The sequence below is a fragment of the Enteractinococcus fodinae genome, from assembly GCF_031458395.1.
GTDB classification, from domain to species: Bacteria; Actinomycetota; Actinomycetes; order Actinomycetales; family Micrococcaceae; genus Yaniella; species Yaniella fodinae.
The window spans coordinates 1,148,954-1,264,296 of record NZ_JAVDYJ010000001.1 but is presented as its reverse complement, the minus strand read 5'-3'; the positions used below and the strand labels follow the sequence as shown (position 1 = coordinate 1,264,296).

Annotated in this window: 99 protein-coding genes, 4 tRNA genes and 1 pseudogene (2 of these 104 running past the window's edge); 30 read left to right on the top strand and 74 right to left on the bottom strand. The window is 55.6% G+C overall.

The window, feature by feature from the left end:
- Positions 1-48 (bottom strand): annotated as a pseudogene (locus J2S62_RS05955) (acyltransferase family protein); its annotated part reaches 720 nt to the left of the window's first position; the annotation flags it as partial.
- A 992-nt stretch (positions 49-1,040) separates the two neighbouring features.
- Here J2S62_RS05955 and J2S62_RS05950 point away from each other — a divergent pair.
- The gene (locus J2S62_RS05950) at positions 1,041-1,283 is read left to right on the top strand and encodes a hypothetical protein (RefSeq protein WP_310172529.1); all 243 of its coding nucleotides are present in this window, start codon (positions 1,041-1,043) and stop codon (positions 1,281-1,283) included.
- Between the two features lie 356 nt (positions 1,284-1,639).
- Here the strand turns inward: J2S62_RS05950 and J2S62_RS05945 are convergent.
- The 3 genes from J2S62_RS05945 to J2S62_RS05935 form a co-directional block, all read right to left on the bottom strand.
- Positions 1,640-1,715 (bottom strand) — tRNA-Val (locus tag J2S62_RS05945).
- A 45-nt stretch (positions 1,716-1,760) separates the two neighbouring features.
- Positions 1,761-2,210: a redoxin domain-containing protein gene (locus J2S62_RS05940; protein WP_310172527.1), complete on the bottom strand. Its 450-nt coding sequence runs from the start codon at positions 2,208-2,210 to the stop codon at positions 1,761-1,763.
- A complete protein-coding gene (locus J2S62_RS05935) occupies positions 2,210-2,647 on the bottom strand; it encodes a DUF3052 domain-containing protein (protein WP_310172524.1) in 438 nt (145 codons plus the stop codon). The genes J2S62_RS05940 and J2S62_RS05935 overlap by 1 nt, the downstream gene beginning before the upstream one ends.
- 266 nt (positions 2,648-2,913) lie before the next feature.
- Here J2S62_RS05935 and aceE point away from each other — a divergent pair, with 266 nt between their 5' ends.
- The 6 genes from aceE (at position 2,914) to fabF (ending at position 10,867) form a co-directional block, all read left to right on the top strand.
- Positions 2,914-5,664 (top strand): pyruvate dehydrogenase (acetyl-transferring), homodimeric type, encoded by a 2,751-nt coding sequence (gene aceE / locus J2S62_RS05930; protein ID WP_310172522.1) that lies wholly within the window; start codon positions 2,914-2,916, stop codon positions 5,662-5,664.
- A gap of 160 nt (positions 5,665-5,824) precedes the next feature.
- On the top strand, positions 5,825-7,036 hold the full coding sequence (locus J2S62_RS05925) for a PucR family transcriptional regulator (protein WP_310172520.1): 1,212 nt from the start codon (positions 5,825-5,827) through the stop codon (positions 7,034-7,036).
- Between the two features lie 123 nt (positions 7,037-7,159).
- Positions 7,160-8,095 carry an ACP S-malonyltransferase gene (locus J2S62_RS05920; RefSeq protein ID WP_310172518.1) on the top strand — a complete coding sequence of 312 codons (936 nt, stop codon included), beginning with the start codon at positions 7,160-7,162 and terminating at the stop codon, positions 8,093-8,095.
- 8 nt (positions 8,096-8,103) lie between these two features.
- Positions 8,104-9,162, top strand: a complete 1,059-nt coding sequence (locus J2S62_RS05915) for a beta-ketoacyl-ACP synthase III (protein WP_310172517.1) — start codon at positions 8,104-8,106, stop codon at positions 9,160-9,162.
- 78 nt (positions 9,163-9,240) lie between these two features.
- Complete coding sequence (locus J2S62_RS05910; RefSeq protein ID WP_310172514.1) at positions 9,241-9,483, top strand: acyl carrier protein; 243 nt, start codon at positions 9,241-9,243, stop codon at positions 9,481-9,483.
- Between the two features lie 139 nt (positions 9,484-9,622).
- Entirely contained in the window at positions 9,623-10,867 is a 1,245-nt protein-coding gene (gene fabF / locus J2S62_RS05905) for a beta-ketoacyl-ACP synthase II (protein WP_310175744.1), read from the top strand.
- An 80-nt stretch (positions 10,868-10,947) separates the two neighbouring features.
- Here the strand turns inward: fabF and J2S62_RS05900 are convergent, their stop codons facing one another.
- From J2S62_RS05900 to ftsY, 22 genes are all read right to left on the bottom strand, one after another.
- Entirely contained in the window at positions 10,948-11,451 is a 504-nt protein-coding gene (locus tag J2S62_RS05900; protein WP_310172512.1) for a DUF3145 domain-containing protein, read from the bottom strand.
- A gap of 200 nt (positions 11,452-11,651) precedes the next feature.
- Positions 11,652-12,611 carry a tyrosine recombinase XerC gene (locus J2S62_RS05895; RefSeq protein WP_310172508.1) on the bottom strand — a complete coding sequence of 320 codons (960 nt, stop codon included), beginning with the start codon at positions 12,609-12,611 and terminating at the stop codon, positions 11,652-11,654.
- A gap of 38 nt (positions 12,612-12,649) precedes the next feature.
- Positions 12,650-13,846 carry a DNA-processing protein DprA gene (gene dprA / locus J2S62_RS05890; protein WP_310172506.1) on the bottom strand — a complete coding sequence of 399 codons (1,197 nt, stop codon included), beginning with the start codon at positions 13,844-13,846 and terminating at the stop codon, positions 12,650-12,652.
- Entirely contained in the window at positions 13,839-15,434 is a 1,596-nt protein-coding gene (locus J2S62_RS05885; RefSeq protein ID WP_310172503.1) for a YifB family Mg chelatase-like AAA ATPase, read from the bottom strand. Before J2S62_RS05885 ends, dprA begins: the two co-directional genes overlap by 8 nt.
- On the bottom strand, positions 15,434-15,814 hold the full coding sequence (locus J2S62_RS05880; RefSeq protein ID WP_310172502.1) for a YraN family protein: 381 nt from the start codon (positions 15,812-15,814) through the stop codon (positions 15,434-15,436). Before J2S62_RS05880 ends, J2S62_RS05885 begins: the two co-directional genes overlap by 1 nt.
- Positions 15,815-15,923: 109 nt before the next feature.
- Positions 15,924-16,268, bottom strand: a complete 345-nt coding sequence (locus J2S62_RS05875) for a DUF2469 family protein (RefSeq protein ID WP_310172499.1) — start codon at positions 16,266-16,268, stop codon at positions 15,924-15,926.
- Positions 16,269-16,310: 42 nt separating this feature from the next.
- A complete protein-coding gene (locus J2S62_RS05870; RefSeq protein ID WP_310172497.1) occupies positions 16,311-16,988 on the bottom strand; it encodes a ribonuclease HII in 678 nt (225 codons plus the stop codon).
- Positions 16,988-17,683 carry a signal peptidase I gene (lepB, locus tag J2S62_RS05865; RefSeq protein ID WP_310172493.1) on the bottom strand — a complete coding sequence of 232 codons (696 nt, stop codon included), beginning with the start codon at positions 17,681-17,683 and terminating at the stop codon, positions 16,988-16,990. The genes J2S62_RS05870 and lepB (J2S62_RS05865) overlap by 1 nt, the downstream gene beginning before the upstream one ends.
- Positions 17,680-18,330: a signal peptidase I gene (lepB, locus tag J2S62_RS05860; protein ID WP_310172490.1), complete on the bottom strand. Its 651-nt coding sequence runs from the start codon at positions 18,328-18,330 to the stop codon at positions 17,680-17,682. Before lepB (J2S62_RS05860) ends, lepB (J2S62_RS05865) begins: the two co-directional genes overlap by 4 nt.
- Positions 18,331-18,345: 15 nt before the next feature.
- Positions 18,346-18,690 carry a 50S ribosomal protein L19 gene (gene rplS / locus J2S62_RS05855; RefSeq protein ID WP_310172488.1) on the bottom strand — a complete coding sequence of 115 codons (345 nt, stop codon included), beginning with the start codon at positions 18,688-18,690 and terminating at the stop codon, positions 18,346-18,348.
- Between the two features lie 168 nt (positions 18,691-18,858).
- Positions 18,859-19,569, bottom strand: a complete 711-nt coding sequence (trmD, locus tag J2S62_RS05850; RefSeq protein WP_310172484.1) for a tRNA (guanosine(37)-N1)-methyltransferase TrmD — start codon at positions 19,567-19,569, stop codon at positions 18,859-18,861.
- The gene (gene rimM, locus J2S62_RS05845) at positions 19,569-20,087 is read right to left on the bottom strand and encodes a ribosome maturation factor RimM (protein ID WP_310175742.1); all 519 of its coding nucleotides are present in this window, start codon (positions 20,085-20,087) and stop codon (positions 19,569-19,571) included. Before rimM ends, trmD begins: the two co-directional genes overlap by 1 nt.
- A gap of 693 nt (positions 20,088-20,780) precedes the next feature.
- Positions 20,781-23,138, bottom strand: coding sequence for a glycosyltransferase family 2 protein (locus tag J2S62_RS05840; RefSeq protein ID WP_310172481.1), 2,358 nt, complete (start codon positions 23,136-23,138; stop codon positions 20,781-20,783).
- Positions 23,139-23,456: 318 nt separating this feature from the next.
- Entirely contained in the window at positions 23,457-24,347 is an 891-nt protein-coding gene (locus tag J2S62_RS05835; protein WP_310172478.1) for an ATP-grasp fold amidoligase family protein, read from the bottom strand.
- A 392-nt stretch (positions 24,348-24,739) separates the two neighbouring features.
- Positions 24,740-25,423 carry a hypothetical protein gene (locus J2S62_RS05830; RefSeq protein ID WP_310172477.1) on the bottom strand — a complete coding sequence of 228 codons (684 nt, stop codon included), beginning with the start codon at positions 25,421-25,423 and terminating at the stop codon, positions 24,740-24,742.
- A 176-nt stretch (positions 25,424-25,599) separates the two neighbouring features.
- Positions 25,600-27,906: a glycosyltransferase family 2 protein gene (locus J2S62_RS05825; RefSeq protein ID WP_310172475.1), complete on the bottom strand. Its 2,307-nt coding sequence runs from the start codon at positions 27,904-27,906 to the stop codon at positions 25,600-25,602.
- A 474-nt stretch (positions 27,907-28,380) separates the two neighbouring features.
- The gene (locus J2S62_RS05820; protein ID WP_310172473.1) at positions 28,381-30,948 is read right to left on the bottom strand and encodes a glycosyltransferase family 2 protein; all 2,568 of its coding nucleotides are present in this window, start codon (positions 30,946-30,948) and stop codon (positions 28,381-28,383) included.
- A 107-nt stretch (positions 30,949-31,055) separates the two neighbouring features.
- On the bottom strand, positions 31,056-31,295 hold the full coding sequence (locus J2S62_RS05815; protein ID WP_310175740.1) for an RNA-binding protein: 240 nt from the start codon (positions 31,293-31,295) through the stop codon (positions 31,056-31,058).
- A gap of 5 nt (positions 31,296-31,300) precedes the next feature.
- A complete protein-coding gene (gene rpsP / locus J2S62_RS05810; RefSeq protein WP_310172470.1) occupies positions 31,301-31,705 on the bottom strand; it encodes a 30S ribosomal protein S16 in 405 nt (134 codons plus the stop codon).
- 181 nt (positions 31,706-31,886) lie between these two features.
- Entirely contained in the window at positions 31,887-33,143 is a 1,257-nt protein-coding gene (locus J2S62_RS05805) for a nucleotide sugar dehydrogenase (RefSeq protein ID WP_310172467.1), read from the bottom strand.
- Positions 33,144-33,282: 139 nt separating this feature from the next.
- Positions 33,283-34,875: a signal recognition particle protein gene (gene ffh / locus J2S62_RS05800; RefSeq protein WP_310172464.1), complete on the bottom strand. Its 1,593-nt coding sequence runs from the start codon at positions 34,873-34,875 to the stop codon at positions 33,283-33,285.
- A 138-nt stretch (positions 34,876-35,013) separates the two neighbouring features.
- Entirely contained in the window at positions 35,014-36,216 is a 1,203-nt protein-coding gene (gene ftsY, locus J2S62_RS05795) for a signal recognition particle-docking protein FtsY (RefSeq protein WP_310172462.1), read from the bottom strand.
- Positions 36,217-36,312: 96 nt separating this feature from the next.
- Here ftsY and J2S62_RS05790 point away from each other — a divergent pair, with 96 nt between their 5' ends.
- Entirely contained in the window at positions 36,313-37,614 is a 1,302-nt protein-coding gene (locus tag J2S62_RS05790) for an MFS transporter (protein WP_407649908.1), read from the top strand.
- Here the strand turns inward: J2S62_RS05790 and smc are convergent.
- On the bottom strand, positions 37,605-41,165 hold the full coding sequence (gene smc, locus J2S62_RS05785; RefSeq protein WP_310172457.1) for a chromosome segregation protein SMC: 3,561 nt from the start codon (positions 41,163-41,165) through the stop codon (positions 37,605-37,607). The genes J2S62_RS05790 and smc overlap by 10 nt on opposite strands.
- A gap of 21 nt (positions 41,166-41,186) precedes the next feature.
- Entirely contained in the window at positions 41,187-42,350 is a 1,164-nt protein-coding gene (gene wecB, locus J2S62_RS05780; protein ID WP_310172453.1) for a non-hydrolyzing UDP-N-acetylglucosamine 2-epimerase, read from the bottom strand.
- 292 nt (positions 42,351-42,642) lie between these two features.
- On the opposite strand from wecB, the gene J2S62_RS05775 reads away from it, so the two are divergent.
- From J2S62_RS05775 to J2S62_RS05765, 3 genes are all read left to right on the top strand, one after another.
- On the top strand, positions 42,643-43,536 hold the full coding sequence (locus J2S62_RS05775; protein WP_310172450.1) for an ABC transporter permease: 894 nt from the start codon (positions 42,643-42,645) through the stop codon (positions 43,534-43,536).
- Positions 43,536-44,396, top strand: a complete 861-nt coding sequence (locus J2S62_RS05770; protein ID WP_310172448.1) for an ABC transporter ATP-binding protein — start codon at positions 43,536-43,538, stop codon at positions 44,394-44,396. Before J2S62_RS05775 ends, J2S62_RS05770 begins: the two co-directional genes overlap by 1 nt.
- Positions 44,397-44,493: 97 nt before the next feature.
- A complete protein-coding gene (locus J2S62_RS05765) occupies positions 44,494-46,323 on the top strand; it encodes a heparinase II/III domain-containing protein (protein WP_310172446.1) in 1,830 nt (609 codons plus the stop codon).
- Between the two features lie 67 nt (positions 46,324-46,390).
- Here the strand turns inward: J2S62_RS05765 and J2S62_RS05760 are convergent, their stop codons facing one another.
- The 14 genes from J2S62_RS05760 to J2S62_RS05695 all read right to left on the bottom strand — a co-directional run bounded on the left by J2S62_RS05760 (position 46,391) and on the right by J2S62_RS05695 (position 63,196).
- Positions 46,391-47,497 carry a class I SAM-dependent methyltransferase gene (locus J2S62_RS05760; protein ID WP_310172443.1) on the bottom strand — a complete coding sequence of 369 codons (1,107 nt, stop codon included), beginning with the start codon at positions 47,495-47,497 and terminating at the stop codon, positions 46,391-46,393.
- Positions 47,498-47,617: 120 nt separating this feature from the next.
- Entirely contained in the window at positions 47,618-50,068 is a 2,451-nt protein-coding gene (locus tag J2S62_RS05755) for a glycosyltransferase (RefSeq protein WP_310172441.1), read from the bottom strand.
- A gap of 277 nt (positions 50,069-50,345) precedes the next feature.
- The gene (locus tag J2S62_RS05750; protein WP_310172440.1) at positions 50,346-50,708 is read right to left on the bottom strand and encodes a hypothetical protein; all 363 of its coding nucleotides are present in this window, start codon (positions 50,706-50,708) and stop codon (positions 50,346-50,348) included.
- A gap of 11 nt (positions 50,709-50,719) precedes the next feature.
- Positions 50,720-51,973, bottom strand: coding sequence for a UDP-N-acetyl-D-mannosamine dehydrogenase (gene wecC, locus J2S62_RS05745; RefSeq protein ID WP_310172438.1), 1,254 nt, complete (start codon positions 51,971-51,973; stop codon positions 50,720-50,722).
- A 131-nt stretch (positions 51,974-52,104) separates the two neighbouring features.
- The gene (locus J2S62_RS05740) at positions 52,105-55,029 is read right to left on the bottom strand and encodes a glycosyltransferase (protein ID WP_310172436.1); all 2,925 of its coding nucleotides are present in this window, start codon (positions 55,027-55,029) and stop codon (positions 52,105-52,107) included.
- Positions 55,029-56,129, bottom strand: a complete 1,101-nt coding sequence (locus J2S62_RS05735) for an LCP family protein (RefSeq protein ID WP_310172434.1) — start codon at positions 56,127-56,129, stop codon at positions 55,029-55,031. Before J2S62_RS05735 ends, J2S62_RS05740 begins: the two co-directional genes overlap by 1 nt.
- 57 nt (positions 56,130-56,186) lie before the next feature.
- The gene (gene mutM / locus J2S62_RS05730; RefSeq protein ID WP_310172432.1) at positions 56,187-57,086 is read right to left on the bottom strand and encodes a bifunctional DNA-formamidopyrimidine glycosylase/DNA-(apurinic or apyrimidinic site) lyase; all 900 of its coding nucleotides are present in this window, start codon (positions 57,084-57,086) and stop codon (positions 56,187-56,189) included.
- On the bottom strand, positions 57,087-57,812 hold the full coding sequence (gene rnc / locus J2S62_RS05725; RefSeq protein WP_310172430.1) for a ribonuclease III: 726 nt from the start codon (positions 57,810-57,812) through the stop codon (positions 57,087-57,089). It abuts the gene before it with no gap.
- Position 57,813: 1 nt separating this feature from the next.
- Positions 57,814-58,017, bottom strand: coding sequence for a 50S ribosomal protein L32 (gene rpmF, locus J2S62_RS05720; RefSeq protein WP_310172428.1), 204 nt, complete (start codon positions 58,015-58,017; stop codon positions 57,814-57,816).
- 21 nt (positions 58,018-58,038) lie between these two features.
- The gene (locus J2S62_RS05715; RefSeq protein ID WP_310172425.1) at positions 58,039-58,632 is read right to left on the bottom strand and encodes a YceD family protein; all 594 of its coding nucleotides are present in this window, start codon (positions 58,630-58,632) and stop codon (positions 58,039-58,041) included.
- A gap of 186 nt (positions 58,633-58,818) precedes the next feature.
- Positions 58,819-59,289: a pantetheine-phosphate adenylyltransferase gene (gene coaD / locus J2S62_RS05710; RefSeq protein ID WP_310172424.1), complete on the bottom strand. Its 471-nt coding sequence runs from the start codon at positions 59,287-59,289 to the stop codon at positions 58,819-58,821.
- Positions 59,290-59,354: 65 nt separating this feature from the next.
- Positions 59,355-59,924, bottom strand: a complete 570-nt coding sequence (locus tag J2S62_RS05705) for an RsmD family RNA methyltransferase (protein WP_310172422.1) — start codon at positions 59,922-59,924, stop codon at positions 59,355-59,357.
- A 3-nt stretch (positions 59,925-59,927) separates the two neighbouring features.
- On the bottom strand, positions 59,928-62,120 hold the full coding sequence (locus J2S62_RS05700) for an ATP-dependent DNA helicase RecG (RefSeq protein WP_310172420.1): 2,193 nt from the start codon (positions 62,118-62,120) through the stop codon (positions 59,928-59,930).
- Positions 62,120-63,196, bottom strand: a complete 1,077-nt coding sequence (locus tag J2S62_RS05695; RefSeq protein WP_310172417.1) for a DAK2 domain-containing protein — start codon at positions 63,194-63,196, stop codon at positions 62,120-62,122. The genes J2S62_RS05700 and J2S62_RS05695 overlap by 1 nt, the downstream gene beginning before the upstream one ends.
- A gap of 171 nt (positions 63,197-63,367) precedes the next feature.
- On the opposite strand from J2S62_RS05695, the gene J2S62_RS05690 reads away from it, so the two are divergent.
- On the top strand, positions 63,368-63,907 hold the full coding sequence (locus J2S62_RS05690; RefSeq protein ID WP_310172415.1) for a DUF3515 family protein: 540 nt from the start codon (positions 63,368-63,370) through the stop codon (positions 63,905-63,907).
- An 11-nt stretch (positions 63,908-63,918) separates the two neighbouring features.
- Here J2S62_RS05690 and J2S62_RS05685 read toward each other — a convergent pair whose 3' ends face one another.
- From J2S62_RS05685 to leuC, 6 genes are all read right to left on the bottom strand, one after another.
- Positions 63,919-65,067, bottom strand: coding sequence for a D-alanine--D-alanine ligase family protein (locus tag J2S62_RS05685; RefSeq protein WP_310172413.1), 1,149 nt, complete (start codon positions 65,065-65,067; stop codon positions 63,919-63,921).
- Positions 65,064-66,098, bottom strand: coding sequence for an NAD(P)H-dependent glycerol-3-phosphate dehydrogenase (locus tag J2S62_RS05680; RefSeq protein WP_310172411.1), 1,035 nt, complete (start codon positions 66,096-66,098; stop codon positions 65,064-65,066). Before J2S62_RS05680 ends, J2S62_RS05685 begins: the two co-directional genes overlap by 4 nt.
- Before the next feature lie 8 nt (positions 66,099-66,106).
- Positions 66,107-66,814, bottom strand: coding sequence for a lysophospholipid acyltransferase family protein (locus tag J2S62_RS05675; protein ID WP_310172409.1), 708 nt, complete (start codon positions 66,812-66,814; stop codon positions 66,107-66,109).
- A 25-nt stretch (positions 66,815-66,839) separates the two neighbouring features.
- Complete coding sequence (gene murA, locus J2S62_RS05670; protein WP_310172403.1) at positions 66,840-68,180, bottom strand: UDP-N-acetylglucosamine 1-carboxyvinyltransferase; 1,341 nt, start codon at positions 68,178-68,180, stop codon at positions 66,840-66,842.
- A 98-nt stretch (positions 68,181-68,278) separates the two neighbouring features.
- Positions 68,279-68,887 carry a 3-isopropylmalate dehydratase small subunit gene (gene leuD / locus J2S62_RS05665; RefSeq protein WP_310175738.1) on the bottom strand — a complete coding sequence of 203 codons (609 nt, stop codon included), beginning with the start codon at positions 68,885-68,887 and terminating at the stop codon, positions 68,279-68,281.
- Between the two features lie 42 nt (positions 68,888-68,929).
- The gene (gene leuC / locus J2S62_RS05660) at positions 68,930-70,378 is read right to left on the bottom strand and encodes a 3-isopropylmalate dehydratase large subunit (RefSeq protein ID WP_310172401.1); all 1,449 of its coding nucleotides are present in this window, start codon (positions 70,376-70,378) and stop codon (positions 68,930-68,932) included.
- A gap of 154 nt (positions 70,379-70,532) precedes the next feature.
- Between leuC and J2S62_RS05655 the strand changes: the two genes are divergently transcribed.
- Positions 70,533-71,249, top strand: coding sequence for an IclR family transcriptional regulator (locus J2S62_RS05655; RefSeq protein WP_310172397.1), 717 nt, complete (start codon positions 70,533-70,535; stop codon positions 71,247-71,249).
- On the opposite strand, the gene J2S62_RS05650 is transcribed toward J2S62_RS05655, so the two are convergent.
- Positions 71,246-72,238 (bottom strand): thiamine-phosphate kinase, encoded by a 993-nt coding sequence (locus tag J2S62_RS05650; RefSeq protein WP_310172395.1) that lies wholly within the window; start codon positions 72,236-72,238, stop codon positions 71,246-71,248. The two genes, J2S62_RS05655 and J2S62_RS05650, sit on opposite strands and share 4 nt — an antisense overlap.
- A gap of 239 nt (positions 72,239-72,477) precedes the next feature.
- Entirely contained in the window at positions 72,478-74,355 is a 1,878-nt protein-coding gene (locus J2S62_RS05645; protein ID WP_310172394.1) for an FAD-dependent monooxygenase, read from the bottom strand.
- A 396-nt stretch (positions 74,356-74,751) separates the two neighbouring features.
- Between J2S62_RS05645 and J2S62_RS05640 the strand changes: the two genes are divergently transcribed.
- Positions 74,752-75,720, top strand: a complete 969-nt coding sequence (locus J2S62_RS05640; RefSeq protein WP_310172391.1) for an AraC family transcriptional regulator — start codon at positions 74,752-74,754, stop codon at positions 75,718-75,720.
- A gap of 1 nt (position 75,721) precedes the next feature.
- On the opposite strand, the gene J2S62_RS05635 is transcribed toward J2S62_RS05640, so the two are convergent.
- The 11 genes from J2S62_RS05635 to serA form a co-directional block, all read right to left on the bottom strand.
- Positions 75,722-76,243 (bottom strand): DUF421 domain-containing protein, encoded by a 522-nt coding sequence (locus tag J2S62_RS05635; protein WP_310172389.1) that lies wholly within the window; start codon positions 76,241-76,243, stop codon positions 75,722-75,724.
- 70 nt (positions 76,244-76,313) lie between these two features.
- Positions 76,314-78,047 carry a hypothetical protein gene (locus J2S62_RS05630; RefSeq protein ID WP_310172387.1) on the bottom strand — a complete coding sequence of 578 codons (1,734 nt, stop codon included), beginning with the start codon at positions 78,045-78,047 and terminating at the stop codon, positions 76,314-76,316.
- A gap of 279 nt (positions 78,048-78,326) precedes the next feature.
- A tRNA-Glu gene (locus tag J2S62_RS05625) sits at positions 78,327-78,399 on the bottom strand.
- A gap of 47 nt (positions 78,400-78,446) precedes the next feature.
- Positions 78,447-78,518, bottom strand: a tRNA-Gln gene (locus J2S62_RS05620).
- A 41-nt stretch (positions 78,519-78,559) separates the two neighbouring features.
- Entirely contained in the window at positions 78,560-79,279 is a 720-nt protein-coding gene (locus tag J2S62_RS05615; protein WP_310175736.1) for an HAD family hydrolase, read from the bottom strand.
- On the bottom strand, positions 79,273-80,784 hold the full coding sequence (gene gltX / locus J2S62_RS05610; protein ID WP_310172383.1) for a glutamate--tRNA ligase: 1,512 nt from the start codon (positions 80,782-80,784) through the stop codon (positions 79,273-79,275). Before gltX ends, J2S62_RS05615 begins: the two co-directional genes overlap by 7 nt.
- 60 nt (positions 80,785-80,844) lie before the next feature.
- On the bottom strand, positions 80,845-81,618 hold the full coding sequence (locus J2S62_RS05605; protein ID WP_310172381.1) for a fumarylacetoacetate hydrolase family protein: 774 nt from the start codon (positions 81,616-81,618) through the stop codon (positions 80,845-80,847).
- A gap of 27 nt (positions 81,619-81,645) precedes the next feature.
- Complete coding sequence (locus J2S62_RS05600) at positions 81,646-82,773, bottom strand: branched-chain amino acid aminotransferase (RefSeq protein ID WP_310172379.1); 1,128 nt, start codon at positions 82,771-82,773, stop codon at positions 81,646-81,648.
- Positions 82,774-82,832: 59 nt separating this feature from the next.
- Positions 82,833-83,879: a 3-isopropylmalate dehydrogenase gene (locus J2S62_RS05595; RefSeq protein WP_310172378.1), complete on the bottom strand. Its 1,047-nt coding sequence runs from the start codon at positions 83,877-83,879 to the stop codon at positions 82,833-82,835.
- Positions 83,880-83,892: 13 nt separating this feature from the next.
- A complete protein-coding gene (gene metG / locus J2S62_RS05590) occupies positions 83,893-85,488 on the bottom strand; it encodes a methionine--tRNA ligase (protein WP_310172375.1) in 1,596 nt (531 codons plus the stop codon).
- Entirely contained in the window at positions 85,485-87,086 is a 1,602-nt protein-coding gene (gene serA / locus J2S62_RS05585) for a phosphoglycerate dehydrogenase (RefSeq protein ID WP_310172372.1), read from the bottom strand. Before serA ends, metG begins: the two co-directional genes overlap by 4 nt.
- 181 nt (positions 87,087-87,267) lie before the next feature.
- Here serA and J2S62_RS05580 point away from each other — a divergent pair, with 181 nt between their 5' ends.
- The gene (locus tag J2S62_RS05580; RefSeq protein WP_310172371.1) at positions 87,268-87,735 is read left to right on the top strand and encodes an SRPBCC family protein; all 468 of its coding nucleotides are present in this window, start codon (positions 87,268-87,270) and stop codon (positions 87,733-87,735) included.
- A gap of 38 nt (positions 87,736-87,773) precedes the next feature.
- Positions 87,774-88,145: a carboxymuconolactone decarboxylase family protein gene (locus J2S62_RS05575; protein ID WP_310172370.1), complete on the top strand. Its 372-nt coding sequence runs from the start codon at positions 87,774-87,776 to the stop codon at positions 88,143-88,145.
- A 69-nt stretch (positions 88,146-88,214) separates the two neighbouring features.
- Here the strand turns inward: J2S62_RS05575 and J2S62_RS05570 are convergent, their stop codons facing one another.
- Positions 88,215-88,811 (bottom strand): DUF4870 domain-containing protein, encoded by a 597-nt coding sequence (locus J2S62_RS05570; protein ID WP_310172368.1) that lies wholly within the window; start codon positions 88,809-88,811, stop codon positions 88,215-88,217.
- A gap of 253 nt (positions 88,812-89,064) precedes the next feature.
- Between J2S62_RS05570 and J2S62_RS05565 the strand changes: the two genes are divergently transcribed.
- Entirely contained in the window at positions 89,065-89,538 is a 474-nt protein-coding gene (locus J2S62_RS05565) for an SRPBCC family protein (RefSeq protein WP_310172366.1), read from the top strand.
- A gap of 11 nt (positions 89,539-89,549) precedes the next feature.
- Here the strand turns inward: J2S62_RS05565 and J2S62_RS05560 are convergent, their stop codons facing one another.
- A complete protein-coding gene (locus J2S62_RS05560; RefSeq protein ID WP_310172365.1) occupies positions 89,550-90,863 on the bottom strand; it encodes a CapA family protein in 1,314 nt (437 codons plus the stop codon).
- Positions 90,864-90,931: 68 nt separating this feature from the next.
- Between J2S62_RS05560 and J2S62_RS05555 the strand changes: the two genes are divergently transcribed.
- Positions 90,932-91,741 carry a M15 family metallopeptidase gene (locus J2S62_RS05555; RefSeq protein WP_310172363.1) on the top strand — a complete coding sequence of 270 codons (810 nt, stop codon included), beginning with the start codon at positions 90,932-90,934 and terminating at the stop codon, positions 91,739-91,741.
- A 159-nt stretch (positions 91,742-91,900) separates the two neighbouring features.
- Here J2S62_RS05555 and J2S62_RS05550 read toward each other — a convergent pair whose 3' ends face one another.
- The 5 genes from J2S62_RS05550 to ilvD form a co-directional block, all read right to left on the bottom strand.
- Positions 91,901-92,515 (bottom strand): hypothetical protein, encoded by a 615-nt coding sequence (locus J2S62_RS05550; RefSeq protein WP_310172361.1) that lies wholly within the window; start codon positions 92,513-92,515, stop codon positions 91,901-91,903.
- Between the two features lie 111 nt (positions 92,516-92,626).
- Positions 92,627-93,655, bottom strand: coding sequence for a ketol-acid reductoisomerase (ilvC, locus tag J2S62_RS05545; protein ID WP_310172359.1), 1,029 nt, complete (start codon positions 93,653-93,655; stop codon positions 92,627-92,629).
- A gap of 36 nt (positions 93,656-93,691) precedes the next feature.
- Positions 93,692-94,201 carry an acetolactate synthase small subunit gene (ilvN, locus tag J2S62_RS05540; RefSeq protein WP_310172357.1) on the bottom strand — a complete coding sequence of 170 codons (510 nt, stop codon included), beginning with the start codon at positions 94,199-94,201 and terminating at the stop codon, positions 93,692-93,694.
- Between the two features lies 1 nt (position 94,202).
- On the bottom strand, positions 94,203-96,038 hold the full coding sequence (locus J2S62_RS05535) for an acetolactate synthase large subunit (protein WP_407650006.1): 1,836 nt from the start codon (positions 96,036-96,038) through the stop codon (positions 94,203-94,205).
- A gap of 310 nt (positions 96,039-96,348) precedes the next feature.
- Positions 96,349-98,070 (bottom strand): dihydroxy-acid dehydratase, encoded by a 1,722-nt coding sequence (gene ilvD, locus J2S62_RS05530; RefSeq protein ID WP_310172349.1) that lies wholly within the window; start codon positions 98,068-98,070, stop codon positions 96,349-96,351.
- Between the two features lie 189 nt (positions 98,071-98,259).
- Here ilvD and J2S62_RS05525 point away from each other — a divergent pair.
- The 6 genes from J2S62_RS05525 to J2S62_RS05500 all read left to right on the top strand — a co-directional run bounded on the left by J2S62_RS05525 (position 98,260) and on the right by J2S62_RS05500 (position 102,739).
- Positions 98,260-98,331 (top strand) — tRNA-Lys (locus J2S62_RS05525).
- 319 nt (positions 98,332-98,650) lie between these two features.
- Positions 98,651-99,169: a hypothetical protein gene (locus tag J2S62_RS05520; RefSeq protein WP_310172347.1), complete on the top strand. Its 519-nt coding sequence runs from the start codon at positions 98,651-98,653 to the stop codon at positions 99,167-99,169.
- Positions 99,170-99,382: 213 nt separating this feature from the next.
- Positions 99,383-99,814, top strand: coding sequence for an SPW repeat domain-containing protein (locus J2S62_RS05515; RefSeq protein WP_310172346.1), 432 nt, complete (start codon positions 99,383-99,385; stop codon positions 99,812-99,814).
- Between the two features lie 315 nt (positions 99,815-100,129).
- Positions 100,130-100,579, top strand: coding sequence for an SPW repeat protein (locus tag J2S62_RS05510; RefSeq protein WP_310172343.1), 450 nt, complete (start codon positions 100,130-100,132; stop codon positions 100,577-100,579).
- A gap of 121 nt (positions 100,580-100,700) precedes the next feature.
- Positions 100,701-101,294 (top strand): TetR/AcrR family transcriptional regulator, encoded by a 594-nt coding sequence (locus J2S62_RS05505; protein ID WP_310172340.1) that lies wholly within the window; start codon positions 100,701-100,703, stop codon positions 101,292-101,294.
- A gap of 101 nt (positions 101,295-101,395) precedes the next feature.
- Positions 101,396-102,739: an MFS transporter gene (locus tag J2S62_RS05500; protein ID WP_310172338.1), complete on the top strand. Its 1,344-nt coding sequence runs from the start codon at positions 101,396-101,398 to the stop codon at positions 102,737-102,739.
- Positions 102,740-102,805: 66 nt separating this feature from the next.
- On the opposite strand, the gene J2S62_RS05495 is transcribed toward J2S62_RS05500, so the two are convergent.
- Positions 102,806-103,198: a cupin domain-containing protein gene (locus tag J2S62_RS05495; RefSeq protein ID WP_310172335.1), complete on the bottom strand. Its 393-nt coding sequence runs from the start codon at positions 103,196-103,198 to the stop codon at positions 102,806-102,808.
- 268 nt (positions 103,199-103,466) lie between these two features.
- Here J2S62_RS05495 and J2S62_RS05490 point away from each other — a divergent pair, with 268 nt between their 5' ends.
- Positions 103,467-106,616 carry a glycerophosphodiester phosphodiesterase gene (locus J2S62_RS05490; RefSeq protein WP_310172333.1) on the top strand — a complete coding sequence of 1,050 codons (3,150 nt, stop codon included), beginning with the start codon at positions 103,467-103,469 and terminating at the stop codon, positions 106,614-106,616.
- Positions 106,617-106,702: 86 nt separating this feature from the next.
- Here the strand turns inward: J2S62_RS05490 and J2S62_RS05485 are convergent, their stop codons facing one another.
- A complete protein-coding gene (locus tag J2S62_RS05485; protein WP_310172331.1) occupies positions 106,703-107,434 on the bottom strand; it encodes a GAF and ANTAR domain-containing protein in 732 nt (243 codons plus the stop codon).
- A 337-nt stretch (positions 107,435-107,771) separates the two neighbouring features.
- Between J2S62_RS05485 and J2S62_RS05480 the strand changes: the two genes are divergently transcribed.
- Both J2S62_RS05480 and J2S62_RS05475 read left to right on the top strand, forming a co-directional pair.
- Positions 107,772-109,232 carry a class I SAM-dependent RNA methyltransferase gene (locus J2S62_RS05480; protein WP_310172329.1) on the top strand — a complete coding sequence of 487 codons (1,461 nt, stop codon included), beginning with the start codon at positions 107,772-107,774 and terminating at the stop codon, positions 109,230-109,232.
- Between the two features lie 91 nt (positions 109,233-109,323).
- Complete coding sequence (locus J2S62_RS05475) at positions 109,324-110,640, top strand: Nramp family divalent metal transporter (protein WP_407649907.1); 1,317 nt, start codon at positions 109,324-109,326, stop codon at positions 110,638-110,640.
- 33 nt (positions 110,641-110,673) lie between these two features.
- On the opposite strand, the gene J2S62_RS05470 is transcribed toward J2S62_RS05475, so the two are convergent.
- Genes J2S62_RS05470 through J2S62_RS05460 form a run of 3 tightly spaced genes read right to left on the bottom strand, consistent with a single transcriptional unit; the run spans position 110,674 to position 112,603 of the window.
- The gene (locus tag J2S62_RS05470) at positions 110,674-111,669 is read right to left on the bottom strand and encodes a M56 family metallopeptidase (RefSeq protein WP_310172327.1); all 996 of its coding nucleotides are present in this window, start codon (positions 111,667-111,669) and stop codon (positions 110,674-110,676) included.
- The gene (locus tag J2S62_RS05465; protein WP_310172325.1) at positions 111,666-112,031 is read right to left on the bottom strand and encodes a BlaI/MecI/CopY family transcriptional regulator; all 366 of its coding nucleotides are present in this window, start codon (positions 112,029-112,031) and stop codon (positions 111,666-111,668) included. Before J2S62_RS05465 ends, J2S62_RS05470 begins: the two co-directional genes overlap by 4 nt.
- Before the next feature lie 32 nt (positions 112,032-112,063).
- On the bottom strand, positions 112,064-112,603 hold the full coding sequence (locus J2S62_RS05460) for a hypothetical protein (RefSeq protein WP_310172323.1): 540 nt from the start codon (positions 112,601-112,603) through the stop codon (positions 112,064-112,066).
- 112 nt (positions 112,604-112,715) lie between these two features.
- Here J2S62_RS05460 and J2S62_RS05455 point away from each other — a divergent pair, with 112 nt between their 5' ends.
- From J2S62_RS05455 to J2S62_RS05445, 3 genes are all read left to right on the top strand, one after another.
- Positions 112,716-113,468, top strand: a complete 753-nt coding sequence (locus tag J2S62_RS05455) for a DsbA family protein (RefSeq protein ID WP_310172320.1) — start codon at positions 112,716-112,718, stop codon at positions 113,466-113,468.
- 56 nt (positions 113,469-113,524) lie between these two features.
- Positions 113,525-114,778: a hypothetical protein gene (locus J2S62_RS05450; protein WP_310172318.1), complete on the top strand. Its 1,254-nt coding sequence runs from the start codon at positions 113,525-113,527 to the stop codon at positions 114,776-114,778.
- 100 nt (positions 114,779-114,878) lie between these two features.
- Positions 114,879-115,301, top strand: coding sequence for a VOC family protein (locus J2S62_RS05445; RefSeq protein ID WP_310172316.1), 423 nt, complete (start codon positions 114,879-114,881; stop codon positions 115,299-115,301).
- 1 nt (position 115,302) lies between these two features.
- On the opposite strand, the gene J2S62_RS05440 is transcribed toward J2S62_RS05445, so the two are convergent.
- Positions 115,303-115,343: the 3' end of an AI-2E family transporter gene (locus J2S62_RS05440; RefSeq protein WP_310172314.1), read on the bottom strand. The gene runs 1,225 nt beyond the window's last position; only the last 41 of its 1,266 coding nucleotides appear in the window; its start codon lies beyond the right edge, outside the window; it ends in the stop codon at positions 115,303-115,305.

Below are 115,343 nucleotides of genomic sequence, written 5' to 3'. Positions count from 1 at the left end.
CATTCCCGTGATCAGAAAACCCGAAATCACGAAGAAGACGTCAACGCCAACGTAGCCCCCGGAAAGAGTGCGAGCCCCGCGTGGTAGAGCAGCACAAGACCTACCGCGACTGCCCGCAGACCTTGAATATCTGGTCTAAATCTCGAACCGGCTTTGACTGCAGGCTCGTTAGGGGGTTTCGTAGTCGCCGATGTCATACTCTGACTCCATTTTGATGCATAAGTGTGAGAAGCACTGAGTCATCTTAATGACTAGTTTCTGAGAGTTAGCGACATAGGGTTTAGTGTCCCAAAATTCAAAACTATAACTGCTCAACGCTAATACGAGCACGCGGATGCTATCGCGATGGCTTTAACAATTAGCAGTCAAAAAGGTAAGACCAGTCAATTCAGTACTGAAGCCAAGTCATGGCAGGTGAGTTAAGCGCAATCGCACCACGAACTATACCTCGAGAATAGCGTCAAGCCTCTAGGAAAAGCAGCTCAATCCTGTCACCTTGCCAGGATGGCCATGATGTATCGCTCTATGCTCTCACACGTTTACTCACTGAAAACTATGGCTGTTACCCGGCAACGGCATGCCAGTGTGGTCGTTCTGGCCGTAACCGCCGTATTAGACGTGCGCCCCTATCGGTTCGTAGATTTACCTCTCAAGGACCGGCATAGCGCACAAGGAGCAATCAAAGTCGTAGTGATCGTAGCATCTGACACACTTGCGTGGGCTGGAATAGGCGCTAACCAAATTCTGAAACAGCCACCACACCTAGCAATTAACATAATTCATAAACGGGATAGGGAGACCTATCCTTACCATGATGGCAACCGATCATACGAGACGCCATCATCACCCAAATATTTACACTATGTCTATCGTTTAGCTAATGACAACGCAGTCCTCTATCACTGGAATGAACGGTGCACTCAAACCGGTGGCAACGGACCGGAGAAGACATAGATACTGGCTGCGAAAACATCGTCCAACTGGACAATCCCAAGACGAGCGGAGTCCCGCTCCGCCGAACCTACTCCAACGCAACTTCTATGCCGATCCCATGTCAGTTGGGGCTAACCGATATCACCGGTTTCTCGGCTGGCGATGGCAAAGTCCTTGCATCGCGAGGATCAACTACTTTTGAGAGCAAAGTCGCCGGCACAAAGACCTGGCACAACCCGGTGATGGAGCTGGCCGACGATGCTGTTGTCGAAGCTCTGGCTGGTTATCCTGGAGCCGCACAAACACCGTCGGTGCTTCATTTCGACAGTGGTGGCCACTACCTCTATTAGGGCCGGAGCCGACGCACTCATAGCGTCGTGGGTCACCCGCTCGAGAGCTTTACAATTCAGACAACGCCGCCTGCGGTGGCTTTGTCGGACAGGGAAAGCGAAACACACTACAGTTCCCCGTGGACAAGCAGTGACGACCTCGAAGCCGCCATTTCCGCCTATATCACGACCCGCATCAAAATCTCTCTGGGTGACTATGGCGTGCAAGCTTACCGAATGCTCACACTGATAGAACCTGAACTGCCCTAACACAGTCTGCCCTGGCTTCAGTCCGTTAACCCTAGTATGGGTCGCATATCTCACGAATGCGACAAAACCCCGAGCCGCCTAGGAAGTCGAGTCGGGGTTTCGTCTTATGGTGGGTCCTACCGGGATCGAACCGATGACCTACTCGGTGTAAACGAGTTGCTCTACCAGCTGAGCTAAAGACCCTCTGCACTGCGTTCTCGCTGTGCAACAAGATTTAATAGTAGCCGATTATTTTTCGTTTTGCAAAACGGCCAGATGCTCACCCATATCGCGTCCCCCTGGGGTCGAATTTATGGAGTCCAAGACATCTCCGGAACGATCCACGAGGAGGCTCACGCGTCGGGGCCGCCCCGTAGTTTCATCGAAGATTCCATAATGCTGAGCTGCAGCTCCGTGGGGCCAGAAGTCGGATAAAAAGGGTACTTCGATTCCTAGTTGCTCTGACACTAGCCTGAGCACCGGCGCAGAATCTGGCGCGATGAGGCGCAACCCAACTCTCAGCTCAGCAAGCTTGGCAGACATTTCACCCACGTGGTCAAGCTCCGACATACACACCGGCGTGTACGCGCCAGGAATGAAGATCAGCCACGTTTTGTCGTGGGCTGGATTACCAGGACCTTCAATCGGAGGAAATGGCCACTCCTGGCCGTACTGATCGCGTAGGGCCGGCGCTAACATTAGTGTGCAACCGCTGGCTCTAAACGGGTGGCCAGCCAGTGCTCTGATACGCCTGCTGTAGTGGTAGCGCGGAAGCCAGCCACAGTGGCGGCTTCAGAAATATCTGTCGGAGATACATGTCCGGGCTGCGAAGCACGCGGTACTAGCAACCAGATCGGCGCGTTTTGGTCAAGATTTTTATCAGCGTCCGCGAGCGCGTCAGTGAGATCTGAGACATCGCCATCATCGCTGCGCCACCACAGGAGCACTGCATCAACGGGCTCTTGGTCTTCTTCTGTGAGGAACTCTTCGCCCAGGGCGTCCTCTAAACCATTCCGAAACTCGAAGTCGATATCTTCATCCCAACCAAGCTCTTGGATCAAATTCCCAACAGCTAGTTCGAGTTCAGCAATATAATGATTGTTATCTGGGTTTTTACCAGACGCCGAGTTGCTCACAACACTCCTTTTACAATTTGTGGATACTCTATTTTTCAAAATTCTTGAGCTATTAGCAACATCATCTCATCATATCGTGCCCCAAGTTTCGAAAGCGGGGGTTTCAGTGAAAGTACTAGCGCGACTGATTGGGTGTATTGCACTACGGACAAGGGTAGAATCCCCATGAGATCCCTTTGACGTAACGCAGCTGATCACAACAGCGATCACCTGCGCGCCTACTAACGACACAACACACCGTCGTTACTGAAAAGAAAGAGGTCACTGTGAGTACAGCTGAAGAAAGCTCCGACATTCTAAGTGGTTTGACCGACCACGCACCAGACAAAGATCCTGAGGAAACATCGGAATGGATTGAGTCCTTCGACGCGCTTGTAGACGCGGCAGGCACCGAACGCGCTGAGTACATCATGCGCCATCTACTACAGCGTGCCGGTACCAAATCAGTCGCCGTCCCGATGGTCACCACCACCGACTATGTCAACACGATTCCGGCTGACCAAGAACCGGAATACCCGGGCGATGAAGAGCTAGAACGCCGCTATCGCAACTATCTACGCTGGAACGCTGCTGCCATCGTCCAGCGTGCACAGCGTGACGGCGTGGGCGTTGGGGGCCATATCTCCTCCTATGCGGGACAAGCAACGCTTTACGAAGTCGGCCTCAACCACTTCTTCCGCGGCCAAGACCATCCTGGCGGCGGGGACCAGATCTTCTTCCAGGGACACTCCTCACCTGGTAACTATGCTCGCGCTTACCTGGAAGGCCGCTTGAGCGAAAAAGAGCTCGACGGTTTTCGCCAGGAAAAATCACAGGCACCAAATGGACTCCCGTCCTACCCTCACCCGAAAATGCTGGACGAGTTCTGGCAGTTCCCCACAGTCTCCATGGGTATTGGGCCTATCAACGCGATCCATCAAGCACAGTTCAATCGCTACATCCACGATCGCGGCATCAAAGACACCTCTGATCAACACGTGTGGGCGTTCCTGGGCGACGGTGAGATGGACGAACCCGAATCGCGCGGTGCTCTCCACGTTGCAGCGAATAGCAAACTGGACAACCTCACGTTCGTGATCAACTGTAACCTCCAGCGCCTCGACGGCCCGGTTCGTGGCAACGGCAAGATCGTCCAAGAACTGGAAGCTTCTTTCCGCGGTGCTGGCTGGAACGTCATCAAAGTTCTCTGGGGCCGTGAATGGGACCCACTTCTGGAAGCAGATGACACCGGAGAACTCGTTCGCATTATGAATGAAACTCCGGATGGTGATTATCAGACATACAAAGCTGAGTCCGGTGGCTTCGTACGTGAGCACTTCTTCGGCCGGTCTTCGACGACTAAAGAGCTCGTTGCCGACATGACCGATGATGAAATCTGGGGCCTGAAACGCGGTGGCCATGACTACAAGAAGGTCTACGCCGCCTACAAGGCAGCTGTCGAATACAAAGGCCGCCCCACTGTCATTCTGGCCCACACGATTAAGGGTTACGGACTGGGGACCGGCTTTGAAGGACGCAACTCGACCCACCAGATGAAAGAACTGTCGATCGACGAAATCAAGGTCTTCCGCGATCGCCACCGCATCCCGATTTCCGATGAAGAAATCGAAAAAGATCAGTACGCCATGCCGTACTACCATCCGGGCCCGGATGCACCGGAAATCAAATACCTCCAAGAACGCCGCAAGAAGCTTGGCGGTTATGTCCCAGAGCGCCGCAAGAAATACGCCCCACTTCCGATGCCCCCGGAATCTACATATAAGCACGCCCGTAAGGGTTCGGGTAAGCAGCAGATCGCTACCACGATGGCCTTTGTTCGACTGCTTCGCGACTTGATGCGGGATAAGAATATCGGCAAGCGTATCGTGCCGATTATTCCGGATGAGGCACGCACCTTCGGGATGGACTCGTTCTTCCCCACCGCCAAGATTTACAACCCGCGCGGTCAGAACTACATGTCTGTGGACCGTGACCTGTTCCTGTCCTATAAGGAATCAACAGAAGGCCAGCTGTGGCACGTTGGCATTAACGAAGCAGGTGCCACCGCCGCACTCACCGCTGCCGGCACGTCCTACTCAACGCACGGCGAGATCATGATTCCGATCTACATCTTCTACTCGATGTTCGGATTCCAGCGCACCGGCGACAGCTTCTGGGCTGCCGCCGACCAGCTGACCCGTGGCTTCGTGATCGGTGCTACAGCAGGTCGCACAACCCTTGCCGGTGAAGGTACCCAGCACATGGACGGTCACTCACCGATCCTGGCTGGCACCAACCCTGGTGTGAAACACTACGATCCGGCCTTCTCATACGAAATCGCGCACATCGTGCGCAATGGCCTTTACGAGATGTACGGCGACCACGACATGGGCGACAAGGTCCGCAACGTCATGTACTACTTGACCGTGTACAACGAGCCCATCACCCACCAGGAAGAGCCAGAAGATCTAGATGTTGATGGTTTGATTCGTGGTATCTATCGCTTCTCAAGCTCTGACATCGGTGGTCCGAAGGTCAACCTCTTCGGTTCCGGCGTGTCTCTGCCATGGGTCATCGAGGCCGCACAGGTCTTAGCTGATGACTGGGGCGTCTCAGCGGATGTATGGTCAGTCACCAGCTGGAATGAACTGCGCCGTGACGCCGTCGCCGCGGAACGCGATCAGTTACTCAAACCAGATCAAGAGCCACGGGTGCCCTACATTACCCAGGTCATGCAAGACACCGAGGGGCCGGTCGTAGCTACGACCGATTTCGCAACACTCTTGCCCGACCAACTCCGCCAATACGTTCCGAATAAATTCGCCACCCTAGGTGCCGATGATTTCGGATTCTCTGACACTCGCGCGGCAGCACGTCGCTACTTCGGAATCGACACCCACTCCGTAGTGGTACGCGCGTTGCAGTTGCTGGAAGAAGATGGCGAAGTCGATAAAGGCACCGCTTCCTCGGCGTTCTCGAAATACCGCCTTGACGATGTGAATGCCGGTACCACTGGAACTGCTGGTGGCGACGCCTAACAACCGCCCCACTTTATGCTCAGGCCGTCGGGACACCCCGGCGGCCTGAGTGTTTTCCAGCACATAAACCAACGGCTGGGATACGATAGGTGCCGTGCCACCTCTCTTCTCCGCAGCAATATCAATCCCTTCCATCAGCCTGTTAAAGAGCGCTGCCTAAATGAAAAATAGCTGGTCAGCTAAAATCCCGAGGCCAGTTTCGGCTGAAGCCAAAGCTGCAGTCCGAGCCCACCTTGGTGAGCTCAAAACCGCAGTATTGCACCAGCTGAACACCTCGCTACCTTGGTTCCGAGAATTACCAGCAAATCAGCGGTCAAGTCTGGGCGAGATCGCACAGCAAGGGCTCACGACGTTTGCGGACTGGTTTGAGCACAGCGAAAGTACGGTCAAAGCCTCCGCGTCCGGTGTGCTGCATTCTGTCTTTGGCAACGCACCCTCAGAGCTGTCACGTACTGTCTCCCTTCAACAAGCTGTGCAACTACTCAGAACCGTCCTGCAAGTTGTTGAAACTCAGGTTCCAGCAATCGTGGCGGAACCAGATAAAGCCGCCGCCCGTTACGCAGTGGTCTTCTACTCGCGAGAAATCGCGTTCGCCTTGGCTGAGGTGTACGCGCGAGCAGCCGAAACCCGAGGCTCTTGGGACACCAGGCTTGAGGCGCTCCTGCTTGATTCCATTCTGGCTGGAGATCGGGCTGATGAAATTCGGTCGCGCGCTGCTGCCACCGGGTGGAAAGCAACGCACGGTATTACCGTCATGGTCGGCCAACCAGACCAACTCGAAGAACCTCAATTGGTAGCGAAGCTGCGCGAGATCGCGACCCGAGCGAACCTGGAAATCTTGATCGGAGTGCTCTCCGATCGCCTGGTCATTGTTTTGGGCGCTGTACGGGATGTCGAAAGTGATACGAAAACCATCCAACGCGGATTCGGCGATGGCCCGATTGTTTACGGCAGAATCGTCGACACCCTTGTCGATGCCACGATCTCGGCTCAAGAAGCGCTCGAGGGCTTTTCTGCCGCACCAGCCTGGCCCAATGCTCCACGACCTGTATCCGCATCAGACTTACTTCCAGAACGCGCCCTCAACGGCGATCAGGTAGCGCGCAGCGCGCTCACCCGTCAGATATATCGACCACTATCTCGGGCGGGCAACTCACTGTTAGAAACAGTGGATGTATATACGACGACCGGAGGCTCACTGGAAGCCACGGCCCGTCAATTGTTCATTCACGCCAACACAGTTCGATATCGCCTCAAGCGCGTCGCAGAACTAACCGGCTGGGACCCAACGACGCCCAGAGATGCATATGTCCTACAAGTTGCACTGATGACAGGTAGACTCGATACGGTCTTAAACCCGCCAGAACCATGACCACTCACAAAACCGTCCCTCAGTGAACGCGAACTGTACTTGTAGGAAACCTACAAAAACTTTGCGTATACTCGTGGGCTAGCTTGATAAGTTTTGTCAAAAGAATTTGGAAGAGTTAAACCTATGCTCGCAATCGTGTGCCCAGGACAGGGCTCTCAGACCCCAGGGTTCTTGGAACCGTGGCTCGAACTCCCCGGAATCTCCGAAAACCTCAGCAAATGGTCAGATGAGACCGGCGTCGATCTAGTCACTCATGGCACCGTTTCTGATGAAGAGACCATCAAAGACACCGCAGTAGCCCAGCCGCTAATCGTGGCCGCCGGCCTACTCGCAGCACAGGCTCTGAAAATCTCTGACCTCGATGCTAGCTCGTGGATGACTGCTGGCCACTCCGTGGGTGAGATTACGGCAGCGGGCTTATCGGGAGTACTCTCCCCTGTTGATGCGCTCGGTTTCGTACGGGTCCGCGCCCAGGGTATGGCTGCCGCCGCGGCTGCTGAACCGACCGGTATGGCAGCTGTTCTGGGAGGCGACCAAGACGAGGTCATCGCCTATCTGAAGGATAAAGATATCGTCCCGGCAAACGTCAATGGGGGCGGTCAGGTCGTTGCCGCAGGTTCTAAAGATGCGCTTGCAGCACTGGCTGAAAATCCGCTGGACAAAACCCGGGTTATCGAGTTAAAAGTCGCCGGGGCCTTCCACACCCAGTACATGAGTTCAGCTGTGGCTGATCTCGAGCGTTTCTCGCAGGAGCTAACTGTCGCTGACCCAGCGGTTCCACTGCTCACAAATAGCGACGGTACTGCAATAGCTTCCGGCCAGGACTTCGTGCAGCGTTTGGTGAACCAGGTCACTTCACCAGTCCGTTGGGATTTGTGCCAAGCAACCATGCTGGAACAAGGAGTCACGGGTGTTCTTGAATTGCTGCCAGGTGGTACGCTCACCGGTATTGCCCGTCGAGCAATGAAGGGCGTCAAGACGTTGGCTATTAAGACGCCAGCCGACCTTGAAAAAGCCCAAGGTTTCATTGCTGACCACACCCAGAACACCACAGCGTAAGGTAGCCCGTGTCCACACCAACTTTGACCCCATACAGTCCGCATACTGCCAGTCGCATCATGTCAATTGGTGCCTACCGTCCCTCCAGCCGCGTCACCAACGACGAGCTGGCCGGTCCGATCGATTCCTCTGATGAATGGATTCGTCAGCGTACCGGGATTGTGACTCGTCAACGAGCGGATGCAGAAACCGGCCTGGCCGACATGGCTCTGGCAGCTGGCAAACAGGCGATTGAACGGGCAGGTCTTGAAGCGACAGATATCGGCGCTGTGGTCGTCGCTACTGTCACGTTTCCCTACCCCACCGGTTCGGCTGCAGCAGTTATTGCTGGTGCGCTCGGTATTCAAGTTCCGGCTTACGATATTTCTGCTGCGTGCGCTGGCTATTGCTATGGAGTGGCGCAGGCCGATGCGCTCGTGCGTTCCGGTATGGCTGAGCATGTCCTCGTGATCGGGGCAGAGAAGCTTTCTGATTTTGTTGATCCCACGGATCGTTCGATTTCGTTCCTTTTGGGCGATGGTGCCGGTGCGGTGGTTGTTGGCGCCTCCGAAGAAGTAGGAATTTCGAAGTCGAACTGGGGCTCTAAAGGCGAGGACTGGGACATGATCCGCATGACTCGCTCCAATATCGAAATGCGTGACATTATCCAGGAAGTTGAAAGAACCGGGGATGCCACCGCCATCACCGAGCCCGGCAGTAAAGGGAGCGTGTGGCCCACCTTGCGCCAAGAAGGGCCTTCTGTCTTCCGCTGGGCTGTATGGGAAATGGCCAAGGTCGCCAAGCAGACCCTGGCCGATGCCGGTGTCGGCCCAGAAGACCTGGTGGCGTTTTTGCCGCACCAGGCAAATATGCGGATTATTGATGAGTTCGCCAAACAACTCAAACTGCCAGACACCGTGGCAATCGGACGAGACATTGCAGATGCGGGGAACACTTCGGCGGCTTCGATTCCGCTGGCAATGCACCGCCTGCTTGAAGAACAGCCGGAACTTTCTGGTGGTCTCGCCCTACAAATTGGTTTCGGTGCCGGGTTGGTCTACGGCGCCCAGGTTGTTCGGCTTCCCTAGCCAGCAATCTGCATTGACCACGAACTAAGTACACACCAGTGCAAGGTACTACTTGCACGCCGATATAAGGAGCTGCTCATGGCTAACAAAGACGAAATCCTCTCCGGCCTAGCCGAAATCGTCAACGAAGAGACCGGTCTGGAGACTGAAGAAGTCCAGCTGGATAAAAACTTCACCGAAGATCTGGACATCGACTCGATCTCGATGATGACGATCGTCGTCAACGCGGAAGAAAAATTCGACGTCAAGATTCCTGATGAGGAAGTCAAAAACCTCAAGACCGTTCAGGATGCCGTCGATTTCATCGCAAACGCTTCCTAACGAAGCCGGCAGGACCGAAGGGTCCGCCATGAGCGGTGGGCCGGGAGTTCTCCCGGCCCCCTAGGCCGCCTACCACCCAAATACGAAGATGAATGACCCTGGCCGCGTGTGCGGTCAACAACTAATTGAGGCAATGGATATGACCCGTAAAGCCGTTATTACCGGTCTTGGCGCTACATCCCCGATCGGTGGCGACGTAGACACCATGTGGGCAAACGTCCTGGCAGGTACCTCTGGTGCGCGGCCAATCGAAAAAGACTGGGTACAACAATACGAACTGCCTGTGACCTTTGCAGCGCAGCTGACTAATGACCCCTCTGAGGTCTTGTCACGCGTTGAAGCACGTCGCATGGATCCGACCACCCAAATGGGGTTGGTCGCTGCCCGAGAAGCTTGGAAGAACTCGGGACTAGCCGATCAGGAACTCGATCCTGAACGCATTGCAGTCGCCTTCGGAACCGGCATCGGTGGCGTATGGACCATGCTAGATTCCTGGGACAACCTACGCGAACGTGGCCCACGCCGTGTACTGCCGATGACCGTTCCAATGCTGATGCCCAACGGCGCTGCCGCAGCAATCTCGATGGACCTCGAGGCACGGGGCGGGGCTATTACCGCGATTTCGGCTTGTGCCTCAGGCACCGAAGCCATGGATAGCGCGCGCCGACTCATCGAATCAGGGCAAGCAGATGTCGTTATCACCGGCGGCGCTGAAGCAGCTATCCACCCGCTGCCGATCGCAGGCTTCGCCGCGATGCAAGCACTCTCCAGACGCAACGACGACCCGCAAGCCGCCTCTCGCCCCTACGATACCGACCGCGATGGTTTCGTACTCGGTGAAGGTGCCGGCGCATTGGTTGTCGAATCGGAAGAACATGCCCGTGCCCGCGGTGCTGAAGTTTATGCCGTATTAGCCGGTTCTGGTGTGACTTCAGATGCCCATCACATCACAGCACCTGAGCCAGAGGGGCTCGGTGCCTCCCGTGCCGTCAATGCAGCGCTACAGAGTGCCGGAATTGAACTCAACGAGGTCGTACATGTTAACGCGCATGCTACCTCTACTCCAGTCGGGGACCGTCCCGAATACGTCGCGATGAAATCCGTTTTCGGCGACCACTTGGATAATGTCCATGTCTCTGCAACGAAGTCACAGACTGGTCACCTACTTGGAGCCTCAGGCGCTCTTGAAGCAATCTTCACGGTTCTGGCTCTCCATCATCGCAAGGCCCCGGTAACAATCAACCTTGACAACCAGGACCCAGATATCCCACTGAACGTGGTGCATGGCCAACCTGTAGAGCTCCCCTCAGGCGATATCGCCGCTCTGAGCAACTCATTTGGATTCGGTGGTCACAACGCCGTCGTAGCATTCCGCAGCTACTAATTCGATGTTAAACGCTTCAACGGAGGCCGGTTCATAGCGAACCGGCCTCCGTTGTCGTTTTGAAGGATCGTGTTGAGCGTTCAGCCTACGCGGTGAAGCCAACGCACGTTAGCACCGTCTGCTGCCTGACGGAAGGGCTCAAGTTCCTCATCCCAGGCCTCGCCCAAAGCCAGCGACAGCTCATGATAGACCGCCGAAGGGTCTCCATTTGCTTGCTCATAGGCATAGCGGATCCGGTCTTCGGACACCATGATGTTGCCCGTAACGTCGGTGGTTGCGTGGAAAATTCCTAGTTCTGGGGTGTGCGACCAACGGGAACCGTCTGAACCTTCAGACGCTTCTTCAGTGATCTCATAACGTAGGTGTGCCCACCCACGCAATGACGAAGCAAGCTTTGCGCCGCTACCTTGCGGAGCACTCCAATTGATTTCGGCTCGATAGGTTCCAGGGGCCGCCGGCTGGGGCTCCCATTCAAGCTTTTCTTGGGCACCCAAAGCAGCCCCGACTGCCCACTCAATATGAGGGCAGAGGGCTGCTGGGGCCGAGTGCACGTAAAGTACACCTCTTGCATCAATGCCAGACATTCCGATCCTCCATAACTTGCGGTACGTCTTCCCCTACGACCACTTGTCATTGATTACGGAAAATCCAACAGACACCATTATGCCTGATGATCTGGTTGATAGCTACTGGCCACAGCACACTAGTCGTAATCTTTCGAAAACGCACTGGCCAGGGACAGCCTGCCAAAAAGGTAGTTGTGGAACCACCTAGCCGAGGCTTCTTAAGCGCGCGGGTGCGCCTGCTGATACCCCTGGCGCAATCGATCGATCGAGACATGAGTATAGAGCTGGGTGGTCTGTAACGATTCGTGGCCTAAAAGCTCCTGTACCGACCGGAGATCCGCTCCCCCGTCCAGGAGATGCGTCGCTGCGGTATGTCGCAGTACATGAACCCCAGAAGCAGAAGTGTCGCCGAGCCTTCGTAGCACCTCGTTGACCACTTCTCGGATTTGCCTTGCTCCGATACGGCGCCCACGGGCCCCCAGAAACACCGCGGGCGTCTGAGGCTTATCACCCAGTACCTTCGCTCGCCCTGCGGAAAGCCACTGTTCTAAGGCTCGCACTGCTGGGGCCGTTAAAGGGACTATCCGTTGTTTATCGCCCTTTCCAGTCACTTTGACGACGGATCGGGAGAAATCGATATCTTCAATGTCGAGTCCTTCGATTTCGGCCACTCGGATGCCAGTTGAGTAGAGGACTTCAAACATCGCCACATCGCGAAGTGCCAGCGGGTCACTAGGGTCTCCAGACTCACCGCGTACCGCTTCGTACAGTGCATCTAAGGCTTGCCGCACTTGCTTCTGAGATAACGTATCGGGCAGATGCGAAGTTTGTTTTGACGTAATGAGCCGTGCCGCTGGATTGTCCTCGCGAATACCTTGACGCACGAGCCACCCCATGAACTGCCGGATAGCCGTCGTTTTACGAGCCATGGTGGTGCGGCTCATGCCGTGCTGGGTCAGTTGCGCTAACCAGGCCCGGAAATCTTCCAACGTGGCAACCCGAAAAACTGGCAGTAGTTCATCTTGCTCGGCAGCGCGTTTCTGGAGGTCTGAGGCCAAGCCTGTCAGATCTGAGCGATACGATCGGATGGTATGGGCCGATCGGTTCATCTCGTACTGCAAATAGTGACAGTACTCCTCGATGAGCTCGCGATCTTGAGGGGAAATTTCAGCGGACATGTTCTTACTGTGACATGAAGACAGCGCGTCTCAAAGGATTAGCTCAAGGTGTCTCTGCGTTTCTTCCATCCCGAGGTGGTTTGAGCTGCAAGGCCATAGCGTTCCAGCCTGGTGAGGATACCGGTAATTTGAGGCACCGGCAGTCCTGTAAGTCCCGTCAAGTGACTAATGTTCGTCGTGGTGCTGACCGGTAGAGCATCGAACACGAGCATTTCTTCTAAATCCAAGATGTCATAGTTGCGCTGATTTGCTGCAGCGGTAGACGCAGGGGGTGCTTCGGTAGTTGAGCCGTAAAAGGCGTCTAGATCGGTTGCATCATCTACGAGCTGTGTGGGTGATTCTTTGATGAGACGATGACATCCCGCTGAGGTGGGTACGTTGATAGGCCCCGGCACGGCCCCGACTGTCCGGTCCAGATCGTGGGCATGGTTTGCTGTGCTGAGAGCGCCAGACCGATACCGGGCTTCTACCACAATGGTGGCTGCCGACAGGGCGGCTATGAGACGATTTCGGTTGAGGAATCGATAGCGATTCGGCCGCATCCCAGGGGGCATCTCAGTGATGAGGAGACCTCTCTTGGCGATCTGTTGTAGTAACTGGGTGTTACCGGCCGGATACAGTCGGTCAAGTCCTCCGGCTAATACCGCAACCGTAGGGGTCCCCTGACCGGACCGCTCTAGCGCTGCGCGATGTGCTGTGGCATCGATGCCATAAGCACCGCCAGAAACCACCGTCAGGCCCATCCCTCGTGCATGTGCTACCAGGTTGGTAGTCGCTCTGTCCCCATAGGAGGTGGACTCACGTGACCCCACGATGGCCAGCGATGCTTCTACCTGTGGAATTGGCGCCTCTCCGAGAGTCCATAAGCCTAGCGGCGCAGAGCCTTCGAGGTCTGCGAGCGCTGGGGGCCAGTGTGGGTCTTCTGGAACGAGAAATTTCCCGCCGAGTTTGGTGATGTAGTGTAGTGCTGTTTCGGGTTGGAGGTACTTCCCACGTCTGCGCCATCGGTCAATGGCTTCTCCAAGTTTGTGGCGGAGCATTTTGGTGTATTGTCCGTCGCCGGGATCGAGTGCTGCAAGTGCTATCCAGTCTTGTTGGCTGGGTATACTACCTTGAATGATCTCTAGAAGGCGTATCGGTCCCCAGGCTTGTGCTGCATGTGTCCCGAGATTGTCTGCGGGCTCTATTACCTGTGTGAGGCCAGCGCGAGCATGCCGTAGTTCTGAGTCAGCCATGGCGGTATCCCTTCTCGTTTAGGCGTAGGTATAGGGCCATATCGACATGGTCGGAGTCAGGTCGATCCGCTTGCATGAGGTCGGCGATCGTCCAGGCGACCCGCATAACTCGGCCGTAGCCTCTGGCACTGATTTGGTGGCTATCAAGGGCCCGGTCCAGTATGCGCTTGCCCGCCTTACTTACCATTAGAGATGGATCGTGCAGCAGCTGAATGGGGACTTGATGGTTGCGATACAGTCCGTGGAGGCTGAGCCGGGTTTTGGCTCGCTCGATTGCCGCATTGACACGTTGGGCGACTTGCGTTGAGGTTTCAGTGGGCTGCTGGTTCGTGAAATGCCGGGAAGTTACCGGTTCAACGGAGACCTGAAGATCAACCCGATCGAGTAGCGGGCCTGAAAGTTTGGCGGCATATCTGCGTCGCTGAAGCGAGCTGCAACGACAGTGACGGCCTGTACCGTGCCCGTGGCCGCACGGACATGGATTGGTCGCCAGCACCAGCTGAAATCGGGCCGGGAACTCTACGGTGTGGCGCGCCCGGTGGAGGGTGACGCTGCCTGTTTCCAGCGGCTGCCGGAGTGTGTCTAACACGGATCTTTTGAACTCGGCGGCTTCGTCCAAGAATAAGACTCCCCCGTGAGCTTGGGACACTGCACCGGGACGAACGAAGCCGGAGCCGCCGCCAAGTAGCGCAGTGGCAGTTGCTGAGTGGTGTGGGGCTTGAAAGGGCGGTTGGCTCGATAATGTCGCCATGGGTTCGGCCCCGTCGAGCAGGGATCGAATCGCGGCGTTTTCTAATGCAGTCTTGGGATCCATGGCGGCCATGATGGAGGGTAAACGCTGGGCCAGCATCGTTTTGCCGGCACCGGGTGGCCCCTCCAGCAGCAGGTGATGGCCACCCGCTGCCGCTATTTCAAGAGCCCACCGCGCTTCTTGCTGGCCTTGGACATCGGCCAGGTCATGCACCTGTTGCACAGCCAGCGGTACCGTTGGCTGAGTCACTACAGCCGGCGCTGAGACGTCTCTGGGCTCCACCGGAGCGCCAAAGTCTGCCGCGATCTGTGACAGGTGGCGATACCCACGAACCCGCGCTTCAGGGACAATCTGGGCTTGGGCTCGAGCTTCTTCAGCTACGACGATGTCTTTGTGCCCGGCTTCTACTGCGGCCATCACGGCGGGCAGGATGCCCGGGGCGGTCTGGAGAGAACCATCGAGACCCAGGGCGGCCAGAAAAACCGGTCCTGTCTCATGCTGTACGGAGTAGTCCGCTCCCCACGCGGCCATAATGATTGCGAGGTCAAATACGGAGCCTCTTTTGTGGAGGGATGCTGGGGTTAAGTTGACCGTGAGGTGTCTGCGAGTGAGTGGCAACCCGCTGTTGCGCGCCGCGGCACGTATGCGGTCCTTGGCCTCTTGAAGCGACTGGTCAGGTAACCCAAGCAAAGTGAAGCCTGGCAAGGTATTACCAATATCTGCTTCTATTGAGACGATCTGCCCCTTCATACCGGCTAACGCCACGCTGTATGTTCTGCCTATTCGGGTCGGAGAACTGAGGTTCATGACCACCGGTGGACGTTGTGAAGCGTCCATTAGGCGACATCCTGTAATAGCTCGGCAGTTGCTTCACCATTTTGGTCAATCACGACGCCAACAATATCGATACGCAGTGGCGTGTGAGCATATTTGGGATACACCGTTTGTTTGAACTGCAGCAGCCCTCGCTGTATGCGGCGCATTTGGTGGCGAGTTACGGAAACTAACGGATCGCCATAACCCGTTCCGGCGCGAGTCTTTACTTCTACTGCTACGAGTTGTTGGCGATGGTAGGCGATGATGTCGACTTCGCCAGCTGCTGCTAGCCAGTTACGTTCTAGTATGTGATAGCCAGCGGTTGCTAATGCTTCGCAGGCTAGTTCTTCGCCGTAGGTACCCAACCCGGTCGGGTGCTGTTGTGAGGAATTGGTTGTCATGGTGCCTCACCTCCACCGCCAGTCTCGTCGCTGAAACACGGTCTTAGGTGGCACCTAGCCCAGAATGTGGATAACTCTCGCTGAGCCTACTACCAGAGGGTTTTAGTGACTACTCAGTTAGCGGTGGTACGTGCGGACCATCAGCGGGCATATCTGAATCGTCCCGGTTGGGAAGCTCTTCGATGTTGATATCCCGGAAGCTCAGGATGCGAGCTCGTTGAATGAATCGAGATGTGCGAAAGACATCCCAGACCCAGGCATCTTCCAGCAGGAGTTCGAAGTAGGTGTCACCGGTTTCATGGTGGGTGACCATCTCGACTGAGTTGGCGAGGTAGAAGCGACGGTCGGTTTCAACGATGTAGCGGAAGAGGCGGATAACATCTCGATACTCTTTATAGAGATTTAGCTCTTGATCGGCTGCATATTGAGCCAATTCGTCATCGCGATCCGTCATGCCTCACATCGTAGTTGGTTCAGCTGCGAATCGGGACCAGGATTACAATAACTTCGGCTGTATCTCTTCTGGCACAAGATTCCATGATTTACGGTGATAGTCGGTCACACCTAGCGTGTTGAGTGCTGAACGATGTGCGACGGAGCCGTAGCCTTTGTTGCTAGCCCACCCATAATCTGGAAACCGTTCAGCCAGTTCAATCATCAGAGCATCCCGCGCCACTTTGGCGGTAATCGCCGCAGCGGAGACCGTGCAGCACGTCACATCTGCTTTAGTTTGCAACATCACACGTGTATCGACCGGTTCAAGCGCCCGAACCAAATCATGTGGAGCGGCATTGAGCCACATCGTGTTCCCGTCCAGAACGAGACCCTGGGGCATGCCGATGGTCGAGACGAGTTGGTGCCACGCGCGTCTCCCAGCCAGGCCGAGTGCTGCTGAGAGGCCGTATGTATCAATCTCATCGGCTGAAGCCAGTCCGACTGCCGTGGCCGCCCAATCGGGGATCGCTATAGCCATGCGCTCGCGTTGCAGTACGGTAAGTTTTTTGGAATCTCGCAATCCCTCGAGCGGCTGGGCGACAGCGGTATCCACCGCGGCCACACCCACTGCCACTGGACCTGCGAGTGCCCCTCGCCCCACTTCATCCATGCCGGCGATCAGCGTGCCGCCGCATTGTTGGGCCAGTGCAGTTTCGATGCTGAGATCAGGGAATTGCATTAGGGCTCCGGTACCTGATCGAAGGGCTCATTATTTGAACCAGCCGAACCCCAGCGGTTTAGTGGCCAGGCGACGATTTCGGCTCGACCGACAACTTGATCTACATTTACGAAACCTCCGTTGGGGCCGTCCATATGTGAGCGTGAGTCGCCGGATGCGCTGCGGTTGTCTCCCATCATCCACAGTTTGCCTTCGGGGACTGTGACATCGAAATTGATGTCAGATCCTTCCACTCCAGGATACAAATATGGTTCATCAATCTCTGTCCCATTGACGACAAGATTGCCTGAGTCGTCATTGACCGTGATGTGATCACCAGACATACCAATAATGCGTTTCACTAGGTGCTGCTCTGAAGTAGAGGGGTACAGGCCGATAAATTCCATGGCTTGATAGAACGCGTTTGGGTCGGACTCTACCGGCGGAAGCCACCCGTGTTGATCTTCGAAGACCACCACGTCACCGCGCTCAAGCTGTTCCTCAGAATCGACCAGGAGGTTCACAAAGATTCGGTCGTTGACCTGCAGGGTGTCTTCCATGGATCCCGATGGGATCAGGAAGGCGCGAAAGAAGAAGGTCCGTATTACAAACGCTACGACAATCGCAATAACGATGATGATCAGTATCTCGCGGAAACCGCGGAAGAGCCCACCGGTGCGTTTCTCTGCTCCGTCGCTTGGAGTTGAAGCTGTCATCGGGTACTGATCACCGGTCCATAGATTTTTTCATTTTGTATCATGCCCCCGCCCGGAGCTCCGAGCAGAGCACGGGAGTCAATCGAATCATACCGATTGTCTCCCAGAAGGAACACTCTATTATCTGGTACTTCAACTTCAAACGAGCTAGATGAAGCTGGCCTATCGGGTTCTGCCAAGTAAGGCTCATTGAGTACCTGACCGTTGAGCAGCAGTTGGCCACTGGTATCACAGCATTCCACGGTGTCACCATCGGTAGCGATGACACGTTTTACAACCGCATGATCCTTCGGCGCCATGCCCACAAGCCCTAACACGTTATCGCGGAATCGCTTCATCGGTGTTTCTGAATCGTAAGCGTAGAAGCTGCCTGACCCGTCAAAGACGACCACGTCGCCGCGTTGTGGTTCAGTAGTTTGGTAAGCGTCAGGATCGATTTCCACCCGATCCCCCACTTGTAAGGTGGGCTCCATTGATGCCGAGGGGATGGTGTACGTATTGAGATGGTAAGCCCGCAAAGCAAAGACTGCCATAACGGTTATCAACGTCACCGCTAAGAGGATCATGATGGGCCTGTTAATGCCCACAGCGGGCCGGTTCTTCTTCTTGGAAGATCCAGCCCGCTGTGGGGTTGACGAATTCGCCACGGACGCTGCGTTGAGCTAGTTCCGCTTTTCCGGAATACGTGCAGCTTTACCGCTACGTTCGCGCATGTAGTACAGCTTGGCGCGACGTACCTGACCGCGTTTCTTGACCTCGATTTTGTCAATCACCGGTGAGTGCACTGGGAACTGACGCTCAATACCAACGCCGAAAGATGATTTGCGAACGGTGAAGGTTTCGGAAACGCCGCTGCCCTGACGAGCCATGACGAAGCCTTCGAAAACCTGAATACGCTGGGTTTTCCCTTCAACAATGTTCACGTGAACTGCAACGGTGTCACCTGGACGAAAGTCTGGGACGTCGTCGCGAAGATTCTTCTGATTCAACTGATCAATAATGTTCATGGAGTCTACTCCTAGTGGACCGCCGCAGGTCGTCCACATTCCTCAGCAAGCTCTAAAGTCTCGCGGTGGAAGATTTCGAGGTACAACATGAAGTTGCCTCCCCGGCGCCCAACGTTGATGACTCAATCCCCCACGGCAGATCAACCACCCATTAGGCACAACTAGTCATTATGCCATATCTTGGCGCTTTGTCCATAAATCTGGGCGGCGTTGACGCGTGCGCTCTTCTTGCTGTTCGCGACGCCAGGCAGCAATCTTCGCGTGGTCACCTGACAAGAGAATTTCAGGCACGTCATAACTCCGCCATGAGGATGGTTTCGTATATACCGGATACTCCAGTAAGCCGTCCTCGCTGTGGGATTCCTCGACTAATGACTCCGGGTTGCCAACCACGCCAGGCACGAGCCGCCCGACGGCTTCGATCATCGCCAACGCGGCGACCTCTCCCCCATTGAGCACGTAGTCCCCAAGGGACATCAGCCGCACATCGAAACGCTCGCGAGCCCAATCAAACATTCGTTCATCGATTCCCTCATACCGGCCACATGCAAACACAAGATGCTCGAGTTCTGCCAGATCGTGGGCAACTGGCTGGCCGAACACCTCTCCGGAGGGGGTCGGCACTATCAAGGTCGGCTTCACTGACTCTGATGAGTCGAGGATATCTTCGAGAGCAAGTGCCCATGGCTCAGCCTTCATGACCATACCAGCGCCACCGCCATAGGGAGTGTCGTCAACCGTTTGGTGCCGGTCAAAAGTGTAATCCCGCAGATCATGCACATGAATTTGAATGAGATCTACTTCTTGTGCTTTACCCAGAAGAGAGAGGTCTAAGGCTTTTAAATATTCAGGAAAAATGCTGACAATATCAATACGCACTATTCTTGATTCAACTCCAATAGACCCGGGGGTGGGGTAATTAGCACCGCGTCTCGTTCTTTGCTGATACTTGGAACAATCTCCTCCACAAAAGGGATAGAAAACTCTCGGCCATCGTTTAATCTGACTTCAAGCAAATCTTGGACATTGCGAGTGATCAAGTTACTTACCTCCCCTATCGCTGTCGAGTCCCATGTATCAATATGAACAGCGAAACCAACTAGCTCATCGGCATACCAACTATTAGCATCATCAGCCACGGATTCTATATAGTCGTATAATTCGAAATTTCGTAACGTTTCTGCGGTGGTCCGATCTGCGCACTCCACAAACTTAACAAGGAGAATATTCTTATGCCACCTGGTGGTCTCAACCGTTAGAGTCGTATACGGGTGCTCGCGAAAGTGCCCTTGGAGGGTTAAGACGTTCCCCTGGGCGAACCGTACCTCGGGCGAATCGGTAAATAGTTCAACCGTCACTTCTCCTCGAATTCCGTGCGGCTTCCCAATCCTAGCCACACGAACTTCGCGTTTATGATTCCATGGCTCATCTATATGCACGTGGGAACCTTTCGCTATAGGGTTCGCTCATCATAGTTGCAGCGACCTTCTCGGGAAAATGCATAGATGCCCTTCCTTCCTAGGTATGCGTTATGTCAACTGTTAGACTCGCCAAATCGAGAAAAGTTTGGACATAGATCGGCATGTGTTGTCGGCCTCGGCGGGAAGCAGAGGGCATTCAGTTCTAATACGCCCATAATCCGCATATGCTGAGAGTAGAAGTCGGTTATCTAAATTCTGCACCTGCCACCTTGGTCTCAGTCGTGAACTATTTCGGTTCCGGATTACTGGGACGCTGCTGTTCTAGCTCTCCCAGCTTGTCATAAATCAATTCCATACTGATTTGCTGAGCTTGAAGCATATCTACTATTTTCCGGACAGCGATGGTATCTCTTTCAGAGGACCCACCTTCTTCCTTGTCCGAACTTTGGAAGCGGAGCATTGCTAGACTGCGCTGTTGTATTTTGCCAAGCTGTCTCCGTTGAAGGAGCTGTACGACCATCAACAGAAAGACCATAATTAATAACGAAATTAGGGCAGCCGTGAGAGACCAAAAAAACGACGCTAAGACTCCTGCCGCTGTTATCACTGCCCCTATTAATAATAAAGTGAACTCTCTCCAGTTCAAAACGTGGCTCCTTAGGTTGTAAATTAAGTCAACAGTGTCGACAGCAAGCGGGCAAAAGCTTTTTGGCTAAAACGATTGGACAACACTGTTTTAGTACGTGCTAGCTGCGCCTCATAGAGAGAAAAATCTGAATGTAGGCGATCTATTATGTCGCCAACTTCATCAGGCTCGCCATATAGGGCAGCTTCCCCGAAAATATCTCTAAACTGTCTCGGCAGAATCAAGATCGTTCCAGAACTGAGCACATCGAGCATATGCGATAAGGGGAGCTCTCTCGTGCGTTCATCTGGGTAGAAGACATAATAATCCAAAGAATTTAGAAACGTTTGAAGTTGTAATTCTTCGTCTTGGTAGACCGTCCAAGCTTCGGGTGTTCGTCGGTCCCCTAAATTATCTAATGCGTTATGGATTTTCCCCATTATTCGGATATCGTAGCGACCATCTATAGGATAGACTTCTTCGATGGTTTTTCTCAGCCTAGGCCACTCGGATGCTGTTCCCAAGGCAGCCCGCCCGACCACCGGCCTCATACTTCGGTAGTAAAGGCGATTGTGCCAGCGTTTAAGATCTGCGATGCCAGGCCAGTCCCAGTCATAGAGGCATTCGGAACTGATGTGCACGTCCAGTAAAGCACGTATATATCGATCACGCGGCAACCAGATCGGCGCCACGCCAAAAGAAGCTTCAGCGTTAGCGTGGCTGTTAGCTGGAAGATAAAGAATAGAATTTGCGTCACTTGCATAGGGAGACTCGTTAGCTGTAACTAGCAACGACTCAACTGACATACCTGAAGGGCCGTGAGGCAGGAATTCCAAAATTGAGGGAGATGAGATTATCAACAGCTTGACGTAGGCCTCGTCATCATAGAACACCTCGTGGACAGAACCCTCGTTAATCAGCTTCTGAATCTGCTTGTTCAGCGGTACTTGCTCTTCGACACGTAAGGTACGCTCTGACTCTAAATTGAGCACGGCAACGCGATAGTCAGCACCCATTAATCCCTCAACTACGTCAAGCATTGTCCGTTGTATTCGACCTGTGCCTTCCCATTCCCCAGCCACTACAACATCGAATTCTTGCCCAGCACTGGGCCTAATCTGGAAACGGTGCGGTATCGCTACGGGATAACGCCGCTCAGGCGTAACATGTAAAGCAGCGTCCTCAGTATGACTATGCCAATACTCATAAGCTGATCTGAAGCTTCTTCGGGAACTGTGCTTCCAGCCCGGAGAGAAGTCCGCCCGGGACAACGACCCATCTAAGATGCGGATGATGCTTAGAGGTTCCCTAAGGTCTGTGATGGGGCGACCGGTCACCTTCATTAGCCGAAAATAATATTCAGTATCAGCAGCTTTTCTGGCTTCTAAAAAGCCTCCGCCCTTCTCGTAACCTTCCCTGCGTATTAACAACGAGGAGGCATTCTGGCCCTCAGGTGAGTAGCCCACACGTACTCGGCCAAGGTTCTCATCACACCGTATCGCACTAACCCTACACCCAATAGCATTGGGGTTTTCTTGCAAAAATGCCATCTGACGCGCGATACGTTCAGGGTGCGACCAATCGTCATCATCTTGACCCGTAATAAAATCACCTGACGAAGCGGCATACCCCACATTTCTAGCCGCGTATGTGCCTCTGTTTTCACTAAGGCTGATGATTTCAATCCTCGAGTCTAAAGCTGCGACTCGTCCAAAGATCCCCTGGAACTCGGGGCCAGAATTGTCATCGACAATTAGCAATTCGAGTCTGGTCCAAGACTGGGCAAGGATTGATCGGACCGAAGTCAGTAGTCGTTCCTCGTCGGGTTTGTATACCGTAAGGACCACTGAAACAAGAGGTTCTTCGCCTTGTTCCCGCACCTGATGATCGGGAACCCGAGCGGTCAGCCGATCGAAGGGCCGCAACCCAGTATTGTCGACGAGTCGCACGGGCTGCAATCGGTGCGAAATGAACGGTCGGTTAAAGGCTGTCAGCCAATCCTCGAAACCTGAGGGTGAGTTATATTTGAATGGATTACGCAACTCTGTGCGCAGATATCCAAAGAATGCACTGTCGAGATCGGGATCCTTATCCAGGAGATGTTCAGCCCGCTGAGCGTTCCCATTCACAATATGATGCTGTATGAGAGCTCTCCTCGCCCTTCGCGAGACGCCTGAAGCCCCAGCTAATTCTTGGGCCATCGAAAGCAACCTCACGCCACACGAGACGTCTTCTGGAAGCAGATTTTGAAGCAAAACGACTCGCCCCAGCTCAGCAAGAACTTTGGGGTCAGCCACGTCGTTGTCCGTTATCTCGCCGCTCGTCACCAGCCGTGTTTTGAATGTTGCCAAAGAAACAGAAGGATGCAGAGCCCCACTCAACAGAACATCACGTAAGCCCAACGACCTGGTCCTTAACGCAGAGGCGATTAAGGAATTCAAGTCCCCACCGACTCGGTGATAGCAGTCAGCATAGAGGTCTTGTGATGTTAAGTTACTTAGGTCACGCGCTGATGAGTCAGTCACTACAGATATGTCTCCTAATAGACATTGGGGATCACACAAGGTTCGGTTTTAGTTAGAAATTGATAGTTTACATGACCATGAGACCGGGAAGCTGAGGCTCTTCGCGAATTAAACAGCTTGATTGCAATCCTCACAGTGCCTGACCCATCGCTTCCTTATGCATGTCCAATGTCGCCTCATACTCTCGTACTTACTCTAGAGACCGTATGCTTGTCTAAATTCAGGGAAGGTTTTACCGTTCAGGAGGTCAAGATAGAGACGCGCCTCTGCTTCTGCGAAGTACCTGCCAAGTCTTTGATCTAACTCTTCGTAGATGGCGCCCGCATGCACCCCGCCGGGATGGGGCGTTATCTCGCCTAAATATAAAGCTTCTGCTCCGATATGAAAATCTAGCCTTAGGAAGGGAACAGGCGAGGCAAGGGAAATCCGGTTTGATAATTCATAGATGGAAGGAGGCACTCCGGTCCCCTCGAACGTTATTTCTCGCGAATTGCGCTTGATCACCTCACCGTTTGCGTTGTAGGTAGCGTATCTAGGCTTCGCTGAAGAACTTCGATCGATTTCCAGGAACATGCCGGCGAAGCCATAGAAAGAATAGACCTTGAAATCGTTCGCTAGCTTATTCGCCGCGTCCAGAATTGCTTCTTCCACCACCCACCTATCTACGGTGATGTGGTCCTTATACCGGCGGATCTCGCGATCCGCTTCAGCTAAGCTAGCATAAGTTTTGGAGCTTCTAACCGAGTGAAGTGTACAACTGTCGTCTACATAGAATACTGCCAGTGATGACGACCCTTTAAGTGGCTTCAATATTGTTCGTGGAATAAGCTCCACGTCTTCCAAACGGGCATCCTTTTTGTATGTCTTGGGAACTGCGATACCTAGAGCTTCGCCAAAGGCGCGGTCTCTTAGTTTGTCATTGCCACCAGGAAAGATATCTTGGCCCATCGCGCGTGCATAACTCTTAGTCCTGCGGAGAGCATTCATGCTGGCACGAAATGAAGTACCAACGCCGAACTTAACTGCATCCATCACGATGTCTTGACGCACATCTTTGTCACTAAGAGAATCATAGAGTGTAGTCAAGTACCGTTCTCGAGTGTCTTTGCGAAGCGAACGGTCGCGCCTTATTTTCCTGATAAGATCCCAGACCGGCTCGTTTGCATACGATCTAGCCCGAGACACTTCTTCAACGCGCTCTTGCCATCCCATTACTGTCTTGTTCCCGCCTGTAAAAACTTTTTAAAAAATGAACTGACTTCGCTGCACGTTCTCCGGGATTCTAGTAACGTAATCGCACGCTCATAAAATTTGCGCGAGGCGAACGCTTCCAAACCACGAGGGCACAGCGGATATATGCTCGGCTATGAAGCTGCCCAAATAGTCTCTACCAGCGCCTTCCTGACCTCTTGGTGTTACCTATTCCATTGGCTTATATCACACCGACAACAAACTGCTTAGACTGACACTGGCCTGCTTTAGACTTCTTCTACGCGGACATGGCCATTTTCCACGTATATTCTAGAACGCGCGCCTGTAGCACGATCGGTGGTTACTATATCAGCTACACCGATTGACGATAGTTCCATCCGACCTGTAGAGGCATCGAACCGTGCGAAGGTTACAGCCCTAGAATCCTGGGTTGGATGATGCCGGAGTTCTAAATTCTCGTCTTGAGTCATCTTCATCGACCAACGCGAACCCTTACTTCCTGTGTCGTTTACGGAAAACTCAAGGGTACTATTACGCGGAACCCGCAAGGTGCCCTTTTTGACTGTAAAATCGGCACTAGTTGTAGTGATGTTCGTGTGATCTCGATCGTAAGGGATACCCAATCGGGTCTGCATTTGGCCAGTAGAATCGGTTACTTCAACTGAGAAATGCCGATGAGGTGCTGCTTCCGGATTATTCGCCTCGTCGTGAGCGCCAATCCAGGCTTTACATTCTGGATGATCGGGATCGGTAGCATCCCACCATCCGATAAACGCCTTTGCGTCAGCTCTCATCCAGTGAAGAGCCACAGCATCACCAGCACGCCCGTTTTGTCTGTTCGATTTTTCCCATGAATCGACCCGTAGACGCCTAGTTGACCGTTCAGGTAGTCCTGATGAGTCCTTCGGCGCCGCCGACGTAATGTGTACATCTTCGTGATATTGAGGCAAAGATATCTCCTAACTTTTAGCAAATGTCACCCTACATTTGATTCGACAGTGTTTGCGAGCCTGTTTGGATGAAGTTTGGGCCAGGCGTGTGCGAGAGGTGCAACATGTCAGCATACCAATTTTAAGGAGTGCTAGACATCGTCCTCAGAATCTAGCCCAGATCAGTGCTAGTTTATTCAGGCTTCAACTTTGGAGGCTAATTTCTCCAGCCGAGACAGATAAGCGGCTTCACTGTAATTCTGGTCAATGAACGTTTGAGCACGTCTAGCTTGTTCAATGTACGCAGACGCATCATTACTATACTCGGAGACGATTGAATTGATTTCGTCAGAATACGCATATACTGCTGCGTCCCCATATGTCATTTTGAGAGTGTGCGGTAAAATAACAACCTTACCGGCTTGTAGCGCTTCTAGCACAGCTATCCAGACATGATTGCCGAGCCGTTGATGGGGGTAGTAGACCCAGAAGTCAATCTTATCTAAGAAACTAACCAGAGACTCTTGGTCCGAGTTAGTCACTTGCTCCTCATCAATGATCTCAGCACCGAGCAGCTCTCTAACAGGACTTACATTCCCATAGAAAAGGGTTCTGTATTCGCCAGAAGTATAAACATTCTGAAACGTCTCTCGTGTTGAAGGCCAACGATACTTATTTCCAAAAGTGTGAAAACCTACCACCGGTGGAGGGCTAGGTTCACGCACGGTACCTTTGTTAGCTTCTATAGGAGTTTTCCACGGTTCATTCAAGAGACGTTGTTGAGGCAAGTATGATTCCAGTGCTTCATGGCTGTTTAGATCTCCCCCTGCCATATGAAACGACGAGTTAAAGCTTGTTTCAAGATGGCGCAGCACCCTGGCCGGATGTGCGAGACTCTTCTTTACGGCACCCTTAAGAAGCGAACCGGTCTCGTGTACTACTACGCCCCGTTGAACGACGACCGTAGATTGGAACTGATCTAAGAACATTCCTACTGCTGAGTCATGTACCACCATTAATCTCGTTTCAGCACGGTCCGTTTCCGCGACCTGGGTGACTTTGCCTTGAAATTGCATATCGAAGAGTTCAGGTTGTATGACACCCCTCTTGAGCGTCTGGGGTGAGTTGACCTGCATGTAACCCACACGCAAACCAGCTCCGACGGCACTTTTCATCTCGTGCATAGTTTTGAGAGAATACTTAGCACTCTGCCTAAAGTCGGTTAGGTAGATAACATCAAATACACCGAGGTCTTTATTCCGGTTTTCTGGCGCAAAAGTGGTAGGAATAGCAAAAGGACGGCTGACGCCCATCCGTAAGACTGGCTTCTCACCGCCCTTACTCACTTCCTCATGCCACTGCTGGAACGCCCATCTGTAAAGTAATCGAGAATAAGAAAAGTACCCGCGATACATCTCCCCGGAAGTAAGTGACCCACCCCAGACGCGGCTGAACGATAGAGGTTTATTAGCGAGGTCTACTACCGCTGATTTACCAAAGTGCGCCTTTATGCGCTCAACTAACTCAGTATCGCTTCCCCGTTTGGAAGTGTCCCAGTTGCCCACCTGCTCGGTTAAGCTTTTGCGAAACATGAGAGAGGAGTAGTTTGTTTGTAAATGCTGTGGCCGTGTATTAATTCGCCGAAATTTCATGTCCGAAGTTGTACGGATATGTCCAGCTGTAGTGGCCGCGATAGATTCATTCTCTATCAGAACGGATGCTTGCTCAGCTATCTTGTCAGGATGGGACCAATCGTCGTCGTCGTGGGTTGTAACAAAAAGCCCACGCGCTTCCGCTAGCCCGGCGTTTCTCGCAGTATAAGCACCACCATTACTTTGTTGTCGAATGACCCGGATCTGTGGGTCGAGTTCCGCGAGTTCTGAGAGAAGTTCGTCATAAGCTGTCGGAGAACCGTCATCGACAATGAGTATCTCTAGATTTTTCCAAGTTTGATTTAGAAGGCTATTGACGGCCGTATAAATGCCTCGATCAGGCGAGAAGGTCGGAATAATGACAGACACTAACGGGCCGTCTATTTTTTCATTGGTAACCGAAGTGAGCCTATCCAGTAATGGTAAGGAATCATCTTCATCAAGTTGTATCGTATGCATACCACGGTCCGTGTAAAACTCGTTCATTGCGTCTAGCCACACGGACTCAGCCCCCTGTTGATGGGCGATCCTATCGATGGCTAACAACGCGACTTGTACCGGCGCTAACGCATGCAGATCAAACCGGGCAGTTAATTTGTCTTGTTCATCATAGGCTCCAATTGACGCGAGCGCTTCGACAAGTTGCAACTTATCCTGCTCTGATAGAGCGTTCGCACCATGTCTTAAAAGAACAAAACGTAAGATTTGTATCCCGGCATGTGTATCAAGATCGCTCTTCGAAGTATTGAATAAATAATTTGATAACGAGAGCAAAATAGGAAGGTCGTAATCTCCTAAGGTAAGGGCTCTCTCGTCCTCGTGGGCACGATTTAGCAAGTCAGCAATTTCCATTTGGAGCGAGAGCATGTCATGCTGCCCGTCTGAGGCTGCGCGAGCGTAAACATTTCTTACTAGAACCGAACGAGACTGAAGGGCAAACGAATTGAAGGAAGTAAGATTCTTCTTGAGTAGGTCTTCGTAGAATCTGCTAACTGCAGTGGGAGAAATTGGTCGCGAGCCAGTTTGTAACGAAGAAGGTGCTACTTGCTGGTTCGCGACATCATGCGAATGAGGCTCGGGCTGGTTCGAACTTCGTAACCGCGCACGCAATTTATTGAATATCCGAGAACGCAAGCTTAACTCCTAATTTGCAATCCATCTAACAGCCACACTACAGCTAGTTCGTACCCTCTCAGGTGCTTCTGTTTCGGTAAATAGTAGTGACTCTTCACACAGGACACAGGTAGTTTAGTGTCGAAACCCATAGGTCGGAAAACTAACTGTTGCTGCTTCTCTGTGTAGCAATCCGATCCAAGTGCTATCCACTTACTCAGTCAGAGTCGCGACTCGACTCAGAAGCGAGTCCGGGGCATATTGTTTCGCGATGAAACTCCGAGCGCGCTCAGCTTGGGCGACGTATTCATCTCTATTCTGAGTGTAAAAATCAATCAGAGAAATCACTTCATCCTCTGCGGCATACACCGCTGCCTCACCATATAGACGTTCCAATGACGTAGGTAAAATAACAACTTTTCCTGCCTGAAAAGCCGATAGGACTGGAGCCCAGACACGATCCTCCAGGCGACTATGAGGCCAGTAGACCCAGAAATCGATACTACGCAAGAAATCCACTTCTGACGTATCGGTATCATCGACTAACTCCACCTGGTGTTTAAACTCAACCCCATATTTCTCCAGTGGTTGCCAGACCTGACCATAGAAGCGCGTTGTGAATGAGTCAGAGATATATACTTTCTCAAATTGCTCCCGGGTGTTTGGGAGCCGATATTGATTACTGTTTGAGTGAAAGCCGACGACCGGCATCTCTGTTGGGGTGCGAACCTCACCTGGGTTCTCCGAGACGTGAGTACGCCAGATCATGTCATCAAGTAGGGTCCTTGCCAGCGGCAGCGTCACCTTCAGTTGGTTCTGTTCATCCTCCGAGGCACCTATGGTCTCAAAACGCGTATTAAAACAAGCGTCTAAATTGGTTAAGGCTTGGGGAGCGTAACTCGGCGTGCGCGGCTCTACATCGGCCAACGCAACCTGCTTTTGCTCGATTGCAATGCTCCGTTGGCTACTGAGACTCGCTTTCTTCTGGTCTAAGAACATACCAATGGAGGTATCGTAGACCACTAACAGATCAGTATGGGCTAGATCGTCGAGGGAAATCTGGGTGATCTTCCCTTCGAGCTGTAACTCAAATAGACGGTCAGGGAACGCGGTCGTGGTCCGTGTTTCGGGAGAGTACAAATGCAAGTATCCAACCCGCAGACCGCTATCTGCAAGAGATGCCATATCTGTGAGGGCGTTATCCACAGACTTCGCTTGTCGGAAGAAATCTGAGACATACACTACGTCAAAATCTCCAAGATCTGCGTTGCGTTGCCCTGGTTCAAACGTGGTGGGGACTGCATACGGTCTTGGCTCCTCGGAGGACCGATACACATGTCCCTCACGTTCATAGGCTTCACGATGCCATTGTCGAAACGCTGACCGATAAATCAGTCGAGAATACCCAAAAAATCCTCGAGACATCTCTCCAGAGGTTAGAGAGCCCTCCCAAACGCGGCTAAATGAGAGCGGCTTATCATGCAGGCCGCGGACACGATCTTCCCCGGCATACCTGAGCAAGCGAAGATAGAACTCAGAGTCACCTCCTCTGTTCACAGGGTCCCAGTCCCCTATCTGCTCAATTAGTGAGCGTCGGAACATGAGCGAGGAGTAATTCATTTGCAGGTATCTTGCTTCAGCGTTGACCCTTGTGAAGTTCAGGTGTTCTGTGGTCCTAATATGGCCAGATGTGGTGGCCACAAGTGACTCATTTTGGATTAACGGCTGCACTTGCATCGCGATTTTATCGGGGTGTGACCAATCATCATCGTCATGTGTGGTGATGAAAGACCCTGTGGCCACCCGCAGCCCGGCGTTGCGAGCCGCATATGCGCCAGCGTTCTCTTCTTGATGAAGCACCCTTACTCGGGGATCGAGACCCTGAAGATCCTGAAAAAGACCATCAAATCGCTCCGGAGACGCGTCATTCACAACGATTATCTCGAGATTCTTCCACGTCTGTTCTATCAAACTGCGAAGAGCCGTCCTTATCCCCTCGTCGGGCGAGAAGGTGGGGACAATAATGGAAACCTTTGGCCCCTCGAGGCTAGTAGTTGAACCCGCACTTAAACGGTCCATAAGCGGTAGGGAGCTATCCTCGAGTAGCTGCACCTGAGACATATTCAGATCTGCATACAGCTTATTGAGGCCTGAAATCCAATCATCGTGAGATGTTCTGCTCATGCGCAGCCGTTTGAGATGGAGTAAGTCAGTCTGCAGCGGAGCAAACTCATCTATGCCGTGTGCTTTTGCTAGAGTTTGCGAGGTTTCGAATTCGCCGAGATCGTGAAGGGCCTCAATATTTAACAGTAGGCTCGCGGGTGATAGTGCATCCGCTCCGAAATAGGTGCGTACGAATTCGTAGATCTGAACCGCCGCATGTTTATCTAAATCGTCACGCGCCGAATTAGCAATTAAATCGGCTAACGCAAGCAATACTGAGCTATCGAAAGCAGTGTTAATTTCGGACGGGTTCTCTTGTGTAACGTCACGATCTAAGTGATTGCTTATGATCTCGATAAGGTCTTCCAGCGAGATATTCCGGTTTGAAGCTACCTGGGCAAAAATGTCGCGGATAACAATTGAGCGGGTTTGAAGTGCGAACCTATAGAAGTTCGGCAGGTTAACCCGAGTCCTATGGCGGTAATAATTTATCAGCGGATTGGACAGATCAATTGAAGAATTATTGGCTTGATCCGTCGCAGCTTCTCTATAGGAAGTAAACGCCTTCTGGAGGCGACCAGCCCACTTTCTCAGTCGACTGCTGGTTACTGGGACCATCTCTTGCCTCTCCAAGCGTCGGGCTTACTTCGCTGCCCTAGGATAGATGTCTAATCAAAAGGCCACCTAACCCACTGCACAGGTTAGGTGGCCTTCTCAATGATCAATTAGCGGCGTCTGTCGGTGTCAACTACATCGACGCGCACGGAGTATCCTGCAAGTCCTTCGACCACGGTTCTAAGTGCGTTAGCGGTCCTGCCCTTCCGTCCGATCACTCTTCCGAGATCGTCCGGGTTTACGTGGACACTAAGCATTTCTCCGCGCCTGTTATTGCGAAGTTCAACTTGAACGTCTTCTGGATAGTCAACTATCCCGCGTACAAGGTGCTCCAACGCTTCTTGCAACATGGACACTATTCAGCTGCCTCTTCAGTCTTTTCATCAGGAGAGGCTTCTTTAGTCTTTGGCTCTGGCGCCTCAGGGACTACAACTGAGCCTTTGTCTGGTGCAACGAAGGCGTCTTTTTCAGCTGGGTGCTTCATGAGCGATTCGTCGTACTCTTCGCCCTTGTGCTTTTGCCAGTCACCGGTGAGTTTCAGCAAAGCTGCGACTTGCTTGGATGGCTGTGCGCCAACACCCAGCCAGTACTGAGCACGCTCGGAGTCGATTCGGATAACCGACGGATCTTTTGTTGGGTGGTAGATACCGATTTCTTCGATAACAGCACCATCGCGCTTAGCGCGCTGGTCTGCAACTACGACACGGTAGTGCGGGGAACGGATCTTACCAAAACGTTTTAAACGGATTCTAACGGCCACTTTTGTGGTTGCTCCTGTTTCATATTTTTGTGATCCTTCCAGTCTTCCTGGGGGCAGGAATCCGGATACATCACGAACGGACTCATCGATCAGAGAATAGAGGGTAGTCTGACCGATGGATCAGTACCGGTCTATTATGACAGACATTAGTAGCAATTTGCTAATTGCCACTCATGTTTGCTTACAAGACGTGCGCTTCTTCACTTGTAGCGACTCCCCGAGTGTCAAAGAATAGCAACGCTTTTGGTGCCAGTTCAGAAATTTTGTATTCTCGGTGAGCTTGGAGCAGGATGACAATATCTGCTTCTTCGACAGCTTGGTCCAGGTCCGCAACTGATTCATGTTCGGTTCCGTTGACCGACCAGGTAGGTACGTTCGCGTCGTGGTAGGAAATGATTGCGCCTTTATCTGCCAGACCAGCTCCGACTGGGATTGCCGGTGAGTGCCGTTGGTCAGAAATATTGGCCTTATAGCTGACCCCTAGGAGGAGGACCTTTGACCCGTTGAGCGACTTCTGGTGTTGGTTCAACAGATCTTGGACACGTTGGACCACGTAGTTCGGCATCGAGTTATTAATGTCTTCTGCCAGGTCCACGAAACGGAATGGGTGACCCAGAGCTTTACGTACGGAATAGTTCAAGTAGCTCGGGTCGATGGGAATACAGTGACCACCGACGCCAGGTCCGGGGTAGAAGGCCTGGAAGCCGAATGGCTTGGTCTTAGCAGCCTTGATGACTTCCCAAATATCAATGCCTAGTTCATGGCTGAATTTCGCCATCTCATTGACCAGGCCGATGTTGATGTGGCGGTAAGTGTTTTCGAGAAGTTTTGCCGTCTCGGCTTCCTTAGCGCCCTTGACCTTGACTACTTGTTCAATGAATTGGCTGTAGAAAGATACGGCAAGATCGCCGGATTCATTCGTAACTCCGCCAACTACTTTGGGCGTGTTCTCTAACGTGTAAGTCTTATTGCCCGGGTCAATCCGTTCTGGAGAGAAAGCAAGGTAGAAGTCTTCGTCAAGTTTCCTACCGTCAGCTTCCAGTACAGGCTGGAGCAGTTCTTCGGTGGTTCCAGGATAAGTTGTGGATTCAAGGATAACCAGCGACTGACGGCGCAGATTGTCGGCTATGGACTGCGTGGCCGCCTCAACGGCTTGAAGATCCGGTCTGCCTGCATCGCCTAATGGTGTCGGAACACAAATGACAATTACGTCAGCTTCTTGGATGACGCTGTTGTCCGTTGTGGCCTGGTACCCGTTCTCCAGCATCTCCTTTAGCTCAGTGTCGGGGATATCTTCGACGTGGGACCTCCCAGCATTCAAATCATCAACGATCTTCTGGCTAACATCGAGGCCAGTAACGTTAAATCCTGCATTGCTAGCTGCGCGGGACAGCGGCAAGCCAACATAACCTTGACCTATTACAACGAGATCTTTCACGCGGTTTACTCCAAACCAATGTTCTTCACGAAACATACTTTGCATCGTGGAAATTTAACCACAGATAAAGCACGTCCGGTGAAATTACGCTGCTGTGCTGCCGGGCGTACTCGAGGAAACGAATCCTCCCTCTGAGGATTTATTTCAGATATTTGTCAAAACCCTTCGGCAGGTTGAGCTGTGATGGATCAAAATCTTTGGGATCGGCTCCGGCACCAAAGGCCGAGCCGATTTCCTGTGAAGCTTTCTTCGCTGCACGTTCTTGTTCTTTGAGAGCCTCGGCTTCGGCACGAGCAGGGTTACCGAAACGCTGCTGCTTACGGTTCTTCCCCTTGCCTTTACCTTTACGTTGGTTCTTACGTCCGCCACCTGGGGCCCCGCCGGGCATACCGGGCATTCCTGGCATACCGCCACCGGCTGCCATTTTCTTCATCATTTTTTGGGCTTCGCGGAAGCGTTCGAGCAGGGTGTTAACCTCGGAGACGTGGACACCCGAGCCGGCCGCAATTCGCGCGCGACGTGAACCATTGATTGCTTTAGGAACGTTGCGTTCGTACGGGGTCATCGACTGGATGATGGCCTCAATGCGATTGACTTGAGAGTCATCAAATTGTTCCAGCTGCTTCTTCATACCCTGCGCGCCAGGCATCATCATGAGCATCTTCTTCATCGAGCCCATTTTTTTCAGCTGCTGCATCTGCTCTAAGAAGTCTTCAAGCGTGAAGTCCTCTTGATCGGCAAACTTCTGCGCCATTCTTTCGGCAGAGGACTTGTCGATGGTTCGTTCGGCCTGTTCGATGAGTGACAAAACGTCACCCATGTCCAGGATTCGGGAGGCCATGCGGTCAGGGTGGAATACTTCAAAATCGCCGAGACCTTCACCGGTGGAAGCATACATAATCGGCTTACCAGTGATGTATTTAACCGATAGGGCGGCACCACCACGAGCGTCACCATCCATCTTGGACAGGACCACACCGGTGAAGCCGACGCCTTCGTTAAACGCCTGGGCTGTGGCGACAGCGTCCTGACCGATCATCGCATCAATAACAAACAGGACTTCATCAGGGTTGGTCGCCGCACGGATATCCGAAGCCTGTTGCATCAACTCTTGGTCGACGCCGAGACGGCCAGCTGTGTCAATAATGACAACGTCGTGTTGGCGATTCTTAGCTTCTTCTAGCCCTGCCTTGGCTACTTCGACAGGATCGCCTGTTGGATCTTCGTGCTCGGAGGACACTCCGGGATGCGGGGCAAAAACGTGTACGCCGGCGCGTTCACCGTTGACTTGGAGCTGCTTTACCGCGTTTGGCCGCTGCAAGTCGGCTGCCACAAGCATGGGAGCGTGGCCCTCTTGCTTCAAGTGTTTTGAGAGTTTTCCGGCCAGAGTCGTTTTACCGGCACCTTGCAGACCGACCAACATAATAACCGTGGGCGGGGTCTTCGCGAGCTGTAACGTGCGAGTTTCTCCGCCAAGGATTTCTTCCAGCTCACTCTGGACGATTTTGACGACCTGCTGGGCTGGGTTCAGTGCCTCGGAGACTTCTTCACCCAGGGCACGTTCTTTGACCTGCTTGATGAACTGACGCACCGCCGGTACCGCGACGTCAGCATCCAGCAAGGCACGCCGGATTTCGCGTGCGGTTGCATCAATATCTGCCTCTGTCAGCCTGCCCTTACCGCGAAGGTTTTTGAAGGTTGAGGACAGACGTTCCGTCAAAGAATTGAACACGTGCGATTATCCTTGTTGTCGACTCTGCTCGATCCGGATGTCTCGAGCATAAAAATGGTACCTGGCGCCTCACTTTATCAAGTCAGCGCGCCAGGCACACACTCGCTGTGATGTATTTATCTTCCAGCAAATCAGAAGCTAGCTAGCAATCAACGCATCCACAAAGGCTTCTGTTTCGAAAGGAGCCAGGTCATCGGCACCTTCCCCCAGACCAATAAGTTTCACTGGCACACCGAGTTGGCGCTGAATTGCCACAACGATTCCACCTTTGGCGGTCCCGTCGAGCTTGGTCAGGACAATCCCCGTGACATCTACGGCTTCGGTGAAAACCTTGGCCTGCATCAGACCGTTCTGACCGGTCGTCGCATCGATCACCAAGAGGACCTCATCAACCGGGGCTTGTTTCTCAGCCACCCGCTTGACCTTGCCGAGCTCTTCCATCAGGTTGGCTTTCGAGTGCAAACGACCGGCTGTGTCTACTAATACGACATCAGCTTCTTGCTGGATCCCGGCTTCTACCGCAGAGAATGCGACAGAAGCGGGATCGGCACCTTCTTGCTCGGAACGGACGGTCTCGACTCCGACTCGCTCTCCCCAGGTGGTCAGCTGTTCTGCTGCGGCAGCACGGAAGGTATCTGCGGCACCAAGAATTACGTTACGTTCCTCAGCGACTAGCACGCGAGCAAGTTTGCCAACGGTAGTGGTTTTGCCGACCCCGTTGACCCCAACGACCATCATGACAGCTGGTTTACCGTCTTTGCGGGTGGCAGCAAGCCGGCGGTCCATTGTTGGATCCACCATCTTGATGAGCTCTTCACGAAGCATCGTGCGAACAGCTTCGGGATCGCGCGTACCTTCGACGGTGACTCGCTCTTTGAGACGATCCACCAGCTCCATGGCTGGGTCCGTCCCGAGATCTGACATGAGCAGTGTCTCTTCGATCTCATCCCAGACGTCTTCGTCAATGTCATCCTGGGCCAACAGCGCCAAGAGACCCTTGGAGAAGACATTATTGGACTTCGCCAACCGTGCGCGGAGACGAGCCAGGCGTCCAGCGGCCGGGGCTGGTTTCTCAAGCTCAACTGCCGGCTCTTCAATTACCTCCGGCTCTGGCTCTGGTTCAGGTTCCGGCTCTGGAACCGGCGCTGGCTCTGGAGGCGCCTGCGGTTCAGCAACGGTGGGTTCCGTAACCGAGGGGACCTCAATGGTCGCCGCGGTGAGCTCTGGCTGAGGCTCAGGCGGAGGGGCAACTTTCGGTTCGTCGACAGGGCGGTCGAGTGCGACCACAGCACCGACACCAACGATTACAGGTCCGAGAAAAGCTAATAACAGAAGTTCCACAAGGTATAGTCTGGCACACTTTTCACCTGGTGCAACGTTCGTGTTATGCCATCGGCACAGCTGAAGACAGGGTGGCGTGAATTCTTGCGTGCCATAATGAAGGATATGTCTGCGTCGGTGGAAAAGATTAAGATCCCAGGTGAAATCCGCGTACTTATTGCGGCCGCTTTCATTATTGCCATTGGCTTTGGAATTATCACGCCAGTACTCCCCCAGTACGCCGAGTCATTCGGGGTTGGGGCATTCGGGGTCTCCGCTGTAGTTTCTATTTTCGGATTAGCGCGGCTGATTTTTGCCCCGGCCTCCGGGCGACTGACCATGAAGTTTGGAGAATCCGGTGTTTATATCACCGGCGTGACAATCGTTGGCATCTCGATGTTCGCGGTCGCTTTTGCCCAGACCTACACTCAGCTGCTGATCTTTCGTGGCCTCGGTGGTTTCGGGTCTACATTATTTACCGTTTCGGCGATGTCATTTCTCGCTGCGAAAGCTCCCCCTACTATCCGTGGGCGAGTGTCAGGGGCATATGCGTCCGCATTTTTGATCGGAAATATTTCGGGGCCCCTTGTTGGTGGTTTGCTTGTTGCGCTAGGGCCTCGGGCGCCGTTTCTCATCTACGGTGGGGCTCTGCTGATCGCTGCGTTTGTGGTCTATCTCGGCTTGCATCGTCAGAAAGGCGGCAAGCGCCATAAAGTCGTTGATGAGCGTGTGCCGTGGAACTTCGGTGATGCAATCAAAGACCACTCCTACCGCGCAGCACTCGGTTCTTTCTTTGCCAATGGCTGGGCGAGCTTTGGCGTTCGGAACGCCATCATGCCGCTCTTCGCTGCCGCTGCCTTTGCTGGAACGGGTTTCTTCCTTGATGGACCCCAAACTGCTGCGGTGGCATTATCCATCTTTGCTGCTGGCAACGTTATCGCTGTTACCTTCTCTTCGCGGTTATCAGACAAGTATGGTCGGAAGCCGCTGATTGTCATCGGCCTGGCGGTGGCAGCTATAGGCACCGGAGTTCTGGGCTTCATGACCAGCCCAATGCTGTTCTTTATCGCATCACTGATCGCGGGTGCAGGTACAGGCATGATGAACGCGCCGCAGCAAGCCGCGATTGCGGACCTCGTCGGTCAGGAACGAAAAGCCGGTACGGTTATGTCCGCTGCGCAAATGGCCTCCGATGTGGGCTCGATTATCGGCCCCTTATTCATCGGTTGGATCGTCGATCTCTACGGTTTCGAACTAGGTTTCGCTATTACCGGCGGGATCCTCGCTGTGGCCTGTATCGTGTGGACTTTCGCACCAGAAACCAACGTGCGAGTGGCCGGAGAGCGGCCCATAACAGGGTCCGTGCCGTCTGTGGCACAATCGAACGAGCAATCTCGCTCTGATTCAGATCAGGCCTGATGCAGCTTTTGACTGATGACCTGCGAGACGCCATCGCCACGCATTGAGACCCCGTAGAGCGCATCAGAAATCTCCATGGTCCGTTTCTGGTGGGTAATGATAATCAACTGGGAATCGTGCTGAAGTTCCTTGAAGATCGTCAATAAACGCGTCAGGTTCGTATCATCCAGCGCAGCCTCCACTTCATCCATCACATAAAACGGGGAGGGTCTGGCCTTAAAGATTGATACCAGCAGGGCAATGGCTGCCAGCGACCGTTCCCCTCCCGATAAGAGGGATAGCCGTTTGACCTTTTTACCTGCGGGGCGCGCTTCGACTTCAATGCCCGTTTCGAGCATATTGGCGGGATCAGTCAGCGAGAGACGTCCTTCTCCCCCGGGGAACACCGTGGCAAACACATGTTCAAACTGCGCAGCGGTATCCTCATATGCTGAGGAGAATACTTCTAGGACCGTGGCGTTGACATCTTCAATGATTTTGAGGAGATTGCGACGCGAATCCTCAAGATCAGCTAATTGCTGGCTCAGGTACTCGTGTCGTTCTTGAACCGCTTTATATTCCTCTAGCGCCAGTGGATTGATTTTGCCGAGCTCTTTGAGCTGCCGTTTTGCAGCACGCAGTCGTTTCTGCTGCTCCCCCCGGTTATACGTAAGGGCTACGAGGGCACCGTCGTCACCGGTATCGATGGGTTGATCCGGCCCAAAATGCGCCACCAGATACTGGTGAGAATAACCCAACTCATTCAGTGACCGCTCGTGCAACTGGGCCAATTTAATTTCATGTTCCTGGCGCACCAGACGGCGCTCATGGAGCTGCTCCTGAAGCTTTGCTAATTGGCTTCGTGAAGTTTTGACGACTTGATCTGCAGAATCGACTTCGGTCTGAAGTTCTGCGCGTTGGTGTTCGAGTGCTGCTGCATCTTGTTCAGCACGTTCGATGCTCCCGCCGATCCGATCGAGTGCGACCTCAATCCCAGCCTTAAGATTTGTCAGTCGCTGTACCGTGCGTTGCTGACGTACTAGGGCACGTTGGTACTCCCGCTGGGCGATCTTAGCAGCGGATAACCTTCGCCGAGCTTGCTCTACACGTTGCTCTGCTTGTTGGGCGGTGTTCTCCGCCGTTCGCAATGCTAACCGAGCTTCGGTTTCAGCAGCGCGAGCCGCACTCGCAGCCTGCTCCGAAGTTTGCTGCGCTTCAGCAGCCTGATCTGCACTCAGCGCGCTTCCGCTATCTAGAGAGACAGCGGCCTGCAGCGCGTCGAATCGTTCTTGAGCTTGCACATATGCGGTGCGCGCTTGTTCGAGATCCGCCAGAAGCTTGGCTCGCTGCTTTTCGCTGCGTTGCTGGGCTGCCGTTTGTTGTTGCAGGTTACGCTGCTGTACTGCTATTCGTTCGCGCAGTGTCGTTACCTCAGATTGCTTAGACTGCAGTTCAGCCTCGCATTCCTGGACGCTCTTTTGTGCCCTTTCATGAACGTCAAGAGCGTCTTCAAAAGTGCCTTGAGCCGTCTCTATGGCTGCTTCGAGTTCTTCAAATTGAACAACTGCCTTATCGTAAGTCGCTCTGCGCTCTAGTGAGCTGGTGCCACCCTCCCCGCGAACTTCTAACCATTGCGGGGTTAGAACATGCCCTTGTTTCGTCGCGATACAGAGATGCGGGCACTGTCGGACGAGTTCGCGGTCCCCCAGGATCTCCTGCGCTTGAGTTAAGGACTCGACCACAAGCCCAGACGATAGTATTCGTTGAAGATGGTGAAAGGCTTCTGAAGCATCTTCGCGAACCGACACCACCTTCTGGGCTGGTATAGCATCAGTTAGCTCGGGGAAGCTATGGGGTGATTTTTCGTCCTCATTCGGATGGAAGATTCGAACATCTGAGACTTTCTGCTCATCTAGTACTTCGAGCACTTCTGAGAGCTGTACCTCTGCATTCAGCCACACTCTGTCGGTGGAACCGGCTAGTAGCGCTGAGATTGCAGCTTCCCACCCGGGCTCGATCTCTAGTATCTCGGCCAGGTCGCGTGGTTCGAATTCGTGCAGCGCAGCTTGGGCTGACCCGGGGTCGGGTTGTAGGGACTGTTTGAGTACTTCTACACGAGCTTGCGCAGCGCTCGCTTCGTTTTTATAGGAATTGAGCGCTTTCTCGGCACTTGCTCTAGACTCTCGAGTGTTTTGAGCGTGTCGCTGGAGCTCTTCTTTGTGCTGGCGGCAGGCTTCCAGTTCTTTTTCTGCCTCCGTCAGGGAGGTCTTTAGCTGCTGGATTTCTTGCTGAAACTTCTCAAGCGAGCCCGTGCTGAAACCCGCATCTTGCTCTGCGCGTGCTAGTTCTGCTTGCAATGCGTGCAGTTTAGTCTCGGCTGATTTTCTGCGGCTTTCTGTCTGAGCGAAGGATTTTTGTTGATCAGCTTCCTCGCGTACTACCTGGGTATAGGTTTCCCGAGCCACGCGAGCTTTACGCTCTGCTGCTTCTCTCGCGGCTTGCGCGTTCTGAAGTGCATGCTGTAGCTCACTGAGTTTGTCCTTGCTGTGTACGTGCGCCTGTTCGTTCTGCGATAGCTGCTCACTGGCTTCCTCCGGAGAGAGCCCCGATGAGGCCACAGGTGGCCTCGAAGCAGTTTTGAGTCGCTCGTTCGCTAACGCCTCCAGAGACCGGAAACGTTCAGCAAGGGCAGTCAACTGGTACCGGTGGTCTCGCGCACTGTTTGCAGCTTGCGAGGAGTGCGCAAGCTTTTCGGAGAGTTCTTTGCCGGTCGCTTCGGCCAGTTCGAGCTTGCTCGTAAGCTCTTTCTGCTGTTGTTCAAGATTCTGATCGGCATCTAAGAGCTCTTGTAACCGCGCTGATTGGGTGACCACATCATCAGCTAGCAGGCGTGCGGTCGCGTCTTGGACATCATGCTGAATGCCCTGCGCTTTACGTGCTGTCGCGGCCTGTTTTGAAAGCGGTCCAAGCTGTCGATGCACCTCGTCAGTCAGGTCCCGGATACGGTCAAGGTTTGCGCGCATCGACTCAAGCTTGCGCTCCGAACGCTCTTTCCTCCGCCGGTGTTTCAGAATACCGGCGGCTTCTTCGATAAAACCTCGACGTTCTTCCGGAGTCGCTTGAAGGATCTTATCGAGCTGACCTTGGCCAACGATCACGTGCATTTCTCGGCCGAGCCCGGAGTCCGATAGCAACTCTTGAATATCTAATAAGCGCGCGGATTTCCCGTTGATCTGATATTCAGAACCACCAGAGCGAAACAAGGTACGCGAAATCGTGACTTCAGAGTATTCGATCGGCAACGTGCCGTCCGAATTATCGATCGTGAGCTCGACCTGAGCCCGTCCCAACGGTGCGCGGCCGGTGGTGCCGGCGAAGATGACATCTTCCATCTTGCCGCCGCGCAGGTTTTTCACACCCTGCTCCCCCATGACCCAAGCCAATGCATCGACCACGTTCGACTTACCTGACCCGTTGGGGCCTATAACCGAGGTAATGCCCGGTTCGAATTCGAACGTGGTCTTTGAAGCGAAAGACTTAAAGCCACGGATGGTCAGAGTTTTTAGGTACATACAGGGAGGTTAGTGGAACGGCTAGTTCTTCAGACCGTCATCAAATTCTGGCATGCGTTCCCCGACCCCGAGCAGTTCTGCAATCGCCGAGACCGTGCGAGCCCCAGCTTTCCCGTCCCCATAGGGGTTCACAGCTTCTGACATGGCGTGATAAGCATCTGCATCAGTCAGCAGTGTGGTCACCTCGTCATAGACCCGTTCTTCTGCAGTGCCGATCAGGCGTACGGTTCCGGCAGTGACAGCCTCGGGACGTTCAGTGTTTTCCCGCATGACTAGGACCGGCTTGCCCAGGCCTGGGGCTTCTTCTTGCACGCCGCCAGAGTCTGTTAGCACGACGTTAGACAGGCTGATCAAGTGAGTGAATTGGCCGTAAGCCAGTGGCTCGGTGACGATGACATTCGACTTGTCTTCGATGAAGGGCAAGATGGCTTCACGCACGACAGGATTCTTATGTGCTGGCAACACAAAGACAACATCCGTGTGAGTATCGGCTAGGCGTGCCAACGCTCGGCCGACGCCACGCATGGCATCGCCCTGGTTTTCACGACGGTGGGTGGTCACCAGCACGAGTTTCTGTCCGGTCGCGACATCCTTTGCGACCTTCTCTAGCCGTTCGTCTTCAAACGGTACCTTTTTGTCTACGACGTCATAGAGTGCATCGATAACCGTGTTTCCGGTGATGTACACATCTTCAGCCGGCACCGTTTCACGCAATAGATTGGCTTTTGACACCGAGGTTGGTGCCAGATGCAGCGATGCGAGCTGGGTGGTGAGCTTGCGGTTGGCTTCTTCTGGGAAGGGCGAGAAGATATTGAACGAGCGCAACCCGGCTTCGGCGTGGACTACCGGGATGCCCCGGTTGAACGCCGCGATCGCACCTGCTGTGGAAGTGGTGGTGTCACCCTGGACGACTACGGCATCTGGCGCTATTTCTTCCAAGATTGCATCCAGGCCTGAGATATTTTTTGCCATGACCGCATTGAGTGTTTGGCGGGGCTGAATGATGTTGAGATCATGATCCGGAGTGATACCGAAAAGTTCGTTGACCTGATCGAGCATCTCCCGATGCTGGCCGGTGACTGTCACGTAGGGCTCCATGACCTCGGAGGCTTCCAAGGCTTTAATGATGGGGGCCATTTTGATTGCTTCAGGACGTGTGCCGTAGACCGGCATGATTTTTTTCAACGTGATCCTCAATTCAGGAAACGGACGGGTGCCAACCTGATTTCAGCACACTTGTGAAACCAGAAATGTTCTACTATGACTCTGCACTAGTCTAATCTCTTTGGACGTGGTCCCTTGTCTGAAAGTACCATGCGAAATTTTGTGACCAAGGTGCTTCACAACAGCTGCTATTGGGCCGCTTGGCGATCGAATTACCGCCTGCATTCAATTTGTGAAAGTATTATAGGTCGATAGCGCAGCGTGATCTTTAGACTACGACATCTCTTGATCGTAGTCATCGAAAGGAAACTACATGGCGACTGAGGATGCATCGAAGCCGTCCCAAAGCGGCGATGTCCAACTCGTCAAAGTCGACGGTTCCGGTTTCACTCGGGTAGGGCGTCGCCCTGGGCTTTGGAAATACCTCAAACAAGTGTGGGACTTCCGGCATTTCATTGTCTTTGATTCCAAATCCAGGATCGCTGGAGAATCCTCCGACGACAGCCTCGGGCGTGTATGGATGGTCCTCAACCCAATCTTGCAGGGCGCAGCGTACTTCCTCGTTTTCGGCATCATGCTGGATACCAGCCGCGGCATCGACAACTTCATCGCCTATCTTATTATCGGCGTGTTTATGTACCGCTTCACTGCGAGCACCATTACGGCTGGTTCTAAGGCCATCTCGGGGAACCACGCTCTGGTCACAGCATTTAATTTCCCCAGAATGACCCTCCCCATTGCGATTAACGTACGCGAAATGATGCGGCACACCACCACATACATCACGATGTTCGCGTTGATTCTGCTGATCCCACCCCTAGAACCCATCACCTGGAAATGGCTGTTGTTCTTCCCGATCGTGGCGTTACAGTTCCTGTTCAACCTGGGGCTAAGCATGATTCTGGCTCGCATCGTGGCAGACTGGAACGATTTCACACACATCATCACCTTTGCCACACGCATTTGGATGTACTTATCAGCCGTGTTCTACAGCACAGATCGGTTCGCAGACATGCCACTCGTGTTGAACCTGATGTATGCAAACCCGCTGTTCAACGTGTTGGATATGACTCGCGACATTCTTCTTTACGACACCTTCCCGGAACCCATGCGTTGGATCGTGTTGGGAAGCTGGACCCTAGGAGTGCTCGTTATCGGTACCATCATCTTCTGGCAGGGCGAAGAGAAGTACGGAAGGGAACGCTGATGACCGCCACAGAGACCGTCGCGACAACAGTCAGTGATGCCACTGTCGTGATTGATAATGCTTCGTTGACCTACACCGTGCGCAGTGCAACGAAAGAGACCGGACCTCGGTCACTCATACAGCGCATCAGGGGTGTGGCTGGCGTTTCTCAGCAGTACGTGGACGCGCTGAAACCTCTGTCTTTAGTAGTGCGCACTGGAGAAGCCGTAGGGGTCATTGGTACCAACGGCTCGGGTAAGTCCACTCTCATGAAGCTACTCACCGGACACCTGCCACCTACCCAGGGCACCATTTACGCGACTTCCACTCCGGTCATGCTCGGCGTCAACGCGGCGCTGGTGAAACAAATCTCCGGCTACGACAACATCACCCTGGGTTGTCTCGCTATGGGGATGACACGACAACAGGTTGAAGAAAAGCGCGAATCGGTAATCGAACTGTCCGGACTCGAAGACCGAGCTCTCCGGTTGCCCATGAAGGCTTACTCTTCAGGTATGGCATCACGCTTGCAATTTGCAATCGCCACCAGCATGGACCCGGAAATTCTGATCATTGATGAGGCGCTCAATACTGGCGACGCACAGTTCCGGGATCGTACAGCCGCACGCATCGATGAGCTCCGTAGCCAAGCCGGTTCCGTGTTCTTGGTTAGCCACTCGTTACCCACTATTCGTGAAATGACCAACCGTTGCATATGGGTCCAACAGGGTGAACTCGTCATGGACGGTGACCCGGCTGAAGTCACCAAGGCCTACCATGGCTACACCAAGCGGATGGCTCAAAAGAAATACGAAGAGGGCGCAAAGTATCTTGATGGAATCCGGCAGGACTATGTGCCGCAAGCAGTGGTGTGGTCCTAACCGCGCCCGGGCCGCGACGCATACCTTCGTGCTGAGTCACCACGTTGGCTAGCCATACTATGATGAAGGCCGAATCTTTAAAGAAAGGCCGTCTCGCATGACACGTTCTTGGTTCCAGCGACTCCGTGGGTTTCTGACCCGCAATAGTTCGCTCCACCAGGATGATAGCAATCCAGAACGTGGCGATCATGAAGCGACTGAAGAGCGTCAGTTTACGCTAGCCGATTTAAACCCTGACGCAGCGCGCAGACAAGCGAAAATCGGTAAAGGCTATGCGCGCGATAAGTACACCAAAAAACGCCTGGCAGAGCTCAAAGAAGGCACCGTAACGCTCCCCCCGCATAAATCGTGGAGCGGAGATTATACGGACTGGGCTGCCGATCCTTTTCAAGATCTCAATTGGCGATTCCAGTTCCATACGCTGCGATGGATCAACCCCTATCTCTGGGACGCCTTAGATGGTCACGAAGACTCTAAAATCGAGTGGAAACGTATCGTTCGCTCGTGGGCCGAAGCGAATCTTCCTCCCGAACAAGCGGCTGATAAGTATGCTTGGATGGATATGACTGACGGGAACCGAGCGATACAAATCAGTCTCGGTGCACCGCTTATCGACGAAGATGACCATTGGTACGCCGACCTGTTAGCTGCCCACAGAAATTGGCTGCTTGATGATACGAAAATCGTGCCGGGGAATCATGGTCTCCACCAAAATCTTGGCTTGTTTGTGGTCTCCGCTGTGTTGCGTGACCAGATCGGTATCGATCGCTCTCTGAACCGCTTAGGAGCTCAAGTTCTTGAGGCGTTCGATGAGAAGGGCTTGAACGAAGAGGGTTCGGTCGCCTATCACCAGATCAACGTTGTGTGGTGGACGCAAGCACAAAAGCGACTCAAACTCGAGGGGTACGATCTTCCACAGGACGCTGTCGATCGTCTCGATAAAGCCGGCGAAGCCATGGCTTATCTCGTCTTACCCGACGCCACAATGCCACAGATCGGAGACGGAGGTCGAGGAAGAGGCCAGCGGCGTATGCATCCGCTACTCGACCAAGTAATCAAGGGGCAGGTACAGGAGCGAGATCTTCCGCTTTTCAAACACTTCCCGAATGGTTTCACCGTTTCACGCAGCGGCTGGGGGCATAACCGCCCTTTTCTGCAGGAATCCCACACGATTATCCGACACGGGATTGACCTCGAGCGGCACTCACACAACGACCGAGGCAGCGTCCATATTTACACACGTGGACGCCGCTGGATCACGGACGGTGGCTTCCACAGCTATCAGCAGCGCAACCGACACCGCAATTACACGAAATCGCGCTCCGCACACAACCTGGTTGACCTGCCCGAGCAAGAATACGATAAAACCGGTGATGTGCCCGTCCAACTGGTACAACACGAGGATGACTTGCACGTGGTGGAAATTCTCGATGAGAATTTTCAATCTGCCTGGTGGCGTCGCAGGGTAATCTACCTACCCAAATTGGACACGTGGGTTATATGGGATCGTGTGAAAGCTGAACAACATGAAACCATCCGCCAGCAGTGGCTAATGGATTTAGGTGTGAGAGTCACTCAGCAATCCGATACAGGCCTTAAGTTGCACGATAAATCGCATGCTCTAAAAATGGAGTGGTTCGGGGACGTACCCGCTCTTGATATAGCCAAGGGTGACCGCAATTCACAATCCAAACGAGGCCTGATCGGTATTGGCTGGAAAAAAATGCGGAACGGTACATCCGTTCACGCGAACTTCAATAATGACTCTGTGGACTCCATAGTCGTGATTACTGCTGACAACGATGCAGCTCCCTCCATCAAGCTCGAGGAATACACACCTATGTCATCCTTTAATCTCATGCTTGAGCGCGATGATGTCATTCAATTGCTCCACGCCGAACCACGCACCACGAAGCTCACAGACTAAGAACTTCGCGGTCACCCTCTAGAGACGTCCACGACACCGACCACAGAGTGCTGGCTCCTAAGAACTATTATTGTCCCGAGCGTTCCAGTACGGCCAGACGGCTCGTGCCTTTTTCGATGTGTTGGAACTCAGGGTATGCTTCCAACCAAGCATCGACGATTCCGGCTTCATCATCCCGATGAGCGTCGTCAAGAATAACTGTGGCTTGCGGAGCCAAATGATGGACGAGTTTCGGGAGTGAAGGGTAACGCGCCTGAGGTCCTGTTGCTGCAGGAGGTCCGTCAACGATTAGCATGTCTATGTCGCTGAGATCATCCATGGCCGCTAGGGAGTACCAGTCGAAGTTCTTTCCGTCGCACTCTGTAGGTTCCAACGGTGCGAGGCGTGTATCAATTACGTCGTTGAGGTTATGACGATCAACGGCTCCGCGTGTGAGACCGAGATAATGCTCCAGATGATCAAGCGAAACTAATTTCCCACCAATGGACTGACAGAGATATCCCAACCATACCGTCGAGGTACCACTACCGAGCTCGAGGATCCGCCGCGGACGTCGTTCCTCCACGACAGCGAGCAGATGGGCCAATGCCTGCGAATCGATTGCGAAACCACCGGTGCTTGGCATCGGGAGCTTAACCTCTGGGTACCGCTGATAAATGTGAACTAGTGATTCAGTCTGACGAGTACTGTCTCGTATAGCGTGAGTCAGCTGCTGTCGGTTCGTCTTGGCAAGCCGCTGGACACCTTTGTCGAGCTCTGATACTTCGTCATCAAGTGTTTGTAATCCCTTACGCGAAAGATCTTGAGTGTTCGTCAAAGTTTTCTGGAGCTCACTGAGTGACTGGCTTAACTCCGCGAAGTTGTCATCCAGTCGGGCTCGGGCTTCATCTTGGCGTCGCATGCCTTGTTTTACCCGCGCAGACAATTTCTGGACCACGGTCTTGGTTCGTTGCTCTCCTGTACGAGCATGATGAGTAACGTATCGGGCTATAAGCAGAAGGCTCAGCACACTGGCTATGAGGCCGCCAAAAAGCAGCGCCGCGACGAGTACCCACCAACCGTTGATTGCAGCAAGTATTCCTAGCGCACCGAGGATGGTGATCGCAGATAGCATCGCTATTGCAATGTTGCGTAGAGTGCCCAAAGTTTCTCCCAGTTTGGTGACGCGTGCCATGCAGCACATTCATAAATTCTAAACTATTCGTGGAGATACGAAAGGTTTGGGCTTGTCCGCGAGCTTGTGTTGGAAATGAGCAGTAACTCATCTGCCAATCATCTATGCCGGGCTGCGGAACTACCCCTCCTGGCTAGCTTGTTGAATCGAGTGCACGGCTTCGTCAGTGTCACGGTTCCAGAACCTCTGAGCTTCTTCGGTCTGCCACTCATGAGAACCATACATCTGCCCGAGCTCTTCCACTGTAGCTATCGCTTGCGAACGCTGTTCTTCCGGAACGTCATCCAGCTTCCGCAGGTACCATCCAGTAAAGAATGTCTCCATACGAGACGCTTTGTAGCTCTCCAACAATCCGACCTCTTCCAGCCATTGGCTGCGGGCGGACTCTAAGGGCAAATACTTATCGAAGAACTTGGCGTTGACCGTATTCACCACGGAGTTTTCCACTTGGGCATAGTATGTGTGGGCTGCTACCGGAACTACTGCGAACTTATTGGCGTAGTAGAGCATCTGCTGGAAAAAATAGGAATCTTGCCCGACAGCACCGACTGGTTGGGTAAGCCCAAGGCCTCGCAACCAGTCGGTACGCGCCACAATGGCTTGAATGCTAATGGGCATGAAGTCCATATCGACCAGTGCTTGGGGTCCGCCTTCGCCGATATTGCCTTCGATGCCAAGACGATCCCGTAAGAACTTCGTGTAACGTACCGGGCTGTTGTCGCCGCGCCACCGGGTCATGTCACCGACCGCGAAGTCGACATCAGTCTTTGCGGTGATGTGCAGGAGTTTGACGTAGGCATCGTTGAGCGCTTCATTATCTGGATCCAGGTACGTCACGTATTCACACGAGGCGAGTTCCAGACCCTTATTTCGCGGGCGAGAAGCACTGCCTGAGCCTCCCGGTTCAAATCGATATACAGTCGCACCTATGAGCTCCCGTTCCAAGGCCTCGAACGCATGAATCGTTGTGGGATCAGTGGAACCATCGTCGACCAAGATGATCTCCATCTGATCGAAAATACTCGATCGCCGCAGTGAGGCGATGCATTTATACAGCAGGTGCGGCCCGTTGTTGTAGATCGGGACAACCACGGACAGTATGGCCGGCTTATGGGTGCGCTGTGTGACCTCGATGGTTTCGGTGCGCGTTCGTATTCCGATGTCGTCTATGCGATAGCCGGGTTTGGGCTCGACACTGCGAGGGATAACCCCTATATACTCTGCCCCCAGCGAGTGCTGATTCTGCAGCGCAGCGTAGGTATGTCTCATGGCGTGATGTGGGTTGGCTGCAGACGCTTCAAACTTCTCAACTGCACGCGCATCGGTATAGCGGAAGGCGTTGACCAGATCTTCCACATGAGTAGGCGCATACTCATGCTGGGTACCGACATGGACGACAACGTCGGCACGATCTGGAAGATCATGGACGTTGCTGACATCGTCTACCGGGACGGTATCGACGATATTTGGGTAGGTTTGCTGGGCCATATCCTGCTGTAGTGCCGCGTCGTCTGAGTGCTTGAGAATGACGACTCTTGGCTCTGGGACGCTGGCACTCAGACCAATGGTCGAGAGAATTTTTGAGATACGCATGAGAGCCAGCTCGTGTGAGAAAGCCGAGCGGATCCCCGCTGCTTGAATGTCTCGGATTTCACGTTCAGTCATTGTGTTCAACGTGGCTAGGGTATCAGTGAAACCGTTACTGATGTGTACGTGAGGGTAGCGAGAATTCAGTGCCACATTGTAGTTACTGAGCACCACAGTGCCCTGAGCCTGTAACTCGATGGCCCGGTTAGCAAACATAGAAGAAGAATCAGACACTGAGTTGAGATTAACGCTGACATCGACACGGCGCTGAATATCCAACAAAGTCTGATGATCTATGGCTGGAGTGAGGGTATAGGCGTAGCGGTTGGGGAATCGATACCGCGGATCGTGGAGCTCGGAATTACGGTCGAATATCAACAGATCGTAGTAGTCAGACGCTACGACGGCATCGAGGATGTCGCCGCCCCATCGGGCTCGGTCTGGATACTTATGGTTGAACCAGGAGCCGGCAAAAGGCACCAGGGACTTTATCTCGCCCTGTTGGCTACCTATCGGCGAGTGATTTTTCGGGTTGATGCCAAAGGACAGTGTCTCAACATTGATAGCGTGAGGACAGTCCGCCCGATACTGTTCAACCTTCTCCTCAGCTGAAGTGAAGATGTAGTCGGCCTGCTGCGCAAACGGCAAGAACTGAGCGTAGTTTGGTGGGTCTTCTTTCGAGTAAAAGACGATCGGGATCCCGAGGTCGCGGTAGAACGGAAGGATGTGGTCGAATAGGAGCTCCCGCTGCTCACTACGTCGAGCTGTCACGCCCTTCCACGATATGCCGTCGATTCCTTTCCACGTGGAAACCAACAGGAGTACGTCAATATCAGAATGCTGCTGGTAATTATGCGGATAAATGGGCTTGAAGTCTGCTAATCCTTCAAAGCTCTTGTACAAAAAGAGATCAGAAATTATACCGATCTTTGTGGCAAATGGTGTGTTCGCGATCCCGCCGCTGGTGGGTGGGAGATCAGACAATTGACCGAGAACCTCTGACCTCAGATCCTGCCCTCTGGGAGCATGCAGTAGATGCGAGAGGCGATCTGAAATCGGTTCGGAGTGGATTGCTGAGATACGCAGCAGGCTGCTCATGTCTGTAAGACTGCCGTAGGTAGCTAGGCGTTGTTGAACTTCCTGCTGTTGCGTAGCTAGTTCTTCAAGCCGCTTCTGAAGTACATCGAACCTTCTCGGTGACGCATTCGAGACCGAACCCAATATTGATACACCTTCTATCCACGTAGGAGGGTCGAGGCAGTTATTTTCTGAGGTTTTTTAGGCCGTGATACATCTTGTGCACACCGGGTAACGTGCCGATCTTGCGACGTACTCGCTGACGGAGCGTACGGTTCTGCCGCGAAGGCGCTAGGGCACTTCGTTTCAGCTCATGCGTAAGCTCGCCACCCTCAGTGAGTCGGGCAAGCATATCTCTGGCATCCGTAAGACGACCTGGATGTCTATCTTCGAGATGGGCCCACAACACATCATTTTCTAAACGAAGTTGTTTCTCGCTCTCTAACGCAACCCTTAATTCTTCTTGGAGGCGCTGTTGAGCTTCGACTTCTTCAATAAGTCGATGTTGAAGTACTTCAAGGCTTACTTCCTCGAGATTGTCACTCATAGACAATGACTCTACTTGCTATCTCGCCATTGACCGCGGGTGTCGATGACGCGTTTCTCGTACGCTTTGGGACCGAGGTCGGCGAAAGCCGCGTGATCAACCAGCAGGACGACAATGTCGGCGGCGTCAATGGCCTCGTGAACTTCGCACAACTCCAGGTTATCTCGACCTTGCAAGCGTGGTGGGAGCTTCTCGATATGGGGCTCGACGGTGAGGATCTTGGATTGCGTAAATTGGTCCGAGAGCGCCTCGGTAATATTCAGCGCTGGGGACTCGCGCAGGTCATCAATGTTCGGCTTAAACGCCAACCCCAGCGTGGCGATGACCGGGGTGCGCCCGGTTTCTTGTTGCACATCAAAGGCCTCGGCTTTGATCTGGCGGATGACCCACTCAGGTTTTGAGTCGTTGATTTCGCGGGCACTGCGGATGATTGTGGCTGTCTCCGGGGCTGCCGCGACAATGAACCATGGGTCGACCGCAATACAGTGCCCACCAACTCCAGGCCCGGGCTGGAGAATGTTGACCCGGGGGTGCCGGTTGGCCAGGGCAATGACTTCCCAAACATCGACGCCGATTTCATCGGCAATCATCGACAACTCATTGGCAAAGGCGATATTGACATCGCGGAAGGAGTTCTCGACGAGTTTGGACATCTCCGCGGTGCGGGTATCGGTGGTAACCAACTCCGCCTCGCAGAAGGTCCGGTACAGTTCAACAGCGCGTTCGGCAGCCTCCGGGGTGGACCCGCCGATAATCCTGTCATTGGTGACCAGCTCACGCATCACCTGACCTGGCAACACACGTTCGGGAGCGTGCGCGAACTGCAACGTGCCAGCTTCGGCCAGATCTGGGCGCGCTTCGTGGATCACCTCAGCCAACCGTTCAGTGGCACCGGGAGGGGAGGTCGATTCAAGAATAATCAGCTCGTCACCCGACAACTGGGGTGCGAGATTTCGACCAGCGGATTCAATGTAGGACACATCCGGGGTCTTGTTCTCAAGAAACGGGGTCGGGACCGCCACAATGTAGGCATCAGCCGTCGGAGGTTCGACTGTGGCCGTGAGTCGACCGGCGGCCACATTGCGAGCCACATAATCCCCTAGCTCTGGCTCCACGAAGGGGACCGATCCGGCATTCACGGCATCAACGGTCTTGGGGTTGACGTCTACGCCGTGGACCCGCAAGCCCTTATCAGCCAAGATCGCAGCCGTTGGCAACCCGATGTAACCAAGACCGATGACGGCAACGCTGGAGATATTCGACATTCACTATCCTTCTCACGGCACGAGCAGAGGCCCGAATTGTCAGGAAAACTCTAACCAATCAAAGTTATCCAGCTGCCCATCATAAGTCAAAACTGGATTTATCCGGACGAGCCCGATGAAACCAAGAAAAGTTACTCGTTGTCCAGGATACGCCGATACAGTTGGTCGTATTTTTCTGCGTTGGCTTGCCAGGTTCGTTCTTCCAGAACCCATCGACGTCCGGCCTGTCCCATCTTACGGGCTAGCTCTGGATCGTCGAGTAGTTTAGTAATACCGTTCGCCCATGCCTCAGAGTCTTCTGCAGCTATCAATAGGCCCGTTTTACCGTGCTGAACGAGCTCTGACAAAGCCGGTAAGTCTGATGCCATCACAGGTTTGGCACTCGCCGAAGCTTCTACAGACTTCATTGGAGTGACCATTCGCGTTACCTGCGTTGAGATTCGCGGGACCACAAAGATATCGAGCGCTTGATGATAAAGGTGAGATTGATCTCGGTCAACACGGCCCGGGGTAATGAGGCGATCAGCGATACCGAGTTTGCGGGCTGTCTCAATAATATTTGGCAGTGCAGTGCCGTCGCCGACGATGAGCAATCGAAGCCTCGGCCGCTGGGGAATCAATTTAGCAGCTGCTTCCACTACCGTTTCTAGTCCCTCATATGGAACAAGCGAACTGATGGTTCCCACGTATTCGAGGTCTGGATCCAGACCTAACTTGCGACGAGCGGCTTTGGTGTCCCCCGGTTCTTGTAGGAATCGTCCGCCCACTGCGTTGGGGCTCAGCACGATGTTTTCAGCTTCGGCCCCAAACTGGACTAGGTTCTGTTTCATTTGCTCACCCAGGGTTACGAGCCCGTCGGCTGTGAGGGTGGCGTCGCGTTCACGCGCTTGGAAGAGGCGGTAGTAATCCGTGTCGTAGGCTTCTTCACCGCGTGCGGATGCCCAAGTATCAGCCAACTGACCACGGACCTCATAGACCCAAGGAATGCCCACTGCCTCGGCGACGGCCTGGACCACCATGGCATTGGTCCAGTGCGTGGTGGTGTGCAACATTGCCGGACGGTTCCACAACACATACTGCAGCAGCATTTCAGCGTTTTGTTGGAGGCGCTCACCAAAGTGAGATTCGAGCTGGGAGGGTAGCAAACGCTTGTACTTAATCCCATCTACATAGTCTTGGGCATCGGCCAGCAACGCCCCGGTGGTGATCGGCCAACCAATACGGGTCACCGCAGAGACATCCCAACCAAGATCGCGCAGGGACAGCATGATCGAATGCGACCGCTGCGCATAGCCTGACGGTGTATGCGGCAAAGAGTTGGTCAGCACATGCAAGATACGCTCAGTCTTTGGATGATAATCTTCAACAGGATTCAGTCGCGGAGCTACGCCTTGGAAGCTTGCGAGTTCTGATGACCAGCGCTCGACAGTCTTGCGTTCCCGCTCCGTGGTTTCCAGCAGCTCGACCGCTTGAGCCATATCGCCGCGGGTCCATGCAGCCCAGGCTCGTGCTGCGTTCAGCCCCTTGGTGGTGGGACGCACTCGGTCCATAAACCACTGCGCTGTATCGATGTCCCCCAGGGCGATGAACACTCGCGCGTAATCAATGATCTTTCGATCCGCTCCGCGATGTCCCAGGAGATCCTCGGCTTGCTGTTTGAGTTCGTCGGTGCGACCTAGCACAGCTTTTCCAACCGCTGAAAGCGTATCTAACGGTCCCCCACTAACGGAAGCCGCGGCACTCGCAATGGGTTCGCGCAACCGCTGAGGCAGCCTGCGTAACACCAGCAGACCAAAGAGTGCTCGGTTGTTCTTGAGGTGTTCCAGGGCTGCGGTGGCCGAAATCGAAGCTGCCGTCGAAGAGCGTTTCAGCAGACTAGTGTTTTGTTTTTGCGGCAATTTTCGTTTCAAGACGGAGTCCAATTTCATGACTTGCGCTGTATCCGAGGCGTGTGCGGCCACCCAGGCGCGGCCCTCATGTTGGGTCGGTGTGGATTGCGGATCAGCGGCTAGTCGTAACCATAGCGCAGCAAGCGCTTCAGCATCATCAGGCACGACCGCATGGTCCCCGGCCTCGGCCAGAATGCTGGCCGCTTCCCCACAGACCACGCCGGTGATGTGTTTGCCATAGGACAGCAACTCGTAGGTTTTGGACGGCACCGTGTGAGCAAAGCTGGCCCAGTCGGAACGCAAACTCACCACGCACGTATCGGCCCACTGGTAGTGTTCCAGCGTCTCTTGGCCAAATGAGGCAGCCTGCATATCAACCGGCGATCCTGCTGCGTCATTGATGGCCGCGAGTTCAGGTTTCTGGGTACCCTCCCCCACAAACCTGACAGCGATGTTCGGATTGCGTCGTTGGGCGATTCGGGCCGCTTCGATCACCAGTTCCAGCTGCTGTGATTCCCCGTGGTTACCTAAGTAGAGCACGTGCAGTTCACCGGAGGTGCGAGAGCGTGCCTCCACAATTGGCATGTCTTGGGTCTGGCGGCTGTTGAAGATGACTTCGACCGGTGGCATCTGACGATGTTCTAGGGTCTCTGCGAAGCCTTTGGTCACGGCAATAAGCTGATCGGACGAGCGTTGAATCCGCGTGATGGCTTCGGCTACCAGTGTGCCAAAGACTTTGCCGCCACTTTCAGATTCGAAGATGAGATCGGGCCAGGCATCTCGCATCTCGACGACATAGGGCACGTTCTTGATCCAGGCGATGATCCGCCCTGCCACTAAGTTGGGTAGGGCTGGCACTGTGGCCACCACGATGTCCGCATCGGACAGCACTGACAGCGGGACGGAGGTGCCAGCGTGGATGACGGCTTTCGCGAGTCTACCGACCCTGGTATCGGGCAGGAATCCCATGTCGGGGGTACGCCGAATAGTCAGATAGCTTTCGTCGTCCTGGCTGTGGTCAATATAGCGTGGATCTGCCGGTGGGGTGAGGACTTCCACTTCCCAACCGACAGCGCTCAGACCAGCGAGGAACTTCTTCCACCGGCGCTGCGGTGCCGTAAATTCAGGAGTGTAGGAATGGGTAACGAGTAGTAAGCGGCGGGTCACTAGAGTGGGTTATCTTCCGAGACGGTGACTTCTTCATCGATCGACTCTTCATCTTCGGAGTCCTCAGGTGATTCAGGCCCGAGTCGATCTTCTTCGAGACGCTGTTCGAGTTCTTCGACGAATTCTGACATCGTGCCTTGTTCCATGGCGGTACGCATCTCGATGAGACCTTCTTCATCCGGCCACACGACCGACGCTCCCCCAGCAGTCGTGCCCGTTCCGGTATTCGGGATGGTGAAGCTTGTGATTGCTGACGGTCGCAGCTCATTCATCGATAGCCCGTAGCTGACGAGTGTGCTGGCATCTAAGGATTCATCGACGGTCAGATATGGGGTGAAGGCCTGGACCATACCCGAGATTTTGCCCGGATCGGTGAGTGTAGATGAGTCCAGCACACCGGAGGCAATACCCGTTAAGAATTTCTGCTGATTTTTGACCCGCTGGTAGTCCCCATCCGTGAAGGCTTTCCGCTCGCGGACAAAGCGCAGCGCATCAGTACCCTCTAATCGGATTGTGCCTTCTGGGTAGTAACTGGGGTTGACCTGACCGGCTGAAAAAGCCATGTCATTATTGATTTCGACTCCGCCCAGCGCGGTGGTGAGATCCCGGAAACCATCAAAGTCTATGACAACCATGTGATCGATTTCAGCGCCGGTGAGGTTCTCAACGGTCTGGATCGTCAGCGGATAGCCGCCGTAGCTCTGTGCCGAGTTGACCTTGGACATCCCAACGTCTGGGATTTCCACCCATAAGTCGCGCATGATCGACATCACGTAGGCTTCATCGCGGGATTCCGGGATGTGCACCAGCATCATCGTGTCGGAGCGTTGCGCCTCGGGGTCTTCGTCTTCTCGAGCGTCAGAACCGAGCACGAGAATATTCATTTCGCCGTCGTCGAAGGCATCGGTGTGCTGATCGATACCGGTTTCTACGACTTCACGGTTGGTGTCGAAGTCTTGTGCGATCTGGTTGGAGAAGCTGGTGGCCGCGGCTGCGGTGGCACCGACGATAATTCCGGTTGAAGCAATGATCGAAAGAGCTGCACCGCGCCGTGGAAGGCGAACGCGGCTGACACGCTTTGGTGCAGGCGGTTTGCGCATAGTTCTTCGCAGCTTCTTTCTCATTGGAAAACGTATTAGACAAGAGTATAGACGGTTTTATTTCCGGGCACGTCGGGGCACCGGCTGGCAGACGGGGCAAAAATACGAGGAGCGATTCATGAATTTACGCCGCTCAATCAGCGTTTCCTGACCCCGTTCCTCACAGCGATAACATAGCTGTCCGTGGCGGCCATAAACGTAGAGCGAACGATCAAAATATCCAGATTCGCCGTTGACGTTCACGTACAGGGCGTCAAAGGAGGTACCACCCTGCGACAACGCTAACCTCATGACCTGTTCAGCTGCTGAATACACTCTGGACACTTCGTTACGAGTCAGCGTCTCAGTGGGTCTGGAATAATGCAGGCGAGCCCTGAACAGGGCTTCATCGGCGTAGATATTGCCAATACCGGATGAGAGGGACTGATCCAGCAACGCACGTTTCAGATTAGAGCGTCGCTTGCGCAATTTGCGAAAGACAGCCTCGGTGTCGAAGTGGTCATCCAGTGGGTCTCGTCCAATGTGTGTCACGGTCGCAGGGAGGAGCTCTTCGGGACGGTCCACGGCAGGAACGAGGGCGTCGAGATATAAACCGCCGAAGATACGCTGGTCTACGAAGCGTAACTCTTGAATGCGGTCCCCGGATGTGATAGTGATGCGGATTTTCAGATGTTTAGGATCGGGCAGACTCGGATCGGTCACCAAAACTTGACCCGACATCCCAAGATGCACAACCAGGGCGTGGGACCCTTCGCCATATGGGATCCACAGGTATTTACCGCGGCGTTGGGGTTCGTCGAGGAGTTGGCCAGTCAGTCTGGCGATGAAATCCGCTTCACCGACTTCGTGGCGGCGTAGGCTGCGCTGGTCGAGCACTTCGACCTGTGTGACCGTGGCGTAGGTAGCCCACCGGTGGATGCCCCGACGGACAACTTCAACTTCAGGTAGTTCCGGCATTTACGCTTTTTCGAGGTCTGACAGACTCCGCCAGGCGGCGAGTCGTTCTGCGTCTTTTTTCGTTTTGGCTTGTGCTGTGGCGTACGCTTTGCCCGCTACAACCAGGGTCGCGCTGAAGGTTCGATTGTGATCTGGTCCGGTCCCTTCGACTTGATATTCGATCGGGCCCAGGTCGCGCTGATCTACTGCCATTTGTACCAACGTTTTCCAGTCCTTGCCGGCACCCATGATTTTTTCATCATCGAGCAGCGGGATGACGTGCCGTTGCACGATGGTCCAGGCAGCGTCGAACCCAGCGTGGAGGTACGTGGCGCCGACCAAGGCTTCGAAGGTGTCGGCCAGGATGGAATCTTTGTTCCCGCCGTGGGTGCGGATTTCGCCTTCGCCTAAGAAGATGTACCGCCCTAAATCGAATTTTCGGGCAACATGCGCCAGTGCCACGGTGGAGACGATCGAGGCGCGTTTTTTGGCAAGCTCACTTTCGGCTTCGTTCGTGTAGGTCTTGAAGAGGTAGTCGGTTACCAATACACCCAAGACTGCGTCGCCGAGGAACTCTAACCGTTCGTTAGTGGGCAGCCCATCGTGTTCGAAGGCATAGGAACGGTGGGTTAATGCAAGACGAAGCATCTCGGGGTCAAAACTGACGCCGAGATGCTTCGATAAGTGTTCTACTGTGTCCTCAGCGGCCCACGTAGATTTGGGCGTGGATTTTGCTGAGCGGGCCACTTTAGATGTCTGCGACTTTGCGACCCTTGTATTCCATGAATAGTGGGGTTCCGGCTGAGTCGGATACGACGTGAGCCTGGTGTGGCAGACGGTACTCGACCTTGCCGTTTTCAACGACCTTCACCAGTTTTGGGGCGGTAGCCTTCCACTGGGAACGACGTGAACGGGTGTTAGAACGGGACATTTTCCGCTTTGGTACAGCCACAGTTATCTCTTTTCTTGTTGCTTAGGAATTTTCGGATGAAGTTTCTTCAGTTCCATTACCAGAACCGAATTGCGCCAATGCTGCCCACCGCGGATCTAACTGCTCGTGGTAGTGATCTGGACCCGCATCCGCTAAGCGAACACCGCATTGATCACACAGTCCTTCACAGTCTGATGAACACCGAGGCTGGAACGGTAACGAGGTTACCAGGGCATCACGCATAACAGGCTCAATGTTGATCAAGCCGTGTTCGACCAGGTGTTGTTCTTCTTCCTCGACCATCGGGTCGAGTTCTTGTTGGAACAATTCCTGAATGTCGATGGTGACAGCTTCAGTAATGGGATCTAGACACCGAGCGCACTGACCTGTGAGGGTGCCCTCTACGGTGCCGGATACCAAGACGCCTTCGTGGACCGAATCAAGGCGTATATCCACGTGCATAGCTGAGTTTTGTTCAATTCCAAGAAGTGGAATCGAGAGCTCAGCAGGGGCCGGCCATGACACTTCAACGTTTTCGGAAGTGCCTGGCTTGTCCATCAGTTCACGAACTGACAGGACCCATGGTTGTGCTTCATCAGGAAGTGTTACTCCTGGTTGAATGGGGGTTTCTGACATGAGCTCCACCTCCTGGTCTGCTCACACAAAAGATTTTATTACGTACCGGTGGTGACCGGTGAATGAATATTTTAGCGTCACTAAAATTCAGTCAAGGCCAGCCAACCACTCTAGCCGATCATGTGACAAACACAAAATTGGTAACATGTGATACAACCTGGCCACTCAGGTGTTTATTCCCGATCCTTAGCGCAGACCGAATCGCTGGGCCACCGCGTAAGGAATGAAGTCGGTGATGTCACCCTTGTGGCCGGTGATCTCTTTAATCAGTGTGGATGATACGTGCTGATAGCGTGCGTCAGCTGGCAAGAAGACGGTTTCGACGCCGGATAGATGCCGATTGAACGTAGCCATGGGCATCTCGTAGTTGAGATCGGTGGCATTACGAATCCCCTTAACCAGCGCTTGGGCACCCTGCTCCCGAGCAAAGTTCGCGATCAGCCCGGTGCCCATCGGCATAACCGTCACACCTTGGATAGCGCGCACAGTTTCGGAAATCATATCCATGCGCTCTTCGAGGCTAAAGCGGTACGTCTTGGCCGGATTATTCGATACGGCTACGACCACCTCTTCGAATAGTGAAGCAGCTCGTACGATGATTTCGATGTGGCCATTGTGGACAGGGTCAAATGAACCGGGGCATACCGCTTTTTGCATATCTGTCAATGTAGTCGATATAGAACCGGTCTGCTATATTCCAGCACCATTGTTGCGGAAATGACTTAGTATCCGATACGCCGAACAAAATATACCGTGGCTTCGCCATAGCGTCGCGCATCGACCACATACGTCTCTTCGGGCCATTGTGGTTCATCAGCTTTCGTCGGCCGCTCGAGAACAAAGAGCCCATCGTCCATCAGTGCCTGGAATGCTTGGGCGATCATGGGGGTCAGTTCGGCTTCGTCAATGTCATATGGTGGGTCCGCCACGATGACATCCCAGCTGCCCGGCTCGGTGACCCGCATGAACCGTTGGACAGACATTTGCTGAATATCCACGATGTCGCGTCCCAGCGCCGCGTTCACTGTGGCAGCATTGGCTTGGGCGATGCGCGCGGCTGTTCGAGCTTGTTCGACGCCGGTGACCTTGGTGGCGCCTCGAGACGCTGCTTCGACGGCAAGTCCTGCTGAGCCGGTGTAGAGGTCCAGGATGGCATTGCCTTGGAGCCAGTCGCGGGACTCGAGCCAAGAAAACACGGCTTCTTTTGTGCGTTCGGTGGTTGGTCTGGTGTCAGCTCCGGGTACTGATTTCAGCGGGAGTCCCCCGGCTTGCCCGGCAACGATTTTTGTCATCGATTAGTTCTTTTCTAGGTAATCGGAAGAATCTTCGTGAGCAGTTTCCCAGGCTTCGACCGCATGGACTAACTGAGGATAGGCAGAAAGTTCGGGATCATTGCGCAGCGTCAGGTCCACCCATGTAGCGGCCTGGGTAATGAGCTCCGCGTGCTGAATGACTTTCAATACCTGAAGCTGGCTAGCGTAACCGTGCTGGGAAGCGCCCAGGACGTCACCTTCGCCACGTTGCTCCACATCCGCCTTCGCAATCTCAAAACCGTCTTCGGTATTTTCAATGACAGCCAAACGGTCGAGTGATGGGTGTCCGTCGGGCAATCGGGTGGCCAAGAAACACCGAGCCGGGGCCTCCCCTCGGCCGACACGACCGCGCAGCTGATGCAAGGTGGAGAGGCCAAAATATTCGGGATCCAAGATCGCCATGACCGTGGCGTTCGGTATGTCGACTCCGACCTCAATGATGGTTGTGGCGACCAGGATATCGATCTTGCCTGCAACGAACTCCCCCATGATCTCGTCTTGGGTCTGTTGGTCTTGTCTGCCGTGCAAACTCTCAACCGTGGCATTGGCAAAAATCGGAAGATTCTGGATGGTTGCGGTGATTTCGCCGACGTTTGCGGCATGAATATCGGAGGTCAGATCACCGGTGTCTTCAGCGGTATCTGACGGGTCAATTTTGGGACAGACCACAAAGGCCTGGTGTCCGGCTGCGATCTCTTCGGCGATGATTTCCCAGACGCGCTGGATGATGCGTGGCCCGTGAGCCATACGAGCCAGATACGTGGTCACCGGCTTGCGCCCCGACGGGAGACCTTCGAGCACGGTCACATCCAAGTCGCCAAAGACCGTCATCGCAACCGACCGAGGAATCGGGGTCGCGGTCATGACGAGCATGTGCACGCCCGGATTGGCTTGGCGTAGGGCTTCGCGCTGGTCCACCCCAAACCGGTGCTGCTCGTCAATGACGACCAAGCCGAGGTTGGCGAAGTGCACGTTGTCGGAGAAGATCGCGTGCGTGGCGATGATAATGCCGGCCTGACCCGTGGTGATTTTGAGCAAGGCTTCTTGTTTTTGGCCGTTAGTCATCGAACCGGTCAGCAGCACGACTTCGGTCGCCGGGCCCTGCCAGGAAGTCAGCTGGCCTGCGGTGGCTAAGTCGCCCAAGGTCTTGGTAATCGAACGGTAATGCTGGCTGGCGAGCACTTCGGTGGGAGCAACCAGTACGGCTTGCGCGTCGGCATCGACCACCTGCACCATGGCACGAAGGGCGACCAGGGTTTTCCCGGATCCCACTTCACCTTGCAACAGCCGCGACATCGGGTGCACCGAGTCCAGTTCCGCGGCAATTTCGGCACCGGCTTGGCGTTGTCCGGTCGTCAGCTCAAACGGGAGTTGGGCATCCAAGTGGGCCAGGATCCCGTCATCGAGGAGTGGGTATGGGGTGGCCGGTACGGTATTGCGGTTCCGGAGGCGTCGCCGAGCTAACAGCGTCTGCAGGATTAAGGCTTCTTGAGCCGCAAATCGGCGGCGTGCTGCTCGTGCCTGCTGCAGGTCTTGGGGCCGGTGAATGTGTTCGTATGCCAGGGCCAACGTGGGCATGTTCTGTGATAGCCCGGCCAGGAAGTCTTGGGGCACCGGGTCATTGATAGCCGACCAATTGATCGCATCCAGCACAATCTCAATGGCCTCGCGAATCGTCCAGGAGGGCAGTTTTGACTTGGCCGGGTAGACCGGGGTGGGCTTGATATCGGTTTCCGCCAGCTCGTGCTCTTCGTGGAGCACGACAAAGTCCGGGTTGGTCAGGGTCAGTTCGCCACGATAAGTCGAGGTCTTGCCGTGGAACATGGCCAGGGTGCCGGGGGTGAGTTGTTGGTCTGCGGCGTAGCCGTTGAAGAAGGCCATTTTCAGGATCCCGGGCAGTCCGGTGTCGGTGGCCTCATCAGAGACGATGACATCGACCAGAAAGCCCCGACGAGCTTGCATCGCGCGCCGTTTCGCTTTCTGTACCCGAGCGATCACGGTGACTTGCTCCCCCACGGGTAGCTGGGTAATAGGTGTCAGTTCGCCGCGCTCAATGTAGCGGCGCGGGAAGTAGTTCAGCGCTTGGCCCGTGGTGGTGATGTGGAGATGCTTTGCCAAACTGTTGGCGGTTTTGGTCCCCAGCAGGGGCTCAAGCGGCTGATTGAACGGATCCACTAGCTATGTTCTTCTGTGCTGGCTTCCGCTGATGTGCTGCATAGGTGCTGCTCTTGAGACAAGGTATTGGTGTGTAACGGCGTAATGGCCAGGTTTTCAGTCACGCCCAGCGGGTTAATGAGCCGCATCGCGTCATCGGGTTCTGCCACGTGGACGTGCACCCGCCACCGGATGGTGCCGTTGGCGTCTTCTTCGGTATTGATGGGTGTCATAATGACCGAATTGCCGACCTCGTTGAGTCCGATGCGCAGGGTGGCGGCATCCAGCGGGGTCAGTTGCAGTGAGCACATGACCTCGTAGGCTTCTGCGACCTCCATGTCCTGGTGGACGTGCGGGTGGTCTACATGAAAGCCGTGGATAGATTCCAGAATCTCTGGGTCCAGCGATTCGCCCTTGACGGTGGCTCGAAGCGCATCAAATACCAATAGCAGCCCGGTGGCCCCGGCATCAACAACTTGAGCCTCGGACAGCTGGGTGAGCTGGTTTTCGGTCTCTTCGACGGCCAACCAGGTGGTTTCTACGATCCGTGAGGTCATCTCCCCCAACGTCTTGCGGGAGTTTTGGGCGTCTTCGGGCAGCTCGGTGATCGAGCCCCGGTAGTTAGCGGCCGTCGCGGCTGCAGTATCCAGGATGGTCAGCATGGTGCCTTCCTGGGGATCCGATAGGGCCGCCCAGGCTGCTGCCCTGGCACGTTGCAGCCCTAAGGCTAATAAGGGGGCGGTCAGGCGCGGTGCGTGCGTGAGGGGCTCGGCCAGCGCGTTGAGCATCACGGCAATCAGCGTGCCGGAGTTACCCTGGGCATGATCCAGCGCTGCGGTGGCGGCGGTGGTCAGGGCCTGGCCGGCGCTCGCGTCTTCATCAACCTCGTGGAGAGCTCGGGTCGCGGCTGCCACGGTGTGGTAGAGGTTTGATCCAGTGTCCCCGTCTGGTACCGGGAAAATATTAATCGCATTGAGGCGATCGGAATTATTGCCAAGTGCTGACTCGGCAAGTTTCAACCAATTGAAGATAAGCTTGGCCGACCCGTGGTCTTGTTGAGCACCGGTACTTGGAGGTTGTTGCTTTACTTCAGTCATAATGGTTCATCTCTTTTACACCCCTTCTTGGGGTTTATGTCACATGCAACCATAGTAGCGCCTGGATCGTGTGTCACGTTAGGCGCGCTTGGGTTATGCTGTGAAATTTCTCGTAGTTGCCAGTGGCGAAACTGACCGGGCGTAATTCTGACGGTGCTTTATGGTTGGAATATGGCAAAAACGACGCGCTTGATCCGTGGTGCAGCACTAGCTGCCGTGGGCGGTTTAACTCTGACGGCCTGTACCTCGCTGGTGGCCGATATCGAGGTCGCGCCCAACGCCACCGACCCGTTGTGCGCTGAGGCCATGGTCGCGATGCCCGAAGAGATCGCCGGGCATGAACGCCGTCGGACTGATACCCAATCCACGGCTGCTTGGGGCGAGCCCGCCGTGGCGGTCTTCCGGTGCGGGGTCGAACCTCCGGGCCCGACCACCGATGAGTGCGTTGGCGCCAATGGGGTGGACTGGGTGGTTCGCGAAGAGGGCACCAACTGGCGCATCACGACCTATGGTCGCGAGCCAGCCATGGAAGTGCTCTTTGATGGCGAGCGAGTCGCGTCTTCATCGGTCATGGTTGACGTTGGCAATGCTGCCGCCCGAGTCCCGGCTGACGGGGGATGCACCGACCCAGCCGATGCCGAGGTTGTCCCGGGCGTCGATGATCTCGATGATCGGATCCCCGAAGGTACCGCCCCGGAGCAAGTCCAATAGCAACTTCGGAGCTAGCGGCTTTCAAGAGCTAGCTCAAGCAGCGTGTCAATCAGGACCGAGTATTCCACTCCGGTGCGCTGCCACATCTGCGGGTACATCGAAATCGGTGTGAATCCGGGCATCGTATTAATTTCATTGATGATCAGTTCCCCGTCATCGGTATAGAAAAAATCTACCCGCGACAGGCCTGCGGCATCGACGGCTTGGAACGCGGTCACGGCTTGTTGCCGGACCAGTTCGGTGGCTTCTTCGGGCAGTTGTGCCGGACAGGATAGTTCCGCGCTGTCGGCTGACTGGTACTTCGAGGTGAAGTCATAGAACTGGAACTCGTCGTTGTCTTCACCGGTGACCACAATTTCTCCCGGATATGAAGCGCTGGGTGCAGCACCGTTCAACCCGTCCAGTACACCGCATTCAATTTCCCGGCCCAAGATGCCCTGTTCGACCACGACCTTGGAGTCATACTCCCGGGCGTATTCGATCGCAGCTTCCAGTTCAGACAGCATGGTCACGCGCCGAATGCCCAGGGAGGATCCGCCGCGTGCGGGTTTCACAAACAGGGGCAGGTCTAGGGCGGCGATCCGGTTCAGCACCTGGGTCTTGTTATTGCGCCAGTCGGCGTCGTTGATCGTCACCCATGGGCCTACGCTCAGTCCGGCGTGTTGGAAGGCGATCTTCATGAAGTGTTTATCCATGCCCACCGCGGAAGCCAGCACACCGGCGCCCACGTATGGCACACCGAGGGTCTCAAACATGCCCTGGACCGTGCCGTCTTCACCATTGGGGCCGTGCAGCAGCGGGAAGACCACATCGATATCGGCGATAACCTTGCCCTCAACATCGATCAGCTGGGCGTGGGAGTTCACCGCTCGCAGCGCCACCGGGGTGTCGGTGGCCGAGACCTCTGGCAGCTCCTCGGACAGCGCCGTGGTGTGGGTGGTTTCGGCCGGGGGCTGGTTGATCAGGGTGGCCACCGACCAGGGTGCGTCAGCCGGCTGGTGTTGGCCAGCTAGTACCCAGTCGCCTTGCTGGTTGATGCCCACCGGGATGGGCGTGTAGTGGTCGGTGTCTAACGCGTTGAGGACACCAACGGCGGTGACAATCGACACGGGGTGTTCGGGTGATTGCCCGCCGAAGAGAACGAGAACGGTTTTGGTCACAGGCGTGCCTCCGGTTTCAAGTCACGGCCAAGCAGCAGCTGGGCGATATCACGGATTTGGATGGTGCCGGCAACCACGGCGTTGACGGCTTCAGCAATCGGCATTTCCACGCCGTGTGAGTGTGCCAGGGTCACGACCGCCGAGACAGATTTGACCCCTTCTGCGGTTTGGCGCATTTGGCCCACGACTTCTTCGGTCGTGTGGCCTTGGCCGTAGAGTTTGCCGGCGGTGCGGTTCCGAGACAGCGGGGAGGCACACGTGGCTACGAGGTCGCCGAGTCCCGCGAGACCAGCCAGGGTATCCGGGTTGGCACCGATAGCCATGGCCAGTCGAGTGGTCTCGGTCAAGCCGCGGGTAATGATCGATGCTTTGGAGTTGTCGCCGTAGCCTTGCCCGTCAGCCAGTCCCACAGCCAGGGCGATGATGTTTTTGACGACGCCACCGATCTCGACCCCGGCCACATCGGTGTTGCGGTAGGGCCGAAAGTAGGAAGAAGCCGTCATGGCGGCAATGAATTCCGCGGTGGGTTCGTATTCACAAGCCACCACGGTGGCGGTGGGCTCTTCGCGGGCGATCTCTTTGGCCAGATTCGGTCCTGAGACGACCACAAATTGTTCGGCCGGCAGGTTGAGTTCCTGGGCAAAGACTTCGGCCATGGTCGCCTGGGTCGAGCGTTCTAGTCCTTTGATCAGCGAGACCAGGATGGCTTCGGAGTCGATGTGCTCGGCCAGGTCGGCAAGCGTGTTTCGGGCCTGTTGGGCCGGTACGGCCACGACCACGACTTCGGCCCCGGTGACGGCTTTGACCGCATCGGAGGTCGCGGTGATGCTGTCGGGTAGGACAATGTCGTCGAGGTATTCGGTATTGGTGTGATTGGTATTGATATCGTCTGTGACTTCTTGGCGACGCGCCCACAAACGGATATCAATACTTTCGCCGCGCTCTTGCGCGGCATCGGCGAGCACTTTGGCAAATGTCGTCCCCCACGACCCAGCACCAAGGATAGCCACGGTTACGTGATCGGTGGTCATTGGACTCCTTAGCGTCGTTGTGCCGGGTTAAAACGTTTCTCTGGCGGAGTGCCGCCGTGCAGCGGTGCCATCAGCTCGGTGATTTCATCCATGACCTGCTCGGTGGCGGTCACGAGGTCTTTCTGCGTGGGCTGGTCCATGGCCCGCAACCAGTCGAGGTTTGACTCGGTACCAATCCGAATGGCCGAGGTGTGGCGGCCAAAAATGTCGGGGGCTTTACTGCCTTTGGGCAACAGCTTGTGGACACCCCACTGGCCGACCGGGATCACCGGTGCACCAGTTGATAGCGCCAGGCGTATCATGCCGATCCTACCAACCATCGGCCACATATCCGGGTCTTTGGTCACCGTGCCCTCGGGATAAATGATGATGACGCCCTGTTGCTCCAGGACTTCTTCGGCCTTCTTCAGCGAATCGATACTGCGCCCGGCACGATCCACCGGAATTTGTTGCAGCCGGGTGAGCGCTTTGCCAATGACCGGCGCGTCAAAAAGTTCTTTTTTCGCCAAAAAGTGCGGAATGCGGCCCGATGAGTAGATCATATGAGCTACATAGAGCGGATCCAGATCCGAGATGTGGTTGGCTGCCAGGATCATCCCGCTGTCGGGAAGGTTCTCTTGACCTTGCCAGTCGCGACGCATCATCAACATGTTGAATGAACGAACGATCCCGGCCGCGCCAAAATAGACAGCACGCTGCCCCAGAGTGTATGCCACGGGTGTTTGTCTCCAGGTGTGAGTGTTAGCGGGCGGGTACTTCGAGGTCTGCGGGTACTTCGATATCCGCACCGAGACCTTTGAGTTTATCGAAGAACTTCTCGTAGCCTCGGCTGATGATACCGATACCGGAAGCTCTCGAGGTGCCTTTGGCTGCCAGAGCGGCCAGAATATGCGAGAAGCCACCGCGGAGATCCGGAATCACGAAGTCGGTTCCGGTGAGAGCCGACGGTCCCGAAATGACAGCCGAGTGCAAGAAGTTTCGCTGACCGAAACGGCACGGGACCGAGCCTAGGCATTCGCGATGCAACTGGATGGAAGCGTCCATACGGATCAGCGCGTCGGTAAACCCGAACCGGTTCTCATAGACCGTCTCGTGGACGATAGAGACACCTTCGGCCTGGGTCAGCGCAACCACGAGTGGCTGTTGCCAGTCGGTCATGAAGCCCGGGTGGACATCGGTTTCTAATACCAGTGGGTTCAGTTTCGCCCCACCACGCCAAAACCGGATGCCATTATCGCTCACTTCAAAGTCTCCACCGATTTTGCGGAAGACATTGAGGAAGGCCGTGAGGTCGCGTTGGATGGCGCCGTCTACGAAGATATCGCCATCGGTGACCAGCGCTGCGGTCGCCCAGGACGCTGATTCGTTGCGGTCGTTGAGCGCGAAGTGGTTGTACCCGCCTAGCTCTGGGACACCTTCGATACGAATGGTGCGGTCGGTTTGCACCGTGATGATCGCACCCATCTTCTGCAACACGTGGATGAGATCATGGATCTCTGGCTCCACAGCGGCACCTTTGAGCTCGGTGATGCCATCGGCCTTGACGGCCGTGAGCAAGACCTGTTCGGTAGCACCGACGGATGGGAAAGGCAGCTCAAGTTTGGCGCCGGTCAGTTTATGAGGTGCACGAATGTAGGTGCCGGTCGGCTCCTTGGAAACCTCAGCACCGAACTGGCGCAGGACTTCCAAGTGGAAGTCAATCGGGCGATCGCCGATCTTGCAACCCCCCAGATCCGGGATAAATGCGCTGCCCACCGCGTGCATGAGCGGACCACAAAACAGGATCGGGATACGAGAATCGCCAGCGAAGGCGTCGATCTCAGCGTTATTCGCTGTTTTGACACCAGTTGGATCCATGGTGATCTCGCCGGCATCTTTGTCGTGCGTCACCTCAACACCGTGGAGCCGAAGCAACCCAGTGACAACTTCAACGTCCTTGATTTCCGGGACGTTGCGAATCACCGATGGTTTAGAGCCCAGGAGGGCCGCAACCATAGCTTTGGGGACGAGGTTTTTAGCGCCGCGAACGGCAACTGACCCTTGAAGAGGCTTCCCTCCGTGAATGGTCAATACTCTGTGCATAGTTGCTTCTATCCTCCACACCTCGCCGTGGCGAGGTTGCTCTCAAAACCAGCGTAGCCCGCTGAACACATGGCTGCCCCCATTGTAAGGGACGAACCCTACACCTCGGACAGTTTGGCCGGCAGCGTGGTGGGTTTAATACGCGGCCGCTGGGCTTCAAAAGCATCAATGGCATCGGCGTTTCGTAACGTCAGACCGATGTCATCAAGGCCTTCCATCAACCGCCAGCGCGTGTAGTCATCAATCTGGAAGCGCGTCGAGATGGAACCGCACTCTATGAGGCGATTCTCCAAGTCAACGGTAACTTCCGCTCCTGGATTATTTTCCAGCTCTTTCCAGATAACTTCGATGTCCGACTGATCAATCTGGGCGGCAACGAGTCCCTGTTTCCCGGCGTTAGAGCGGAAAATGTCACCGAAACGTGCCGAGATGACCGCCTTAAATCCGTAGTCGCGCAACGCCCATACGGCGTGTTCACGTGAGGAGCCGGTCCCAAAGTCGGGGCCGGTGACCAGTACGGTGCCATGCTTGTACGGTTCGCGGTTCAAGATGAAGTCTTCGTCTTTGCGCCAGCGGTAAAACAGTGCATCATCGAACCCAGTCTTGGTGATGCGCTTCAAGAACTGGGCGGGGATGATCTGGTCGGTATCGACGTTGGATTCGCGCAGGGGAACGCCCACACCGGTGTGCGTTACGATTTTTTCAATTGACATGCGTGTGTGCCTCTTTCGTATCGTGGGTGGGCGGTTCTACTGGGGTGCGACAACGTAGTCGGTGATGCCGACATCAGATGGTGAGGCTAAAGTGCCACGTACCGCGGTGGCGGCAGCAACGACCGGGGACACCAAGTGGGTGCGGCCACCTTTGCCTTGACGGCCTTCAAAGTTGCGGTTTGAGGTGGATGCGGCACGCTCGCCCGGGGCCAGCTGATCGGGGTTCATGCCCAGACACATCGAGCAGCCAGCGAAACGCCAATCTGCGCCGAAGTCTTTGAAAATCTTATCCAGACCTTCTTCTTCGGCCTGCAGACGCACCTGCATCGAGCCGGGGACGACCATCATGCGCACGTTGTCGGCTTTTTTGCGCCCCTGAATGACGGCTGCGGCCATGCGCAGGTCTTCGATCCGAGCATTGGTGCATGAGCCCAAGAACACGGTATCGACCGGGATCTCTTTCATTGGCGTACCGGCTTCAAGACCCATGTATTCCAGAGCACGCTCGGCGGCGTCTTTGTCACTTGGATCGTCGAAGTCTTCTGGAGCAGGAACGCTCTCTGACAGGAATACGCCTTGGCCCGGGTTGGTTCCCCAGGTGACAAACGGTTCGAGTTCATCGGCGTTGATGAAGATTTCAGTGTCGAATTGTGCACCTTCGTCAGTAGCCAGGGACTTCCAGTACTCGACGGCTTCGTCCCACTCTTCACCGGATGGTGAGTGGGGGCGGCCTTTGAGGTATTCGAAGGTGGTCTCATCCGGGGCGATCATGCCGGCACGAGCGCCCGCTTCAATCGACATGTTGCAGATAGTCATGCGGGCTTCCATCGACAGCGCTTCGATTGCACTGCCGCGATATTCCAGGACATAGCCCTGACCACCGCCGGTACCGATCTTGGCAATAACGGCCAAGATAATGTCTTTCGAGGAAACTCCTGGTTTCAGGGTGCCTTCGACGTTGATGGCCATGGTCTTGAACGGCATCATCGGCAGGGTCTGGGTGGCCAGCACGTGTTCCACTTCGGAGGTCCCGATACCAAAGGCCAGCGCACCAAAGGCGCCGTGCGTTGAGGTGTGGGAGTCGCCGCAGACCACGGTGGTGCCAGGCTGAGTCAGGCCAAGCTGCGGGCCGACGACGTGAACGATGCCTTGTTCGGCATCACCTAAGGAGTGCAGACGGATGCCAAATTCTTCGGCGTTGGTGCGCAGTGCTTCCACCTGTTTGCGCGAGGTCGGCTCGGCAATCATTTCGTTGATGTTCATGGTGGGCACGTTGTGGTCTTCCACGCCGATGGTGAGATCGGGGCGGCGCACGGGACGGCCAGAGAGGCGGAGTCCTTCGAAGGCCTGCGGTGAGGTCACTTCGTGCACCATGTGTAGGTCAATGTAGAGCAGGTCAGGTGTCTGAACGTCACCTTGTTTTTCACCTTGAACAACAATGTGGTCATCCCACACTTTTTCAGCCAATGTACGTGGCGTACTCATGGAGTGGCTCCTACTTTCATCCGATCAAAGAACTAACGCTATTAATCTCGCACTTGAATAAATAATTTGCCAAAGCAAGGTCAAATGTGTCTCAATAGGTGAGACGAGAATATCACAGTTTGAAATATGCAGCAGATGTACTGAGGTGCCATTCATGGACAATCCGTCCGGCGTTGGAGTGATTGACCGCTCCATCAAGATCCTGTCGCGGCTCGAAGAAGGGCCCGCGACTCTACTGGAATTGGTTGAAGCCACCGGTATTGCGCGCCCTACCGTCCACCGTTTAGCTGCAGCTTTAATTCACCACCGCATTGTGGCCCGCGATGAAGCCTCCCGATACGTTTTAGGCAAACGGCTGAATGAGCTAGCGACCGCCGCGGGCACCGATCGTCTCACGACACTGGCCGAACCGGTGCTGAATTGGCTGCGCGAAACGACCGGTGAATCAGCCCAAATCTTTCGGGCGTATGGTCAGAGCCGCGTGTGCGTTGCCTCGGTTGAACGTCCCGTTGGGCTTCGTGACTCGATCCCGGTGGGCACCGAGTTCTCGATGAAGGCCGGTTCTGCGGCACAAGTACTGTTGGCGTGGCAGGATCATCTGTCGCTAGCCGGTGGGCTGCAGGAGGCCGCGTTTTCTTCGGCCACCTTGGCCTCGGTGCGGCGGCGCGGCTGGGCCCAGTCGGTTGGCGAGCGCGAAGCCGGCGTGGCCTCAGTGTCTGCCCCGGTGCGTAATGGACAGGGCCCCGTGATCGCCGCGATCTCGATTTCCGGCCCGGTTGAGCGACTGACAAGAAATCCTGGCCGGTATCACGGCGCTACCCTGATCACCGCTGGTCATCGGCTCAGTAAGATTTTGGAATACGACGCCTAGAAATGGTCCCACCCGGTGACTTCTGGCCGCTGCTGCGGTTCGGTCGTCAGATACCCGATCACGTCCCACCCCGCTGGAATCTCCAATGCAGGATCGAGCACCGCTAGCAGACCGTAGTCCTCTCCCCCGGTGAGCACCCAGTGGTTCGCATCGGCTTCATAGCGTTGTGCTATTTCAGCGAACTTGGCGGCTTTTCGACTCGTCCAGTCCGGATCAATATGGGCGTGCAGACCGTTCGCGGCTGCTAACCGATCAGCATCGGTCAAGATGCTGTCAGAGACATCCATCATCGCCGAAACTTTCCCGACGACCTTGGGCCCTTGAGACAAGGGCGGCCGTGGTCGCAGAAAACCCCGTAGGGCCCGGATCTCTGCATGATAAAGGTGTCTTGGCTCTGGATGTGAGGCGACTGCGAATCCTGCGGCGGCCAATCCGACGTTGCCGGTATGGATGAGCTGGTATCCTGTGACGTCTTCGGCCGCGGTGCGCAGTATCGGCTGATCAACCAGATTCGCCGTGGCGGTAATGGACGTGGCGATGGTTTCAGCCCGGGTCAGGTCTCCACCGGAGATGACCGTCTGGGGTGCACCTAACCACCGGCACGCATTCGCGATCCCGCGACCGAAGTGGGCAACCCAGCTGACAGGGGTAGTTTTTGGCATGGCCAACGAGATGCTGACCGCCGAAGGGACCGCTCCCATCGCGCTCATATCTGAGAGGTTCTGTGCCGCAAGCTTCCATCCGGTGGAATATCCGGTATCAGTGACCCCGGATGGCCAGGACCGCAAGAAATGGTGTCCCTCGTTCATTGCATCCGTAGCGATCACAAACTTCCCGCCCGGAGCGGGGATGACCGCGGCGTCGTCACCTGGACCGATGACTCCAGGAGCTGTGGTCCATCCTCGGTAACTGTCCCTGAGCAGTTCCAAGATGCCGGCTTCGCCTAATTCGCCGACTGTGCGCTGCTGGGGAGTTGAGGTGGCTGCCATTGGTGTCTGGTTTCTGCTCTCATCGGGTTGCGGTCTCGATATGCCCTCACGGCACCACTCTCATGGTATTGCATCACTGCCCGCTGGCCTGGGAGCCTCACCCCACCCTGGAGAGCAAACCGACCAGAGCAAACGGCAATGCGCAGTCGTTCACGTTATTGAACGTTTCTTTGCACAGCCGTGTGGCGACCGGATCGCTCATGATCCGGTCGCCACACAATAGCTGCGGTTGTAGCCCGTTAGGAGACGAGGCTCGCAGAGCGGACGGCTGGGAAGACGCCGCTCAGGAACGATTCCAGTTTGTCGGTTTCGTTTAGTGGGTACACCCCGGCGACGTATTGGTCTGGTCGAACAACCACAACGGCACCATCTCGAGAGATCGAGCGCTCTTCGAAGATGTCCTGATCCTTGAGCACGCCGAAGGCCTTCTCCATGTCGGTCAGTTCGAAGCGACCTGTCTTGGGTTTGAACGCCGCAGGGACGTCGGACATGTCAAAGTCCGCGTACTGCTGTTGATGGATGAGCTTCAGGTCAAAGAGGTCTGCGGGTAGTGCTTCGGTGGCCCATTCAGACCAGCGTTGCAAGGTGTGCGATGCACCCGGTGTTGCCGCATCCGCGAATACGTAGACCCGCCAGCGCCCGTCTGCGGTGTGTTCGTGGCCGATGTGGGTTGGGACGAGGTCACAGACGCGTCCGGTCATAGCAGACTTGAAGCGACGACCCACGGGGAAGCCGAGTGCGAGGTGCTGATGGTCCTTGTCTGCGGTGATCATGGATGGATCGTAATCGGTGAGGTAACCGGCATTGAACTCGGCAGTTTTTGAGTAGAACTCTTCGATCTCGCTGGGGTCGTTGAATTCGTGGTTCGGTTGCGCCATGAGTCTGGACCACTGTTTATCGAAGTCAATGAGTCGATGCGCGATCTCTTTGCGTTCTTCTGCGTAGGTGCGCAAGAGTTCTTCCGGGCTGTTGCCAGAGAGCACGTGCCCAAGTTTCCAGCCGAGGTTGAATCCGTCCTGCATTGAGACGTTCATGCCCTGGCCGGCTTGAGCGGAGTGGGTGTGGCAGGCGTCGCCGGCAATAAATATGCGGGGATCTTCGTTGGTTGTCATATCTGAGGAACGGTCATCGAAATGCTCGGATACGCGATGGCCGACCTCATATACCGAATGCCAGACAACGTTTTTCACATCAAACGTGTATGGATGCACGATTTGATTGGCTTGCGCAATGATGTCTTCGACCGGGGTCTCACGGATAGCGCCACCGTCATCTTCAGGCACCTCGCCCAGATCCACGTATAGCCGGAAGAGGAAGCCGCCTTCTCGTGGGATCAGCAGGATATTGCGACCGATACCGGATTTGATGGTGCATTTCTTCCGCACGTCTGGGAAGTCGGTATCTGCAAAAACATCCATGACGCCCCAGGCATGGTTGGCTTGGTCGCCGCGGAGCTTATAGCCCAGCGATTTGCGGACCTTGCTGCGCGCACCGTCGGCGCCCACAACGTACTTCGTCCGAACTTGGAGTTCTTCTCCGGCATTCGGGCCGGCCGAACGTCGCAGCGTCACGGTCAGGGGATACTCATCCGTTGGATCTTGTGATTCTTCGAATCCGACGTATTCATAGCCGTAATCGGGTTCCATGCGGGTCGGAGCGTTTTTCATAAAGCGATTGAAATGATCGATGATGCGCGTCTGTGTAATAAGCATCATGGGCCATTCGCTGTGTTCTTCTGGCAGCTCGCGGACGCTCTTTTCACGCATCACATTCTGCGGGTTTTCTGGGTCGGGCTTCCAGAACGCCATGTCCGTGATGGTGTGGGCTTCTTCGTAAATTTCATGGGCAAACCCGAAGGCCTGGAAGGTTTCCATGGTGCGCGAATGCACACCATCCGCGTTGGCCAGTTCCAGACGATGGCCGCGCTGTTCGATCATGCGGGTGTTGACGTGTGGGAACCGGGAAAGTTGCGCTGCGGTAATGGAACCAGCCGGGCCGCTGCCAACAATGAGCACATCCATGGTCTTGGGGAGTTCTGTTGGACGGTCAACACCGACCCCCTCGGCTGGCATGGTCAATGGATCTTTGGTCTGATAACCAGAAACATGAAACTGCATATCAATCCTTGCGTCGTGTCGGGTTCTTCACTCTGCTCCAGCACTGTAATACCGGGCTGGCGCTTGTGATGTTGAGCACAAGCTATTCGGTCTAACCGCGGCGTACAAGAGCTTTGTCGGATGCTGGCCGGATAGGACAACGGTCCGTCCGGAAAGTAACAAAAGCTGGCTCTCAAGGAGGCGCAACCTCGAATGACTGGTTCTGCAAAAAGCCGGGGCGAATCGCTGGGAATTTTGATACTTTCAGGTCGTCCATTCAGAGCCAACCGGTACGAAACCGCGCGTTGTGACTGCTGTTACATCAGTGATAGGGTTGCACGAACTCGGATTCGAAGCTCGACTCGCCCGCTGCCCGACATTCGCGACGGGGAGTTGTGAGAACAGAGTGAGGTTGCAATGCCAGGTCAGAAAACCATTGAGACAGATGGCAATTTCAAATCTTTCAGCACCGCGCACATCCCCCACCACGAGCGTGTGGAGTTTTGGGAAGCGCATAACGCTGATGCGTTGATCGGTTTGGACATCCGCCCGCTCCACACTCAGACGCTCGATGCACAGCAACATAACCGCGAGACATCGCAGATCAGAGCCGCCAAAGTCTTGGGCTCGTCGCAGCTGGTTGAGCGTACTCCGGAGATGATCAAGAAACACCCCACAGAATCCGTCGCGCTGTTCTTTTGTACCCAGGGCGATTCGTTTTATAGCGATGAAAACAGCACGCACGTATTACAAGCAGGGCAGTTGCTCGCTTGTAACGCGGACCGTCCGTTTCTTCGTGGCTTTGGCATCGGGGTGTCTGAGATGGTCCTGACCGTCAGCATGGATGCTTACACGCGAATCACCCGAGTCAAACCTCTTATGAGCCCGGTGAAACTTACCTTCGGCAGCTCGTTGGATACCCAAGGCGAAATCACAGCCGCCACACAGCTCGCCCGCCTGGTAGATAGTGCTTTGAGCGCGCCTGATGAACATACTGCGACCTTCGAGGACCAAACGTTATCTTGGCTCGAATCGCTGTTCACTGAGGGACATCCAGACCTCACCCAACTTTTTCAGCAAGCTCAGCACTTCATTGAGGTGAATCTTGCCCATCCCAACCTGCGTCGGTCCGATCTTGCGCGCTGGTTACATCTCAGCGAGCGTCAGGTCGGGCGTATTTTCTCAGCCCAGGGCACGAGCTTCTCGAATGAGCTACTCCTGCGGCGTGTGCAGGCTGCACGCTCGATCTTGCAAGCAGAACCACACGTACCAATAGCCGATGTTGCCCGTCGGTGCGGTTTTGGTTCTACCTCGTACTTCTCCCGGTCATTCCGCAGGATAGTGGGCCACTCGCCCACTACGGAACGTGCCCAGATGCGCGTCTGAGTTATCTCACATGTTGAGCGTCCGGTACGTCCTGCATCGCCGATCCGTCACCATATTGACTCTTCGTAATCACACTGAAAGTGCCGTCGCTTTCTAATACGACCGCCTTGATTTGTGTGAGGTCTCCGCTGCCACTTGCTCGAACGGCTTGGCGCAGCTCGGATTCGGTTAGGCGCTGACGACGCAGCGTTTCGTATTGAATCTCCCCATCGGCCAACAGTAAAGCCGGACTTGCAGTAATTGCATCGCGTACTCGTGGCCATCGGACCGAAACGGTCGTCAAAACATATTGCAAACCCAGCAAGAGTGCCAGCGCAGTCACACCCTCTGCCAGAGCAATGTCAGCATTGAGCAGGGTGCTGGCCAGAATCGAACCCAGCGCGACAGTGACGACAAAGTCAAAAGCGTTGAGCTGACTCAGGGAGCGTTTGCCCGCTAACCGAACCACAGCAACTAACAGCACATAGGCTGAAGCACCGACCAGAATAACTGGAACGAGATCAGACCAAGAATCAAACCACACGACGATGCAAACCTCCTATCGGACCCGTGGTACGGGCTAAGTCACGTGACTCGATCAGCTTAGCTGACAGCTAGTGGTCCTTAAGGCCCTCGAACTCTATATCGTCTCGGAGTGTTCCATCGCTGATGTAGGTGTAGGCTCCGACTTGGCCGACCGGGTATATAGACCAGGATCCCATTTCTTCTCCGGAGGTGACGTCCACCGCTACGCGTTCATCAGTGGTAGTCAAATACAGCACCCCATCGAATAGCGCCACGGGCTGGATGTCGAGTGCTTCGGCACGCTCTTCTTCGATGCGGAACCACTCATCCCCGGTCGCTAGATCTACCACTATGAGGTCCGCTGGCTCCGTATCAGAGACGCGCTCGCTTCCATGTGCAACAAGTCCTGCTGTGCCGATGGGATCAGTCAATTCGATTGGTCCTGGTACCTGCGGCGTATCCTCGGTCTGACGGTCCAGTACAAAAAACCCGGCCGTGGCGTATTCGGTCATGCTATACCGCTCCACGGTGCTGAAACGCGGCGACAGGAGAGACTCACCGATGATGCGACAGGTGTCATTATCTTCTCCGCCGACCATAAGTGGCATCGAAAATGACGGCGACCCGGTTTCCAGATCTGTCCAGTGATACGTTACCTCGTGGCCGTCGAGCCCGTATCCATTAACATATGCTACGCATTCATCGGGGGCGGCCTCGCCGGGATCGGTTATCCATCCGAAACCGACTTCACCGGGCCGAGTGATGGACATCCCGGATTTCTGCCACGCGACTTCCTTCTCGGTAAGGTCATACGCTACGAGTTCGACGTCCTCTGCAGTTTCTGTCTGAACGACAACGATACTGTCTCCTGCAGTCCCCGCCAGAGACACCGCGGGCTGGACCGATACCTTCTCCCCATCCATACGCTCTGCAATCCGGGCAGTCCCCGAACTGAGATCTAGCACGACCACGGACATTCGGTACCCTTCTGGTTCTAACCCTGAACTTGGCTCGCGAGTTGTGATGAGACCGGCCAGATGCGGTTCATCGCCTTCGCTAAAGTACAAGTATTGCTCAGCGAAAACATCGGCACCATTGAGAAAGGCGCTGGCGTTAACCTCAACTACGCCAACCTCAGGAATGAACAAGGTGGCGGCTCGCTTTGCTAATTCGTGCTCGCGGTCAATAGTGAGGGAAGACGCCAGAAACGAGCCGAATGGTAACCAGCCTGTCCCCGGTTGCAGATACGTGTCAGGCGTCGGGGTTGGTGACGACTTGGGGTTCGGGTCGGGTGATGCCGTCGAGGTGGGTGTATCTTGTGGGCTGGTGCTTTCAGCCGCGAAAAACATCGCACCAACCTCAGGACAGTTCTCGGCGGTGTACGTGTCGACCCGTTGCATGGACCCTGCGCTAGTTATCCCGGTCATCAGGCTCGAGGCCAGTCCCCCAAGCGGGTCTGAAGCCATTTTCTCGGCCGTTTCCAACTGTTGTGCCCAGGCGTCACGCACGGCTTCCACGTCGGTCTGGATGTCTTCAGGAGCCACCTCGGCGGCTTCCTCCCACATTCGATTGAGATCCCCCATCGCGGCAATCAGTGTGACGATGCCCGAGATGGGATCCACCGTTGAGGCTTCCTGCGTAGCCGACACAAAACGATCCTTGTGGTCGAGCATCACATCGCAATAGCTTTCAATGGACCTGGTGGGACCGCATGCTGTAAGCACTCCGGTAAGGAGGACGCTCATTGCGGTACCGGTGATGAGTTGTCTGCGTCGCAATGACGGTTTCTGGTTTTGGGGACGCTGAAATGAAGTTTCTTGCATGAGACGATCCTCTGAAGGGGCCTCAGAACAGAGCGTGTAACTCTTCGAGGGTCGGGTCTGCTGGCGAAAGTCGACCCGTGATGTAAGGGTGGTGTGAGTGAGACAGAACGTAAGAAAGTTCTGATGAGCAACGAGTGCGCAGCATTGAGTTATTAACTCTTCATCATCACCTAACGGCGGCGTTTCGTCAATGTTCATCGAGGGACACGACTACCTTGAGGTGCGTGTTCGAGGAAACAAAAAACGACATGCATTGTGATAATGCATGTCGTTTCGCTGTGACCCCAACGGGATTCGAACCCGTGCTACCGCCGTGAGAGGGCGGCGTACTAGGCCGCTATACGATGGGGCCGCACTACACAAGGTAGTGGGTGATCTCCTCACGAATGAGGAAAATCGCTGGGGTACCAGGACTCGAACCTAGAATGTCGGTACCAGAAACCGATGTGTTGCCAATTACACCATACCCCAAAGGTCTTACTACGCTGTGCGCAACGAGAGATAACTTTACCCTAAATTCTTTGGTTGTCAAAACTGAGAGCATCAATGTGCAGAACGTCACTCAGGGAACGAACTTTGAACACTCGGTCCAGGTCTGCCAGCGTATTGTCACGGTCTACCAGCAACGAGATCAGCCCGGCATCACGGGCTCCTAATCCGTCGTTGATGATGTCGTCGCCGATCATCAATGTTTGTGCCGGGTCGGTGTTGAGCCGGTTAGCACCTTCTAGGAACATCAAGGCGTGGGGTTTGGGTTTACCGGTGACATCGGTACCGATCACTACATCGAACGGCAGACCGGCCTGTTCGAGCTTGTGTGCCTGATAGTCGGTCACGTTGTTCGTAGCCGCACCGTAGGCGATGCCCAGCTCGTCTAGGGCCGCCAACAGTGGGGGCACATCATCAAATGGCGCCCAGTGTTGCGATACGACCTCTTCGTAGCCGACAATCCAGAGCTCGTCGTCGGGTTGGCCGCTGAGTTGGAGGATCTCCATGGCATCGCGCACCCGACACAGTCGCTGTTCGGCAAACGATAAATGCCCGTTGATGTAGGAGTTGTAGTAGTCCTGTGGGTCGTGCACGAATGATTCTGCAGCAACCGGCATGGCAGGATGCGATAACACCTGGTCCCCGAACTGGGCGGTGAGTTGCTGTCGGAAGGCAACCTGTTGTGCCCCGGCCAGGTCGACCAGGGTGTCATCAACATCGAAGAGTACGGCGCGAACTAGGATTGTTCGGCCTTGAATGTGCTGATGCGCTCCAGGGTCTTTTCGCGACCCAGGATCACCAGTGACTCGAACAGGGGCGGTGACACGCGACGCCCGGAGATCGCGGTGCGGACCGGACCGAATGCGTGGCGTGGTTTGAGTTCCAGTTCATCGATCAGGGCGGTACGCAGTGCCGGTTCGATCGAGTCTTGCTCCCAAGTTTCCAGATCAGACAGGACGTTCTCTGCGGCAGTAAGCACTTCCGCAAGGTTCTTTGGCATGCCCTTCATGGCACCCTGTTCAACTTCGACGGTGTCGGTGAACAAGAAGGCCAGCATGTCGGCGGCTTCTCCGAGTAAGTGGACTCGCTCTTGCACCAGTGGCGCGGCTTCCGTGAGGATCTGTTCTTCGCGGTCGGTGAGTGTCTCCCCGACCAGCTGACGGTCCTGGAGGTATGGGATCAGACGGTTGCGGAAGTCTTCGGCTTCGAGTTTGCGGATATGCGTGCCGTTGATGGCGATCGCTTTTTTCTCGTCAAAACGTGCGGGGTTGGCCAGCACATTGTGGATGTCGAAGTTTTCGACGAATTCGTCGGGGGTGAAGATGTCTTCATCGGCCGATAGTGACCATCCCAGCAGTGCCAGGTAGTTCAGTAGGCCTTCGCGGATGAATCCGTTGTCACGGTGGTGGAACAGGCTGGACTGTGGGTCGCGTTTGGACAGCTTCTTGTTGCCTTCGCCCATCACGTATGGCAGGTGACCGAACTGGGGTTGGAAGTCTGCGACCCCGATGGCATACAGCGCCCGGTACAGGGCAATCTGGCGTGGCGTCGAGGACAGCAGGTCTTCGCCGCGCAGCACGTGCGTGACGCCCATGAGCGCATCGTCCACCGGGTTGACCAGGGTGTACAACGGTGAGCCATCGGCGCGAACGACAACGAAGTCGGCCACGGAGTCGGCGCTGAAGCTGATGGGTCCGCGCACAATGTCGTCGAAGACGAGATCGTGGTCTGGCATACGCAGACGCCAAACGGGTTCCCGACCTTCAGCTTCGTACGCGGCAATCTGCTCATCGGTCAGGTTGCGGTCGTAGCCGTCGTAGCCGAGCTTTTGATCGCGACCGGCGGCCTTGTGGCGGGCTTCGGTTTCTTCCGCGGTCGTATAGGAGGGGTAGATGAATCCGGCGTCTTTGAGCTTGGCGATGACGTCCTGGTAGATCTCACTGCGCTGGGATTGGCGGTAGGGCTCGTGGGGACCACCAACTTCGACACCTTCGTCCCAATCGATGCCCATCCACTCCATGGCATCCAGCAGCTGCAGATAGGACTCTTCGGAGTCGCGTTTCTGGTCGGTGTCTTCGACGCGGAAGATCATTTTGCCACCGGTGTGCCGCGCCCAGCCCCAGTTGAACAGGGCGGTGCGGATTAGCCCAACGTGCGGGGTGCCGGTTGGTGACGGCGCGAATCGAACACGCACGTCGGCGTCGGAAGAAACGACAGGGATTTCATCAGGGTTACGAAGCTGGCTCATGATTGCCAAGTCTAGCGCGACTGGCTCTACCGGGTGCGCTCGTGACCGTGTTTCGGACCGTTAGTCGATGGTGGGACGGCGCACAATGGTGGACAGTGTGCCGATCCCTTCAACCTCACACTCCACGGTCTGACCATCATTGATACTGCCGACCCCTGCTGGTGTGCCGGTGAGGATCACATCGCCGGGGAGCAGGGTGAAGGCCTCAGAGATGTAAGAGACCAGGCTGCGCACATCGAAGATCATGTCTTCGGTGTTGCCGTCTTGGCGGAGTTCCCCGTCGACCCAGGAACGGATCTGCAGGTTGTCCGGGTCCAGGTCCGTTTCGATCCAAGGTCCCAGCGGGCAGGACCCGTCAAAGCCTTTGGCGCGCGCCCATTGGTTTTCGGCACGCTGCACGTCTCGGGCGGTCAGATCGTTGGCCACCGTGTAGCCGAAAATGATGTCGTCAACGCGATCTTCGGGCACATCTTTGGCGATGCGGCCGATGACGACCGCGAGTTCGGCTTCGTAGGAGACTTCTTCGGTCCAGTCGGGCAGCATGACGGGCTCGTCCGGGCCGACCACTGCCGTGTTGGGCTTGAAGAACAGCAGCGGAGTGGACGGCACTTCGTTGCCCAGTTCCTCGGCGTGGGCTTGCCAGTTGCGTCCCACACCGACGACTTTGGAGCGCGGCAAGATAGGGGTCACCAGACGGACCTCGTCCAACTGCAACGTTTCAGTGGTGGGTACGATCCCGGCATACATCGGGTCGTTGGCTAACACGGTGATGGTGTCATCTTGGACCACGCCGTAGTGAAAGTCCTCGCGGTGGACAAAACGTGCAATGCGCATGATGTTCCCCTTCGTTACAGCTGCGGTTTAGGCAAGACGGTGCATCCAGCCGTGGGTGTCTTCTTCCACACCGGTTTGGATGCCGATCAATCGGTTGCGCAGGGCGTTGGCAACCGGGAAGTCCGTGGATGGTGTGGTGTGGACTTCCTCGCGGTCTGCAACTTGGCCAATCGGGGTGATCACCGCGGCGGTCCCGCACGCGAAGACTTCTTGGATATCGCCGGAGGCGACCCCGTCTTTCCATTCGTTGAAGGTGATGCGACGTTCTTCGACTTCGAGGCCTTGTTCGGCACCGAGTTGCAAGATCGAGTCGCGGGTAATGCCTTCCAGGATGGTGCCGGTCAGCTTCGGAGTGATGAGTTTGTTGTCTTTGGTGACAAAGAAGACGTTCATGCCACCGAGTTCCTCTAGCGATTCATCGGGGCTGCGATCCAAGAAAATCACCTGGTCGTGACCGCGAGAGGCACCTTGGAGTTGTGCGGCCAAAGATGCTGCGTAGTTCCCACCGAACTTGGCCGCCCCGGTGCCACCTTCCCCGGCACGAGCGAAGTCACGAGAGACCCAAATGCTTACGGGTTTCAGTTCGCCTCCAAAGTAGTTGCCAGCAGGTGAGGCAATGACATGGAAGCTGAAGTTGTGTGCGGGTCGGACGCCGAGGAATTCTTCGGTGGCGATCATGAACGGGCGAAGGTACAGGGACTGGCCTTCCCCGTTGGGCACCCAGGCGTGGTCGCGTGCGACGAGTTCTTCGATAGCTTGAACAAAGACGTCTTCTGGCAGTTGTGGCATCGCCATCCGGTGGGCCGAACGGTTCATGCGCGCGGCATTTCGATGCGGACGGAAGGTCCAGATGGAGCCGTCATCGTGCCGGTAGGCTTTGAGGCCTTCGAAGATCTCTTGAGCATAATGCAGGACTGCCGCGGCCGGGCTCAGTGACAGTGGGCCGTATGGTTCTACGCGAGCGTCAGACCACTCCCCGACCATCTTGAGGTATTCACCGGCCTGAAATGCTTCTTCTTGGCCCGGCAAGTCTGCGGTCCAGTCGATGGTCACCATGTGATCGGAAAAGTACTGCCCGAAACCCGGGTTGGCGAGAATTTCTGCTCGTCGGCTTGCAGAAGCTGGGCTCTGATTGGCGTCGTACCTAAATTCCATGATTGACCTTTCTACTGCCCATACCGGGCGAAAAACTTTTCAACTATCCCGCTGACTACTTAGACCTGTGCGGCGATCGCGTCGCCCACCTGCTGGGTCGTCCGAGCGGAGGTGTCACGTGCGGCAAGGTCTTCCCATACTGCCTTGTGAACCCGCTGTGCGGCATCCGCGTAGCCTTCTTGTTCCAGCAGAATAGCTGCTGACAAGATGGCTGCGGTTGGATCGGCCTGCTGGGTGCCGGCGATGTCCGGTGCCGAACCGTGGACGGGTTCGTACATGGATGGTGCGGTCCCGTTGATATTGAGGTTACCGGAGGCGGCCAGGCCGATGCCACCGGTCACCGCGGCGGCCAGGTCGGTGACGATGTCACCGAACATGTTGTCGGTGAGGATCACGTCGAAGCGGCTCGGATCGGTGGTGAGAAAGATCATGGCGGCATCGACGTGTAAGTAGTCGTGTGTGACGTCGGGGAATTCTTCGCCGACTTCGTTGACGATGCGATTCCAGAGGTGTCCGGCGTGCACTAACACGTTGTGCTTGTGCAGCAAGGTGACGTGTTTGCGGTCGCGTTGTTGGGCGTATTCAAAGGCTGCGCGAACGACGCGTTCGACACCGTAAGCGGTGTTGACCGAGGTTTCGTTGGCCACTTCGTGCGGAGTACCGGTGCGCATCGATCCACCGTTGCCGACATAGAGGCCTTCGGTGCCTTCCCGGAACACGACGAAGTCGATGTCGCCGGGGTTTGCCAGCGGTGACTGCGCACCCGGGTAGAGCACTGAGGGGCGGAAGTTCACGGCGTGGTCGAAAGCAAAGCGCAGTTTGAGTAGGATCTCGCGTTCTAACAGTCCCGATGGGATGCGGGTGTCATTCGGTGCGGCGCCAACCGCTCCGAACAAGATCGCCTGGTGACCACGGATGGCTTCGAGGGTTTGGTCGGTGAGGGTCTCCCCGGTGGCCAACCAGTGCTCAGCGCCGAGCCCGTATTCGGTGGCCTTGACGTTGTCTTCACCGAGGGTGGCTTTGAGGACTTTCAGCGCCTCCGCGGTGACTTCTGGGCCGATACCGTCGCCAGGAATCAGTGCGAGATCTAATACGTTATTGCTCAATGCTTCTACCTTCTTATTCCTCTTCTTCGTGGCGTGGGAACACCGGTGTTGGCTTATCAATGGATGTTCCGGCAGCAATCTTGTCGTCCCATGCAGCGTACGAGCGTGGGCCTTGTCCCGATGCGTTGGTCTTGCCCGCATCCGCGGACGCTTCGATACCTAAAGCGTCGAGCAGTTTGGTCGCTGCTTCTGGCATGACGGCTTGCAGCAGGAGCGCAATCTTGCGCACGACCTCTAAGGTCACCCACAGTACGGTCTTCATCCGAGCTTCATCGGTTTTCCGCAAGACCCAGGGTTGCTGGTCTGCGAAGTACTCGTTGGTGTGATCTAGGATTTTCCAGGCCGCACCAAGCGCTCGGTAGAAGTCTTGGACTTCGAAGTATTCACGCCACGTTTCCAGTAGCCCGTCGACTTCGGCGAGGATCTGTTCGTCTTGTTGGGTCAACTCACCGGGTTCTGGCACCTGGGCGTCGAGGTTCTTGTAAACCATCGATAGGCTGCGCTGAGCAAGGTTGCCGAGGTTATTCGACAGATCCGCGTTCTTGCGGCGGATCACGCCGTCGTGAGTATAGGACCCGTCAGAGCCGAAGGGGAACTCGCGCAGCAGGAAGAATCGTACGGTATCTAGCCCGTAGCGTTCGACCCAGCCAGCCGGGTGGACCACGTTGCCCAGCGACTTCGACATTTTTTCGCCTTCGTTATTCAAGAAGCCGTGGATCATGACCCGCTTGGGCAGCTCGATACCTGCGGACATCAAGAAGGCGGGCCAGAAGATGCAGTGGAACCGCGAAATGTCTTTGCCGATGACGTGCAAATCTGCCGGCCAGTAGCGTTTGAGTTCGCTGTCTGGATCGGGGAATCCCGCGCCGGTGATGTAGTTGGTCAACGCATCGACCCACACGTACATGACGTGGTTTTTATCCGTGAGCAGTTCGGGACGGGACGGTTTCGGCACCGGGATCCCCCAGTCGAAAGACGTCCGCGAAATCGACAAGTCCTCGAGGCCGGATTCGACAAAGCGAATCACTTCATTGGCCCGAGTGGTGGGCGCAATGAAGTCCGGGTTGGCCTTATAGTGTTCCAACAACGGTTCGGTGTACTTCGAGAGCCGGAAGAAGTAGGACTCTTCTTCGGTCCAGGTGACTTCGGTTCCGGTTTCGGTTGCGAGCCGGACTCCGTCATCGTTGACGTGGGTTTCCTCCTCGGTGAAGAAGCGTTCGTCACGCACCGAGTACCACCCGGAATAGGTGTCGAGGTAGATGTCGCCGGCAGCTTCCATACGGCGCCAGATTTCCTGGGCCGAAGCTTTGTGGTCTGCATCGGTGGTGCGAATGAACCGGTCGTAGGAAATGTCGAGCACTTCGTCGTCCATTTTCTGGAAGACGTCGGCGTTGCGCGTGGCCAGCTCTAGGGGTGAGATGCCCTCGTCCTGGGCCGTCTGCTGCATCTTTTGACCGTGTTCGTCGGTACCGGTGAGGAAGCGAACGTCATAACCATCGAGCCGTTTGAATCGCGCCATGACATCCGTTGCGACGTATTCATAGGCGTGACCAATGTGCGGCTCACCGTTTGGGTAGGCGATGGCCGTTGTTAGGTAGTACGTGTTCACCGGGTGGTTTCCTCCAAGTCAACTTCGGCGGTCTTGGCAGCATGGATGGCTTCGCCGACCTGCTCCAGCAGCCCAGCTGGCAGTGCGGAGTCCAAGGTCAGCACAGCCAAGGCTTTGGAGCCATCGGAGCGCAGCGCAACGTCCATGGTGGCGATATTGATATTGCGATCGCCCAGCTGCATACCCATGGTACCGATGACACCCGGGCGGTCCTGGTACTCGAGCACCAGCATGTGATCGGCGATAGCCACTTCGAACTCGTAGTCGTTGATCCCGACGAGTTTTTCGATCTGCTTTGGTCCGGTCAGGGTACCGGTTACGCTAAATTCTTGTCCGCCGGCAGACACCGCGCTGACGGTGATGGTGTTGCGATAGTGCGGGGAATTCGTGGTTGTGGCCAGGCGGGTTTCGATACCGCGGCCTTCGGCCAAGACCGGGGCGTTGACGTAGGACACCTGGCCTGAAACAACATCGGTGAAGATCCCTTTCAGGGCGGCCAGCTTCAGCGAGTCCACGTTCTTTTCGGCGAGTTCTCCGGCGACTTCTACTTCGATAGCAGACACCGAGACGCCCTTCATGACGGCGGACAGGATGCGGCCAAGCTTTTCAGTCAGTGGGATACCTGGGCGAACGTACGGATCGATGACCCCACCGGCGACGTTGACGGCATCTGGGACGAGTTCACCGGCCAGTGCCAGACGCACTGATTTTGCAACGGCGACACCGGCTTTTTCTTGGGCTTCTTCGGTCGAGGCACCCAAGTGTGGGGTGACGGTTGCGGAGTCGTATTGGAAAAATGGCAGATCTTTTGCTGGTTCGTTGACGAACACGTCGATGCCAGCACCTGCAATGAGCTTTTTTTCGAGTGCCCGAGCGAGTGCCTCTTCGTCGATGAGACCACCGCGGGCCACGTTGATGACGTAGGCCGAGTCTTTCATGATCTTGAACTGCTCATCGGAGATCATGCCCATGGTTTCTGGGGTTCGTGGCATGTGGATTGTGACAAAGTCGGAGGTTTCCAGCAGTTCATCGAGGCTGACCAGGTGTGCGCCCATTTTCTGTGCGCGCGCGGCGGTGACGTATGGGTCATAGGCCACGACGTTCATATCAAAGGCTTTCATCCGCTCAGCAACGAGCGAGCCGATACGGCCTAAGCCAATAATGCCCAGGGTCTTTTCATACAGTTCGATGCCTTTATATGCCGAGCGTTTCCATTCACCGGCTTTCAATGACTGGTTGGCCGGGGCAATGTTGCGGGCTGCGGCCAGGATGTGGCCACAGGTCAGTTCTGCGGCAGAAATAATGTTGGAAGTTGGTGCATTGACCACCATGACGCCGGCTTCGGTGGCGGCTTGCGTGTCGACGTTGTCGAGTCCGACTCCGGCGCGTGCAATGACCTTGAGATTTTTGGCTGCTTTGATGGCTTCGGCATCCATCGTGGTGGCTGAGCGGACCAAGACAGCCTCGGCATCAGCTAACGCTGGGAGTAACTGGTCACGGTCGGAACCATCGGTGTGACGAATCTCGAAGTCGGTCCCAAGAGCATCCATGGTGGCCGGAGAGAGTTCTTCTGCGATAAGCACTACTGGTTTGGACACGAACGACACACTTTCGATAATAGGAAACACTGTCGTGAGCACACTGCTCACCGCAATCATCTTACGGCGTGTATTCGGGATTTTTCACAGTAGTACATTGCGTGAAGACTCAAACTACATGCCACTAGCGTGGGCTCAACCACCCCCTGGCATTACAAACCACGAATCCAAGGAAACCCTTATGTCGTCCAGCCAAGCGCCCAATGGGTTTAGTATCACCCGCATAGTGCCCGCATGCTCCGAGACAGTCTGGGATGCCTGGCTCAACCCCGAAGCAATGACCCAATGGCTAGCAACACGAAACACCGTGATCCCGTTCGAGGAGATTCAGCTTGATCCTCAGGTGGGCGGCCACTACCGGTATGCCACGGTCAATTTCGACAGTGGAGAATACGCTGTCACCGGTGGGATCTTCCTGAAAGTCGAGGCCCCGCAGCGGTTAGCCTTCTCCTGGGGTGACCCGCGTGCTGACCCGGAAGGCTCTCCCCTCGTCGTAATCACGCTCGAACCGCACGGTGACAACACCTTGGTGTTTTTTGAGCTTCGCGGCGCAACAGGTGCGCCTGGTGACCACTTTTACTATGACGGGTGGGCGGCTGCCCTGCGTGCGCTCGAGCAATATCTCACCCGCACCCTCACGCCCGGCTGATAGCCTGCTGAGGAAACATTATTTTCAAGGAGGATACTTTGGAACTCAGCATGGATAAAGGCAACCAGTTTGTCGAAGAAACACAGTCCCCCGAGGGCACTGCCGCGTGGAAACAGCAGCTCGACCAGTACGCCCCGGGTGCTTCCGACTGGGTCGTTGGCGCCGTATTTGGCGGCACCTATCAGCGTGAGGGGCTTGAGCTCCGCGATCGTCAGATGCTGAACATGGCAGCACTTGCGGCCATGGGCGGGACTGAGCCACAACTCACCGGACACATCAAAACCGCCGTCGACGTGGCAGGGATGACCAAAGAAGAAGTCGCCGAGTGCTTCGTGCATCTAATGCCATACATTGGTGTGCCGAAAACACTGGCCGCCATGCGTTGCATGCAGACTGCATTCGAAGACTAGTCTGAATAGACCAATGCGTCGCTGTGCCCCCAACAGGGTCACGGCGACGCATTATTTTTATCTGCTTCTTTAGATTCTTACCCGAAGGAATGGGATGGACATTGGATACTTCCAAGCCTCTCCGTTCCCGGCTTTGACTGCGGCGATAATACAGAACACCACGTCAAGCACGATCAGGATGGGCCAAATGACGAATCCGATCAGAACGAACATCAACACGCCTGCAACGGCCGAGTAAATCCAAAAGCTAATAGCCCAGTTCAGTGCGGCGCGGCCCTGTTGATCCAGCGTCTGGCTCCGCTCGCGATAGATCAACCAAATGATCAGCGGCACCAGGAAACTCAACAAGAGATTGCCGAGGTGCATGATGACGCCCCAGACCTTCTCGTCGCTGCGGTCGACCGGCGGCTGCGAAGCATAACCGGGGGTATATGGCTGATACTGCTGTTCCCACTGTGGCGGGCCGACGGACCGGTATGGTTCACCAGGCGGTGGCGGACCCTGATCCGGGAGTTGCTGAATGTAAGCGGTCAATTCCGCGTGGCAGTTCGGGTGCTGCAAGATCAGCGAGCGCAAGTCTGGACGGGCCAGAGCAATCTGCCGGAGGGTTTCGGCATTGATCGTGGGATCCTGAAGATCCTCGGGGGTAACGTGTGACGGGTCCATTCCGTGAATTCCTTGCCTCCAGTGCAGATACATCGAGTCCGCCGTGAAATCCAAGATCATGCATAATCTAGGCGCGACGTGCTGCACCCATCCTAATCTCTTGCGGCCTGAGCTGCTGCTACTAGGAGTGCCCGCGTATATTCGATGCCTTCGGTTGATAGTCAGCCGCCATCCCTTGCCCGCGTGATTGAAACGGGCGCAAGATATAACAATAGAAGCCCGTCACGAAGTGACATGAGCAAGGAGCCCACTGATGCAAGATACCGATATGACTCAGCGTTTTACTATCACGCATTACGTGCCCGGCACACCGCGACAGGCGTGGGATGCCTGGACTAATCCTGCAGCGATTGCACAGTGGTGGCATCTGCCGCAGACCACAACCCCGGTCCACGAGCTTGAATACGATGTCCGGGTTGGTGGGGCCTACATCTACACCAGCGTCCACGATGATACCGGCGAGCGGACAGTTTCTGGTGGGGTGTTCCACGAGGTCCTGCCACCTCGTCGATTGGTGTTCACCTGGGGTGCGCCGGAGCTACGCCGAGACAACCTGCCACTGGTCACCATTGAAATCGACGAGACCAGCGATGGCTCCTATGTCGAGCTCACGTTGGAAGGCTTCTCAGGCGAGCCAGGCGATGGCGCGTTCTACGATACGTGGGATCAAGCGCTCATCCGTCTCAAAGACTACGTGGCCGCACAGCATCACGACCCAGCCCAATAGCAGGCCGCTACCTACCCGTCCCGCGGGGTAACCAGAGGCTGGTGATCGGTGGGTTCCGGTGGATCTGTGATCAGGTATTGTTCATCCATGACTTCTTGCACGCGATCCCACCGGGTCTGAATCGTTTCAGTCGTCAGTTCGACCTCGTCTCGCAACTGCGCATCATCGGTTAACTTGGCCAACGGCCGGATCCCGCGATGCAGCTCTTCTGATCGATCAACGGTCACCGGGGACCACCCGACCTCGGTCACACGGGCTGACTCATCCTGCTTCATTTCTATGTCAGCGTAGACGATCACACCGGTGGCGGTTTCCATGACGCAGCAGTTCTCGTCTTGGTTGGTCAGAAAGTTGCCCATCGACCACGCGACCCACATGCCGTGCTCTGCGGGCCCACCTTCGAGTTGCTCCAGTGGCTGCGGTGTATGGGGATGGCTGCCCAACACCAGATCGACCTCTCCCCCATCTGCCAGCGCTTGGCCGTAGGCGCGTTGCGTCTCATCGGGCTCATGACCATACTCCGTGCCCCAGTGCGCTGAGACGACCACGACGTCGGCCCCATCTGCTCGAGCCTGAGCGGCGCGTTCCGTGAGTTCTTCTGCGCTGACATCGGTGACCATCCAGGGTGCGTCAGCGGGTGGGTTCGTATTTTGAATCAGGGTGGTGGAAAAGTGCGCCACGAGGATCTCGGTCTCACCACGCTGAAGGGTATAGATTTGAGGCTGGCCGGCTTCCTGTTCGGTTCGGGCAGTGCCGGCATGACCGAGTTCGTGTTCGTCCAGGACATCTAAGGTCCGCATCACCCCGTCGGTGCCAGCGTCTACCGCATGATTGGTGGCCGTCGAACAACCATCAAATCCCACCTCAGCTAGTCCCGGAATAAGCTCTTTCGGGGCGGCAAACACCGGGTAACCCGATGGCTCCCCTCCGGCGGGAACGATCGGTATCTCGAAACCGCAAAGCGCCAAATCCGCACCAGCAATCCACGGCTCGATCGGGGCCATAAGCGGACCGAAGTCGTACTCCTGGTCAGAATTTTCCGCTAATGCTTCGGCTGCATCAAGTATGTGATCGTGCGTGATGACGTCACCGGCCCCGGAAATTGTGAAAGTCTCCGGTTCGTCAGTGGTCTCATCCTCTGCTGAGTGGGGGCTGGCCTGAGCAGTGTTCTCCGCGTCAGCGTCCTGGGCTGCGCTGTCAGAGGTGTCGGACCCAGTGCCGCATGCCACCAATCCCAAGGACAGCAGCCATGGCGCAACGCGCTGCGCCCACCGGGCAGGCCTAACCGGCAGGCTCTGGTGCGTCGCAGCAGTGTGAGGACTCATTATGCCTGAGCTTACCGGCGAGTCTCATCTCCTGACTATGGCACATTGCCATGCCGTACTCTAGTTGCATGAGCTTGTGGAAGCGGATCATGGCTGGTGGGGTTGTCATCCTATTCTGCAGCGCCTGCAGCCCAGCCACGACCGACGAATCATCTTCGAGCCCAACCACTGAGGTTTCGCCTCACCAAACGCCGGAGGGTGAGCAGCCTTCGGAGCATGTCTCCAGTTCCCCCGATGAATCAGTCCCTTCCCACGAGACCACCCGACCCAGCGAGGCGTCGTTTAATCCCGAATCAAACCATGTACTGGTCAATAAGCAGCACGAGTTAGAGATTGAAGATTTTGAGCCGCCTGATCTGGTCGCGCTTAATGTTCCACAGCAGTATGGGGGCCAACAGTTGCGAGAGGAACCAGCCGTAGCACTGGAGGAACTCGTGGCCGATGCCGCTGACGATGGCATCGAATTGTGGGTGACTACCGCCTACCGGGACTTTGCACACCAGCAGGCACTCTACGAGCAGCGATTGGCAGAGCTTGGGCAGGAGGCCGCTGACAAGTTCACGGCCCGGCCGGGTTACTCTGAGCATCAGACTGGCCTTGCCGTCGATATGAGTTTCGCGGGCAATACGGACTGTAATCTTCGTGAGTGCTTCGCAGAGACGGAACAGGGCCAGTGGTTGGCAGAGCACGTCGCCCGGTTCGGGTTCATTATTCGCTACCCTGAAGGCGCCGAATCGATCACCGGTTACTCGTATGAGCCCTGGCACCTACGCTACGTCGGAGTGCCGACCGCTCACGAAGTAACCGAGCAAGACGTGACGCTAGAAGAGTACTGGAACCAACCAGCCGCTCCCGACTACACAGCAGATTATCGGTAAGTCTTGCCTGGGACCACAAAAGCGGGGTACCGGAATGTTTCCCGATACCCCGCTGATGCGGTGTCTAATGCGACGATGACTCAACGGGAGGTAGTGGCGTCTGAGGTGTGACGCAAAAAGCTGCTTTAGAGTTGTCTTTGCAACTTCGTACGATCACAGTTATCCGCGTTCAAAACCTTCACGAACATCGGTGATTTCTGTCTGGATGTCGAAGTCTTCGCTTTCCACACTGACTCGAGCTTCGGAGTCGAACGAGATTTCATCATCACTAACTTCAAAGGTCCGAATCATAGGCTGATCCTCGATACCGGTAATTTCATAGGTGACCTCCCACAGACCTACTGGAACGCTAGATCCAGTGAAGAAGGGCTCGGTCCGTATCGTCAAGTTACAACCAGCACTGCCAAAACAGCGCTGCTCCTTCACAGAGGTTTCGATCTCAAAATCATCAACCGATAGTTCAGGAGAAGGTGGGGACGGTAAGGACGGTTCATCACTAGCTTCCTCCTCGATACTCGGTCCGGCAGTATCCGGTTCGGCAGGAGGTGTCTCAGTGTCATTAGAGTCAGCCACGTTTTCACCACCTCCGACGTCAGTGGTGAGCGCGAGAACCCCGAGGGTGCCCCCGACACCGAGGACGAGACCTACAAGTCCAGAAACCAGGATCGGGACGGAGCGCGACGACTTTTTTGTAGATGTCTCTTGCGGTGTGTACGGATACCCGTAGTTTTGCTCTGGTGGTGGCGGAGCGTGGTGTCCAGATGAGGGTGACATTGATATTCCATTCGGTGTGAGTGAGAGTACTTAACAAGTGCTTTAAAGCACAGCGGGGTACCGGAATGTTTCCCGATACCCCGCTGATGCGGTGTCTAATGCGACGGTGTCTTAGCGAGCGGCAGTGCCTTCGGTGTAGTCGTCGTCAGTTTCTTGCAACCAGGAGAACATCTGGCGCAGTTCGCGACCGGTTTCTTCGATCGGGTGCTGCTCTTCTTTTTCACGCAGCTGTTTGAACTCTGTGGCGCCGTTGGCCTGATCGTCCATGAAGCGCTTGGCGAAGGTGCCGTCCTGGACCTCTTTGAGCACTTCTTGCATGTTTTCTTTGACGCGTGCATCGATGACGCGTGGGCCGGAGACGTAGTCACCGAATTCGGCGGTATCGGAGATCGACCAGCGCTGCTTGGCGAGACCACCTTCGACCATGAGGTCAACGATGAGTTTCAGTTCGTGCAGTACCTCGAAGTAGGCAACTTCTGGCTGGTAACCGGCTTCGGTGAGGACTTCGAATCCTGCCTGGACCAGGTGGGATGCGCCACCGCACAGCACGGCCTGTTCACCGAACAGGTCGGTTTCGGTTTCTTCGGTGAAGGTGGTTTCGATAACACCTGCACGGGTACCGCCGACACCCTTGGCGTATGCCAGGGCGAGGTCTTTGGCTTTACCGGATTCGTCTTTTTCAACAGCGATGAGTGCTGGGACACCGCGGCCAGCTTCGAATTCACGACGAACGACGTGGCCTGGGCCCTTTGGTGCAACCATGGCAACGTCAACACCGGCTGGAGCTTCAATGTAGCCGTAGCGGATGTTGAAACCGTGGGCGAAGAACAGTGCGTCGCCTTCTTCCAGGTGTGGTTCGATGGATTCTTTGAACACCGTGGACTGGTGCTGATCTGGTACCAGGATCATGATGACGTCAGCCTCTTTGGCTGCGTCGGCGACGGTGAGTACCTTCAGGCCTTCCGCTTCGGCTTTGGCCTTGGATTTGGAGCCTTCGGCCAGGCCGATGCGTACGTCGACACCGGAATCGCGCAGGGACAGCGAGTGGGCGTGGCCCTGGGAGCCGTAGCCAATAACGGCTACTTTGCGGTCCTGCAGTAGCGCGAGGTCGGCGTCTTCGTCATAGTATTTTTTGGCCATGAGAGTGTAATTCTCCTTGATGGATGTTTGTGGTGGTTATTTGGTCAGGGCACGGTCGGTCATGGATTTGCCGCCGCGGGCAACTGCGATGGTGCCGGAGCGCACGAGTTCGCGAATGCCAAAGGGTTCGAGCACTTCCAGTAGCGCTTCCAGTTTTTGTGCGGAACCGGTTGCTTCGACGGTCACGGCGTCGGTTGACACATCGACGACGTTGGCGCGGAACAGTTCGACAGCTTGGACTACCGATGCGCGGGTGGATGCATCGGAGCGAACCTTGACCAGGATGTGGTCGCGCTGGGAGGACTGTTCTGGATTGAGTTCAACGATTTTGATGACGTTGACCAGCTTATTGAGTTGTTTGGTGACCTGTTCAAGCGCATCGCCTTGGGCTTCGACGACGACCGTCATGCGTGAGAGACCTTCAACTTCGGATGGTCCAACGGTCAGCGATTCGATGTTGAAGGCGCGGCGTGCGAAGAGTCCCGATACTCGGGAAAGGACACCTGGGACGTCTTGGACTAATACCGAAAGGGTGTGGCGTTGCATATTAGGCCTCCTCGTCCCATTCCGGGGTCATGTCCCGGGCTACTTGAATTTGGTCGTTTGAGACTCCGGCGGGCACCATCGGCCAGACCATGGAGTCAGCAGAGACCACGAAGTCGATGACCACGGGCCGGTCGTTGATCTCCATGGCTTTTTCGATCGCCGGTGCGATGTCTTCTTCTTTTTCCACGCGGATACCCACGGCACCGTAGGCTTCGGCGAGTTTGACGAAGTCTGGGACGCGGATCGAGTCTGCACCGGTGTTCAGATCGGTGTTGGAGTAGCGCGAATCGTAGAACAGGGTCTGCCACTGGCGCACCATGCCCAACGAGGAGTTGTTAATCAACGCAACTTTGATCGGGATGTTGTTGATCGTACAAGTGGCCAACTCTTGGTTGGTCATCTGGAAACACCCGTCCCCGTCGATGGCCCACACCGCGCGGTGTGGTTCGGCAACTTGTGCGCCCATGGCCGCTGGGACAGCAAAGCCCATGGTGCCCAGCCCGGCGGAGTTCATCCACTGGTTTGGACGCTGGTATCCCACAAATTGTGCGCCCCACATCTGGTGTTGGCCAACCCCGGCGACATAGATCGCTTCTGGGCCGGCGATTTCCGAGAGGACTTCCATGACTTTTTGTGGCGCCATCAGCCCGTCATCGGTCTGGGTGTATCCCAGCGGGTAGGTCTCGCGGGTGCGGTTGACGATCCGCCACCATTCCGACAGATCCGGTGTGCCGTTAGCTGCGAAGCTGGCTCGGACCTGTTCGGTGAGGTCGGGCAGGATCGTTTTGATATCCCCGACGATTGGGACATCTGCGGTGCGGTTCTTGGAGATCTCGGCCGGGTCGATATCTGCGTGGATAACTTTTGCCAACGGGGCAAAGGAAGCCAATTGACCGGTTACACGGTCATCGAACCGAGCGCCCAACGTAATGAGCAGATCTGACATCTGCAGCGCCGAGACTGCAGCAACCGTGCCGTGCATGCCGGGCATGCCGAGGTTCTGCGGGTCATCATCCGGGAAGACACCACGCGCGTTGAGTGTGGTGACAACTGGCGCCCCGGTGAGTTTTGCAAGCTCAGCGAGTTCTTCGGCTGCTTGGGCGCGCATGGTTCCACCGCCCACATACAGCACAGGCTTTTTGGCTTCCTGGATCAGCCGGGCGGCTTCACGCAGTTGACGGGAATGCCCACGGGTCACCGGACGGTACCCAGGCAGGTCCATGACCGGTGGCCAGGAGAATTCCATCTCGTCTTGCTGGGCATCTTTGGTGATGTCGACCAGTACTGGTCCTGGGCGGCCCGTGTTGGCAATGTAGAACGCTTCTGCCAGAGCCTGCGGAATGTCTTCGGCGCGCTGGACCAAGAACGAGTGTTTGGTGATGGGCATGGTGATACCCACGATGTCTGCTTCTTGGAATGCATCAGACCCGATGAGCTGTGAGCCGACCTGGCCGGTGATAAACACCACGGCTTCGGAGTCCATATGCGCATCGGCGATGGCGGTGACCAGGTTGGTCGCGCCGGGCCCGGAGGTTGCGATGGCGACACCGGTCTTACCGGTGGCCAGGTAGTAGCCCTGGGCTGCGTGACCGGCACCCTGTTCGTGACGAACCAGGATGTGACGAATACGGGAGGTATCCATCAGTGGGTCATAGGTGGGCAGAATGGCTCCGCCGGGTAAACCGAAGACATCGGTGACATCGAGTTCTTCAAGTGAACGGACAATGGCCTGGGCCCCCGTCATCTTGATCGGTTCGACGACGTTATTTGGCCCTGGGACCGCGTGCGTCTCTGAGTCGTGCGTGGTTTTTTCCCGCTGCGGCGGGTGAGCTGGCATCACCGAGGGGGTGATATGTGATCCGGAACTCATGGAGTGTGCCTCGATCAGTCGTAAGTTGTGTGCAGTTATTGCTGTCGACGTCGTTCACGTCGTAGGGCGCCTCGCGGTTTTGCGATACCCATAAAAAAACCCCGGCTGCGGCGGGTTTGCCTGCTCGGGGTTCAGCACGTGGAGGGCGATGTGCCAACTGAGTAATTCAGTCCACGTGCTGCTAAATAACGACTACTAGGGTCTTCGACATGCCCTAATAATGGCCGCTACGTCCGATTTTGTCAAATCAGACTTCCCCGAGCAGGGGTGACTCCGCTTAGAGTTCTACTTCTACGTTACAGTGTGCGCCTTCGGCGGCGGACTGCACGAGCTGAGCGTATTTGCCGAGCACACCGGTGGTGAATTTCGGTGGGATCGGTTGCCAGTTTTCTTTGCGCTTGGCCAGCTCATCTTCGGTGACGTCCAAGTCAATGGAACGGTTGGCGATATCGACGCGGATGATGTCGCCGTCTTCCACGAGACCAATGGGGCCGCCAACGGCAGCTTCTGGTGCGATGTGTCCGATGCATAGCCCGGTGGTACCGCCGGAGAAACGACCGTCGGTGATCAGCAGGACGTCAGAACCTAGGCCGGCACCTTTGATCGCACCGGTGATGGCCAGCATTTCTCGCATGCCAGGCCCACCCTTTGGTCCTTCGTAACGGATGACCACGACGTCGCCTTTTTTCAGCTCGTCGGCTGCGAGCGCGTCCATGGCCTGCTGTTCGCGTTCAAATACGCGTGCGGTGCCTTCAAAGACCTCGGCGTCAAAGCCTGCGGATTTCACCACGGCACCTTCTGGGGCCATCGAGCCGTGCAGCACGGTCAGACCACCGGTGGCGTGGATGGGGTTGTCCATGGTGCGGAGCACGGACCCGTCGAGTTTCTTTGGCTTGAGCTCTTCGAGGTTTTCGGCAACAGTCTTGCCGGTCACGGTCAGTGCATCGCCGTGCAGCAGACCTTCATCGAGTAAGGCTTGCATGACCACTGGGACCCCACCGATGCGATCGAGGTCGGTCATGACGTAGTCACCAAATGGCTTCATGTCGGCGATATGTGGAATCTTGTCGCCGATGCGGTTGAAGTCGTGCAGGTTCAGCTCTACCCCGGCTTCGTGAGCGATAGCCAGCAGGTGCAGCACGGTGTTCGATGAACCACCGAAGGCCATCATGACCGCGATGGCGTTTTCGAACGCGTCTTTGGTCAGGATGTCGCGAGCGGTGATACCTTGAGCCAACATGTTGACCACGGCTTCACCGGCTCTGCGCGCGTCGTAGTCACGGCGACGGTCTGCCGAGGGTGGCGCGGCCGCACCAGGCATGGACATACCCAGCGCTTCGGCAACCGAGGCCATGGAGTTAGCGGTGTACATGCCACCACAGGCACCTTCGCCCGGGCAAATGGCTCGTTCGATGGTGTCGAGGTCTTCCAGCGACATGGTGCCGCGAGCGCAGGCACCGACAGCTTCGAATGCGTCAATGAGGGTGACCTGACGTTCTACCCCATCAGAGAGCGTGGCATATCCGGGCATGATCGAACCGGCATAAACAAATACTGAAGCCAGGTCTAGGCGGGCTGCTGCCATAAGCATCCCTGGCAGGGATTTGTCACAGCCGGCCAATAGGACCGAACCGTCAAGACGTTCGGCCATCATCACGGTTTCTACCGAGTCCGCAATGACCTCACGCGAAACGAGTGAGAAGTGCATACCGTCGTGACCCATCGAGATTCCGTCGGATACCGAAATGGTGCCGAACTCTAGTGGGTATCCCCCGCCGGCGTGAACCCCGGTCTTAGCGGCTTCGGCCAGGCGGTCGAGCGAGAGGTTACACGGCGTGATCTCATTCCAGGAGGAGGCGATGCCAATCTGTGGCTTATCCCAATCGTCATCACCCATGCCCACTGCCCGGAGCATTCCGCGGGCCGGAGCACGTTCATATCCATCGGTTACATCGCGCGAGCGCGGCTTCATATCAATTTCGGGGTTCTTAGACGTCATGGATCAAATCCTACTGATGTGGTGTCCTACAAAACTTCACGTGACCGATCGTGTCTGAAGCAACATCGTTCGGCGAGTTCGCCTGATCTTGTGCGCCATATGGGATGCTGGGCGAGGTGAAGCTGACTTTGAATTTTACCTGCCCAGAAATCTTTGATAAAGTTTTGCTTCGTTGCCCAGACGCAATGGGCGCCTCTAGCTCAATGGTAGAGCACCTGACTCTTAATCAGTAGGTTCCGGGTTCGAGTCCCGGGGGGCGCACAGCACACCCCGACCTTTATATAGGTCGGGGTTTTTTGCTGCCATTTTCTGCCTCCTCGCCTGAACTGCACCACAGCATTCGTGAAATGCCATTGGAAGCCAGTGAGCACAGTTCACCCTCAAAGATTCGCAGGCCGCCACGCATCCTAAACTCACTTGGACCTTACCTGCGCTTCCGACGGTTGTTCATTTTTGGCTCCTATCGAAGAGCGCCGTGCACCACTAGAGATACTACCGAAGTAGCGCTACGTTTTAAGTATCGGAAACGGCGCTTCCCGCGCCAACACAATGAACTCAACGTAGAGATGAGGTATTGACCATGAGCACGAATTCGACCGACACACTCGATAGGCCACGCAGCACAACTGAACGCCCGACGTACACAATTAACCAAACGCGCCCGCGCCCCCATCCGAATGAGATCCCTAGACTCTCTCCACTTCGCGGGGGCAGAAAACCTTGGACCGCATGGCAGGACTGGACCACCATCGGTCTTGGCATCTTCCTGGCATCAACCCCGCTTTGGACGCCCGCACCTGCAGGCTGGTTTGTCACGTTGGGGATAATGGCCATCGCTGCTGGCCTGTGGGCTGCTGCTAGCGGTTCATCAAGCGCGGCTGAGTGGACCGTCATGGTTGTGGGTATCGTGCTATTCCTGTCCCCCGTATATGGTGGATTTATTGGGCCCTCTATCGCTGCAGGCACGGCATCATCTCTAGCGGCAGGCACGGCATGGTTTACCGGCGCCGCCATCATCGTGTTAGCAATCCTGGCAATGGTCCAAAACCGCAAGGATCTGGCAAATAGTCGCGTCCGCGCCGAAGCCCTGCGTTACTAACACCTAGCCCTTCACGAGCGGCGCTCCAACTTGGCAGTGCCGCTTTTTGTGATTAAAGCCCCTCCCGGAAACCGTTAGGCGATCCCGCCTTCGCAGCGACAATCGAGCCGTTGCAATAACAAGAACTTCAACGCAGGGATTGAACTACGCATTAAGTAGCGCTCTTGGAGGCACATCAAGAGCATCCGACGTTAGGAGGAAGAAGTACCAAACATGACTACCAATTCCGACGAAACGATGAAAAACACGTCCCACGAAACGAAGACCGTCCGCAACGTGGAGCCTTGGACTCCATGGCAGGACTGGGTGAACGTCGTACTTGGTGCCTACCTAGCTCTCTCCTCACTGTGGACCGCCGGCGCCCCGACAGGATGGTTCGTCACGATGGGTATCCTAGCGGCCGCGGCAGGTGTCTGGGCAGCTGGTACGGCATCATCTACCCCAGCTGAATCCGTACAGATTGTTCTCGGCGCAGCCCTGGTTTTATCGCCGTGGGTTGCTGGCTTTGTCGCCGCGGCAGCAGCTGCCTGGACCGCCTGGATCGTTGGCGCGGGCTTGATTATTTTCGCCGCCGTCGCCTTGAGCATGAATCGCGACACGTACCCCCGCACTCGAAACACCACGAGGAGGAACGCTTATGCGTAAGCACTAGACCTAACTGAATATCTCCCTCCCTAGAAAGCGGCACCCCAACTGGGGTGCCGCTTTACTGTTCCGAAGGGGCGTGAGCGCAGGCGCCAGACGGCGACAGCTGCGCGCCCACCCTGCCCCTACCACACCCCATCTGAAGTCAACGCACCACAGCTCGTCACCTTTATCCGGCCTGACTAGTCCATATACATTAAACGCTACTTAAAGGGTTGCGCTACCAATTAAGTAGCGCTACACTAGAAGTAGTGCTTCTGGTTGAGAGACCAAGAGCTAGCTATTCAAACGTGATACGAGAAAGAGGTAACGATTTTGAGTACACATAAAAATGATGTTCGAGTAACTCGCACAGATTCTTCCGAGCCGACGACTTCAGCAGTAGATGCTCCAACGACCGTGAGCACCGTTCGTCCATGGACCCCATGGCAAGACTGGGTCAACGTCGTACTAGGTGCGTATCTAGCATTTGCTCCGCTGTGGACAGTCGGAGCTCCGGCCGGATGGTTTGTCACCTTAGGTATTCTGGCCATTGGTGTCGGACTCTGGGCCGCAGGGACCGCCTCATCCAAGCCCGCTGAATGGGTACAAATTATTCTGGGTGCTGTGGTCTTCCTGTCACCATGGCTCGGTGGATTCGCCGCAGCCGCCGCAGCAGCATGGACGGCATGGATCATTGGTATCGCCCTGATCGTCTTCGCGGCCGTGGCGATGAGTCAGAACAACACCGACGTCGGTGTCGCCAAGACGAATGCAAGTGTCTAGGCGTACATCACGCAGGAGCGTAGCTCCTGGACTAAAACGGTACCCCGAGCGGGGTACCGTTTTTCATTCCCACAAAGATGTCTGCGAGATACCATGAGAAGAGATCTAGAGAAAGATTAATGTGAGCCAAACAGACTTGATAGCACCTACTGAGACACGCAACGAACGACGCCGTCGACTGACAGACGAAAAAATCGCGGCCACGGTACTCGATATCGCCCTGAACAAGGGTCCCCACAACGTGACTTTTAGTGCCGTCTCTGCCGAGTCCGGCGTTGCTAAGACGACGCTTTATCGTCGGTATCAGACCCGTGAAGAACTCTTTGACGCGGTCGCGCGCCACTTTTCTTCGACGCCCAATGACTCGGATGAAGCCCCGACCACCCCGGAGGGATTAGCAGCCACGCTACGCCGAGGCGTCAGCACCCTGGAAGAGCACATGGGATTAGAAACCATCGGCACGCTGCTAGCCAGCCGCGATGAGTTCATGCAGCGCGTGCGGCATCAACTGTTCACCCCCCAAGTCGCCGAGGCCGTGAACTATTTCGAGCGCGGGGTTGAAGCCGGCGTGTTACGCGAAGATATTGACTACGCCTTGGTCGTCGATTTGATCTACGGTGGAATGATCATGCGTAGTGCGAGGGAGGGTGAGCTCAACCACGACTGGGCTGACGCCGTGGTGACACTTATCTGGCCGCTGATCAGCAAAAACTAGCGACCATGGCCCCCTACCAGTGGGGTGATATGCCCGAGGGAACGCACAGGGTCGCCTAACCTTCCTAGTGAAACGAGCCCGCGCGCACTACTGTTTGACTGGTGAGCACTACAGACCGAATCTACTCCACGCTGATGAATCGCAACCCTGAACGGGAAGCGGCCATGCCAGCCGAAGCGCGCAAACACCTGCCCGCCAACGGCCTACGTATCATCTCAGCGAATGCGCTGCAGTCCTCCGGCGATCAAATGGTTAATGCGGCCACCGTGTTGCCCTGGTTATTTGCCACCCTGGGCGTGCCAGCAGCATTAACCGGCTTACTCGTTCCCATTCGCGAATCCGGTTCGATGCTGCCACAGGCTTTTCTCACGCCGCTTGTACTGCGAGCGCGATACCGCAAATGGGTATATATCACCGGTGCTGTGATCCAAGCGGTCTCGGTGGGTTCCATGGCGCTGATCGCAGCGCTTGCCGAAGGTCTGGCCGCCGGGGTGGGCATCTTGATTGCGTTGACGATCTTTTCGCTGGGTCGTTGCCTGACCTCGATTGCTTCAAAAGATGTGCAAGGCCGTACCGTGCCTAAGGGCGAACGCGGTCAAATTAACGGGCTCGCCACCACAGCGGCTGGCATCGTGGCCATCACATTGGGTCTGGGAATCCGGTTTTTCGGTGGAGCAGAACTGTCCAGTTCTCAACTGGCCTGGTTACTAGCAGCCGGCGCGGCCCTGTGGGTCGGAGTCGCGCTAGTGTATGCCAGTATTCGGGAACCACGGCCGGAGCCGACTGATTCGCCCAAGGACCCACCAGAGCAGGAACGCGATAACACGCTCAGCGATATGTTTCTTCTGTTGCGCGAAGATCGGCCCTTTCGCCACTTCGTGATCGCTCGGAGTCTGTTGTTGGTCTCATCGCTGAGCCCACCCTTTGTGGTCACCCTCTCGATCCAATATGGTGCCGATAGTCTCGCCGGGCTTGGTGGGTTCATCATTGCTTCCGGTCTGGCTGCGCTGATTGGTGGCAGGATCTTTGGTCCGATGGCAGATCGATCCAGCAAACGTCTCATGACCCTCGGGGCTGGTGTGGCTTCCAGTGTGGTGATCCTCGTTGTGGCGGTGGCGGCTATCCCGGATTTTCTGCAAGACGGTGTGGTGGCTAACCTCGTGTTCATTATCGTGTATCTGGCGTTGACGCTGATGCATACCGGAGTTCGGGTCGGCCGCAAGACCTATCTTGTTGACATGGCAGAAGGCGATCAACGTACCACCTATGTCGCAGTCTCCAACACGGTCCTAGGCATCGTACTGCTTGTCGTGGGCGGCATCAGCTCACTGCTAGCGATGCTGCATATTTTTGCCGCCCTGCTGTTCTTGGCGGGGACCGGACTGATTGGCGTGGTGGTTAGCAGCCGATTACCTGAGGTATCCGCTAGTTCTTCGCCGCGGTAATTGCGCCACACAGCAAACGGGGCCGAAACGACATATCGTTTCGGCCCCGTTTGCTGTGGAAAAGCTCTACTCGGCTTCCTGCTTTGTCTCATGGACGGTGCCATGCTCATGGTGGGCGGGCCCGTAAATGGCATAAACCTTCATGGGTTCGTCACCAATATTGGTGACGTTGTGCCACTTGCCTGCCGGAACGAAAATGACCCAGTCGTCTTCGACTTCCTTGTCGTAATCCAACCGGTCTTCTGCCGGTCCCATCTGCACCCGGCCTTTGCCCTGTTCCAGCCGTAGGAACTGATCATGGTCAGGATGGACTTCCAAACCGATGTCATCACCCACTGGAATCGACATTACCGTCAACTGGATGTTGGTGCCCGTCCACAGGGTCGAACGGTACTTGTCGTTGGCTAGCGTAGCTTCTTCAATGTTGACCACATAAGGGTCTGGTCCATGATCTGTCATGTCAAGGTTCCTTTCCGTTGGGTCCTCGGAACGTGCCCATTAAAAGCGGGCGCTATCTCCAGCGTAGGGACAGGCCCCCGACGATGTCTATGACACAACAGCGACCGGATAAAGGCCGTGACCTGCAGAGATATCGGTCACAAATAGCCAAAACTTTTATCGCCGAACATCAGCCGTTCCGCGATTGTTCAACTCGCACTGCTCGGATGATCTGTTGGCGCGCCGCATCGCGCCGTTCTCACCAGGAGCACTACGAGAGGATGACTACGTGTCTAACACCAGCAACGGTGGCAGGTTGTCGATCGCAGCAGCCGTATCCGCCGTCATGTTGGCCGGCGTGATCACGCCCGCCAATGCGCAGCCACTGTCAGAGGTCGAACCGACCCAGAACATCCAAAGTCCCGCACCGGCCGAAACGGCCACGCCCCAGGCTGAAGAACCGACTGACCACGACATCAGCTCAGCACCCGACGAAGCGGACGAGAGGTCAGCAACCGATACACCCGAGCCCACGCCGACGAGCGAATCCAACGCGCCAGAGGCCACTGAGCCCGCGACCACCGCAGAAGAAGCTCCCGAGATTAATCCCGCTGAGACGCAGTCGCCATCAGCGGAGTCACAGCCCGAAAATGTCATACTCCATGAAGTCTTCTCAGGCGATGGGTTACCAGACGGCTGGGATAGTCTCGTCGGTGAATGGCGTGTCGAAGATGGTCGGCTACTTGGCACCTCCCAAGGTGGCCAACAGGCACGCATTGTCTTCGGTGAGCATCATGATCACTACCGCTTCGAGGCCACCTTACGGTTCGATGACGCCGTCAATACGGCACGCTGGATGGCACTGGGACTCGATATGCCCCCGGATCTGTCGGAGAACTGGCAACAGGCTGCCCTGCGCGTTGCTTCCACAGCAAATAATGGCGTCGAATTTGCCCAGCGCGTCAACGGCACCTGGAACGTTACCGACGCAGTGCCTGGGCCCCGCGATGCCGGTATCGGTCAAGATGTGACGATCGCAGTAGAAGTCAGCGGCAATCGGGGCGCCTGGTACTTTGACGACGAGTTAGTCATGGAAACCACCCAGCTGCGACGTACCTCAGATGGCGTACTGGGCTTGGTGGTCAACAATGCCACCATCGCTGTAGATAACGTGACCGTCACGGAAATTGAGCCGTTCCCAGTCGTAAACCTGCGTGCCCCAGGCGAGACCGCAGCAATCATCGCTCACCGCGGGGACTCAAAGGTCGCGCCCGAAAACACCATGGCTGCTGTGACCTCCGCAGTCGAAGGTGGCGCCGATTTCTTCGAAATCGATATCAATTACACCGCAGACGATGAAGTCGTCGCCATTCACGACAGCACCGTGGATCGCACCACTGACGGAACCGGTGCGGTTCGGGAGATGACCTACGACGAGATCAGTGAACTCGACGCTGGCTCCTGGCTGGACCCGAGCTACTCCCACGCTGACGTCCCCAAGCTTGAAGAAGTCTTTGACTACATGGCCGATACCGGCGCCCATGTCTTACTGGAATATAAGGACGATTGGACCCCGGAGCAGGTTGATCTCACCGCCGAGCTTGTCGAGGAATACGACGTCGCCGACCAGATCATCGCGCAAAGTTTCGATCTGGGCACCGTCGAAAGTCTCCAGGAAGAGCTGCCTGAAGTTCCACGCATGATTCTTGGTGCTCCTGGCGAGGATTTTGAAGAGGTTGCCGACAACGTTGATGCCATCGGTTGGAACCCCAGTGGAAACTACGTGGCTGACAACCCGGACTGGGTGCAAGAAGCTCATGCAGCCGACCTGGCTACTTTCGTATATACGATCAACGACCCTGAGCATTGGGAACAACTCACCGCACTGGGCGTGGATGGGATCATCACTGATCATCCCGGTCAGCTCAACGGGTGGAACCAGCGCTACGAGGCCGGAGACCCAGACAGTGGCGAAATCGCCGCGATCGTCGGACACCGAGGCAACTCGGCTGTCGCGCCAGAAAACACCATGCCGGCCATCTCTTCATCGGTGCTGACCGGTGCGGAATACTTCGAAATCGACATTGAATACACCGCTGACGACAAAGTGGTCGCGATCCACGACGGTACCGTGGAGCGCACGACTGACGGAACCGGATCCGTCCGGGAGATGACCTACGACCAGCTCAGCCAACTCGATGCCGGATCGTGGTTCGCCCACGGACACGGTTTCACCGGTGTTGGCGTGCCCACCCTGGAAGACGTCGTAGCGTATATGGCGGATACCAGCGCGCACATGCTGCTGGAGTACAAGAGCCATTGGTCGCCCGAAAAGGTCCAGCTCACCCGTGACATCATCGAAGAATACGGTGTGGAAGATCAAATCGTAGCCCAGAGCTTCAACCTGGATACCGTATCCAGCTTGCACCAGGAAATGCCAGAAGTTCCTCGCATGATCCTGGGCGCCCCGCGGGACGATTCGGAGGAGCTCGCGGCAGAACGTGAAGCCATCGGTTGGAACCCAAGCGTGGGGCAAGTCCTCGACAATCCTGGCTGGGTCGACCGGATGCACGAGGCTGGCCTCTACACCTTCGTGTACACCGTCAACAGTGCGAACCAGTGGGAGCAACTAACGGACCTTGGTGTTGATGGCATCATCACTGACTACCCCGATCATTTACAAGGTTGGAATGCTCGTTTTGCCCAAGTTGTTGAACAGCCAAAGCCGACCTTCCCGTTGCAACCTGCAGAGCCGGAACCTTCTGAAACTCCATCCCAGGATCCAACAGAAACACCGTCGGTCGAGCCGACCACACCAACTGAAGAACCGACCGAAAGCCCTTCGCAGGAGCCTACAGACCAGCCGGGCACAACTTCTGAACCGACGGAAACTCCAACCGAAACTCCAACGCAGCCGAACGACGCCACTACCCCACCGGCCGATCAAGACACCGCGGATGAAGGCGAAGTCGTTGGCACGCTCGAGGTCGAGCCAGCGCAGGTGCTGCCGGGCGGTGAAGTCACCATCACAGCCGACGGTTTCGAAGCCGGCGAGGAGGTCGAGATTACCCTCAATCCCACGCTGGCTACTGTCGATGCTGACGGTGACGGAACCTTCTCCGCTACGGTAACCATCCCAGACGATATCGAACCTGGCGAGTACACTCTCGGTGTGACCGGGCTGACCAGCGGCAACTGGGGCGAGGTTTCGCTCACCGTGCTGACACCAGCTGCCGACAGTGAGATGACAGTGCCGCCAGCACCCGATGCGACATCCACCACGGGTGACGTTCGAAGCGAACTAGCCACCACCGGAGCCAGCGCATCCGGGCTCATCGGCGTGGCGGCAGCGCTGATGGTGCTAGTCGGTACGATGTTGGTCATTTTGCACCGCCGTCGGACATCAACGCTCGGCAACGAATCAACCACCACCATATAACGCACTAACCGATACAGCGTCGCAGACCAACTAGGCCTGCGACGCTGTGGTTTAACTCAAATAGTGAAGAGGAAGATCGAGGACCGTTACTCATCAAATGCCGTCGTCGGAGCATCCTGACCGATTGATGCGATCAGATCTTCGGCGAGTTTTCGCAGTTTGATATTCCGGTTTGATGACACGCGGGTCAACAGCTCGAACGCTTCTTCTTGGCTGCATCGATTTTGGGCCATGATGATCCCAACAGCCATGTCAATCGCAGTGCGAGATTCCATGGCTTTGCGGCGATCTTCTGCCGCTTCACTATGTTTGGCAATCCGCAAGGCTACTCGCATGGCTTTCGAGACCAAGTCGGCAAACCGCTGGGCCAGTTCAATCTCTCTGTCATTGAACGCGTCGGTAACGGTGGAATAGAAATTCATAGCGGCTTTTGCTGTGCTGTCTAACTCGAGTGGCACGGCTAGGACACTGCGCAGGCCTTGTTCACGAAGAACCGTCATGTACTCGGGCCACCGGGTCTCGTAGTCGATGTCGCCAACCCGCATGACGCTGTGGGTTCGTTGAGCTTCTAAACAGGGGCCGTTATCGAAGCCAGCCTGAATTTCATCGAGTTTCTTAGCTTCTTCGCTGCTGCTGCCAGCTACACTGCCGCGCTTCTCTCGGCCCAAGATAACCCCGCATAACACGGGAAACTCAATTGACATTTCCTGGGCTGCTACCGCGGCGAGGTCGTCGAGAAAATCGACGATCTCCTGATCCGTTGCTAAGAGTTCATGCAGCTGTTCCGCTGCAGATATACGTGTCGAAGTGGTATCCATGACGGGGCTCCTTCCGGAGACAACAATAACCCGTCACCAAGCCGGTTAACAGATCTGTCTCCAGGCTACGCGACAATCGAAATCGCCGCCGCGTCGCCTCGGACCAACGTCCCCGCGAGCCCAGAATCAGGCTTCTTCCGTTAATAAATTTCGTGTGTCCGTGGTTTTCATGTAGAGTATGCCTAGTTCAGCAGTGGGCTTTCTCGACGCTATTTCCGGATGGAATCGTGGAGTCCATTCATGCACCCCTCGTGCAGCACTTCCACCCTTCTGGTGATAGCTTCAATTTTTGCGCTGACGGTTCGTCGGCGATGGAGCTTGTACGAGAGGGTACCCGATGACTAAAGCTATGGACGCTACCGCCTATCAAGACCTGGAGATCTCTTCTGATCAGCCTCCAAAACAGCTGACGCTTGAGGTGGGGCCGATGGCACCCGGCGGTCATTGCATTGCACGTCATGAAGGGTATGTAATTTTCGTTCGGCATGCCGTACCGGGCGAGACGGTGGTAGTTCAACTTATCCAACCGGGTCCTGCTGGTCGATACTGGTGGGCCGACACCATCAAGGTGCTGACCCCCTCTGAGTTCCGTCGCACTCACCAGTGGAAACTGGCCGACGCGCTGCGCGCTCATGCGGCCGGGCGCCGTCCCATCGGTGAAGCCTCACTGGGCCACGTGGTGCTGGAGCATCAGCGACGTTTGAAAGCCCTGGCGTTTCGCTCCGCTATGACCAGGATCGGCGAGCAAAGCTTTGATGACGCTGAGATCAGTGTGACAGGAATCGAAGCTGATGAACCCGCTGGACTGCAATGGCGCACCCGCAATGGTTTTCTGGTCTCCGACGGGCGATTAGCAGTGCCGGTAAACAACAGCACGACCCCCGTAGCCATCCGCAATATTCCGCTGGCGGTCCCCCAGCTCGATAAGTTACAGCTGTGGGGGCTTGATTTTTCCGGCGCGGCCCGGGTCGAAGTTGCCACCCCCGTCAACGGTCGTCAAGCGCTGATCAGCATTTATCCTGCACCGCCAATCGCTGAGTCTGACGAAATCTTTCAGGCCCACGTGGGGTCTTGGCGCCAGCAGGTGGCCACGTTGCCACAACACGTCTCAGCAATGGTGGTAACACCAAGCAGACTCGACCAACGCCCAGAAATCAACGTGTTGCAAGGCCAAAACGTGCTGGAAGAACACGTCGCTTGTCCACAGTGGGGTACCAGAACCTTCCAGGTATCCGGTGCCGGGTACTGGCATGCTCACCGGGATGGTCCCGCTACCCTCGTCGACGCGGTCATGCGGGCGGCCGATGTCCAACCGGGTCAAGTCATAGCCGACCTGTACGCCGGGGCGGGTCTATACTCCCGGTATCTTGCAGAAGCAACCGGCCCAACCGGTGCGGTTTTAAGCGTGGATGCCTCCCCTGTTGCCAGTGACACAGCACGCCACAACCTGCAGGATCTCCCCCAGGTGACCGTGCTCAATGACAAAGTCAATCGCATCCTGACAAGCTGGCTGCTCATTCCTGAGGCGGACGTGACCGAAGGCGGGCTCAATAATCGACCGGTCGACACCATCGTGGTGCATCCATCGCGGGTGGGAATCGGCAAGACTGTACTCAAAGCGATAGACCAGCTGCGGCCCGACAAGATCATCTATGTTTCGGGGAACCCTGTGGCTCTGGCCAGAGATACCCGGGTCCTGAGCTCGTGCGGTTGGAGCCTTGCATCTACCGAAGCATTTGACCTGGCACCGGAGACTCAGCGACTGGATTCGGTCAGCGTTTTTCGTCGACCATCGTAGGGTTTTCAAACGCTCGCATTGCCCATATATTCCCCCTAGGAGTGCCCCTAGATTTCGATTATTCTGTAATCAACTCCAGGGGGTGGGTACCGTGGCCCAAACAGAAGATTCCGCCGTCGTGGGTTTCACTGAAGCAGAGCTCCAAGAACCCAAGGTCCGACCTCGCTGGAACAAGATTGGCCCGGGTATCGTTGCGGCAGCCACCGGTGTCGGCGCAGCTGATCTCGTCGCCACGCTCACTGCCGGTTCGCGCTACGGCTACATGTTGGTGTGGGCCGTCATCGTGGGCGTGTTGATGAAAATCCTGCTCGTCGAAGGTGTGGGCCGCTACTACTTATCCACCGGCAAGACGATCTTTCAGGGTTGGCGCACGCTCGGCTCCTGGACAAGCTGGTACTTCGGTCCCTACATCGTCATTTGGGGCATCGTCTACGGTGCCACAGCGATGAGTTCGACAGCGCTGCCGTTGGCGGCGCTGTTCCCCTCGATTGATTTGAAAGTCTTCGCGATCGCTGCCGGGTTGCTGGGTCTCGTGCTGGTGTGGCTGGACCGGTACCAGCTCATCGAAAAGCTGATGATGGTTTTGATCGGCACCATGTTTGTGACAGTGGTGCTCTCGGCAGCATTGGCCCTGCCGAACCTGACCGACATCCTGGCCGGACTGATACCTCAACTTCCGACTGAAGAAGACGGGATGTTCTACGTCCTGGCACTGGCCGGGGGTGTGGGAGGCACGATCACGTTAGCCGCCTACGGATACTGGCTGCGTGAGAAAGGGTGGAATAAACCCAAGTGGCTGCGCGTGATGCGCTACGACAACGCCACCGCTTATATCCTCACCGGTGTCTTTGTCTTCGCCACGCTGATTATGGGCGCTGAGCTCCTCTACGCGGCCGGGATCGCTATCTCAGCAGGTGATGAAGGACTGCTCGACGTCTCAACGGTACTAGCTGACCGGTATGGCCAAACCTGGTCAGTCGTGTTCCTCATCGGATTCTTTGCCGCGTCATTTTCTTCTCTGTTGGGCGTCTGGCACGGTGTGTCGTTGATGTTTGCGGACTTTTGGGCCAATTTCCGACGCCCCGCAGACGAACTGGATCAGGATAAAGCTCCAACCCTAAAATCAAAACCGGCCAGGTTCTATCTCCTCATGGTCACGTTCCCGACCATGGCGCTGTTATTCTTCGACCAACCGATCTTTTTGATTCTGCTCTATGGCACCCTCGGCGCGTTGTTCATGCCGTTTCTGGCCATCACATTGTTGTTTTTGAACAACCAGAAGCGCTATGTGCCACCCCAGTACCGCAATCGATGGTTCCAAAACGTTTTCCTGAGCATCACAGCAGGCGTCTTCATCGCCGTGGGGGTATACGAACTTTACGAAGCGCTCGCACCACTCTGGAGTTGAGGTCTGCGGCCCGGGATCATGCCGTCATGCTGCTCAGAGTGTTAAACAACCATCCAGCAGCGCTTGCCCATAAGGCAGCACTACCAGCATGCTACTGACCGATACGATGATCGTGGTGAATATCATGGCTGCCATCGGCCCGATGCCGCGGGATGCATCGGGCGGGGCAACTAAATGTCGAATTCGGTCAGTCCCTGCCGCATGCAACACCACTGCGCCACCGGCATGCTGGGCCACGGTGGGCCCACCTTTCTCACCGATTTTTAGCAGTGCGCTTGCCATCACTGCGGTACCGTTCTCGTCCCTGGCCGCGTTGTCCGCAGCCATTTCTAGATAATGTGGGACCGCAGCACGAATCGCTGCTACCAACGGAACCCAGCGCAATGGCGCAAGCACGCCCTGTACTAGTCCGATGATGAGATGATGTCGTTGCCGCACATGTGCCGCCTCATGAGCAACCACCGCACCCAGCTCCTCGGTATTGAGTAAGCGCAGCAGCGCCGTAGACACCACAATCCCCCACCGCCGGTTCGATAGCGCAAACGCGGTGGGATCATCGTGCGGAATAACCGTCACCGAGTGTCCGGCTAAGCGGGTTCGATATGCGCCCAAACGCAAAGCACTTTCCAGTTCAGCCCGTTGTTGGTGCCCCTGATACTTATAACGCAACCCACCCAGAACCATAACGATCAATAGCACTACCGGTAGTGCGATCAATATGACTGCCGGGATAGCTGCATTGATTGCCATGTCAGCTGGCAACGGATTCGCTGCAGCTAGGCAACGCTGACAGACCTCACCGGTATTGCCTGGAAGGAAACCAGTGCGGGCAGCTAATGCCCAGGCAAGCATCGGGCCGAAAGCAGCGAAACCCGCCAGCCATACCGCCAGGACGCCAACCAGGGTGGCCACAGCCAGCCGGGGTGTGTGCATCAACGCCGGAGCAGCACGTCGCACTAACTTACCAGCGGCCAGTCCAGTGCTCACCACGGTAACGATGAGAATGACGGCAGTAATCAATGCTGTCATGATTTATTCAAGTACTCGCGGAGCATGTCCAGGCCATCTTCGGGCATGTCTTGCACAAAGTGCAGTATCGAAGCGGCCTTGTCGTGGCTGTTATCCAGCGCTTGATGCATGAGACGCCCAACATATTCTTCCCGGGTCAGTTGGGGCACGTAGAACACGAGGCGACCTTGACGCTGCGGTTCGACCATCTGTTTGGTCTTGAGGTTTTGCATGACCGTAGCGATCGTGGTGTAGGCCGGGTTGTGCGGCAGCGCCTCCATGAGATCGCGGACACTGCGCGGACTCGAATCCCACAACAGGTCCATGACTTGCTGTTCGAGCTCACCGAGCTGAGGGGCCGAACGGGACGGCTTCGATGTCATATCTGACTGTTCTCCATAACGTTTTTAACCTGTTAGGCAATGGCTGCGGGGACGGGCACCTTGCAGACTACCTGCCCCTTGAGCCGCCACATTAATGCTCCGAAGGTCAGCAGCAGCGCGGCAAGAGCCAAGAAGGGTTGGATCGGAGCGAAATAGGTGATCGCCCCGGAATACCCAAACGCTATCAGTGCCAATTTATTACATACTGGACACCCGACAGCAAACCAGGACAAGATACCGCCGACCACGCCCATTCTGCTATGGCGATCTTTTCCGCCTGGATGCCGATCTTGTGCGTTATATGACGCTTCCGTATCTTGTGCCTCAGGTTGCGATTGGACAGGCCTGATGTATGTGGCCACGAGCATGCCCGTGGCCAGAGCAGTCAGGAGCCACACCGGATAGTTCCACCAAACCGGTTCAATGTCTCGTGCAAACCAAGGGTTGGGGATGAGAACCGTGGCAACACCGATCAGCAGACCCACCAGCATTGCCACGATGAAAGCAACCTGAAATTGGCGACTGGTCCACTGCTTTAAACCGCGCACCGCGAATCGAAAAGTCTCTAGCATGCCCTCAACTATGCCTCATAGTGATGACGGTGTATAGTTGCCAAGCGCAACAATTACTATCCCCCATAGTAATTGAAGCCTTCCCCGGGCCCGTATTTGAAAGAGGAAGTTTTTGGCACAGCATAATTCGCCTTCCAAACCCGCGTGGTTGTTACCCGTCATTGTCGGCGTGCTAGCGCTGATCGTGATAGCGCTTGGGTATTTCGTGGTCGCTCAACCGACGGTTAGCCAGGAGAGCACCGCACCCGCTAGCACTAACGATGACGGTGGCGGCGTGGTTGATGTCGTGCCACAGGATGAAGACGATCAAATCGATTTGAGCCACATCGAACAACGCGAACCCGAAGATCCGCTGGCGATTGGGCCCGTTGATGCACCCGTGACCCTTGTGGTCTTCTCAGATTATCAGTGTCCATTTTGCGCTTCATGGAGCGATGAATCCCTGCCGGTCATGATGGAGTACGTCAATGATGAGCAACTCCGGATCGAGTGGCGAGACGTTAACGTCTACGGGGCCGACTCGGAGCGGGCCGCCAAAGCCGCTTACGCCGCTGCACTGCAGGGCCAATTCTGGGTCTACCATGAGGAACTGTATGCGAACGGCGAGATACGCCAACCGGATGAGCTCACTGAAGCCGCACTGACCGACTTAGCCGATGAGTTAGAACTTGATACCGAACAGTTCGCAGCGGACATGCACTCCAACGCAGTAGCAGAACAGATCGACGTCAACGAACAGCTCGGCCTCGATATTGGCGCGTACTCAACTCCCGCTTTTGTCGTGGCAGGAAAACCCATGGTGGGAGCCCAACCGACCGACGTCTTCGTTGAGGCAGTAGATGACGCTCTCGCAGACGCACAATAAAAGGGTGGTATTGAACATCAGCTTGATCATCACACCAACCGCACAGGTGTCAACCGATGCAACAGCGTAGAAATACAGCTTATTCACCTGGTTGGCTCGCCGGTCTAGCACTGGCGGGCCTGTTGACCCTCAGCGCGTGTGGGAATACCGATGAGCAGACCCTGCCCCAGTATGATCCAGCACCGTCGGTTCTTGAAACACCGGCGCCAGAGGTTGACCGGCAAACATTTCGCCTGCCCTTACAATTCACCGACCCACCAGTCGTTGATCCGGGATGGCAAACTCCCCCGCAATATGGTGATGGCGTCTTTCTCTCTGCTGAACATGCTGAGGACGTATTAACATTCCGGGCGGTGGATAGCTCTGGAACCTTGCTGTGGGAAGCTGATCGTCCACTGAGCTGTACCGGATTCACAATCACTTCACATGATGACCTTCACTATGCGGTACTCACCGATATTGACGCAGAAGTGCAGAGCCTTGGCAATACGGTTGCCAGCGCGTATGACCTACACACCGGAGAGCTGGCCTGGGGCCCGATCGATGTTCCCGGTCCGCATAATGGACCCGGTACAGTATTTGCGGCACCAACGGAACAGGCGATGGGGGCCTCAGATGCAAAAGTTGTCCTTGATCCCGCTTCAGGTGACATCATCGTTAACGAACGCGAACACAAAGTCAAAGTCCTGGGCGAATTCCATGGCACGGTCCTGACCGTTGATGCGCAAGCAATTCAGGCACATCGTGCCGCAGACCTGGCAACCGGTGGTCTAGAGGCCGAGCCCCTGTGGACTGTGCCCCTGGAAGACCATGGCTGGACTGCTGAGAACCTCACCGCGCGGAGTCCCGTTGGGCTACCAGATCCCAGTGAAGCCGCGACTTCCCCCGCAGTACTTCTGGGGACCGATGATACAGACCGAGCACTCGTCGATCTCACCAGCGCAGAAGTGCTCGCTGAAGGGCTATCGGATGCCGGCCAAGATCCCACGAGTCAAAGCTGGGTCATGCTCGGGGAAACCCTCACCGGATATGGCCCAACCGGCCAAATCCTCTATGACGAACCCAACGATGGGCTGGAGGTTCGGGGCATAGGTGCCGCAATGGCCTATCTGGAAAACTCAGACGGTGACCTGGAGGCTCGCAATGTGGTCACCGGCCAAATTGGTCGCGCATATGATCCGGACGACACCGGGACCCTGGCCGTCCCCACTGGGATTACCGCCACCGGCGCCGGGATCCTTGAAGCAGAAGGCAGGTACTACTTGGCGACCGTACCAACGGTTGAACAACCTGAACCCGAAGAGCCCTGACGTGGCGGGACGTTCCACACCGAGCGCTGGTAACCATTCCCGGGCACGCACAAACTCACTACACTGTGGCGCGAGAACTCATTGACTGTGAGGAGACACCATGTCCAGATCATTAGCCACCTACATAGCACTCCCCGGCACTACCGCAGAAGCGATGGAACACTGGCACGAGGTCTTCGGCGGACAACTTGAGATCTTGCGCTATGGGGATACCCCCATGGAGGACATGCCCTTTGAACCCGACCCGGAAGCGGTCGCACACGCCACGCTGATTCTACCCGTGGGTATCATTGCCGGCGGGGACGCCATGGATGACGAACGCGACTATCCGGTCCAAGGCACCGCGTATTCACTGCTCTACACGACCAGCACCCCCGATGAGGCCCGCGGCTATATTGAGCAACTCGTCGACGGTGGCGGTTCAGTGGGTATGCCCTTTGAACAGGCACCTTGGGGTGGCTGGTACGGCCAGGTTTTTGACCGTTTCGGCGTGATGTGGGCGTTCTCCTGCGACGATGAATAAGTTAGTCGTCTGAAGTCGGCTCTTCAGCCAAGGAAACCTTAT

Bases quoted from the DNA above. Each gene is read 5' to 3' on its own strand.
- J2S62_RS05950 (WP_310172529.1), top strand. From the start codon at position 1,041: ATGCCGATCCCATGTCAGTTGGGGCTAACCGATATCACCGGTTTCTCG.
- J2S62_RS05940 (WP_310172527.1), bottom strand. From the start codon at position 2,210: ATGTTAGCGCCGGCCCTACGCGATCAGTACGGCCAGGAGTGGCCATTT.
- J2S62_RS05925 (WP_310172520.1), top strand. From the start codon at position 5,825: ATGAAAAATAGCTGGTCAGCTAAAATCCCGAGGCCAGTTTCGGCTGAA.
- J2S62_RS05920 (WP_310172518.1), top strand. From the start codon at position 7,160: ATGCTCGCAATCGTGTGCCCAGGACAGGGCTCTCAGACCCCAGGGTTC.
- J2S62_RS05910 (WP_310172514.1), top strand. From the start codon at position 9,241: ATGGCTAACAAAGACGAAATCCTCTCCGGCCTAGCCGAAATCGTCAAC.
- fabF (WP_310175744.1), top strand. From the start codon at position 9,623: ATGACCCGTAAAGCCGTTATTACCGGTCTTGGCGCTACATCCCCGATC.
- J2S62_RS05900 (WP_310172512.1), bottom strand. From the start codon at position 11,451: ATGTCTGGCATTGATGCAAGAGGTGTACTTTACGTGCACTCGGCCCCA.
- J2S62_RS05895 (WP_310172508.1), bottom strand. From the start codon at position 12,611: ATGTCCGCTGAAATTTCCCCTCAAGATCGCGAGCTCATCGAGGAGTAC.
- dprA (WP_310172506.1), bottom strand. From the start codon at position 13,846: ATGGCTGACTCAGAACTACGGCATGCTCGCGCTGGCCTCACACAGGTA.
- J2S62_RS05885 (WP_310172503.1), bottom strand. From the start codon at position 15,434: ATGGACGCTTCACAACGTCCACCGGTGGTCATGAACCTCAGTTCTCCG.
- J2S62_RS05880 (WP_310172502.1), bottom strand. From the start codon at position 15,814: ATGACAACCAATTCCTCACAACAGCACCCGACCGGGTTGGGTACCTAC.
- J2S62_RS05875 (WP_310172499.1), bottom strand. From the start codon at position 16,268: ATGACGGATCGCGATGACGAATTGGCTCAATATGCAGCCGATCAAGAG.
- J2S62_RS05870 (WP_310172497.1), bottom strand. From the start codon at position 16,988: ATGCAATTCCCTGATCTCAGCATCGAAACTGCACTGGCCCAACAATGC.
- lepB (WP_310172493.1), bottom strand. From the start codon at position 17,683: ATGACAGCTTCAACTCCAAGCGACGGAGCAGAGAAACGCACCGGTGGG.
- rplS (WP_310172488.1), bottom strand. From the start codon at position 18,690: ATGAACATTATTGATCAGTTGAATCAGAAGAATCTTCGCGACGACGTC.
- J2S62_RS05825 (WP_310172475.1), bottom strand. From the start codon at position 27,906: ATGGAAATTGCTGACTTGCTAAATCGTGCCCACGAGGACGAGAGAGCC.
- J2S62_RS05820 (WP_310172473.1), bottom strand. From the start codon at position 30,948: ATGGTCCCAGTAACCAGCAGTCGACTGAGAAAGTGGGCTGGTCGCCTC.
- J2S62_RS05815 (WP_310175740.1), bottom strand. From the start codon at position 31,295: ATGTTGCAAGAAGCGTTGGAGCACCTTGTACGCGGGATAGTTGACTAT.
- J2S62_RS05790 (WP_407649908.1), top strand. From the start codon at position 36,313: ATGAAGGATATGTCTGCGTCGGTGGAAAAGATTAAGATCCCAGGTGAA.
- smc (WP_310172457.1), bottom strand. From the start codon at position 41,165: ATGTACCTAAAAACTCTGACCATCCGTGGCTTTAAGTCTTTCGCTTCA.
- J2S62_RS05775 (WP_310172450.1), top strand. From the start codon at position 42,643: ATGGCGACTGAGGATGCATCGAAGCCGTCCCAAAGCGGCGATGTCCAA.
- J2S62_RS05770 (WP_310172448.1), top strand. From the start codon at position 43,536: ATGACCGCCACAGAGACCGTCGCGACAACAGTCAGTGATGCCACTGTC.
- J2S62_RS05765 (WP_310172446.1), top strand. From the start codon at position 44,494: ATGACACGTTCTTGGTTCCAGCGACTCCGTGGGTTTCTGACCCGCAAT.
- J2S62_RS05760 (WP_310172443.1), bottom strand. From the start codon at position 47,497: ATGGCACGCGTCACCAAACTGGGAGAAACTTTGGGCACTCTACGCAAC.
- J2S62_RS05750 (WP_310172440.1), bottom strand. From the start codon at position 50,708: ATGAGTGACAATCTCGAGGAAGTAAGCCTTGAAGTACTTCAACATCGA.
- wecC (WP_310172438.1), bottom strand. From the start codon at position 51,973: ATGTCGAATATCTCCAGCGTTGCCGTCATCGGTCTTGGTTACATCGGG.
- J2S62_RS05735 (WP_310172434.1), bottom strand. From the start codon at position 56,129: ATGCGCAAACCGCCTGCACCAAAGCGTGTCAGCCGCGTTCGCCTTCCA.
- mutM (WP_310172432.1), bottom strand. From the start codon at position 57,086: ATGCCGGAACTACCTGAAGTTGAAGTTGTCCGTCGGGGCATCCACCGG.
- J2S62_RS05715 (WP_310172425.1), bottom strand. From the start codon at position 58,632: ATGTCAGAAACCCCCATTCAACCAGGAGTAACACTTCCTGATGAAGCA.
- coaD (WP_310172424.1), bottom strand. From the start codon at position 59,289: ATGCAAAAAGCGGTATGCCCCGGTTCATTTGACCCTGTCCACAATGGC.
- J2S62_RS05705 (WP_310172422.1), bottom strand. From the start codon at position 59,924: ATGACAAAAATCGTTGCCGGGCAAGCCGGGGGACTCCCGCTGAAATCA.
- J2S62_RS05695 (WP_310172417.1), bottom strand. From the start codon at position 63,196: ATGACTGAAGTAAAGCAACAACCTCCAAGTACCGGTGCTCAACAAGAC.
- J2S62_RS05690 (WP_310172415.1), top strand. From the start codon at position 63,368: ATGGCAAAAACGACGCGCTTGATCCGTGGTGCAGCACTAGCTGCCGTG.
- J2S62_RS05680 (WP_310172411.1), bottom strand. From the start codon at position 66,098: ATGACCACCGATCACGTAACCGTGGCTATCCTTGGTGCTGGGTCGTGG.
- murA (WP_310172403.1), bottom strand. From the start codon at position 68,180: ATGCACAGAGTATTGACCATTCACGGAGGGAAGCCTCTTCAAGGGTCA.
- leuC (WP_310172401.1), bottom strand. From the start codon at position 70,378: ATGAGTACGCCACGTACATTGGCTGAAAAAGTGTGGGATGACCACATT.
- J2S62_RS05655 (WP_310172397.1), top strand. From the start codon at position 70,533: ATGGACAATCCGTCCGGCGTTGGAGTGATTGACCGCTCCATCAAGATC.
- J2S62_RS05650 (WP_310172395.1), bottom strand. From the start codon at position 72,238: ATGGCAGCCACCTCAACTCCCCAGCAGCGCACAGTCGGCGAATTAGGC.
- J2S62_RS05645 (WP_310172394.1), bottom strand. From the start codon at position 74,355: ATGCAGTTTCATGTTTCTGGTTATCAGACCAAAGATCCATTGACCATG.
- J2S62_RS05640 (WP_310172391.1), top strand. From the start codon at position 74,752: ATGCCAGGTCAGAAAACCATTGAGACAGATGGCAATTTCAAATCTTTC.
- J2S62_RS05630 (WP_310172387.1), bottom strand. From the start codon at position 78,047: ATGCAAGAAACTTCATTTCAGCGTCCCCAAAACCAGAAACCGTCATTG.
- gltX (WP_310172383.1), bottom strand. From the start codon at position 80,784: ATGAGCCAGCTTCGTAACCCTGATGAAATCCCTGTCGTTTCTTCCGAC.
- J2S62_RS05605 (WP_310172381.1), bottom strand. From the start codon at position 81,618: ATGCGCATTGCACGTTTTGTCCACCGCGAGGACTTTCACTACGGCGTG.
- J2S62_RS05600 (WP_310172379.1), bottom strand. From the start codon at position 82,773: ATGGAATTTAGGTACGACGCCAATCAGAGCCCAGCTTCTGCAAGCCGA.
- J2S62_RS05580 (WP_310172371.1), top strand. From the start codon at position 87,268: ATGTCGTCCAGCCAAGCGCCCAATGGGTTTAGTATCACCCGCATAGTG.
- J2S62_RS05570 (WP_310172368.1), bottom strand. From the start codon at position 88,811: ATGGACCCGTCACACGTTACCCCCGAGGATCTTCAGGATCCCACGATC.
- J2S62_RS05565 (WP_310172366.1), top strand. From the start codon at position 89,065: ATGCAAGATACCGATATGACTCAGCGTTTTACTATCACGCATTACGTG.
- J2S62_RS05560 (WP_310172365.1), bottom strand. From the start codon at position 90,863: ATGAGTCCTCACACTGCTGCGACGCACCAGAGCCTGCCGGTTAGGCCT.
- J2S62_RS05555 (WP_310172363.1), top strand. From the start codon at position 90,932: ATGAGCTTGTGGAAGCGGATCATGGCTGGTGGGGTTGTCATCCTATTC.
- J2S62_RS05550 (WP_310172361.1), bottom strand. From the start codon at position 92,515: ATGTCACCCTCATCTGGACACCACGCTCCGCCACCACCAGAGCAAAAC.
- ilvC (WP_310172359.1), bottom strand. From the start codon at position 93,655: ATGGCCAAAAAATACTATGACGAAGACGCCGACCTCGCGCTACTGCAG.
- ilvN (WP_310172357.1), bottom strand. From the start codon at position 94,201: ATGCAACGCCACACCCTTTCGGTATTAGTCCAAGACGTCCCAGGTGTC.
- J2S62_RS05535 (WP_407650006.1), bottom strand. From the start codon at position 96,038: ATGCCAGCTCACCCGCCGCAGCGGGAAAAAACCACGCACGACTCAGAG.
- ilvD (WP_310172349.1), bottom strand. From the start codon at position 98,070: ATGACGTCTAAGAACCCCGAAATTGATATGAAGCCGCGCTCGCGCGAT.
- J2S62_RS05520 (WP_310172347.1), top strand. From the start codon at position 98,651: ATGAGCACGAATTCGACCGACACACTCGATAGGCCACGCAGCACAACT.
- J2S62_RS05515 (WP_310172346.1), top strand. From the start codon at position 99,383: ATGACTACCAATTCCGACGAAACGATGAAAAACACGTCCCACGAAACG.
- J2S62_RS05495 (WP_310172335.1), bottom strand. From the start codon at position 103,198: ATGACAGATCATGGACCAGACCCTTATGTGGTCAACATTGAAGAAGCT.
- J2S62_RS05485 (WP_310172331.1), bottom strand. From the start codon at position 107,434: ATGGATACCACTTCGACACGTATATCTGCAGCGGAACAGCTGCATGAA.
- J2S62_RS05480 (WP_310172329.1), top strand. From the start codon at position 107,772: ATGACTAAAGCTATGGACGCTACCGCCTATCAAGACCTGGAGATCTCT.
- J2S62_RS05470 (WP_310172327.1), bottom strand. From the start codon at position 111,669: ATGACAGCATTGATTACTGCCGTCATTCTCATCGTTACCGTGGTGAGC.
- J2S62_RS05465 (WP_310172325.1), bottom strand. From the start codon at position 112,031: ATGACATCGAAGCCGTCCCGTTCGGCCCCTCAGCTCGGTGAGCTCGAA.
- J2S62_RS05460 (WP_310172323.1), bottom strand. From the start codon at position 112,603: ATGCTAGAGACTTTTCGATTCGCGGTGCGCGGTTTAAAGCAGTGGACC.
- J2S62_RS05450 (WP_310172318.1), top strand. From the start codon at position 113,525: ATGCAACAGCGTAGAAATACAGCTTATTCACCTGGTTGGCTCGCCGGT.
- J2S62_RS05445 (WP_310172316.1), top strand. From the start codon at position 114,879: ATGTCCAGATCATTAGCCACCTACATAGCACTCCCCGGCACTACCGCA.